Origin of the sequence: Bacillus sp. AY3-1, from assembly GCF_008368785.1 — a bacterium.
GTDB lineage: Bacteria > Bacillota > Bacilli > Bacillales > Bacillaceae_G > Bacillus_A > Bacillus_A wiedmannii.
Genome location: NZ_QORZ01000016.1, coordinates 690,952 through 786,273, shown reverse-complemented (window position 1 = coordinate 786,273; position 95,322 = coordinate 690,952). Strand labels below are relative to the sequence as shown.

83 protein-coding genes, 4 pseudogenes, 1 riboswitch and 1 other annotated feature (1 of these 89 only partly in view) are annotated in these 95,322 nt (G+C 32.0%); of the genes and pseudogenes, 50 read left to right on the top strand and 37 right to left on the bottom strand.

Annotated elements, in window-relative coordinates; translation table 11 throughout:
- The first annotated feature begins 433 nt into the window (after positions 1-433).
- The 3 genes from DN389_RS15370 (at position 434) to DN389_RS15360 (ending at position 6,085) form a co-directional block, all read left to right on the top strand.
- Complete coding sequence (locus DN389_RS15370; protein WP_098191394.1) at positions 434-2,221, top strand: PAS domain-containing sensor histidine kinase; 1,788 nt, start codon at positions 434-436, stop codon at positions 2,219-2,221.
- 222 nt (positions 2,222-2,443) lie between these two features.
- On the top strand, positions 2,444-4,570 hold the full coding sequence (locus DN389_RS15365) for a peptidoglycan D,D-transpeptidase FtsI family protein (protein WP_149237343.1): 2,127 nt from the start codon (positions 2,444-2,446) through the stop codon (positions 4,568-4,570).
- Positions 4,571-4,906: 336 nt separating this feature from the next.
- Complete coding sequence (locus DN389_RS15360; protein ID WP_098191396.1) at positions 4,907-6,085, top strand: macrolide family glycosyltransferase; 1,179 nt, start codon at positions 4,907-4,909, stop codon at positions 6,083-6,085.
- A gap of 49 nt (positions 6,086-6,134) precedes the next feature.
- Here the strand turns inward: DN389_RS15360 and DN389_RS15355 are convergent, their stop codons facing one another.
- Positions 6,135-6,815 (bottom strand): aspartate/glutamate racemase family protein, encoded by a 681-nt coding sequence (locus DN389_RS15355; RefSeq protein ID WP_087984418.1) that lies wholly within the window; start codon positions 6,813-6,815, stop codon positions 6,135-6,137.
- 153 nt (positions 6,816-6,968) lie between these two features.
- A riboswitch (SAM riboswitch) is annotated at positions 6,969-7,084 on the top strand.
- A 139-nt stretch (positions 7,085-7,223) separates the two neighbouring features.
- Here DN389_RS15355 and DN389_RS15350 point away from each other — a divergent pair.
- The 4 genes from DN389_RS15350 to DN389_RS15335 all read left to right on the top strand — a co-directional run bounded on the left by DN389_RS15350 (position 7,224) and on the right by DN389_RS15335 (position 10,522).
- On the top strand, positions 7,224-7,772 hold the full coding sequence (locus tag DN389_RS15350; RefSeq protein WP_098191398.1) for an ECF-type riboflavin transporter substrate-binding protein: 549 nt from the start codon (positions 7,224-7,226) through the stop codon (positions 7,770-7,772).
- A gap of 10 nt (positions 7,773-7,782) precedes the next feature.
- Positions 7,783-9,486 carry an ABC transporter ATP-binding protein gene (locus DN389_RS15345; RefSeq protein ID WP_098802369.1) on the top strand — a complete coding sequence of 568 codons (1,704 nt, stop codon included), beginning with the start codon at positions 7,783-7,785 and terminating at the stop codon, positions 9,484-9,486.
- The gene (locus tag DN389_RS15340; protein WP_088122241.1) at positions 9,479-10,279 is read left to right on the top strand and encodes an energy-coupling factor transporter transmembrane component T family protein; all 801 of its coding nucleotides are present in this window, start codon (positions 9,479-9,481) and stop codon (positions 10,277-10,279) included. The genes DN389_RS15345 and DN389_RS15340 overlap by 8 nt, the downstream gene beginning before the upstream one ends.
- A 135-nt stretch (positions 10,280-10,414) precedes the next feature.
- Positions 10,415-10,522, top strand: a complete 108-nt coding sequence (locus DN389_RS15335) for a YjcZ family sporulation protein (RefSeq protein ID WP_000120182.1) — start codon at positions 10,415-10,417, stop codon at positions 10,520-10,522.
- Between the two features lie 92 nt (positions 10,523-10,614).
- On the opposite strand, the gene DN389_RS15330 is transcribed toward DN389_RS15335, so the two are convergent.
- Together DN389_RS15330 and DN389_RS15325 are read right to left on the bottom strand one after the other, a co-directional pair.
- On the bottom strand, positions 10,615-11,883 hold the full coding sequence (locus tag DN389_RS15330) for a sensor histidine kinase (protein ID WP_088063599.1): 1,269 nt from the start codon (positions 11,881-11,883) through the stop codon (positions 10,615-10,617).
- Between the two features lie 85 nt (positions 11,884-11,968).
- On the bottom strand, positions 11,969-12,850 hold the full coding sequence (locus DN389_RS15325; RefSeq protein WP_098191401.1) for a protein kinase: 882 nt from the start codon (positions 12,848-12,850) through the stop codon (positions 11,969-11,971).
- Between the two features lie 127 nt (positions 12,851-12,977).
- Between DN389_RS15325 and DN389_RS15320 the strand changes: the two genes are divergently transcribed.
- From DN389_RS15320 to DN389_RS15275, 10 genes are all read left to right on the top strand, one after another.
- Complete coding sequence (locus tag DN389_RS15320) at positions 12,978-13,490, top strand: GrpB family protein (protein WP_106101860.1); 513 nt, start codon at positions 12,978-12,980, stop codon at positions 13,488-13,490.
- 170 nt (positions 13,491-13,660) lie between these two features.
- Positions 13,661-14,650 (top strand): zinc-binding dehydrogenase, encoded by a 990-nt coding sequence (locus DN389_RS15315; protein ID WP_098191403.1) that lies wholly within the window; start codon positions 13,661-13,663, stop codon positions 14,648-14,650.
- Positions 14,651-14,896: 246 nt separating this feature from the next.
- A complete protein-coding gene (locus tag DN389_RS15310; protein ID WP_046954016.1) occupies positions 14,897-15,496 on the top strand; it encodes an undecaprenyl-diphosphatase in 600 nt (199 codons plus the stop codon).
- 359 nt (positions 15,497-15,855) lie between these two features.
- Positions 15,856-17,994: a penicillin-binding protein gene (locus DN389_RS15305; RefSeq protein ID WP_149237342.1), complete on the top strand. Its 2,139-nt coding sequence runs from the start codon at positions 15,856-15,858 to the stop codon at positions 17,992-17,994.
- Between the two features lie 177 nt (positions 17,995-18,171).
- Positions 18,172-18,430: a binding site (T-box leader), on the top strand.
- 65 nt (positions 18,431-18,495) lie between these two features.
- Positions 18,496-19,734 (top strand): MFS transporter, encoded by a 1,239-nt coding sequence (locus DN389_RS15300; RefSeq protein WP_098191405.1) that lies wholly within the window; start codon positions 18,496-18,498, stop codon positions 19,732-19,734.
- Positions 19,735-19,838: 104 nt separating this feature from the next.
- The gene (locus DN389_RS15295; RefSeq protein WP_149237341.1) at positions 19,839-20,861 is read left to right on the top strand and encodes a serine hydrolase domain-containing protein; all 1,023 of its coding nucleotides are present in this window, start codon (positions 19,839-19,841) and stop codon (positions 20,859-20,861) included.
- Positions 20,862-20,865: 4 nt separating this feature from the next.
- Entirely contained in the window at positions 20,866-21,459 is a 594-nt protein-coding gene (locus DN389_RS15290; protein ID WP_098191406.1) for a GNAT family N-acetyltransferase, read from the top strand.
- Between the two features lie 109 nt (positions 21,460-21,568).
- Entirely contained in the window at positions 21,569-22,222 is a 654-nt protein-coding gene (locus DN389_RS15285; protein ID WP_179955897.1) for a VanZ family protein, read from the top strand.
- Positions 22,223-22,429: 207 nt separating this feature from the next.
- Entirely contained in the window at positions 22,430-22,936 is a 507-nt protein-coding gene (locus tag DN389_RS15280; RefSeq protein WP_000576338.1) for a DUF3189 family protein, read from the top strand.
- Between the two features lie 200 nt (positions 22,937-23,136).
- Positions 23,137-23,943, top strand: a complete 807-nt coding sequence (locus tag DN389_RS15275; protein WP_098191408.1) for a DegV family protein — start codon at positions 23,137-23,139, stop codon at positions 23,941-23,943.
- Between the two features lie 162 nt (positions 23,944-24,105).
- On the opposite strand, the gene DN389_RS15270 is transcribed toward DN389_RS15275, so the two are convergent.
- On the bottom strand, positions 24,106-24,678 hold the full coding sequence (locus tag DN389_RS15270; RefSeq protein WP_000684442.1) for a DJ-1/PfpI family protein: 573 nt from the start codon (positions 24,676-24,678) through the stop codon (positions 24,106-24,108).
- 260 nt (positions 24,679-24,938) lie between these two features.
- Between DN389_RS15270 and DN389_RS15265 the strand changes: the two genes are divergently transcribed.
- From DN389_RS15265 to DN389_RS29330, 3 genes and pseudogenes are all read left to right on the top strand, one after another.
- Positions 24,939-26,162 (top strand): methyltransferase domain-containing protein, encoded by a 1,224-nt coding sequence (locus DN389_RS15265; RefSeq protein WP_149237340.1) that lies wholly within the window; start codon positions 24,939-24,941, stop codon positions 26,160-26,162.
- Between the two features lie 112 nt (positions 26,163-26,274).
- Positions 26,275-27,570, top strand: coding sequence for an MFS transporter (locus tag DN389_RS15260; RefSeq protein WP_149237339.1), 1,296 nt, complete (start codon positions 26,275-26,277; stop codon positions 27,568-27,570).
- A gap of 69 nt (positions 27,571-27,639) precedes the next feature.
- Positions 27,640-27,795, top strand: a pseudogene (locus DN389_RS29330) (methyltransferase family protein); the annotation flags it as partial.
- Between the two features lie 49 nt (positions 27,796-27,844).
- Here the strand turns inward: DN389_RS29330 and DN389_RS15255 are convergent.
- Positions 27,845-28,558: a hypothetical protein gene (locus DN389_RS15255; RefSeq protein WP_095205749.1), complete on the bottom strand. Its 714-nt coding sequence runs from the start codon at positions 28,556-28,558 to the stop codon at positions 27,845-27,847.
- 496 nt (positions 28,559-29,054) lie between these two features.
- Here DN389_RS15255 and DN389_RS15250 point away from each other — a divergent pair, with 496 nt between their 5' ends.
- Positions 29,055-29,855, top strand: coding sequence for a GNAT family N-acetyltransferase (locus DN389_RS15250; RefSeq protein ID WP_149237338.1), 801 nt, complete (start codon positions 29,055-29,057; stop codon positions 29,853-29,855).
- A 45-nt stretch (positions 29,856-29,900) separates the two neighbouring features.
- The gene (locus DN389_RS15245; protein ID WP_097857594.1) at positions 29,901-30,764 is read left to right on the top strand and encodes a glycerophosphodiester phosphodiesterase; all 864 of its coding nucleotides are present in this window, start codon (positions 29,901-29,903) and stop codon (positions 30,762-30,764) included.
- Between the two features lie 271 nt (positions 30,765-31,035).
- Here the strand turns inward: DN389_RS15245 and DN389_RS15240 are convergent, their stop codons facing one another.
- Positions 31,036-31,497, bottom strand: coding sequence for a hypothetical protein (locus DN389_RS15240; protein WP_000021531.1), 462 nt, complete (start codon positions 31,495-31,497; stop codon positions 31,036-31,038).
- Positions 31,498-31,672: 175 nt separating this feature from the next.
- Here DN389_RS15240 and DN389_RS15235 point away from each other — a divergent pair, with 175 nt between their 5' ends.
- Positions 31,673-32,203, top strand: a complete 531-nt coding sequence (locus DN389_RS15235) for a DUF4269 domain-containing protein (protein WP_060486812.1) — start codon at positions 31,673-31,675, stop codon at positions 32,201-32,203.
- Between the two features lie 45 nt (positions 32,204-32,248).
- On the opposite strand, the pseudogene norG reads toward DN389_RS15235, so the two are convergent.
- A pseudogene (gene norG, locus DN389_RS15230) lies at positions 32,249-33,669 on the bottom strand (efflux pump transcription regulator NorG).
- A gap of 149 nt (positions 33,670-33,818) precedes the next feature.
- On the opposite strand from norG, the gene DN389_RS15225 reads away from it, so the two are divergent.
- The 15 genes from DN389_RS15225 (at position 33,819) to DN389_RS15160 (ending at position 46,521) form a co-directional block, all read left to right on the top strand.
- The gene (locus tag DN389_RS15225) at positions 33,819-34,733 is read left to right on the top strand and encodes a DMT family transporter (RefSeq protein ID WP_071742474.1); all 915 of its coding nucleotides are present in this window, start codon (positions 33,819-33,821) and stop codon (positions 34,731-34,733) included.
- 138 nt (positions 34,734-34,871) lie between these two features.
- The gene (locus DN389_RS15220) at positions 34,872-36,233 is read left to right on the top strand and encodes a family 8 glycosyl hydrolase (RefSeq protein ID WP_098190853.1); all 1,362 of its coding nucleotides are present in this window, start codon (positions 34,872-34,874) and stop codon (positions 36,231-36,233) included.
- A gap of 352 nt (positions 36,234-36,585) precedes the next feature.
- The gene (locus DN389_RS15215) at positions 36,586-37,053 is read left to right on the top strand and encodes a GNAT family N-acetyltransferase (RefSeq protein WP_149237337.1); all 468 of its coding nucleotides are present in this window, start codon (positions 36,586-36,588) and stop codon (positions 37,051-37,053) included.
- 25 nt (positions 37,054-37,078) lie between these two features.
- Complete coding sequence (locus tag DN389_RS15210; RefSeq protein WP_088092542.1) at positions 37,079-37,525, top strand: NUDIX domain-containing protein; 447 nt, start codon at positions 37,079-37,081, stop codon at positions 37,523-37,525.
- 198 nt (positions 37,526-37,723) lie between these two features.
- Positions 37,724-37,987: a heterocycloanthracin/sonorensin family bacteriocin gene (locus tag DN389_RS15205; protein ID WP_060486806.1), complete on the top strand. Its 264-nt coding sequence runs from the start codon at positions 37,724-37,726 to the stop codon at positions 37,985-37,987.
- A 102-nt stretch (positions 37,988-38,089) separates the two neighbouring features.
- On the top strand, positions 38,090-39,106 hold the full coding sequence (locus DN389_RS15200; protein WP_098190851.1) for a serine hydrolase domain-containing protein: 1,017 nt from the start codon (positions 38,090-38,092) through the stop codon (positions 39,104-39,106).
- A 31-nt stretch (positions 39,107-39,137) separates the two neighbouring features.
- Positions 39,138-39,281 (top strand): hypothetical protein, encoded by a 144-nt coding sequence (locus DN389_RS28460; RefSeq protein ID WP_060486804.1) that lies wholly within the window; start codon positions 39,138-39,140, stop codon positions 39,279-39,281.
- Between the two features lie 284 nt (positions 39,282-39,565).
- Positions 39,566-40,774, top strand: coding sequence for an L-lactate MFS transporter (locus tag DN389_RS15195; protein ID WP_149237336.1), 1,209 nt, complete (start codon positions 39,566-39,568; stop codon positions 40,772-40,774).
- 289 nt (positions 40,775-41,063) lie between these two features.
- Positions 41,064-41,690 carry a cadmium resistance transporter gene (locus tag DN389_RS15190; protein WP_149237335.1) on the top strand — a complete coding sequence of 209 codons (627 nt, stop codon included), beginning with the start codon at positions 41,064-41,066 and terminating at the stop codon, positions 41,688-41,690.
- A gap of 240 nt (positions 41,691-41,930) precedes the next feature.
- A complete protein-coding gene (locus tag DN389_RS15185) occupies positions 41,931-42,347 on the top strand; it encodes a GNAT family N-acetyltransferase (RefSeq protein WP_061672987.1) in 417 nt (138 codons plus the stop codon).
- 216 nt (positions 42,348-42,563) lie between these two features.
- Complete coding sequence (locus DN389_RS15180) at positions 42,564-43,079, top strand: DinB family protein (protein ID WP_088091541.1); 516 nt, start codon at positions 42,564-42,566, stop codon at positions 43,077-43,079.
- Positions 43,080-43,345: 266 nt separating this feature from the next.
- Positions 43,346-43,789, top strand: coding sequence for an NUDIX hydrolase (locus DN389_RS15175; RefSeq protein WP_046954038.1), 444 nt, complete (start codon positions 43,346-43,348; stop codon positions 43,787-43,789).
- Positions 43,790-43,819: 30 nt separating this feature from the next.
- The gene (gene dnaN, locus DN389_RS15170; protein ID WP_149237334.1) at positions 43,820-44,950 is read left to right on the top strand and encodes a DNA polymerase III subunit beta; all 1,131 of its coding nucleotides are present in this window, start codon (positions 43,820-43,822) and stop codon (positions 44,948-44,950) included.
- Between the two features lie 22 nt (positions 44,951-44,972).
- Entirely contained in the window at positions 44,973-45,485 is a 513-nt protein-coding gene (locus DN389_RS15165; RefSeq protein ID WP_097857613.1) for an NUDIX hydrolase, read from the top strand.
- A 97-nt stretch (positions 45,486-45,582) separates the two neighbouring features.
- Positions 45,583-46,521 (top strand): hypothetical protein, encoded by a 939-nt coding sequence (locus tag DN389_RS15160; protein WP_060486797.1) that lies wholly within the window; start codon positions 45,583-45,585, stop codon positions 46,519-46,521.
- Positions 46,522-46,582: 61 nt separating this feature from the next.
- Here the strand turns inward: DN389_RS15160 and DN389_RS15155 are convergent, their stop codons facing one another.
- On the bottom strand, positions 46,583-47,545 hold the full coding sequence (locus DN389_RS15155) for an MBL fold metallo-hydrolase (protein ID WP_060486796.1): 963 nt from the start codon (positions 47,543-47,545) through the stop codon (positions 46,583-46,585).
- Between the two features lie 293 nt (positions 47,546-47,838).
- On the opposite strand from DN389_RS15155, the gene DN389_RS15150 reads away from it, so the two are divergent.
- Together DN389_RS15150 and DN389_RS15145 are read left to right on the top strand one after the other, a co-directional pair.
- Positions 47,839-48,834 (top strand): LAGLIDADG family homing endonuclease, encoded by a 996-nt coding sequence (locus tag DN389_RS15150; protein ID WP_149237333.1) that lies wholly within the window; start codon positions 47,839-47,841, stop codon positions 48,832-48,834.
- A gap of 152 nt (positions 48,835-48,986) precedes the next feature.
- On the top strand, positions 48,987-49,382 hold the full coding sequence (locus DN389_RS15145) for a RidA family protein (RefSeq protein ID WP_098190843.1): 396 nt from the start codon (positions 48,987-48,989) through the stop codon (positions 49,380-49,382).
- A gap of 721 nt (positions 49,383-50,103) precedes the next feature.
- Here DN389_RS15145 and DN389_RS15140 read toward each other — a convergent pair.
- The 6 genes and pseudogenes from DN389_RS15140 to DN389_RS15115 all read right to left on the bottom strand — a co-directional run bounded on the left by DN389_RS15140 (position 50,104) and on the right by DN389_RS15115 (position 54,500).
- Positions 50,104-50,919: a YwqG family protein gene (locus tag DN389_RS15140; protein WP_149237332.1), complete on the bottom strand. Its 816-nt coding sequence runs from the start codon at positions 50,917-50,919 to the stop codon at positions 50,104-50,106.
- Between the two features lie 78 nt (positions 50,920-50,997).
- On the bottom strand, positions 50,998-51,405 hold the full coding sequence (locus tag DN389_RS28820; protein ID WP_141555004.1) for a DnaJ family domain-containing protein: 408 nt from the start codon (positions 51,403-51,405) through the stop codon (positions 50,998-51,000).
- A gap of 16 nt (positions 51,406-51,421) precedes the next feature.
- Positions 51,422-52,565, bottom strand: a pseudogene (locus tag DN389_RS28815) (alpha/beta hydrolase).
- Positions 52,566-52,645: 80 nt separating this feature from the next.
- Complete coding sequence (locus tag DN389_RS15125; RefSeq protein WP_060486793.1) at positions 52,646-53,011, bottom strand: hypothetical protein; 366 nt, start codon at positions 53,009-53,011, stop codon at positions 52,646-52,648.
- 268 nt (positions 53,012-53,279) lie between these two features.
- Entirely contained in the window at positions 53,280-53,636 is a 357-nt protein-coding gene (locus DN389_RS15120; protein WP_149237331.1) for a YxiJ-like family protein, read from the bottom strand.
- A 12-nt stretch (positions 53,637-53,648) separates the two neighbouring features.
- Positions 53,649-54,500, bottom strand: coding sequence for a patatin-like phospholipase family protein (locus tag DN389_RS15115; protein WP_149237330.1), 852 nt, complete (start codon positions 54,498-54,500; stop codon positions 53,649-53,651).
- A 179-nt stretch (positions 54,501-54,679) separates the two neighbouring features.
- Between DN389_RS15115 and DN389_RS15110 the strand changes: the two genes are divergently transcribed.
- Positions 54,680-55,057 carry a PH domain-containing protein gene (locus DN389_RS15110; protein ID WP_000522480.1) on the top strand — a complete coding sequence of 126 codons (378 nt, stop codon included), beginning with the start codon at positions 54,680-54,682 and terminating at the stop codon, positions 55,055-55,057.
- A 121-nt stretch (positions 55,058-55,178) separates the two neighbouring features.
- Here the strand turns inward: DN389_RS15110 and DN389_RS15105 are convergent, their stop codons facing one another.
- The 5 genes from DN389_RS15105 to DN389_RS15085 form a co-directional block, all read right to left on the bottom strand.
- The gene (locus DN389_RS15105) at positions 55,179-55,652 is read right to left on the bottom strand and encodes a GNAT family N-acetyltransferase (protein ID WP_098190837.1); all 474 of its coding nucleotides are present in this window, start codon (positions 55,650-55,652) and stop codon (positions 55,179-55,181) included.
- Position 55,653: 1 nt separating this feature from the next.
- The gene (locus DN389_RS15100) at positions 55,654-56,175 is read right to left on the bottom strand and encodes a YfiT family bacillithiol transferase (RefSeq protein WP_087984454.1); all 522 of its coding nucleotides are present in this window, start codon (positions 56,173-56,175) and stop codon (positions 55,654-55,656) included.
- A 16-nt stretch (positions 56,176-56,191) separates the two neighbouring features.
- Positions 56,192-56,719: a GNAT family N-acetyltransferase gene (locus DN389_RS15095; protein WP_060486788.1), complete on the bottom strand. Its 528-nt coding sequence runs from the start codon at positions 56,717-56,719 to the stop codon at positions 56,192-56,194.
- A 62-nt stretch (positions 56,720-56,781) separates the two neighbouring features.
- Positions 56,782-58,104 (bottom strand): NAD(P)-binding protein, encoded by a 1,323-nt coding sequence (locus DN389_RS15090; protein ID WP_149237329.1) that lies wholly within the window; start codon positions 58,102-58,104, stop codon positions 56,782-56,784.
- A gap of 71 nt (positions 58,105-58,175) precedes the next feature.
- Positions 58,176-58,955 (bottom strand): undecaprenyl-diphosphate phosphatase, encoded by a 780-nt coding sequence (locus DN389_RS15085; RefSeq protein ID WP_149237328.1) that lies wholly within the window; start codon positions 58,953-58,955, stop codon positions 58,176-58,178.
- A 132-nt stretch (positions 58,956-59,087) separates the two neighbouring features.
- On the opposite strand from DN389_RS15085, the gene DN389_RS15080 reads away from it, so the two are divergent.
- Positions 59,088-59,294 (top strand): hypothetical protein, encoded by a 207-nt coding sequence (locus DN389_RS15080; protein ID WP_000267713.1) that lies wholly within the window; start codon positions 59,088-59,090, stop codon positions 59,292-59,294.
- 54 nt (positions 59,295-59,348) lie between these two features.
- Here the strand turns inward: DN389_RS15080 and DN389_RS15075 are convergent, their stop codons facing one another.
- The 4 genes from DN389_RS15075 to DN389_RS15060 form a co-directional block, all read right to left on the bottom strand.
- On the bottom strand, positions 59,349-59,729 hold the full coding sequence (locus DN389_RS15075) for a nucleotide excision repair endonuclease (protein WP_001048941.1): 381 nt from the start codon (positions 59,727-59,729) through the stop codon (positions 59,349-59,351).
- A 77-nt stretch (positions 59,730-59,806) separates the two neighbouring features.
- Positions 59,807-60,370, bottom strand: a complete 564-nt coding sequence (locus tag DN389_RS15070; protein WP_149237327.1) for a GNAT family N-acetyltransferase — start codon at positions 60,368-60,370, stop codon at positions 59,807-59,809.
- A 39-nt stretch (positions 60,371-60,409) separates the two neighbouring features.
- Complete coding sequence (locus tag DN389_RS15065) at positions 60,410-60,982, bottom strand: YybS family protein (protein WP_149237326.1); 573 nt, start codon at positions 60,980-60,982, stop codon at positions 60,410-60,412.
- 141 nt (positions 60,983-61,123) lie between these two features.
- Positions 61,124-62,554, bottom strand: coding sequence for a PQQ-dependent sugar dehydrogenase (locus tag DN389_RS15060; RefSeq protein WP_149237325.1), 1,431 nt, complete (start codon positions 62,552-62,554; stop codon positions 61,124-61,126).
- 201 nt (positions 62,555-62,755) lie between these two features.
- Here DN389_RS15060 and DN389_RS15055 point away from each other — a divergent pair, with 201 nt between their 5' ends.
- Both DN389_RS15055 and DN389_RS15050 read left to right on the top strand, forming a co-directional pair.
- The gene (locus tag DN389_RS15055; protein WP_060486781.1) at positions 62,756-63,013 is read left to right on the top strand and encodes a hypothetical protein; all 258 of its coding nucleotides are present in this window, start codon (positions 62,756-62,758) and stop codon (positions 63,011-63,013) included.
- A gap of 48 nt (positions 63,014-63,061) precedes the next feature.
- Positions 63,062-63,511: an NUDIX hydrolase gene (locus DN389_RS15050; RefSeq protein ID WP_088122279.1), complete on the top strand. Its 450-nt coding sequence runs from the start codon at positions 63,062-63,064 to the stop codon at positions 63,509-63,511.
- A 43-nt stretch (positions 63,512-63,554) separates the two neighbouring features.
- Here the strand turns inward: DN389_RS15050 and DN389_RS15045 are convergent, their stop codons facing one another.
- From DN389_RS15045 to DN389_RS15015, 6 genes are all read right to left on the bottom strand, one after another.
- Entirely contained in the window at positions 63,555-64,670 is a 1,116-nt protein-coding gene (locus tag DN389_RS15045; RefSeq protein ID WP_060486860.1) for an NAD(P)/FAD-dependent oxidoreductase, read from the bottom strand.
- Between the two features lie 126 nt (positions 64,671-64,796).
- Complete coding sequence (locus tag DN389_RS15040; RefSeq protein ID WP_088063640.1) at positions 64,797-65,450, bottom strand: YdeI/OmpD-associated family protein; 654 nt, start codon at positions 65,448-65,450, stop codon at positions 64,797-64,799.
- Between the two features lie 144 nt (positions 65,451-65,594).
- On the bottom strand, positions 65,595-66,365 hold the full coding sequence (locus tag DN389_RS15035; protein WP_149237324.1) for an arylamine N-acetyltransferase family protein: 771 nt from the start codon (positions 66,363-66,365) through the stop codon (positions 65,595-65,597).
- Positions 66,366-66,503: 138 nt separating this feature from the next.
- Positions 66,504-67,007 carry a MepB family protein gene (locus DN389_RS15030; protein WP_149237323.1) on the bottom strand — a complete coding sequence of 168 codons (504 nt, stop codon included), beginning with the start codon at positions 67,005-67,007 and terminating at the stop codon, positions 66,504-66,506.
- 104 nt (positions 67,008-67,111) lie between these two features.
- Entirely contained in the window at positions 67,112-67,483 is a 372-nt protein-coding gene (locus DN389_RS15025; protein WP_149237322.1) for a DUF4180 domain-containing protein, read from the bottom strand.
- A gap of 201 nt (positions 67,484-67,684) precedes the next feature.
- A complete protein-coding gene (locus tag DN389_RS15015) occupies positions 67,685-68,377 on the bottom strand; it encodes an HAD family hydrolase (protein WP_142954138.1) in 693 nt (230 codons plus the stop codon).
- 447 nt (positions 68,378-68,824) lie between these two features.
- On the opposite strand from DN389_RS15015, the gene DN389_RS15010 reads away from it, so the two are divergent.
- From DN389_RS15010 to DN389_RS14995, 4 genes are all read left to right on the top strand, one after another.
- Positions 68,825-69,490: a response regulator transcription factor gene (locus tag DN389_RS15010; protein ID WP_088122286.1), complete on the top strand. Its 666-nt coding sequence runs from the start codon at positions 68,825-68,827 to the stop codon at positions 69,488-69,490.
- Positions 69,483-70,955: a sensor histidine kinase gene (locus tag DN389_RS15005; RefSeq protein WP_149237321.1), complete on the top strand. Its 1,473-nt coding sequence runs from the start codon at positions 69,483-69,485 to the stop codon at positions 70,953-70,955. The genes DN389_RS15010 and DN389_RS15005 overlap by 8 nt, the downstream gene beginning before the upstream one ends.
- A 357-nt stretch (positions 70,956-71,312) precedes the next feature.
- The gene (gene bla / locus DN389_RS15000) at positions 71,313-72,245 is read left to right on the top strand and encodes a class A beta-lactamase (protein WP_149237320.1); all 933 of its coding nucleotides are present in this window, start codon (positions 71,313-71,315) and stop codon (positions 72,243-72,245) included.
- A gap of 328 nt (positions 72,246-72,573) precedes the next feature.
- The gene (locus DN389_RS14995) at positions 72,574-72,756 is read left to right on the top strand and encodes a hypothetical protein (protein ID WP_060486771.1); all 183 of its coding nucleotides are present in this window, start codon (positions 72,574-72,576) and stop codon (positions 72,754-72,756) included.
- 295 nt (positions 72,757-73,051) lie between these two features.
- On the opposite strand, the gene DN389_RS14990 is transcribed toward DN389_RS14995, so the two are convergent.
- Both DN389_RS14990 and DN389_RS14985 read right to left on the bottom strand, forming a co-directional pair.
- Positions 73,052-73,729 (bottom strand): ABC transporter ATP-binding protein, encoded by a 678-nt coding sequence (locus DN389_RS14990; RefSeq protein WP_060486770.1) that lies wholly within the window; start codon positions 73,727-73,729, stop codon positions 73,052-73,054.
- 11 nt (positions 73,730-73,740) lie between these two features.
- On the bottom strand, positions 73,741-75,171 hold the full coding sequence (locus DN389_RS14985) for an ABC transporter permease (RefSeq protein WP_149237319.1): 1,431 nt from the start codon (positions 75,169-75,171) through the stop codon (positions 73,741-73,743).
- A gap of 541 nt (positions 75,172-75,712) precedes the next feature.
- On the opposite strand from DN389_RS14985, the pseudogene DN389_RS14980 reads away from it, so the two are divergent.
- Together DN389_RS14980 and DN389_RS14975 are read left to right on the top strand one after the other, a co-directional pair.
- A pseudogene (locus DN389_RS14980) lies at positions 75,713-76,713 on the top strand (alpha/beta hydrolase).
- Positions 76,714-77,379: 666 nt separating this feature from the next.
- On the top strand, positions 77,380-78,336 hold the full coding sequence (locus DN389_RS14975; protein WP_088122293.1) for an alpha/beta hydrolase: 957 nt from the start codon (positions 77,380-77,382) through the stop codon (positions 78,334-78,336).
- Between the two features lie 111 nt (positions 78,337-78,447).
- On the opposite strand, the gene DN389_RS14970 is transcribed toward DN389_RS14975, so the two are convergent.
- The 6 genes from DN389_RS14970 to DN389_RS14945 all read right to left on the bottom strand — a co-directional run.
- Entirely contained in the window at positions 78,448-79,902 is a 1,455-nt protein-coding gene (locus DN389_RS14970; RefSeq protein WP_098190820.1) for a pyridoxal phosphate-dependent decarboxylase family protein, read from the bottom strand.
- A gap of 55 nt (positions 79,903-79,957) precedes the next feature.
- Entirely contained in the window at positions 79,958-86,968 is a 7,011-nt protein-coding gene (locus DN389_RS14965; RefSeq protein WP_149237318.1) for a non-ribosomal peptide synthetase, read from the bottom strand.
- Between the two features lie 32 nt (positions 86,969-87,000).
- On the bottom strand, positions 87,001-87,978 hold the full coding sequence (locus DN389_RS14960) for a SagB/ThcOx family dehydrogenase (RefSeq protein WP_149237317.1): 978 nt from the start codon (positions 87,976-87,978) through the stop codon (positions 87,001-87,003).
- A gap of 871 nt (positions 87,979-88,849) precedes the next feature.
- Positions 88,850-91,408 carry a type I pullulanase gene (gene pulA, locus DN389_RS14955; RefSeq protein ID WP_303632399.1) on the bottom strand — a complete coding sequence of 853 codons (2,559 nt, stop codon included), beginning with the start codon at positions 91,406-91,408 and terminating at the stop codon, positions 88,850-88,852.
- 491 nt (positions 91,409-91,899) lie between these two features.
- Positions 91,900-93,603, bottom strand: coding sequence for a M4 family metallopeptidase (locus tag DN389_RS14950; protein WP_098190816.1), 1,704 nt, complete (start codon positions 93,601-93,603; stop codon positions 91,900-91,902).
- A gap of 885 nt (positions 93,604-94,488) precedes the next feature.
- Positions 94,489-95,322, bottom strand: partial view of a bifunctional metallophosphatase/5'-nucleotidase gene (locus tag DN389_RS14945; RefSeq protein ID WP_098190815.1) — the 3' end only. It continues 1,113 nt past the right edge of the window; the window shows 834 of its 1,947 coding nt (coding positions 1,114-1,947); its start codon lies off the right edge, out of view; the stop codon is at positions 94,489-94,491.

Here is a 95,322-nt window from a genome sequence, read left to right as displayed (position 1 = left end):
GATTCTTTTTTTCTTTTTATTAGGGGTAAGGTATTCTATGAGATTCATAGAAGCCTTATTACTTTTTATTATATAGAATATATTGGAATAAATGTTTATATTTTTCATATTAATTGTGAAAATTTTATGAACTTTATATTTTTTGTGTTTTTATACTACTAAAATCGATGTGTATGACTCTGATATTAAAATCCGGTTTCTGCATGAGTACCCGTTTTAGGTTGGTCGTACATTCAGAATTAATATGTGATGAACAAAATACGTACTGATTAAGGATTCATTTTATACGCAAATTCTTCTCTATTTTAATTGAAAAATAAAATTTATTCGAATAATTATTCTGCAGCTATATACCTAAAGGCACATTCTACGTATAATGGAGAAGTATAAATTTTGAATTTGTATTAATTTTACATATTGAGGTGAAAAAGGAATGAATGCGCGGCTAATGGAACTTATTGATGTGAGTACAATAGAAACCATGGCAGAACAGTTTTATAAATTAACCAACATATCACATCAACTTCTTGATGCTGAAAAAGAATGTATATTTTCTTTTGGAATAAATGAGATGAAAATATGTAAACTTCCCAAAATTGAAATCCCCATTTTTTTATACAATCAACATTTAGGATCTTTTGTAGCATGGTCAAACAAAAGTGACATTTTCAATTGTCAAAAATACTTTGAAATGCTTTCAAATCTAATTATAGATGGAGCAACAAAGGTATTTCAAAGTAAAAATACAACGTTGCTTTCTCGAAAAGAGGAGGAACTGCATACGATTTTACAAAACATGCCTGTTATGGTTGATGCGCTTGATTATAATGGAGATTTTGTTTTGTGGAATCGGGAGTGTGAAATTGTAACAGGTTATACAGCTGAAGAAATAATAGGGAATCCAAATGCCCTACAATTATTGTACCCAGATCATAATTATCGTCACCAAATACAAACGAAATTTTTAACTTGTGGAAAAAATTTCAGGGATTGGGAAATGCACTTAACATGTAAAAATGGTGAAATCAAAACAATCATGTGGTCCAATATATCAGAACAGTTTCCTGTAACAGGATATAGCTACTGGGCTGTCGGAGTAGATATTACACATTTAAAAGCGATAGAAGACCAGTTAAAACAACAAACGTCTGAATTGGAATTAATTTTTAAGGCTTTACCAGATTTATGTTTCTTAACAGAAGATGATGGCACAATTATAGATTATAAAGCAGGGTCCCCTTCGAAATTTTACGTACCGGCACAAGCTTTTATGGGAAAAAAGTTTTTCGAAGTATTACCATCTCCAGTAGCACAGCAGTTTCAGGAAGCAATTCATCAAGTGAAGGAAAAAGGGACGAATGTAATTGTTGAATATCCACTTACAATTAATGGGAGTGTCGATTTCTTTGAAGCTAGATGCTTACCATTATTACATGATAAAATTATGATCATTGTACGCGATATTACAGAACGGAAAAAGACAGAAGAATTGCTAAATAAATCAGATACACTTGCAGCAATTGGTCAATTAGCAGCTGGTGTGGCTCATGAAGTGAGGAACCCCTTAACTGTCATTAAAGGGTTTATACAGTTATTTCAAATTAATAAAGAAGATCAAGAAAAATATTTTGATTTAATGCTTTCTGAAATTGAAAGAATAGAAGCGATTCTTCAAGAGTTTTTATCAATTGCTAAAACAGAGGAGATAAATACAGAACAAAAAAATATTTATCAAATTTATAATAATGTCGTATCGTTAATGAATACAAAAGCAATTATGACGAATATTCAAGTGGAACTATATGCAGACAACAAAGACATAAGCATTGAATGCTCAGAAAATCAATTGAAACAAGTGTTTATTAATATTTTGCAAAATTCAATCGAAGCTATGCCAGATGGCGGGAAAATTACAATTCATATTAAAGAGATAAACGATGAAGGTGTCATTATTCATGTAATTGATGAAGGAATAGGGATACCTGAAGATAGAATTAAGAGATTAGGTGAGCCTTTTTATAGTACGAAAGAAAAAGGTACCGGTATCGGATTAATGTTAAGTTATAAAATCATTGAAAGTCATCAAGGGAATATAAGTATTATGAGTGAAGTTGGAGTCGGGACAACAGTAACGATTTACTTGCCGAAAGCTCAGAGCGAAAAATCTCTATCAAATTATGATGATAGATTCGAATCAATACGTCCAATTATTAACTCTTAAATTACTAAATCCCCAATAACCGAAAGCTTAACTTTTGGTTATTGGGGATTTTTATATTTAATTTAGTAAACTTTACCTTTTCTTAACCTTTGTTTTAATTTCTATTAAGTTTTTATCAGTATATTAATATTTGTGCAAAGTACTGTATAGAAAATGTGCATTACTTTTAATATATAGATTCAATTATTAGTAGGAATTCGGTAAGGAGGAGATTATGACAAGGTGAAAAAGCATGAGAAAAAAAGTGGTAGAGCAATACCGACGCGGTTAAATATTTTATTTCTTTGTGTATTTTTATTATTTTCTGCAATGATTATACAGTTAGGTAAAGTGCAAATTTTCGATGGAGAGACTTATAAAAATGAAGTAGAAAAGAGAGAAAATACAACTGTGAGCCTATCTGTCCCACGCGGAAAAATATTTGATAGAGAAGGCAATCCAGTAGTTGATAATAAATCTTTACGTACAATTACATATACAAAGATGAAAGGTGTAAAATCAGAAGATATATTAAAAACTGCAAGACAACTTGCAGACATAATTGAAATGCCGCAAGAAGATATAGCTAAGTTAACTGAGACAGATAAGAAAGATTTTTGGATGCAATTAAATCCGAAACTGGCTGAAAATCTAGTATCGAAAAAAGAAATAGATACATTTAGAGAAAAGGATATTAGCGGCAAGAAGCTAGATAAAAAAATAGAAGAGTTAAAAAGAAAACGGGTTACAGATAAAAATCTTCAGGAATTAACAGAGAAAGATATAAAAGTGTTAGCTATTAAAAGTAAGATGACTTCTGGTTATCAAATGGCTCCTCAAATTATTAAAAAAGATGTTAGTGAAAAGGAATTTACTATAATTAGTGAAGGTTTAGCGAATCTCCCAGGTGTAGACGTATCGGTTGATTGGGAGAGAGTGTATGTAAATGATGGATTATTCCGATCTGTTCTTGGAAATGTTTCTAATTCCGATGAAGGATTACCAAGTGAACGATTAGATTACTACTTGGTACGTGATTATAGCCGAAATGATAGGGTTGGAAAAAGTTATATCGAGCAGCAATACGAAGATGTACTTCATGGTACAAAAAAAGAAGTAAGAAGCGTTGCAGATAAACAAGGTAATACAATTAGAACGGAAATCGTTTCTGAGGGAAAGAGCGGTAAGAATTTAACTTTAACAATAGATATGGAATTACAGAAGAAAGTAGAAGAAAGTATTGAAAAAATATTAAAGACATATAAAGGGTCAGAATCCATGTTGGACCGTGCTTTCGTTGTGATGATGAATCCGAAAAACGGACAAGTATTATCCATGGCCGGGAAAAGACTTGTAGAAAAAGACGGAAAAACAGAAGTTGAAGACTATGCATTAGGCACAATGACTAGTTCTTATGAGCTTGGATCAACAGTTAAAGGTGCGACAGTTTTAACTGGATTTGAAACGAAAGCTATAGCACCAGGTACTTATTTTTATGATGCACCTATGAAGTTTAAAGGAACAAAGGAAAAAAAGTCTTGGAAAGAGTTTGGAAATATTGATGATTTAAGAGCGTTACAAGTCTCTTCAAACGTTTATATGTTTCATACAGCATTAAAAATTGCAGGTGTAGATTATGTGAAAAATAGTTCATTAAATATTAAACAGGAGTACTTTGATAAAATGAGGTATTATTTCAGGCAATTTGGATTAGGTGTTCCAACGGGTATTGATTTACCAAATGAAACAGCTGGACAAATTGGTAAAAAAGATAATCAACCTGGTTTCTTACTAGACTACTCAATTGGCCAGTATGACACCTATACGCCACTTCAACTTGTACAGTATATTTCAACAATCGCAAACGGTGGATATCGAATGAAGCCACAAATTGTTCGAGAGGTAAGAGAGCAAACGTCGCAAAAAGATGAGATTGGTAAAGTGGTGCATGCAGTAGAACCAATCGTTTTAAATAAGATAGATATGAAAGAGGAATATATAAATCAAGTAAAAGAAGGATTTAGAAAGGTATTCCAAGAAGGTGATGGAACAGGAGTAAGGGCGTTCCAAAAAGCATCTTATAAGCCAGCAGGTAAAACAGGGACAGCACAGACAGTATACGGTGGAGAAAGTGATATTGGAAGAAATGAAAAAGGTGAGCGAAGAGAATGTTATAATTTAACGTTAGCAGGATATGCGCCGTATGATAATCCTGAAGTATCATTCTCTGTAGTTGTGCCGTGGGTTATTAATGATAAATCTGGTATTAACTCTGATATTGGAAAAGAAGTTTTAGATGCTTATTTTGAACTGAAAAATAAGAGATTGACTGGAGAAACTATAAAAATAGATAGCTCTCAAGAAGGTTAAAACATATGAAATAGTACAGAAACTAGAGTCGACTTATTTAGAAATAGGTTCAAAATGGGTGATAGAGAGGTGAAATCATTCTATCAATTATTCACATTTTATAAAATAAATCATATATTGATAGCATAGGACAAGCTGAAAAGCTTATTCTAACCTCACAGAACACTCCTTATCACGGTTTGGCATCTACTTATGTAGATGCCTTTTTTAATTTAATCACTAACAATTATTTATCAACCTAAAGTAGCAAGCATATTAGGACTATTAGGTGAAGATTGACGGTAATAATTACAGTATGCTTAATAAGCGAATTGAAATGTAAGGAGTGAGAAATAAGTGCTAAATATTTTAGTGGTTAATTTTCCAGCAGAGGGACATGTAAATCCTACATTAAGTTTAGTCAAAGCCTATACTGAACGAGGTGATCACGTACATTATATTACGACAGAACAATTTAAAGGCAGAATTGAAGATTTGGGAGCTACTGTATATACACATCCAGATTTATTAAAGGAGATTTCTATTGATTCTGAAACTCCAGATGGGCTGAATTCTTTCTTTCGTGTACATGTTCAAACTTCTTTATATATATTAGAAATTACGAAACAATTATGTGAAAACATACATTTTGATTTCGTAATTTATGATATATTTGGCGCTGGAGAGTTAGTAAAGGAGTATTTACAAATTCCAGGCATAGTTTCTTCTCCTATATTTTTAATTCCTCCAAATTTTTTGGAAACATTACCTTTTCATCCAAATGCAGAAATACCATTCCAACCTGATAAAATTTCTGAACAGTTACTGTATCAAATGGAACATGAATTTGGAGTAACACCTAAAAATAATCTTCAATTTATGCATAACAAGGGAGATATTACTCTTGTGTACACAAGTCGCTATTTTCAACCTAATAGCGATTTATTTGGAAGAAATAACATTTTTATTGGACCGAGTATTTCAAAGCGTAAAACAAATGTACAGTTTCCATTTGAATTACTTAAAGATAAGAAAGTTATTTATATTTCAATGGGGACACTGCTTGAAGGACTCGAACCATTCTTTAATACTTGCATTGATACTTTCTCGGATTTTGATGGAATAGTTGTAATAGCAATTGGTGATAGAAATGATTGTTCAAAAATTAAGAAAGCGCCAGACAATTTTATAATTGCTTCATACGTACCCCAATCAGAAATATTAAGTGAAGCAGATGTTTTCATTACACATGGTGGTATGAATAGCGTACACGATGCCATTTATTTTAATGTCCCATTTGTTATAATTCCACACGATAAAGACCAGCCAATGATAGCGCAAAGATTAACTGAACTTGAAGCAGCACATCGGTTATTGAAAGAGAATGTTAATGTGCAAACTTTAAATGAAGCGGTAACAGACGTTCTTTCAAATGAAAAGTATAAACATGGTATACGAAAACTGAATGATAGTTTTTTAGAATGTGGTGGTACTAAAGAAGCAATTGCAGTGATTACATCTCTTTTAAATAAATAGTTTAGACAATATAAAAGCATAGAGGCACTACCTTTATGCTTTTATATTATTATACTGCAAACTGCACAGCAGTATTTGCATGTAAAAAAGCGGTATCAAAAACAGGTACAGTAAGGTCGTTTTGGGAAATGAGCAATGGTATTTCAGTGCAGCCTAGCAATATACCTTCTGCGCCATTTTGAATTAATGAGTTTGTAATTTGTAATAGCTTTTCTTTTGATGTTTCTGAAATAATTCCTTTACTTAATTCATTTAAAATAACATGATGAATAAAATTTCTTTCCTCTTTATTTGGAATAATTGTCTCAATGTTATAGTTCGCTAGACGTGATTTATAGAAGTCTTGTTCCATCGTTTGTTTCGTACCTAATAGTCCGATCCGTTTTATATTCTGCTCTACCATTTTTTTAGCACTTACATCACCAATGTGAAGAAGTGGAATAGATATTGCCTGTTCTACTTCTTCAGCAAATAAATGGACCGTATTGGAACACATTAATAAACAATCAGCTCCGGATTTTTCAACCTTTTTTGCGACTGTGACTAATTCGTTTTTCACTTCTTCATATTGATGATTTTGTAATAAAGTAGTTACTTCACCAAAGTCCATGCTATATAAAACAAGCTTCGCATTTTGATCGTATTGAGAGAGTGTAAGTGTATTAATATGTTTATAGTATAACGATGTAGATTCCCAACTTAGTCCACCAATTAAACCGATTACTTTCATCGTACATTCCTCCCGTAACTATTTTGAATTTATTATTTCATAATTCCTATAAGAATACAATGATTTAAATGTATAGTTAAACGAAAAATAAAAATAATTAGAAAAGTGTTGAAATTTACACTTATTAGTGCCATAATACGAATTACAAATTAATACTTATCCAGAGAGGTGGAGGGAACGGCCCTATGAAACCTCAGCAACCCCTATGTACATTTATAGGAAGGTGCTAATTCCGCAGAGGACACGATGTGTTTTTTGGAAGATAAGAGGATTCTTGAACGTGAAAGAAAATGACCTCTTATATAAGAGGTCATTTTTTGTTGTATAGAAAGGGAGTGTCGATGCATAATTCATTTTTAAAATAAATATAGAGTAATAAAAGTTGACTAATATGAGAGGGGAATTGTAATGAACAAATTATCAACGAAGTTAGTAGTGGCAATCGGAATTGGAGCAGCATTATACGGGATATTAGGACTTTGGGGATTTTCAATTGCACCAAATACATTTATTAAACCTGCATTAGCTATTTTAACTGTTTTTGGAGCGTTATTTGGCCCAGTGGCAGGACTGTTAATAGGGCTTATCGGTCATACCGTAACGGATACAATCGCTGGTTGGGGTATTTGGTGGGGATGGGTAATTAGTTCAGGCATTATCGGATTTGCAATGGGACTCATTCAAAAAAGAGTTGGCTTTAGTGTGAAAAATGGGACGTATAATAAGGGGAATATTTCTTATTTAGCTATTACGGGGTTACTTGGTATTGTCATTGCTATTATATTTGCTGGTGCATTCGATATTATTGTGATGGGAGAACCGTTTGACAAAATTGTTATACAAGTATTAGGAGCAACAATTGCTGATGTTATTGTATTTTTAGTTCTTGGATTGCCAATTACAATAGGTCTAGCTAAATCTAATAAGAAACATACACATTTAAAAATTGAAAAGTAGGGATGTTAACATGCAACCAATCATTTCTTTTGAACAATTCAGCTTTCAATATGAACATGCTGCGCAGCCTACTGTAAAAGACATTACATTTCATATATACCCTGGAGAAAAAGTACTAATTGCTGGACGAAGTGGTTCAGGGAAGTCAACGTTAGCTCATTGTATAAATGGGCTAATCCCCTTTTCTTATGAAGGGATTAGTACTGGTAATATTTTAATTGCCGGAAAAGACCCGAGGAAAGAGAGTGTTTTTGAACTGAGTAAACAGGTAGGAACAATTTTGCAAGATCAAGATGCTCAATTTATTGGTCTTACAGTAGAAGAGGATGTAGCTTTTTATTTAGAAAATGAATGTGTAAATCAAGATGATATGAAAAAGATTGTTTCGGACTCATTAAAAAAAGTAAAGATGCATGCTTTTCATAAACAAAGTCCACATGAATTATCAGGAGGGCAAAAACAAACTGTTTCTTTAGCAGGTTTGTTAACAACAAATGCTGATATATTATTGTTCGATGAACCGTTAGCAAATTTAGATTCAGCAAGTAGTTTACATACGATAGAACTTATTAAAGGCATACATAAACAATATAATAAAACAATTGTAATTATTGAACATCGAATAGAAGAAATGTTAAACCTGGATTTAGATAAAATCATTTTAATGAATGAAGGGGAAATTGTTGCGATAGGGACACCAGAAGAGATTTTAGCGTCAAATATATTACCATCTATCGGCTTAAGAGAGCCTATGTACGTAGAAGTATTAAAGAAATTGCAGTTTGATGGTAATAATGACGTAATATACTACCCGCTTGAAAATCTTCAAAGGGAAAGTGTTCGTAGCATAATAGATGAGTGGATGGAGAAGCAGGTTTCTTTTAAAGGTACTCCTACAAAAAAAGAATTATTGAAAGTAGAGAATTTGTCATTCTCCTATCCTAATAAACAAAAAGTATTGGACAATGTAAATTTCTCCATATATGAAGGTGAAATTGTAGCACTTTTGGGCCATAACGGAGCCGGTAAATCAACATTAGCTCATAGTCTTATAGGCATAAACAAAACAAAAAATGATAGGATTGTATTTGATGAAGTAAATATCAATTCTTGGTCTATTCGTAAACGTGGTGAGGTTATATGTTATGTGATGCAAAATCCAAATCAGATGATTACACAACCTACTGTTATAGAAGAGGTTTCATTTTCATTAAAATTAAAAAAGTTTTCAAAGGAAGAAATTAAGCTTAGAGCGGAAGAAACATTAAAACTTTGTGGTTTGTATCCATTTCGAAATTGGCCAATTCAGGCATTAAGTTATGGACAAAAGAAGAGAGTAACGATTGCATCTGTACTAATAGCAAATCCGAAACTTATCATATTAGATGAACCGACAGCGGGACAAGATTATTATCATTATAAACAGTTTATGTCGTTTATTAGAAAACTAGCTGTAAAGGGAATATCTTTTATTTTTATCACACATGATATGAATCTCGCTTTAGAATATGCAGACAGAGCGATTGTTCTAGATGAAGGGGAAATTATTGCGAATAATTTCGCGTGCGTTGTATTAGGGGATACAGAAACGTTACAAAGGGCGAACCTAAGGGAAAGTTCTTTATTCAAACTAGTTAAATTTAGTGGAATTTCATATCCTGAAAGGTTTATGGAACATTATTTTGAGGATATTAGGGGGGAGGAAGGTGTATAGTACATATTTTCATCGCATGGATGGAGCAGTGAAATTGATGTTATTTATTTTTTGTATGACACTTACATTTTTGTTTTTTGATTTTCGTATATTGCTATTTGTATTTATGATTGGATGTATCGGACTATTTATTGCTAAAATTCCATTTCGTAAAATTTGCATTGTTTTTACTGTTATATTTACATTTAGTTTATTAAATTCTGTCATGATTTTATTTATTACACCAACTCATGGATCTGAATTAACCGAATCATATACTTCGTTTTTACATATCGGATATGCAACAATTACATATGAAACATTATTTTATGCAGCTACACTTTCATTAAAATATTTTACGTTATTACCATTTACACTTATTTATATATATACGACTGATCCAAGCAAATTTGTGAGTAGCTTAAGTAAATTTCGAATTCATTATAAGATTACATATGCAATAAATATTGCATTACGTTATATACCTGATATTCAGTCCGAATATAAAGTTATTAAACATGCACAAGAGGCGAGAGGAGTAGCTTTTGAAAAAGGAGAAGCAAGTTTATGGATTCGTATGAAAAACCGTGTCTTAATTTTTTGGCCTTTAATTATTCATTCACTAGATAGAATCGATACAGTTTCAAATGCAATGGATTTAAGAGGATTTGGAAAGAAGAATACACGAACTTGGTTTTATACAAATAAAGCGAAAAGCGGGGATTTCATTGCTTTATTTGTAGGTATTTTTATTTTAATTGTTGCAGTGTATTTAAAGTTACATGTATTTCAAAACTTTTGGTATCCATTTTAAAGCACTCTCAAATGAGTGCTTTTACTTATTTTTATGTGGACATGCTCAAAAAAGGGATATTTACATAATGTATAATACGAACCAGTTAAAATGATCAACTACCTATTAGTTTTCAAACCAAAAGGAGGAGAAAATATGAGTTACGGTGGTTCTTGTGGTTTTGGTGGAGGTTTCGCGTTATTAGTTGTGTTATTTATTTTATTAATTATCGTTGGATGCAGCTGCTGGGGCGGAGGGTACTAATTTCTAATTAGTCTCCACAAATGTAAACTTAAAAAACATAGAAGATACTTATGTATCGAAACAAATAAAAAAGGAGCAATTATGCTCCTTTTTTATTTGTTTTCAGATGAGTTCATATTACATTTCGGCAATGTAATTGTCAAAGTTGTACCTTTATTAATAACGCTTCGGATTTTCAAACTACCTTGCATCGTTTCAATGATTTTAACAGCAACCATTGTACCTAAACCTGTACCTTTTGTTTTTGTACTAAAGTATGGTTCACCAAATCGATTTACTTGCTCTTGTGACATACCAATTCCGCTATCCTCAATTCGAATAATAACTTTATTATTACTAATAGATGAGGAGATATGTAAAGTACCACCATTAGGCATTGCTTCAATCCCATTTTTTATTAAGTTTAAAAAACATTGTTGAAAGTGCTGTTTATTGCCTACAATTGTTGCTGTGGAAAAATCTTTTGTAATATGTATTGTATTCATATTGCATAATGGTAAGATCATATTAATAACTCGGTTCAACTCTTGTTCTACTGAAATATGATCTGATTTTTCTGAAGCAGGTTTGGCAAACGTTAAATAATCATCAATAATTCCTTGTGCACGATGTAACTCTTCAAGTATATGTTCAATATACTCGTCTCTTGATTCTGGAGTTAAATTAGGTGTTTTTAAAAGTTGAGTAAATCCTTTTACGACAGTTAAGGGGTTTCTTACTTCGTGCGATATACTAGCAGCAAGTTGGCTAACAATCTCCATTTTTTCCATTTTAATCATCTTCGATCGCATACATACTGCATCTTTTAAAACTTCATTAAAATAAATGCCAAACAACATCAAAATGGTTGGTAATATTATGAAATAAATAATGTACAAATTATTCACTTCAAAATCTGATAAAGTTAATACAATTACAGTTGTAAATATTGCTAGAAAAAATGTTAAAAACATTCCATAAGCTACTTTAATTTTTCTATTATACTTATTAAATTTTGCGGATGCGAATGCTGTAACGATAAACATTGTTCCATAAACTAGTATTGTTAACATACTAAATCCATAAAATGAAAATCTTGTAATTAATAAAATAGCAAACAAAATGATACCAACAGGGAAGCCACCATAAAGTGTGCCTATTATAACTGGTATTTGTCTTAAATCATGAATACAATTTTCATCCATATAGATTGGATAGCGCATACATAAAATAAGAGGGATACTCGTACAAAGGATAATAAGTAATTTTTTATATTTCTTTAAATAGCGTCCGCTATCATATATAAAATAAAAAATAAATATACTACTTAAAATGTAAAGAAGATTATTTAATACGTTTTGATTAATATAAACAAAGTTCATAATATTTTCCTCGTTATTTTGAATTTCCATTTTATATGTATTATACATGATTATAGTAGAAACTTTATGTTTTTAATAATATAGGTTATATCTTTTCAGCATTTGCCACGTTTATCCACTCTTCATAAAATACTTTAACTGATTCATATCGTTCAGCTCGGCTTTCATTTACAGCACGATACGCTATTTCATATAAATTCCTACTTGCTTCCCATTTTGTAAAGGAACGATCTTTTCCATCTCCTAAAATTTCGAAAGCCATCGCCCCCATATTAAATACATTTGTTCTTGCATCAATCATAGCGTTTAGCTCAAATTCTTCAGGAGACATAAAACGCGAGGAGCCCCATAATCTTCCCATTTTATTCACGTATGGTTTTTTAGAATATAAATCAATATCACAAATCTTCGTCTCATTTGTATGGAAATTATATAAAATACTACCGTCATAAAAATCTATTGCTACATAGTTTTTCTTTTCGACATATGTATGGAAAGAAAACATAGAATTTAAGGATTGAATTCGTTCCAAAACAGATAAATGCTTATATTTATAATAAGGAGAGTTTGGATTTTTATATTTCTCAGGAGGCGGGAAACTCCAATGTGAATGAAGACATTCACCATCAAACCAATCAAAAATTAAGACATATCCAGATTGAACGGGAAAATGTTCAATTAATTGTATAAGTGACTCATGCTTTAATTCTTCATATAAGGAAACTGAATTTTTTAATCTATCAATTGCATCGCTGGTCTTTCCGTTATATGCAATTGTATGTGCCCCTGCATATTTAATAAATTTCTTATGACCATCTTTTTCTACACCAAAAGATAGATTTCCTGAATCTTGCTGGTCAAAAACCGCAAATACGGTTCCTAATTTCATAAGCCAATCAAAATTATGATGTTCTTTTAATTGGAATGTTACTTGATTTAATTGAATTTCAACTGGAATATCTTTCATAATATACCTCACATTTATTATAATTAAGTTGTATATTTCAGTATTCGACATATTTTGTAAAAATCCTATGTTAATCACATGAAATTTTATAAATATAATAATAAACACTTATAAGAGGGTGAACAATATGGAACAACAAATCGTTATTAAACCATATCAAAAAGATTGGTATGAAGAGTATGGAATAGAAAAAGAGAAATTTATTTCATTATTTGGAGGAGAATGTATCGCTATTGAACACATAGGGAGCACATCTGTACAAGGATTAGGAGCGAAACCTCTAATTGATATGATGATTGGCGTAACGGATTTACAAATTACTGAAAAGTGGATTGAAGATTTATTAAATATTGGATATGAGTATGTTCCAAAAGAAACACCTAATCGACGTTTTTTTAGAAAGGGAAAATGGAGAGCTGGTACCCATCATTTGCATGTTTATATTTATAATAGTGACGAATGGAAAAACAATCTTTTATTTCGAGACTTTCTAATAAAACATGAATGGGCACGTAAAGAATATAGAGAATTAAAGGAGAAACTTGCAACTACATATCCTTTTGATCGTGTTTCATATACAAAGGAAAAAGCACCGTTTATTCAAAGAATTTTAGAATTGGCCAAAACTCAAAAAAACTAAAATTACAGATTCTTATCTAAAAAATTTTAAAAACCTTTCCTACGTTATTTATAGGGAGGGATTTTTTCTTTTGTCATAACGATATACATTATTTCTAATTATTGGAGACGGATTATTTTATTTATTTCGATATTTCTAGTACATTGAAAATATTAAGGGGGAATTAAACAATGAAAGCTATTGTACATCAATATAAAAAAGGGGTAGAAGGATTAGAATATAAATTTTTACCTGAAACAAATCTTAATGCCGGTGAAGTAAAAGTAAAGTTAAAAGCTGCAGGATTAAATCATAGGGATTTATTTATTATATACAATAGAAAAGAAATGGAGCTGCCGTTAGTAATAGGGTCAGATGGTTCAGGAATTGTTACAGAGATCGGAGAAGGTGTTTCAAATAATCTATTAAATAGCGAGGTTATTATCAATCCTAGCATTGGATGGGAAAATATTACCGAAGTACCAGATTTACCAGAGGTGTTAGGTGGACCGAAAGATGGAACGTTTGCTGAATTTGTTATTGTGCCAGCTGAAAATGTAGTGGCAAAACCGTCATATCTTACTTGGGATGAGGCTGGAGTTTTATCTTTATCGGCATTAACAGCATATAGAGCGCTTTTTACAAAGGGTAAATTGAAGTGTGGAGAACATGTTTTAATTCCGGGAATAGGCGGCGGTGTAGCGACATTTGCCATGTTATTTGCGAAAGCAATTGGCGCAAAAGTAAGTGTTACATCAAGGGTAGAGAACAAAAGACAGTTTGCCGAAACATATGGCGCAGACTTTTCTTTTAATAGTTCTGGAAATTGGGAAGAGAGTTTACGCGGAGAGAAAGTAGATTTAATAATCGATAGTATAGGTCCAGCAACATTCTTACAATATTTTGATGTATTAAAACCAAATGGGAGAATTGTTAATTTTGGTGCAAGCTCAGGAGATAAAATTGAATTGCCATTACGTGCATTATTTTATAACCAAATCGATATTATGGGGACATCTATGGGTAGCCGTGAGGAATTTAATGAAATGGTTAAGTTTATTGAGAAACATAAGATTAAACCAATTATTGATAAAGTATATTCGTTAGAAGAAGCCATTGGGGCATTAAGTCGTATGGAACAAGGAGAACAATTTGGTAATATCGCACTTCGTATGTATTAAAAATACGATTTCGCAACTACTATATTTAAGTAACAATGTTATGTATTCTACATATGAAAAGTATGTAATTCGTATTGTTTTAAAGGTTTTTCAGCTTTATACATAATTAGCCGTAATAATTAGTCTCAATATTGTCAAATGAGTAATAATAAAATGAGAATTAGATGAGAAAAGTTTAAGCCCATTTTCATATTGATGTTGTATACTGTGTAAATCAAGAATGCTTTTATTTAAGGAGAGAGTATTATGAATTACACAGTATTTCAATGGTTTAATAGTTTTGCTGGATCGTCCAAACTATTAGATACGCTAATGGTTGCTATTACAAATAGCGCTGCATATGTAGCCATTCTATTTATGTTTATCTTATGGTTTAATAATGGAAAGAAAGAGAATGCAATTATAAAACAATATACAGTTTTATATACGACACTTTCAGTTATTATTGCATTACTAGTAAATGTTCTTATACACGAGGTTTATTATCATCCGCGTCCATTTGTATCACATGATGTACATCAATTAGTACCACATGCAGCAGACTCATCATTTGTTAGTGATCACTCTGTACTTGTATTTTCCATCGCATTTGTATTTTTACTTAGAGGAGAAAAACTTAAATATGTCGCTCTTATTTGGGCAGTATTAGTTGGTGTATCACGTATGTACGTAGGAGTTCATTATCCTCTAGATATACTTGGTGCAGCTTTCTTAACATTTATTACGAGCGGTTTAGTAGTGCAAAGTACACGTATGTTTGAACCGATAGCTAAATTTGTATTTAAAATGTACGCATTGGTAGCGAAACGAATTCCTTTTTTAGCGAAATATAATCATATAGCTTAATTTTTATAAATAACTATTTATAGGTTTGTTAAAAAGTTCTCCTTTGGAAATCCAGAAGGGAACTTTTTTATTATGCACAAGATAAGGGTATGCGTATGAAAAGAGTGGCGAAAGAACAACGGAATTAGCATCAAAAGTTCCTATTAAATTTGTATAAGTTAACTATCTTGTGACGGAATATTCGTAAATTTCACGCACCGTACTGTAAATAGAAAAATAAAAACAGAAACAACAGCTACTTTCAGAACGATTTAAAGGAATTAAAAGGAAAAGTTCGAAACATATAGTATTGAAAGCAAAAATTACATAATTTGTAGCACACCTCTGCAGTAGTTAATTGTGAAAGAAAGGGGATAAATATGCATAAACTTCAAACGAATAAAGGCGCGCGGTATTTTATGGTTGCTTTTATTGTTTTGTTTCTAATTATGCTTTTGCGTTTTTTCTATATTCAAGTAGTAGGGGTCGTCCATAATGTAAATGTAAAGGACCTTGCAACTGAACAACATAATAAAAAGGGTGTTTTGGAAGCAAATCGTGGCACGATTTATGATCAAGCTGGAAAAGTGCTAGTCCAAGATTCCACAACATATCGTGTTGTTGTGAATTTAAAAGGAACAAATAAAGTGAAAAATAAAGATGAAACCGCAAGGCAATTAGCTGATGCGCTTGAAATTGATAAAGAGGATGTATTAAAAAATTTTCATGATGGACGTACGCAAGTTGAAATCGGAAAAGTTGGTCGGAATTTATCTAGAGAATTGAAAGAACAAATCGGGAAAATGAAAATTCCGGGTGTTTCTTTTATGCCAGAGAAAGCAAGAGTGTATCCAAATGAAGATTTTGCATCTTATATTCTTGGTTTTGCTAGACCTGACGATAAAGGAAATACAGAAGGGAAATTCGGACTTGAAAAGAGTCTGGATAAATATTTGCGCTCGACAAATGGGAAAATAGAATATGTGGGAGCACGAAAAGGCATCCCCCTTACAAATGATATAGGAAAAATAGAACCCGCTAAAAATGGAAATAACGTGTACCTTACGCTTGATAAACAAATTAATAGTTTTTTAGAAGAAGCGATGAATAAGGCACAAGATCACTATGATCCTTCTATGTTAGTAGGAATCATAGCGGATCCAAAGACAGGGAAAGTTTTAGCGATGTCTAGTAAACCAAGTTTTAATCCTAATAAAGGCGATATTGAATACTTTTTAAATGACCCAATCGCAAATGCATTTGAACCAGGTTCAACAATGAAAGTATTTACGTTAGCTGCTGCAATAAATGAAGGGGTATATAACGGGAAAGAATATTTCCAATCTGGAAAATATTCAGTTGGTTCATCTGATATAAAAGATCATAACGGTGGGTTTGGATGGGGATCTATTACATTTGATGAAGGGTTTGAAAGATCATCCAACGTAGCTTTTTCTATTTTAGAAGATCAGTTATTGAAACCGGATAAATTTAAGCAATATATGAATAAATTTGGATTCAACCAAAAAACCGGAATAGATTTACCTGGCGAAAGTAAAAACACATTATTATTAAATACACAAATTCAACAAGTCACAACTTCTTTCGGACAAGGTTCTACAGTAACTCCCATTCAATTAATCCAAGCAGCTACTGCTATAGCAAATGACGGAAAAATGATGCAACCATATATTGTTGACAAAGTTGTAAATCCAACTAACAAACAAGTTATTATGGAAAATCAACCGAAAGAAATTGGGAATCCGATAAAAAAAGAGACAGCGGACGAGGTAAGGAATTTAATGGAGCGTGTTATTACGTCTTCAAAAGGTACTGGTACAATGTATAAAGTGGATGGTTATCCAATAGGAGGTAAGACCGGAACAGCGCAAATTCCGAATCCTGAAAATGGACGATATATGGAAGGGAAAGGAAATTATATTTTTTCATTTTTAGGTATGGCTCCGATTGATGACCCAGAGTTAATTGTATACTTAGCTATTAAACAGCCAAAGTTAAAGGGAGACGAGTATGGAGCTCAGCCGCTTGCTGAAATATTTAAACCAGTTGTGAAAAATAGCCTTGAATATTTAAAGGTGAAACCATATACAGAAAAACAAATGGCAGATGCAACGGAACGATCCCAATTAAAAGTACAAAACTATGTCAATCAATCAATGGATACAGTAGAGAATAGTGTGAAAAAAGAAAAGCTCCAACCGATAATTTTAGGCGAAGGAAAAATAATAAAACAATATCCGCAATCTGGTGAAGTAATGAGTGAAGGGGATCGTATATTTTTATTAGGGAAGAACGCAAAAATGCCAAATTTACAAGGTTGGTCAATGCGTGATGTTATGTATTTCTCAAAATTATTAAAATTAGATTTAAAAACTACAGGCACGGGCTATGTAACGAGTCAGAGTATTGAAAATGGACAAGATATACAAGAAGGCGATGCATTAATCCTAGAATTGGAACCACCGTTACAACCGTTAGCAGAGGCGAATACAAACTAATTTGGATAAAGTGAAGGGTCTATATACAATAGGCTCTTTTTTTATAGATTTAAGTAATTTCACGCACCGTAATTTTTTTGAAAAAATAATAAATAAGATAATCACCAGTGACATGTCGGTAAATATCTGATTATTTTATATTTACAGTTAAATGAAATTGTGATAATATGGAAAAAATCAAATGCAGTGAAGAGAAGAGTAAATAAAATGAATTTTTCACAGAGAGCTCCATTTAGCTGAAAAGGAGTAAAAATTCTTTATTGAACCAAGCCTCTGAGCAGCACATCGGAACCTTTTATTAGGGGATAGTGTGACGGGAGCTCCCGTTATAGAGCTATGGTATAAGCATGAATTAGAATGCAGTACCTGATAAGGTTAATATGGCGACATATTAACAAACTAGGGTGGCACCGCGATGATAAATCTCGTCCCTAAGACTAAAAGTCTTGGGGGTGGGATTTTTTTATTGTTTCAAAACAATTTGGAAAGCGGGGGCCTAAAATGAAAAACTTACTTAAAGATTGGAAATATCCATTATTACTACTGTCTGGAGTTGGTATTGCGAATTTAGGGGCATGGATTTACTTAATAGCACTAAATGTACTTGTCTATAATATGGGAGGATCAGCCTTAGCTGTTGCTACTTTATATGTAATTAAACCATTAGCCGCTTTATTTACAAACGCTTGGTCAGGAAGTATGATTGATCGTTTAAATAAACGGAAGTTAATGATTCACCTCGATATATATCGTGCGGTATTTATCGCTATTTTACCGTTACTTCCATCACTTTGGGTTGTTTATGTATTCGTATTCTTTATTAGTATGGCAAATGCGATTTATGAGCCTACTGCTATGACATATATGACGAAATTAGTTCCAGTAGAGCAAAGACAACGTTTCAACTCATTACGTAGTTTAATAGGATCTGGTGCATCTTTAATTGGTCCAGCGATAGCGGGAGTATTGTTAATAGCAAGTACACCGGAGTTTGCTATATATATAAATGCTATAGCATTTCTCATATCAGGAGTAATTACATTGCTGTTACCTAATCTTGATAAAAAATCCGATATTACTACGTCAAATGATAAGTTATCTTTAGCTGTACTAAAAAAAGATTGGAACATCGTTTTAAATTTCAGTAAAAAATCTTTATATATTGTTTTTGTGTATTTCTTATTTCAAGGGATGATGGTTTTAGTTGCCGCAACTGATTCACTTGAATTGTCATTTGCGAAAAAAGTTTTATTGTTAACAGATAGTGAATATGGCTTTTTAGTTAGTATCGCTGGAGCCGGGTTTATTTTAGGAGCTATAACAAATACAATTTTATCCAAAAAAATAGCGCCTTCATTTTTAATTGGAATAGGATCATTATTCATAGCAATCGGTTATTTAATTTATGCTTTTTCAAATGAATTTTTAATAGCTGCTATCGGATTCTTTATTTTATCTTTCTCTATGGCGTATGCAAATACAGGATTTTATACCTTTTATCAAAATAATGTCCCTGTCCATATGATGGGACGGATTGGGAGTATATATGGGCTTGTGATTGCGGGCATCACCATTTTAATTACGATTTTGTTCGGAGTCGCAACTCAATTTATTTCTATACAACTTGTGGTTATTGTAGGCTCACTGGTAATGCTGCTTATAACTATCATATTGTGTGTATTTACTTTATTGCCCTTACATTCTAAAGTGTATTCCTCTGAGTCAATCAATTCAAAATAGTAACCTTGGTTTTGATTTATGGTATTCAATAGGAGGGTTTACCCTCCTATATATGGAAATATAAGAAGGGTGAACAATATTGATAAACGAGGGTGGTTTTTGTAATGAAAACAAAAGATCAAATAGACAGCATTGTAAAAGAAATGCATCAGCATATAGATTTCTCTGGGGTAATTTTAGTAAAAGAAGAAAAAGGCTTAGTCTATGAAAAGGCGTTTGGTTACGCAAATCGCAATGAATGTATAAATAATACGCTACAAACAAGGTTCGGAATTGCCTCCGGTTGTAAAATATTCACTGCTATCGGTATCTGTCAACTTGTTGAGAAGGGGATAATTACTTTTCAAACAAAGTTAAAAGATTGTTTACGTATAAACTTTCCAAACTTCAATGAAGACATTACAATACCTCACCTTTTGACGCATAGTTCGGGTATTCCAGATTATTTTGATGAAAGTATTATGGATAACTTCGAAGATCTTTGGAAACAAACTCCTATGTATCTATTAAAAAATTTAAAAGACTTCTTACCATTATTCCAAAACAGAAATATGATGTTTGCACCTGGAAGTAAGTTTCATTACAACAATGCAGGTTTTATCATACTTGGATTAATAATCGAAGAACAGACAGGACTTAAATTTACGGAGTATATAGAAAAAAACATATTCAATCCAATTGGTATGAATGATTCTGGCTATTTTTCTTTAGATAGATTACCAAGACACACAGCTCTAGGATATATAAAAGACGAAATTAACCAAAATTGGAGAACAAACGCCTACTCTATACCAATAAAAGGTGGTTCTGATGGTGGTGCTTTTATTACTGCGCCAGACATGCTGAAATTCTGGGAAGCGTTATTTAACTATGAAATCATAAGCCGAGAATATACAAACATGCTTTTAACTCCTCATATTCAAGTAAATAATAATCAGTCTTACGGCTATGGAATATGGATTGAAACAAGAGAAAACAAGATATTCAAATATCATGTAATGGGATATGATCCAGGAGTCAGTTTTCGCTCAGCCGTATATCCAGGCTTAGGAATTACATTAGTTATTCCATCAAATAAAGGAGCAGGACCCGAAAAATTAATGACAGAAATAGAAGGAGCTTTTTAATTATATGGATATAGAAATTAGAGCGTATAGAAAAGAGGATGAAACTGGTTGGGTACGTTGTCGTGTGTTATCTTTTTTAGATACAGCATATTACGATAATGTATTTAGAGAGAAAGAAAAATATGAAAATCCTGCTATTGAATTAGTAGCAGTATATGAAAATCAAATTGTGGGTTTAATAGATATCGAATATGAATTAGAAGAATGTGCAGTTTGTTCAAGAGGAATTGGTCTTGGCGGCATGATTTGGCATATTGCAGTTCATCCGGATTTTCGTAGAATGAAGATTGCTAATCAACTATTAAATGCGGCAGAAAAGTTAGCGAAAGAACTTAACCTAAATCGATTGGAAGCGTGGACTAGGGACAATTTATGGGTTCACGAATGGTATGAAAAGAACGGATTTGTAAACGTAGATTCATATTTACACGTATATTCCGATCATACAGACGAGATAAAAGGTGTAATGAAAAGTAATATAGATCAGTTATATCCAGTTCAAACATTTGCTCATTATACAGGTGAAAATAAAGAAGAGATAAGAAAACAATTTAAACGAGTTCATGATTGTTTTTGTTTTGAAAAGTATTTTAGTTGACTAGAAAACCTTTATTTATAAAATAAAGGTTTTCTAGAATGAAATATAATTCTATACAAGTGAATTTAATAACATTATATTTATATCTAAAGATTTATAAAATATTACTATGAAGGGATGTGTTAACAGTTTGTATATGATCAATGGTAGTGTGTTTATCATAGTAGGAGTTATCTGTTATTTGATTGTACGAAGTATTTTTATTGGAATGAAAAGTAAAAAAGGTGTGAATTGGTGGAAAGAACTAATTAGTTTTCTATTCGTAATATATATTGGTATGGTTGTTGCAATAACTTTATTTCCTATACCAATCGGTTTTCCAACGGGCATCGAGAATATAAGACTTTCAATCAATATTGTCCCCTTTGCTTCAATTATTAAAGATATTGGTAAAATAGGAATTGCTTATGATGGTGATGTTCTATTTATGATTGGTCTCATCGTAAGAAATGTAGGTGGAAATATTTTATTATTAATGCCTTTAGGATTTTTAGCACCAATTATATGGGATAAATTCAAAAAAATTAAAAACACTATTTTATTAGGTTTAGCTATATCAATTAGTATTGAATTATTACAACTAACAGGGTCTTTATTTAGTGGATGGGGACGTATTACTGATATTGATGATGTGATTTTTAACGTTATAGGTTCTATTGTAGGATATTTTATTTATAAAATCACTTTAATGCTAGCTAGTAAATTTAATATTCAAGTATTAAATAAGACTAATTCTAAAAGTGTAGAATCTATTGATAACTAACAGTTCATACGTGTTAATAGATATGTTTATTTTTATTAATAATGCTTACGATTATTACATTATGTACCGTAATAAATAGACGAGAGTATAACCCAAAAATATAAAATGAATTAACAAAAAAATTGTAAATACATTCATCCTTTGTTTATCAATGCTGTGAACGGTAATACTAAATAACATTGAACTTTTACAACAAGGGATGATAATATGATATTCATTTATACAGATTTTGGCGGAACACATTCAACTTCACTTGCTGCAGCTTATCATTTAAATAAATTACCAACTGATCGTAAGTTAACGAAAGAAGAAATTTTGAATGTAGATTACTTTAATAAATTAAAAACAGAAGATATGGGCAAAATCATTTTTCATGGAATAGACGAAAATGGTAATCCGGTTTATACAATTGGATGTGGTGCATCAAAAATCGTTGTACCTGCGATGAAACATTTAGGAGAGATTTTGCAAAAACATTATCAAAGTCATGAAAAGATTGTTTTTTCTAATACATCACCAACTGTTCCTTTACCAATGACTTTCGGTGGTCTGTTTTCTAGAAGGTTCCACATCGACTTTATCGGTGTACCACTACTCGTATGGGGAGCAAAACTTAGCTGTGATAACATACAAAGACTTGTTAGTTATACGAAGGAAGCTGGCCGATTGACGAATGATTATGTTGTAATTTTAGATAATGAAACTTTTAAATAATGAATGAAAAGAAGAAAATTGGGCAAATACCTCGATTTTCTTCTTTTTTTCGTGAAAATGACAAAAAATATTCACATTTACTATTCATCTACTATAGCCAAAACAATAAAGTCCTGTTACTATTACAGGGATATTCTCTTTTCGTAACATAAATATATAGAAAAGTTAGAAAAGAGGAATTGAATTAAGGGAGGAACAACATGAAGCGTGTTGCTTGGATTACTGATAGTACAACTGCGAGTTTTACAACAGAAGGAGATAACTTTGTTATCCCAATTGAAATTATTATTGATGGTGTGTCGTACAAAGATTGTGAAGATGGTGTGCGTGAGCGCGTCTATAATGCGTTAAACGAAGGTAAAACTGTCACTACATCACAACCTAACATAGGGGAAATGGTAGAGTTATTTTCGAAATGCAAAGAAGAATATGAAGAGGGATTTGCAGTTGCTATTAGCGGAAAAGTAAGTGGAACTTATCAAAACATGAAGTTAGCTGCAGACATGGCAGGTTTCCCATTAACGGTATTGGATAGTGAAACAACAAGTTATCCAATGGATGAACTAATTAGAAAAGCGAAATCGTTATACAATGATGGTATGACGTTACAAGATATACACAAAACATTAGTAGATGAAAAAAGAAGACCTTTCCACGTATTCCCGAAAAGTTTAAAAGGCCTTTACGCAAGTGGACGTGTAAAGGGAGTTCAATTTTTACTTGGAAGTTTATTAAGTGTCAACTTAATATTAGAAGTAAAAGGTGGAGAGCTTTTACTTGAAAAGAAAGTTCGCAAAATCCAAAAATGTCGAGAATACATTAAAAATGAACTCGAAAAAGAATTACCAAAAGTACTTCATATGTTCCATGCTAACGATAAAGATGGAGCTGAGGAATGGATTTCAGATATTAGAAAAGCATTCCCTGAAATGGACTTTAAACTATATCCATTACCAATTTCATTTGCGGTTCATGCAGGTGAAGGTACAATAGCAATTAGTTATTAGTTATTAGTTATTAGTTATTAGTTATTAAGAGGAAAACCCGTGAATGATTCACGGGTTTTTTATTTAATTGAATTGAAATTGGAGGCATATCATGTCGCCATCAAACAAAAAGGCTCATTTTATCGTTTTAAGGAGCAACCAATCCCTCAACTTGATTTGAAATTAAAAATATAAACCTTTGCCTACTGGCTGAACAGTTTCTAGAACAGTATCGACCATTTCTTCATTGATTAGGGTTCTTATAATCCAGGCTGAGAGATCTTGAGCAGCAAAACAGCCTGCAGCAGTCGAGATATTTCCTTCGTTTACGAAACTTTGTTCAATAACGTCTACATCAAATTCTTTAAGCTGTTCTACTACGGACGGATATGTAGTGGCTTTCTTACCTGTTAGTAATTTTTTAGCTCCTAGTAGTAATGAACCAGAACACATAGATCCTATTAATTGTCTTTGAGGATCTACATGAATGCTATTCAGATACTCTTGATTTTTATATAAATTTTGTACACCCTTACCACTTGCAAATATTACAGCGTCAGCAGACGGAATATCAGATATGCTTCCTGTCATGGGAATACGTAAGCCAGACATGGATATATGAGTTTTTCCCGTTCCTAATAGTTGAACGTCCCAATCAGAAATACCGCCAACTAAACGTACACGATTTAATAAATCCCATGGTAGAAAAACATCTATATCAGTAAAGTTATCAAAACAGACTATTGCAATTTTCATTTTCTAATCCCTCATTCCGTATGTATGTCCCCTAATTTAGAATATAAACTGCTCCTTTTTATGTTCTATATTAAGTTGTAAATTCCTGTATATTCTATGCGATGGAAATTTAATTAAATAAAAGGATTATACACCTATAAAATATGTGGAATTCAAATATCCCATACATAACGTAAATAATGTTGTTTCGAAAGTTTAAAGGGTTTTTAAATATAAAAATAGAAATCTATATAAAAAAATATATAAATGGTAGTGATGCTATGAAAATAGGTAAATTTGGAGAATTAAATAACATAAGTATTGATACAATTAGACATTATATGGACCTGGGTCTCATTATTCCTGAAAAAAGGGGAGGGCATTATTTTTTTGATGAGTATTGTCAAATAGATTTAGAACTTATATTACATTACAAAGATCTAGGATTTAGCTTGAATGAAATTAAAGAACTATTTTTTTATAAAAATTTAGCGAAATCTATGAATTACGAAAATGATACTTTTTACCAATCTTTATTTAAATTGAAATATGACAAGATGGAACAGGAAATAGAGCTTTTGGGGAAGAGGCGGGATAAATTAAAGGAAGTGTTACAAGATTTATTATTAACAAATGAAACTTCAAATTCAATTATAGGGATAGATTTAAGCGTACTTCATTTACTTACATGTTCTAAGTGTAGCGAAAAACTAATTCTTCAAAATGGAATTATTACTAACAATCAAATTACTGAGGGGAAGCTAATTTGTAATTGTGGTGAAGAATATATTATTACTTCAGGAATTATAACTGCGGGTAAATTATTTAAAGTAAATGAGCAAACGTCACTTGAAGATACTATTTCGGATTATATTCATGAAACTGATAATGCGTATTTGGAAAATATGCATAGGGAAGGGGAATGGGCGAAAAAGAAACTAGTACATTTAAATTTAAATAACAAATTAATACTGGATTTAGGATCGGGACTTGGATTCTTTTTGAGAAACATTTATGAAGAACTGCCCGAAAATTGCCTATACATTGCAGTGGATCGAGATTTAAATAAACTTTTATTTTTAAAAGATGTATTAGCGAGAAGAAATCCGAAAAGAAACATTCTCTTTATCTGTGCTGATTTTTTGAATATCCCTATTCAGAATCAGTCAGTTGATGTAGTAATTGATCATTCTGGTACGAGCAATTATAGTTTTGAGCATGAGGATTTTTTACTTCACGAATTAAATCCACTTTTTAAAACGGATTGTTATTTAGTAAGTTTATTTATTTTATTTAAAAATTTTAGCTCAAATAGCCAAATTACAAATAACTTTCGAGAAAATTTTACACTTTCAAAAGTAACGAAAGAAATCCAAAATCTACACTTTCAATCCATCGATGAAAGTACTTCAAATTATTTGAAACGAGGAGGAAAGTACGAGGATTTCTTTGTTCAAGGAGAAGAAATTTATACATATTCATTTTTCGGAAAAAGATGGGGTTAACCCCATCTTTTATTTATTTTCCCTGAAAACTTTTCAAATAGTACATATTGTTATTGGGTTGACCCAAGAACTTACAATGTACGTAACACAAAATTAGGCAGGGGGAAAAGTGATGGGAAGTTTACGATTACATATAGAAAATAAAAAAAGAAACCAAGAACTAAGAAATATTTGTTTATATTCAATTGCAAAAACAGTATCAATATTCGGTAGCTCTATGTATAGTTTCGCGCTAGGATTATATGTTTTACAAATAACTGGATCTGCGTTAAATTTCGCGATTACGCTCATATTAGGAACGATTCCAATAATTGTTTTGAATCCCTTTGCTGGTGTAATTGCTGATAAGGTTGATAAAAAGAAACTAGTTATTTGTATGGATTTACTAAGTGGATGCTTATTAATAGCTGTTTATATATTAAGCAGCTATTATGGATTAAACTTATTCATCATTTATACTACAACCTTTCTTATGACAGTGTTTACAACCTTTTTTGGAATAGGATTAGAGGCTGCAAAACCAAATATCGTCTCTAAAGAGAAGCTTATGAGTATTAATTCTATAAGTAAAATTATCGATTCTGTATCTGTAATTCTCGGCCCTATGTTAGGTGGCATCGTTTTTTCAGTATTTAATATTAAGACTTTTATAATTATAAACGGTATTTCTTTTATTCTTTCAGGGATAGCATTACTATTTATTCATTTTAGACTGTTCGAGTACAACATAAATGAGGGAAATTCAAAAAGAGGAGTTAATTTTATTAAAGATATAAAAGAGGGGTTTTCTTACTTACTTAAAAAGGAAAGCTTAAAGAATACGTTTCATATTTTAATTTCGTTTAATTTCTTCTTAGGCTTTGCTGTAACTGTTCCATTGCCATACATTATTAACACAGTACTCAATCTTGGTTCTAAGCAATTTGGTATCATTCAAGGGACTTTTCCAGTAGGGATGATAATTGGTGCAATTGTAGTAAAAAAGATAACTGATCGTTTTTCTTACTCTTATCTTTTGAAAAAACTAAGTTCTATGTTATCAGTTTGTATGATTATTTTAGGAATTCCAGTTTTATTCAAAAGTTTTGAAGTGAATGATTTAGTATTCGTTATTACGTATTGTGTTGTTATGATCTTTTTAGGATTTATTATAGCGTTAATTGATATTCCTTTAATTTATTTCATGCAAAATGAGATTCCCGATGAATACAGGGGAAGGGTTCTCAGCATTGGATTAAGTATAGGTAAAATGATGCTCCCTATAGCAATGGCACTATCCGGTCTATTATTAAATTATATCCCAGCGTACACCATTCCAATTGTAGGGGGATTCTTATATTTCATAGTAATTAAAGTTTCATCAAATCGTTTCATATTAGAGGTTCATTCGAAAGATTATAGTGCTTAGTAGATTCTTAGATTATTTATAGAATGGATACTGCTACCTCTTTCAAGCTAAGAAAAGCAAATACTATAAAACGAAATTTATTGTTTGTTAATTCCTATAGGCCTATTCTTTGTATTTGTTTTTGACTATATTCCGCAATCTGATGATTACTTACAGAATAAGTACGGTGAACAATTTACAGTGTATAAACAGAAAACAAAAAAACTAATACCGTTTATTTGGTAAATCAGTTTCATAAATTATAAAAAGCGCAGGATCATCATCCTGCGCTTTTCTATCGTAATTCAGCTGTTTTTCTAATAACAATCTTATCAATATCATCTTCTTCATCACCATTAAATAACCCGCGTTCTTTTAAATACGCCTCAAAATATAAATCTGCTTCTGCACGTTCATCATATGGTTTTACAGATAGAACGAAACCTAATTTGTTTTGTTCCTCTAAATGAGAAGTGGAGATGTAGGCCGGTACATTGTGGCGTAAAAAGAGTTCTTTAACCGGAATAATCATATCTTTCATTAATTTCGTTAACATACCCATTTCAAACTCGAAATTAAAGCGATCTATGCTACATAAATCAGCGAATACTACACCGATAAAACCTGTATTAAATACTTCTTGATATTCTACATCTTCGTCATTACCGTAAAAATTCTTTTCGATTAAATAATTTATAAAGTAAGCAACACCGTCACTTTGTTCAAATGGTTTCGTTGAAAGAACAAAGCCGATTTTCTTTTGTTTATGTAAATACACACATGACATGTATGCTGAAATGTTATGTTCTTTAAATAGAGAACTTGTTGCCCCAGAGAGGCCATCAAGTACGTGATGAACAATTTGAAGTTTTTTACGAGCGAAATAATAGGATTTCTTTTGTAACTCCAATGTATCAATAAAGACAGAGCCGATAAAGCCTGTATTTGAAATGATAGGTGTTTGCTTTTTTCTTCCTCTGCGCTTTGCTTGAGCCATTGTAAAAATCATCCCTTCATGTACAATTAAAATAAAAAGAACGTTTGTTCGTATATTTATATTTTACTATTAAAACGCTCTAAAGTAAAGGGTTTTTGACGAAAAAAACAACAAAAAAGACACCTGTAAAAGGTGCCTTAAACGCTGTAGGGAAGAGGGTTCATCCCAACTATTTATATTATGATACAGAAACGATCTCTTCTGCATCTTCTACATCTAAATGACAGTCCATAGTACGAACATCTTGATCTTCATGACTTCCGAAATAAATAGTAATTTTCATATGTATCGCTCCTTTATTCTAGGAATACCTAAAATAATTACTAGTAATGTTACTATTTATTATATACCACTTTTTTCATTCCGACAACGTTATATCATTTTTAATTCTTTTAGGGCAAAAAGAGTAATGTATAGAGATATTTTTATAGAAATAGATACATTTCTTATGTGTTATATTTAATACTGAAGAATTCGAAAACGAATTTTTATGAAAGGAGCAAAATGAATGAATTATAAACAGTTACTAATAGATAACTTCACATATAAAACCTCATATATTGCGCGGCAGTTACATGGAATGAATGTAAAAGAAACGAAGGATTACATTGCTGTCGACTGTGGTTTACCGGCAGATACATTTAATATCATTACTATACTAAACAATAATTTAACGGAAGGTATTGAGAAACTATATAAAGTGGTAAACAACTATAATCAAAAGAAATTTCCAATGAGTGTTTGGTTTTGGGATGATAGGCATGAGCAGACTATAAAAAGCGAATTAATAAAACTTGGCTTAAAAGAAGCAGAACAAAATATCGCGATGATAGCAGACTTAAAAACAATTCATCCAACAATAAACATGCCAGAAGGTTTTACGATACAAAAAGCATCTTCGTCAGGACAAATTAAAAATTTGGGGGAAACGTTAGCTAATCTATTTGGTACTTCAGAGGAAGGTACACATGTACAAGCATTCTACAATGAAACTGCTTCTTTCGATTTATGGAATAGTGAGAATATGAAACTATATTTAGGGATTTTTAAAAATGAAGTCGTATCTGTTGGTTCATTAGTATGTACAAAAGATAGTATTGGTATTTATGATATAGCAACGAAAGAAGAAATGAGAGGGCAAGGATTTGGCTCTACTATGTTTAATTACTTGCTACAAGAAGCAAAGGAATTAAATGTTTCTCAATGCGTATTACAAGCGTCACCTGATGGGATTAATATTTATAAAAAGGCTGGTTTTCAATCTGTTGGACAAATGACTGTATTTGAAAATAGACGTTTAATTGAATAAATTATTCAATCTAAATTGCTTTCATGTAGGAGTTAATACATCATTATGAAAAAAATATATATCGTTACAATCATTTTCACCTTTATAGTAATAGTCACTTTTGCTTTTCATAAAGTAAATGAACTTAAGTACACAAAAGCTATTAATCAATCAAATCATATAAAAAACATTGCACATAGAGGAGCTTCTGCGTATGCGCCGGAACATACAATACAAGCTTATAAACTAGGACAACAATTAAAAGGAGATTATATAGAAATTGATCTTCAAATGACAAAAGATGGACATTTAGTAGCTATGCATGATGAAACAGTAAACCGCACTACAAATGGTAAGGGGCTAGTTAAGGAACATACATTAGAAGAAATAAAGCAACTAAATGTAGGTTCTTTTTTCAATGAAAAGCATCCAGCTTTAGCAAAGAAAGAATTTGAGGATGCTACAGTTCCAACACTAGAGGAAATTATTGAAACGTTCAGGAATAGTACTAATTATTACATTGAAACAAAATCGCCAGATGAATATCCCGGTATGGAAGAAAAGTTATTAGAAATTATAAAGCACTACGAAATAAGTGATAAAGTTATTATTCAATCATTTAGTAAAGTAAGTTTGCAAAAAATTCATAGTTTAGATGTTCATATACCTCTAGTACAATTACTACCTTACAAAAAGGCAGTTCAATTAACTGAATTAGAGATAAAAAAGTATAAAACATACTGTATCGGTATTGGGATGAACTATAAATATATTGATTCAGCTTATGTAAAGAGAATAAAGAAACACGGATTAGAAGTTCATCCATTTACTGTAGATAATGAAAAAGATATGAAAAAGTTACTTCTATGGGGAGTTGACGGGATGTTTACGAATTACCCGGATCGTTTACATTCGTTATTACAATCTTGAATTATAATGGTGTAATTATCACTGAATCAATACAACAAGTACCCACAAGTATACAAAGATAGTTTGTGGTCCAAATGGTAACATCATTGAATACATAGAGCCGATATTGAAATGAAATCCGAAAAAGAATCCAATATTTTTATTGGATTCTTTTTATTTAGCTCCAAGTGACGAACTTAAAGCAATATGAATTTGAATTTGTTAATAAAATATTACATTGAGTATGATTTTTTGTAATTACCATTAGAAAGTAACGAAATTGTAATGAATTTTAACTACGCTTTTTATATTTTTTTGATACACTGACTACGAGAGGAATACCGATTAATGTAGGTAAAAACCAAAACCATATAGGCGGTAATAAATTAATTATGGGAATATGAATACCGACGTTTACTAAAAGTGCGGTAACGGCACCAATATAAGAACCTAACATACCTCTAATATGGTGATGGAGCCAATTTTTCCAACGTTTTTTTCGTGCGAGGTATCCATATATCGCAAATGAATAAGAGAAAATTGCTACATAAAATAAATATGCGATTTTATCCCAGCTTATAATGGATAATATAATTGCAGTAAGGGTGATGACAACATAGGATGCATGATATATTTCACCCCATTCCGTATGTTTTCCTTTCTTCTTTTGAGCAACCATCGCTACAATACCGGTGATTAAGCATATTGTTCCAAATAATATGTGGATGGTTAAAAGAATGTGAAAAATGCTCATAATAATTCCTCCTTTTTTATTTTTATAGTATTGCAGTATAGGAGGAAAGTTGAAACGCATTGTTTATTCACCTTAATATTTTGAAATAAATGTACTCCTAGCACAAATATAAACAGACAAATTTTTCTTGAACTTAGCGGAGACACGTATTACGTGAAAAGAAGGAGAGACTTCCATGTTTACATCTATTACATATTTACAATCTGGGAATGAGAAGCAACAAAAAGTGTATGATGTTTTGAATAAACTTAACATTATGGAGGATTTAATTTTGTATAGTCCGGTTCTTTGCGGGACAATTCCTATTAGAATTGATACGCTTCAATCTGACTTAGATATAGTAATGGAAGTACATAACTTTGATGTTTTTGAACAGGAAATGAGATCTTTATACGGTTCTTATAAAGGATTCAAAATAAAAAAGAAAAAAATTAAAACTACAGAATCGATAAAGGTAAATTTTGAATTTGAAGGTTTTAAATTTGAATTATTTGCTCAGCCTAAGCCAGTACGTAACCAAAATGCATATAGACATATGATAGTAGAGCACATGCTATTAATACAGCATCCCCATATAAGGGAGGAAATTCTTCGCTTAAAAGAGAACGGTTTAAAAACAGAACCTGCTTTTGCTCAAGTATTAAATATTGACGGAGATCCTTATGACGAACTTATTTTATTGGGACAGGAAATGAGATTGTGGTAAATACGATACACAAAAACTCCTCTATAGTTAAAAGAGGAGTTTTTGTTATGCCATGAGCTTACGGATTAATTCACTCAACAATTTAATTCCGCTAGTTATTTGCTCTGGAGAAACATATCCATATGATAAACGAATGTACCGATCTGATTCTTCTTCATATATACGTCCTGGGTTTAAAAGAATTCCTTTTGATAGCGCCTCTGAAAATAATTTCTTCATCGGAATGTTAGGTACAATCTTTAGCCATATAAATAATCCACCACTAGGAATATCCCACGATGCAACATCTGCGCAGTATTTATTTAAAGCCCGTATCATGAATTGTCTTCGTTCTTTTAATTGAATTCTTACGTTTGCAACATGTTCTTCATAAAAACCTTTATTTATCCATTCAGCAGCAACTCTTTGAGATAAAGAGCTCGATCCATAGTCTGTTTGCATTTTTATATCTGACAATCTATCAATAACTGGTTCGGGTCCAATGATCCATCCAATTCTAAGTCCTGGGCTAAGTGTTTTAGAAAGACTACCAACATATAATACATGTCCGTGTTTATCTATCGACTTTAAAGGAGCTGGAGGTGGTTCATCAATCCATAACTCTCGGTAAATATCATCTTCAATTATAGGTAACTGTTCCTTTTCACATATTTTTAATATTTCTTTTCTTCGTTCTTGAGACATTAATATCCCTGTTGGATTTTGAAAACAAGGGATAGAATATAAAATGTTTTTCTTTTGATTATATTTAATTCGTTAGGTAAAATACCGTGATGATCCATACATATACCAGATAGATTTATATTTGCTGATTGAAATACATGAAGTGAATATAAGTAAGAAGGTTGTTCAAGTAAAACGGTTGATTCTCTATGCAAAAGACCAATTGATATTAATTGGAGTGCTTGTAATGCACCAGAGACGATTAATATAGAACTGGCTGAAGTATGTATTCCGAATGATTTTACGTATTTACTAATTGCTTCACGTAACGGCAAAAAACCTTTTTGTTCTTCGTATCCAAAATAATCTATTTCGTCACTTACGCTTTTCATAATGGACTGCATAGTTTCTAGCGGGAAAAGTTGAGGCGCAAGTTCACCTTTACTAAGATGGATAAGTTTTTTATTTGCTTCTGCTTCATTGATTTCTCTTACCATTAACTTGCTAGGTTTGTGAATACCAGCTTTTACATAGTCACTCCAATCAGGCGGGGGATTCGTCGCTAATAATGACCATGTATTATTTGTTACAATTGTTCCTGCTCCAATTTTCCCTTGAATCAATCCATCTGCCATAAGTTCATCTAGCGCAGTTATTACAGTACTTCGATTTACATGAAATAATTTGGCTAACTGCCGTTGACTAGGAATCTTACTTCCAATAGGCCATTCTCCATTTTCAATTTTTTCTTTCATATAGTCTACTATCTGCCGATACTTAGGCAGTTTTTTATTAGTTGTCATAAAAAAACTCCCTCGTTCACTTTATAAATGCCAAGTGGTTGGTTTTTACGATAAATAACTGGTTGAAGACATTGTAACAACTATTAAATATGATGAAAAGAAATAATTGGTAATTATAAAGTGGTTGGTTTGAAGGGGGAGAAAAAAACATGAATTATAAAAAATGGGACTTTCGGATTATTTGTGCTCATGCTTTTACGATTTTAATATGGGGGACTGCCTTTCCAGCAATTCGTATGGGGCTCGAATCTTATACACCTGAGCACCTTACTTTACTACGTTTATTAATCGCTTCATTTATTCTTCTGTTGTTTTCCTTTATATACAAGTTACGACTGCCAGATTTAAAGGATATCCCAGCAATTTTTATATTTGGTGCTTTAGGATTTACTTTTTATCACATTGCATTAAACTACGGCGAAAAAACAGTAAATGCTGGATCTGCAAGTTTAATTGTTTCAGTCACACCTATAGTAACGGCTATTTTTGCATCTGTTTTTTTGAATGAAAAAATGAAATTAAATGGTTGGATCGGTGGTGTAATTAGTTTTATAGGAATTGCTTTCATATCATTTAGTCAAGGAGATGCTATTCAATTGAATAGTGGAGGATTATTTATTTTATTAGCAGCGATTTCAGAAAGCTTATTTTTCGTTTTCCAAACTTCTTACTTGAAAAAGTATGGCTTCTTGCCATTTACCATATATACAATCTTGTCTAGTACTATATGTATGCTTATTTTTTTACCAGGAGTTTATCAAGAAATACTGGCATCTCCAATTGAAGTGAATTTGAGCGTTATATATTTAGGTTTATTTCCAACAGTACTCCCATATATCGCATTGGCATATATCATATCTCATTCTGGTGCTGCTGAGGCAACAAGTTCTCTATATTTAACTCCAGTAACTGCATGTTTTATTGCTTGGATATGGTTAGGTGAAGTGCCGACTTTTGTTTCGATAATTGGCGGGGGAATTACTATAATTGGAATTGTGATTGTTCATATACCAGTATTAAGAAAAGAAAAACATAGGAATCTAGCAAATAATCAATCAGTATAATGTAATTCAAAAATAATTTTATGATACTTTTTTATATAGTTTCTTTCTTATGTTGATAAATATAATATTTTGTATTTCAGTTAAATATTGTATGTTACATTTTGTGTAGTAAGCATTTTAAAAGGAGATGACAACATAATGAATGGAAAAAGAAAAGTTTTTACATGTATTTCTATTATAGGAATCGGGCTAGCTAGTTTTTCTAATTCTAGTTTTGCAGCAAATGTAACGGACAATTCAGTACAAAATTCTATCCCCGTAATTAATCAACAAGTAGCGACCGCAAAAGAAATGAAACCATTTCCCCAGCAAGTTAATTATGCAGGTGTTATAAAACCTAATCATGTTACACAGGAAAGCTTAAATGCTTCTGTGATAAATTACTACGATAATTGGAAAAAGAAATATTTAAAAAATGATTTATCTTCTTTACCTGGTGGTTATTATGTAAAAGGAGAAATTACCGGTGATGCTGATGGGTTTAAGCCACTTGGAACTTCAGAAGGTCAAGGATATGGGATGATAATTACAGTATTAATGGCTGGTTATGATTCGAATGCCCAAAAAATCTATGATGGTTTATTTAAAACAGCAAGGGCTTTTAAAAGCTCTCAAAATCCTAATTTAATGGGGTGGGTTGTAGCAGATAGTAAAAAAGCACAGGGACATTTTGATTCTGCCACTGATGGAGATTTAGATATTGCGTATTCCCTTCTTCTTGCTCATAAGCAGTGGGGATCAAATGGATCGGTTAATTATTTGAAAGAAGCACAAGACATGATTACAAAAGGTATTAAAGCTAGTAATGTTACAAATAATAACCGACTAAATTTAGGAGATTGGGATTCTAAAAGTTCACTTAATACAAGGCCATCAGATTGGATGATGTCACACCTTAGAGCATTTTATGAATTTACAGGTGATAAAACTTGGCTTACTGTTATTAATAACTTGTACGATGTTTATACACAATTTAGCAATAAATACTCTCCAAATACGGGGCTCATTTCAGATTTTGTTGTGAAAAATCCACCACAACCAGCACCTAAAGATTTCTTAAATGAGTCACAGTATACAAATGCATATTATTACAATGCTAGTCGGGTACCATTAAGGATTGTAATGGACTATGCGATGTATGGAGAGAAAAGAAGTAAAGTTATCTCTGACAAAGTCTCTTCATGGATTCAAAATAAGACGAATGGAAATCCTTCTAAAATAGTGGATGGTTATCAATTAAATGGATCAAATATAGGTAGTTATCCAACTGCTGTATTTGTGTCACCGTTTATTGCTGCAAGTACAACGAAAAGCGATAATCAAAAGTGGGTAAATAGTGGATGGGATTGGATGAAGAATAAGAAAGAAAGCTACTTTAGTGATAGTTATAATTTATTAACTATGCTATTTATTACGGGAAATTGGTGGAAGCCTGTACCTGATGATAAAAAAACACAAAATCTAATAAATGATGAAATGTATGAAGGATACGATAAATAATCGAATTTGAGAATAGTTACCTAGGAAAAGGAATTAGCATATGCTAGTTCCTTTTTTATATCTTGTAAAACACTATCCATTTTAAATTTTGCATAGATATACTTGCTTTTTTCATATAAATAGCTATTGATAAATCTATTTTTTATGAGGGGAGAGTATTTCTTGGAAAAAGTATTAAGAATATATTTCATGGGTGGTGTCTTTTTAGAAGTAGGAAACGTTACCCCATTAGATGAAGAAAAATTTATTCAAGATTTTATTAAAACTATGTTATAAGTCGCTGTCGAAACAGGGAATTATTTTACTACGTTGAATATATACATACATTCTCTTTATAAAGGAGCTTAAAATATTGAATGTCCAGTTAAAGGTTGTTACGAGAGATAATTGGGAAGATGCTTTAAAGTTACAAGTTAAAGAAAATCAGACGAAATTTGTGCCAGCTGTAGCAGTTTCACTAGCTAAAGTGTATATAAAACCAGATGGTGACAATGTAAAGTACATACCATTTGCGATATACGACGGCAATCTAATGGTTGGTTTTATTATGCATGCTGTTGTAAAAGAAACAACTGATATGTATTGGATAAATGGATTTATTATTGATCAAAAGCAGCAAGGTAATGGTTTTGGAAAAGCGGCATTACAAGAAAGTATTTCCTTAATAAAAAATACATGTAAGGCGTGTAAGGAAATTAGATTAACAGTACATAAAGATAATATCTCTGCAAAGAAACTATATGAACGTTACGGTTTTCAACCATTGGGACATGATTATGATGGTGAGCAAGTATATCGTTTATTTGTTAATCAAATATAAAGTAAATGACTGGGAGGAATAACAATTGAAAAATAAATTTCATCATATTGTACGAGCTGTTATGATAAAGGATAAAAAATTGTTAGTGGCTGAATATATTGGCCATCATTATTTTTTACCAGGTGGTCATGTTGAAGTTGGCGAATCAGCTGAGAATGCATTAATAAGAGAACTACGAGAAGAACTCGGAGTAAACTGTAGTATAAAACAATTTTTAGGCGTAATAGAAAACAAATGGGAAGACCGAGAAGTTCTTCATCATGAAATTAATCACATTTTTGAAATAGATTCACAAGAGTTACATATTGATTTCATACCAAAATCTAAAGAATCTCATTTAGCGTTTCACTGGATAGATTATAATCAAGAAGCTTTACATACGTATAAAATCATGCCAGTACCTTCAGTTAAAGAGTTACTAGAAAGGAAATTAAGCGATGAACGACTAAACTGTTGGATTAGCAATTTTTAAACACCTCTATTAATAGTAAATACGTCCCTGAAAGGAGATTAAGAAAATAGGCTGAAAAACAAGGTACATCACCTAGCGTAAGTTCATATTTTGTTGATGTACGCATTTAGTCTATAGCCTTATTTCTACTTTGTTTGCAAAAATATATAAACTGTAACATTGGGACGGAATTTATTTTTATAAATGGAGGGTTTCGTAATGAATCAGTTTCAACAAGAACTACAATCATTAAACCTTAATGATTATCAATCTGGTAATGTTGTGTATTGGGATCAACTACAACAAAATCAATATCCATACTATTACATTCAAGACGATGCACGTCGTTGCGGCGGATGCGGAGGTTGTGGTGGTCGCTGTGGTGGATGTGGCGGCGGAAGATGTGGAGGTTGTGGTGGTCGTTGTGTAGGCTGCGCTGGATGTTTCGGTTGTTTTAACTGCTGGAACTGGTGGATCATTTAAGTATAGAAAACTAACAATGGTGTACATGAAAGAAAGGTGTAAATACTATTTTATACTTTTCTTTCATGTTTTAATTCTTTATTCGTGTTAAGGGGGATTTATTTGTATACATACGATAAGTTAATTTCTTGGGTAGAAAATATAAAAGAAGAAAATCATAGTTCTGCTACAGCACTGTGCATTATAAAAGATAACAAAATCGTACTAGAGCATTATAGTGGCCATCATTCAAATACATCTACAAGTAAAAAAGTAACAGCATCTTCACAATTCAACGTTGCTTCTGCAAGAAAAAGTTATTTAGGTTTAATGGTAGCATATGCGCTTTACGAGGGGAAAATAAACTCTATTGATGAGGAAGCGATAAAGTATTTTAAAGACTTTAATCCTGTATTACTTGGTAAAACAACGATAAGACATTTAGTAACACATTCGCACGGTTTAGGAGAAACGCACGACGGGACAATTTTTCGTGAATTTGAACCTGGACAAGCGTGGGCGTATAGAGATATTAATGTAAGAATGATTACATGTCTTATTTATCAGCTCTATAACAAAAGTTTTCCTGAATTGTTAAAGGAGCGTATATTTGATTTAGCTAACTTCCAAGAAACAGGTTGGAGAATTCAGAAAGATGAAAACTTAGTTAAAGTTGTTAATAATCCAAGTGAAGACGCAATTAATGAAATTGGTACAGTAGATGATGGTTCTGAAAAAAATCTATTTGTCTCAGCTAGAGAATTTGCTTATTGGGGCAATCTTCATTTAAATCAAGGTATGATAAACGGTAAACAAATTGTTCCAAAAGAAGTTATAAAAATTGCTACGAGTTTGCAAAGTCCAATATTTACAAACAATGAACTACCACAAAACGGGTTGTTTTGGTTCGTTCAAAATGAACCTGCGCTTTCAAGTGAACTTGGTGAACGAGTGCCGAAAGGATCGTATCAAATATTAGGAATTACAGGACCGACTCTTTTAGTAATACCTGAATATAATGTAGTTGTTGCGAAAATGTATAATAAAAGGTATAACTACGGCGGTGATAATTATTTATATTATTTACGTGAATTTAGCAATTTAGTCGCTGATACATTTCGTAACGGTAATGGGGCATAATTACTCCTATAATGAAAAGGAGTGAGAGAAAGTGAAAGATAAAATGAATAAAAACAAAAAGCAAAACAGTAAAGATGTAAATACAGAGCAAAATGCAATTTATAGCGATCCCAAAGATGCAGCTAATATGCAAACGGTACCGCAGCCAAAGGATTTTGATGAAATTGAATATTAATTTTTCGTTCATCCGACTATATGATGAATGAAAAATACATCTTAAGTCCCATCACGTGACAGAAATATTTTGGTATCCTATATACATAAGCATTTGAAAATGTCTTATCTTAACAAAGCTTTCTTTAAGTAAATCTAATATAACCTACAAAAAGACACTTCATTATGGAGTGTTTTTTTGTGTACATGAATTCAATTTCCATTTTCCATACAGTATCTTGCTTTTGATGATGGTTATACTAACTGTGAAAATTCATGTCAAGATAAAAGAAGGGGACAGTTAGTATGAAACAAACTTCTATAAATCCGTTACTAATTGTTCTAGGTACAATTATTGTTCAAATTGGCCTTGGAACAATTTATACATGGAGTTTATTTAATCAACCCCTTGTTAGTAAGTTTGGATGGAACCTCAATTCCGTAGCGATAACTTTCTCCATAACAAGTTTTTCATTATCATTTTCAACCTTATTTGCAGGAAAGTTGCAGCAAAAATTAGGACTTCGTAAACTCATCGCTACTGCAGGGATTGTTCTGGGACTCGGTTTAATACTTAGTTCGCAAGTTTCTTCCTTACCATTACTATATTTATTAGCTGGTGTCGTTGTTGGTTATGCAGATGGAACTGCTTATATTACATCACTATCTAATTTAATTAAATGGTTTCCAAATCGAAAAGGACTTATTTCTGGCATATCTGTTTCGGCATATGGAATGGGCAGCTTAATCTTTAGATATATAAACGGAAGTCTTATCGATAGTCTTGGTGTTTCACAAACATTTTTATATTGGGGTATCATCGTTTTACTTTTAGTATTAACCGGATCGTTCTTCTTACGTGAAGCAATAGTGAGTAATACTGTAACTGAGACATTACACAATGATTATACGCCTCGTGAAATGATGCGAACGAAACAAGTATATCTTTTGTTTTTTATGCTATTCACATCGTGTATGGGCGGTCTATATTTAATCGGTATGGTAAAAGATATCGGAGTGCAGCTCGTTGGACTTAGTGCAGCAACTGCAGCTAACGCCGTTGCAATGATTGCAATTTTTAATACGGTAGGTAGAATTGTTCTTGGAACGTTATCAGATAAAATTGGCCGAATGAAAATTGTCTCTGCAACATTTATTATTATTGGATTGTCAGTCTTTACTTTAAGTTTTATCCCGCTAAATTATGGCATTTATTTCGCTTGTGTAGCAAGTGTTGCCTTCTGCTTTGGTGGTAACATTACAATATTCCCGGCCATTGTCGGAGATTTCTTCGGCTTGAAAAATCATAGTACAAATTACGGAATTGTTTACCAAGGTTTCGGATTTGGTGCGCTTGCAGGAGCATTCATCGGAGCACTACTTGGTGGATTTCAACCAACCTTTATTATAATTGGTGTGCTATCTGTTATCTCTTTCGTTATTTCAATATTAATTCGTCCACCAAAAGCAGAAAAGAAAAAAGAAACAAAACATTTATATCGGAAAGTAGCTTAATTCTGGAAAAGAGTCCTAATAAAGGGCTCTTTTTATATTACAAAATATTTGATTTCCCCTTTTTAATAAATGTGTAGGAAGAAAAGAGTTACTTAATTCAAAATGAAATGATTTGAAAAGTAATAAAGTGATTTATTTCTCAACGAACTAAGTAGCAGATTAGTAAAATATTCATATTGTTTTATAAAGGTACTGAAATCATGTTATAAAACTACATTAACCACCTTTGTTATTAGATAGGCAATTCATTTGTATACCATTATTTTATTATAAAGGTAGTTGGCTTTTATTGGTTACAACTATAATTTCTTCTTTTATTGCATTCACTTCAACAAATATTGATGATATTTTTATACTTCTTGTTTTATTTTCACAAGTAAGGACAGAAGTAATTAAGAAAGAAGGTAGAAATGTCCGAGAAAAAACTAAGGTGAAAGAACTTTATATTGTTATTGGACAATATTTAGGATTTAGTTTAATTATTTTTCTGAGCATCATTGGTTCTTTAAGCTCCTTTTTCATTCCTATATCTTGGATTGGGTTATTAGGATTCGTGCCAATTTATATGGGAGTGAAAGGACTATTGTCACTTCATTGTTATAAAGGTAATGAAGTCATTGATAACGCTTCTAGTTCATTATTTAAAGTAGCTTCGATTACATTAGCTAATGGAGCTGATAATATTTCAATTTATATACCGATGTTCGCTAGTCAAAATCTTAAAACAAATATTGTTACATTAATTATCTTTTTTTGCATGATAGCAATATGGTGTTTTATTAGCTACAAATTGATAAGAGCTCCTATTTTAGCTAAAGTAATTGAGAGAAATTGTCATATTATCGTTCCAATCGTTCTAATTGGTTTAGGAGTGTTCATTCTTTTTCGCAGTGATACAATTCGATTATTCTACTAAGGTGTGAACTTACGGAAGTTTTAATTAATAAGAATCGAACAACGTAAATATTTTCGATAATTACATTCCTTTAGATTAATTCGATTCTATACAGTGTATAAAAGTCTTATTACAGATGAAGTGTAGTAGGGCTTTTATTTATTTTAGTGAAATGAAACAGTGCCCTACGACTATTAAGTTAGACAGGATATTACGATTATTAAATTGAATAGATACTTTAAAAGGAGCGTGATAATTAAAATGAAAATAGTAAAACAATGGGTCCAAGAAGATAGTAATTACATAAGAGAAAAAGTAATTGAATATAACCAAAAACATATTTCAGATGAAGACAAAAAGCCATCAGAAAAAATTAGTTTTATAGTAAAAAATGATAAGGAAGAAATAGTAGGTGGAATAACCGCAATTTCATTTTGGCACCATGTTCATGTTGATTTCTTATGGGTTTCTGAAGAACAAAGACACGAAGGCTATGGAAGCAAGTTAATAAAACGTATTGAAGAATTCGCAATTGAAAAAGGCTGTAGGTTAATCAATTTAGATACTTTTAGCTTTCAGGCGCCTGATTTCTATAAAAAGCATGGATATAAAGTGATTGGAGTAAGTGAAGATCATCCGAAAGGACATAATCATTACTATTTAGAAAAACGTTTATAAAGTGTATATAGAAGTAACGTTAGTATTTTGAATACAAATTTATCCTTTTGGATTATGCATTTAAAGGAGAATCTTGAGTGAATTCATATTTAGAGGCACTTCTAAAGCAAAAAAAAGATCGAAGTGGAATATTAGTTACGGGAAACTAATTATTTATAGCGAATATATCTAAAATAGGCATCTAAATATATGCATTCAGATGAAGGGGGAAATGTTATGAATTCATTTGTAAATGATAGGTTTGATGAAACGAGAAAACATCTATTCGAGGAAATTATGATATTGGATGATGCTCAATTCAATAGTAAGCCAGACAAGAATAAATGGAGTATAGCACAAGTATGTCATCACTTAGTTTTATTGGATAAAGTGGTCATAAAGGTTATTTCATCTGGCTTAAAAAAGATTGATAGTACCCTAAAAGAGCGTCGAGAAATCCGCTCTATATTACAAGATAGATCGCTAAAATTTATAGCTCCAGGAATGATTGAACCAAGTTTAGAACCATTTGAAGTGCAGCAAATGGTCGATTTGTTAAACGAATCGAGAAAAGAATTAATGCGTTTCCTAAGTACAATAGAAGATGAATCTATATTAACGAAAAAATCAGTGATGCATCCAGCTCTTGGAGAATTACTTCTTGATCAGTGGATAGAACTGATCTATTTGCATGAACAGCGTCATATAGAACAAATCAAAGAGATAAAACTACTTTGTGAAATTGGGAAGTAAAAAATCTTTGGCTATTAACAAAAAATACGGGTCTCATATGTATACTTTTAAAATTGATCTAAAGAAACGTTAATTTGGAATCCGTTTGTTATATAAGTTTAACCTCGTCTCAAAATAGGAGCAGGGTTTTTACTAATTTAGGAGTTATTCTGGCATTTTCATTTAGTATTAATTTAATCAATTTTTATTCTAATTATTAAAACAAGTTAATGATAGAATGATAAATAGACAGAAAATTCCTTTTAGTAAAAACAGAGGAGGTACGTATGAAAAAAGTAAATGTTACATATGCACTTTTATACGATAAAACAAATGAAAAGATCTTAATGGTAAAAAACAAAGGGATGAATGGTTCTTATTACACGCTACCAGGTGGTGCAGTTAAATTAGGAGAAACGTTAGAGGAGGCAGTAATTCGGGAAGTGAAAGAAGAAACCGGGCTACATATAACTGTAAACGGTATTTGTTACATTAGCGAAGCTTTTTTCGAAGAGAGAGGTCACCATGCAATTTTCTTTAATTTTTTAGGTGAAATAATTGGCGGAGAGACAAATATATCAAGGCCAAAAGAAATCGAAGAGATTACTTGGATGGAATTACATAGAGCAGCACCGCATTTACGTATACCAGAACATTTACTAAATATAGTACAAAGTAAAGAAACTGTACCTTACTTTTTTAACGGAACAATCGCTCATCAATCTTCATAAAATTATCATTTCATGTAAGGCGGGGAAAAAATGGAGTTTATCGTTAATCATAAACATTTCACTCAAGCACTTTCAGAAGTAAGTAAAGCTATATCTACCAAAGCTATAATCCCTATATTATCTGGTATAAAAATAACTGCAGATCAATCTGGAATTACTTTAATCGCAAGTAATTCAAATATTTTCATTGAAAAATTCATCCCTAGTTCCAACGAAGACGATCAAATTACAACTATAGTAAAAGTAGGAACTATTGTAGTACCGGCAAAATATTTTATTGAAATTATAAAGAAAATGCCAAGCGATGTATCATTAAAAAGTACGAATGAGCAAATAATTACGATACAGTCAGAAGAAATCACATTAAACTTAAATGGGCTTCCAGCATATGAGTTTCCGAATGTACCACTTATAGACGATCATGCAAAAATTCAAGTAGAAACGGAACAATTGATTGAAGTGTTTAAACAAACAGCCTTTGCAGTAGCTAAAAATGAATCTAGACCTGTTCTTACCGGTGTTCATATAGAGTTAGATCATAATAAATTAATTTGTGTAGCAACTGATTCACATAGACTTGCTATACGCGAAACGATAATTTCTACAGAGGTAAAAGCAAGTTGTATCGTACCAAGTGCAACTATTAGTGAACTGCTAAAATTAATGAATAGTAATTCAAAATTCGTATACATCTATCTTTCAGAAAGTCACATTATTTTTACATTCGGTACAACTACATTATATTCAAGATTAATTGAGGGAAAATATCCTAATATATCTAGTTTAATTCCAAATGAATTTCAAACAGTCATTAACGTAGATAGAAAAAGGATTTTACAAGGTGTAGATCGATCCAGCTTATTATCAAGTGAATGGGCAAATAACAATGTTAACTTAGAAATCATAGACGAATCCACAATTAAAATTTCTTCTAACGCTTCTCAGATTGGAAAAATATCCGAGACACAACAGATAGATGAGATTCAAGGTGAAAAACAATTAAGTATATCTTTCGATGGACGATTTATGATGGATGCTTTAAAGGCGATAAAAGAAGAAACGGTTACTTTAAGTTTCAGCGGTTCTATGAGACCAATATTAATTGAAGCAGGGACACCATCTGCAGCAGTATATCTTATATCTCCAGTAAGAGCTTATTAATAACAAAGGAAGGAATCACATTATGTACAAGCACACTTTATGTTTTATAAAGAGAAATGAAGAGATACTTATGTTAAATAGAGAATATGACCCTGTAAAAGGATTATGGAACGGGGTAGGTGGAAAGATAGAAAAGGGAGAAACACCTTTAGAAAATGCGATTCGTGAAATAAAAGAAGAGACTAATATAGAAGTTACGCATGAACAAATTCAGTTTAAAGGCATTATTAAGTGGGAGGACTCATCTTACTCTGGTGGTATGTATGTTTATTTAGTAAAGCTACATAATGAATTTACATATCACACTCCAAAAAAAGTATCAGAAGGAATTTTAGATTGGAAAGAGATTTCTTGGATTCTAAGTGACTATAATTACGGCGTAGGAGAGATGATACCTAAATTTTTACCGGATTTATTCCACAATGAATTAATATTAGAGCACAATTTTGTTTTATCTAATCATAAATTAATAGATTATAGGAATGCGGAATTGATTAAGCAGGATAGTTCTATAGATAATATAGTTCAATTATAAAAAGCAGGAATTGTAATCTATAATACGCAGCACAATCATTATAGCCTAAATATAAAAGCCATAGATTATTCGAAGAGTAGCTAAGGAGAAAACTTATATGAGGATGAGTGTAATGAAGAAAATAATTATTTTACTCATAGCTGTAGTTTTAATTACTTTTGCTTTTTATCAATACAACAAAAAAGATAGCGTAGCTAAAAATGATAAAGTGTATGTAGAAGACTTTAAAGGTAAAAATGATTCAAACAAAATACAATCTGCTATTAATAAAGCAGAATCAAGTACAATTAAAACAGTATTGCTTGAGGATAAGAAGTATAAAATCACGTCACCAATCGTAGTGAAAAAAGGTGTAAAATTATTATTCGGTTATGGAACACAGTTTGTTGTTGAAGGTAATTTCAGAGTTCTAGAATTAGAAAAAAACGCTTCTATCGAAGGAGCCTATATAGCTGTAAACGATCCTACATTTAATTCTGAAGTTATATATTTAGACGGCAAAAATAAGTATTATAACACTTGGCACAAAACACAAATAAAAGATATAAATATTATTAATTGGACAGAAACAAATAAAGGTACTGGAATTTCTTTGTATTCTGGTGGGAAAGAAAATGAAATTTCATTTATTAACTTTGAAAATATAAAAGTTGTAGGAATGGAAACTGGGCTGAAATTAGTAGCAAAGAAACCGCAATCTGGTTATGCTTGGATAAATGCCAACCGTTTTATAAACTTCTCACTTGAAGATTGTGTAAATATGATTTATATGGATAGTAATGTAACTACACCAAATGAAATTAGCGGTAATCAATTTACAAATCTACAATTACAGCCATCAAGTAAAACGAAAAATATATTAAGAGTAAGTGGACAACATAACGAGTTCAATGGAATGGTGTGGGATTTACAGAAAATCAATCACGAAAACGAACTTATTGAACTAACTGATAAAAGTATGAATACGGTTATTAATATTACCTCTGTACAAACAAATAGAGTTTTAGATAGCGGTAAAGCAAATATAGTGAAATAAGGTTAAATACAGAAAAAGAGCGAATTCCTTATAATAGAGATCGCTCTTTTTTTATTTATAGTTAAATTTCTCTCCACCAAGTTGATGAAGGATAGTATGTAGATTTTAACGTGATAGATTCACCAATTTGTGGCGTTGCAATATTAACTCCTAAACGCTTTGCTTCTTTTGTCACACGTTCAATAGGATCACTCCATTCATGTAATGATAATGTAAAAGCACCCCAATGAATCGGAAGAAGTAATTCTCCTTTCACGTCAATATGAGCTTGCACTGTCTCTTCTGGTAACATATGAATAGCAGACCACCTTGGATCATATTGCCCGCATTCCATTAACGTAAGATCGAATGGACCGTATTTATCACCAATCTCCTTAAAGTGAGGAGCATACCCGCTATCACCACTAAAGAAAACTTTAGTCTCTTGACCAAGAATAAGCCATGAACACCATAACGAACAATCTCTATCTGTCATACTTCGTCCTGAGAAATGCCTTGCAGGTGCGCAAACTAATTTTATATTATCAAACGTAATTTCGTCCCACCAATTATGTTCACTAATTTTGCTAGGTGAAACACCCCATTTAATTAAATATTGCGCAACTCCAGTTGGAACATAAAAATGCTTCACACGATCTTTTAACTGCATAATACTCTTGTAATTCAAATGGTCATAGTGATTATGTGAAATGATAATCGCATCAATTTCTCGAAGGTCTTCACGTTCTAAAGAAAAAATACCACTATAACGTTTACTATTAAACAGAGGAAATGGGGAAGAGGCATCTCCAAACATTGGGTCTAATAACAATGTTTTACCTTCTATTTTCAAAAGAGAAGCAGAGTGCCCAAACCATGTCACACTCTCTAAAGACTCATTATTTTTATCCGATAAAACAGTAGGTAAATTCTTTAAAGGACGCAGCTTTGATTTCATTTTAAAGTAATCAGTCATTAAACCGATTATATCTTTCGGTTTAAAACTTACATCAGTATGAATTTGATTCATATATTTCTTTTTCATTCGTTCTCCTTTTTACGTTTAACAATATACGTATGTTGTTATTGTAGCTATTTGTAGTTTAAACGAAATTAATTTACCTTTCATCTTAAATTCAGTACATTTCATAAATTTGTCAAATTCATTATTCTTATATATAAAAAATAAATCAAGCAGCAGATAAAACGAATATGAAGTAAATGTAAATTATTTAAATTTAGTAAATTTCTTCTTACAAGCAACAAAGAACATACGTTTCGTTATATGTTATAGAAGTAAATACGCCTGTAAATAATAAAAGGAAGGAGAATTTATAAATGCATGCAGATAGAAAAAAGAAATCAAAATGTAAACTATCAAAATCTGAAATCATTCATTTGTATGCAGAAGGGAAGAGTACCTCAGAAATCGCCATGCTTGCTAATGTGTCTGCAAGATATATTCGTATGGTTCTATCAGACAGCAACGTTCCAAGGCGTGCTATAGGGAGCTGGAAGAGAAAGTATGACATAACAGAAGATTATTTTAAAATGTGGTCAAATAATATGGCTTATATATTAGGATTTATAGCAGCAGATGGTGTCATACAAAAAGAAAATCAATGCGTCAGTATATCACAAAAAGAAAGTTACATTTTAGAAGACATAAAAAAAGAACTAAAAACAAACCAGCCACTTTACCAAAATAAAAAAACAGGCGTATATATGCTAAATATTAATAGCAAAACAATAAAAGACGACCTTATGAACATACACGGAATCATGCCATGTAAATCATTTAACATTGAATTTCCTTTTGTACCAGAAGAATATTTACATCATTTTGTTCGTGGGTATTTTGATGGGGATGGTTACGTCAATTATGAAACTTATACAGTAAGCTTTGTAGGAGGATCATATAGATTTATGAATTCTTTACATCAAATTCTTCAAAATCACAATTTACGAGCCGATTTACTAAATCAAAACAAACATTATCGCGTTATTTTATCTGGAAGAAAATCAATACAACTATTTTCAAATTGGATTTATAAAGACAAAGATATTTATTTGCATAGAAAACATGAAGTGTTTCAGAAAGAAAGTCTAAGTTTAGGTCAATTACAAGATCGAAAACTAAAACAAACTCAAACCGTCGTTAAACAAAGAAAACAAAATTTCCTTAAAGAATACATGAAAGATAAATGTAATGCTTTAGCTTGTTCAAATTTAGAAATAAGCGAATCGACTTTTAAACATTGGTTAAAAAATGATAATCAATTTAAAACAGAGTATGAAAAGATTAGTTTGACAAGTTCCACTAGCGATAACTAAATATAAAACTCTAGAAAACCTTAGTATAGGTATGAAGATAGCAATACTAAGGTTTTTAATTTGAAATCATTAAAGGATTCTTAGTTTTATTTATGGAACATAATAAATACATAGATTTTACAATTAATTTGCTAAAAAAGGAGAGAGACACCTTGCAAAAGAAATTTATCAATCCAGAAACCATGCCACCAACTTTTGGATATTCGCATGTTGTCGAAGTTAGTAACGCTAAACGAACAATTTACATATCTGGACAAGTAGCGATCAATACGGATGGTCAAATAGTTGGCGTTGGCGATTTAGCTACACAAACGCGACAAGTATTCGAAAACATCAAAAGTGCATTAGAAACTTCGGAATTAAGATTTAATGATGTAGTAAAATTAACATTTTTCTTAACAGATATTTCTCAAATGGCCATTGTTAGAGATATTCGAGATCAATACATTAACACTAAAAATCCACCAGCAAGTTCAGCTGTTGAAGTTAGAAAGTTAATTAACGATAACTTATTAATTGAAATCGAAGCAATTGCTGTGGCAAACTAATTTTAAAAACTCATTCGTAATCACATCAATGCAATTCGTTTAATGCGTTCATTTAAAACGAATTGCATTTTTTATTGTCTTAAATATAATTTATATCTGGAGACATTTTCATCAACAACTTATAAAACAACAAAAAAACAAACAACTAAACAATCCCATCACACAGAATGATTAAAAAGAACAAGGGGAGGCTAAACACTAATGCTAACATTTAATAAGTTTATTATTTTAAGTTAGTTAACATAATATATATTATAGGCAGTTATAGAAGCAAAGCGATATCAGGTATCAAAAACCAAGTAAACTATACTTAATGAGACGAAACGGAGATTTTTAGTGAGATTTACATAAAATCTTATCTAAACGAATTTCTACAGTTTTTATCGTTTTATTGTTATAAATCCATCACAGCAAATTCAAATCAATAATCCAATAAGAATTATCGAATCAAAATCATTTTTGATCGGCAAGAAATTTTTATACAGAAAAATTATTTCTATACAAAATATAAATTAGTAATTTTATTTTATGTTGTACTTAATGAATTTATTGCTATTTACACACGTTTTACAACTTTACATTATTTTTGTTATTTACGCTTGACTTTCATTACACTCATTGTTTTTTATTCTAGTTAACATAACGTTTATTTTTAACATAAAAAAATCTCCCTCACCTTTAGGAAGATTTTTTAGCTTGCTAGTATTTCATTTATATATTTTTAATAACAATCCCAATTGTAAATAACATTGGAAAAATCTAGATTTAATAAATCGTCTTTCTTTATAAAGAAATTAGCAACACCAGAATCTCCCCACATAATATTTAATGAATCATCTGTATCAATTTGCAACAATAACATGTCATGTTGCTGGTATTTTTCTTCCCATTCCCTTGGATCTGTCTGTGTGAAAAATGGATAACCACCAATTTTATGCCCTTGATCTTTACATAAATCATCATACAGTTCGCCTAATTCTGTATTATTTTCTTCATCAACAATTTCTTCCCAATCAATGTTATCGCTAAAAATCTTTTCAAATCGATAATCCCTTGATGTTACTGGTTGATAACCTAATTCAAACTTTATTTTCGCTGCTTCAGGAATGATAAAGTCCTCTAATTCTAAAGTGTTTAAATAACTAAAATCAGTAATAACCTTATTTAAATCTTCTATAATTGTAGAATGATAAATAATTCGAAAGTCTTTTTGGTTTGTTCGATGATCTAAATCTGCTCCATAAAGCTCATCATCAGCACTTACGAAAAACTGTAATATTCCCTTTTGAGGCATATATTCAACATGCGGCATTTCTTCAAAGTTTAACTGCGCAAGTAACATCATAGGTTGTCCATTTGAATCTTTAGGATGCTCTTGATCTATAGGTAAATACGGATAACCACCAAACTTACTCTCAAAAAGCGTCGTCTCTGCTAATGTTCCAGACACTTTAACATACGGTTTCACACTTTCTTCTAAAATACTACGATATTTTTCTAGTTCTTTCGGAATTTGAAGTTGATACGTATTCTTCATCACATTTGCCTCCCTTTAAAAATGAATGGATAATACCTTACTTAATTATATAGCAAGTGATGGCTTAATTGAAAATTGTTAAAAATCCGTTTTCACCCTCGTTTTTTGCGCACTTGGTGGACAAAGTAGATTATGTTCTAATACCTTTTTATTAATAGTTCGAATTAGATCCGCCGCTTCTGCAGTATTTGTATTATCTTTTAGTTTTTCTTTTAATTCATCAATTTCCTTTGAAAGCTCAATCCACCTAGGTAAAACATGATTATTCTTTAAAGTTCTATACAGTTGTTTTTCAGGATTGTACGAAAGGTCTTTATCAAGATTAAGAGGTTTCCCTTTACCGAGTAAATTATTAAAAGACCCTTTCTTTTCTGCTTCTTTAACGATAGAACTAATATGATCCTCATACGTATAGGACCAAACTTTCTCATCTTTTACTAAAATCTCTTGCTTTTTCAGTTTTTTATCTATTTCTTCTTGATTCATAGATTCTCGCTCCTTTTTATTTTATAGTGTCGTTTTTTTTTTTTTTTAGTTTTAATGCTTTCAATCCATCAAACAACTTTTCTCGCCACCACACGCCGTCATGTCCGCCTTGAAACTCTTCATAAGTATTTGGTACCCCTTTCCTTTTAAAGCTTTATACAGGCGCCTATTAGCCGTTAAAAGAGGTTTGTTTTCAAGTTCTCCTGCTGCTATGTAAAAATGAGTTTGACTCGTATTGGAATCTATAGATGAAATTTGATTTTCAATCCAAGGAATTTGATTTTCATAACCACCCTTTTTCCAATGCACGGATCCAGACATTGATAACACGTTTCCGAAAACATGTGGATTTTGAAGCGCTGCATAAAAAGCTGCTAAGCCACCAAGACTGAAACCAGCAATTGTTGTATGATTCTTTTCTTGATATACGTGATACCTAGCTTGAATCCACGGAAGTAGTTCCTCCGTTAAAAATGTATTCATTTTATCGTTATAAGTTAGCTCTTCTAGTCGATCAACGGGTTCTATAGCAACAGCAATACAAGATGGGATTTCTTTTTCGTATATTAAATAATTGAGTGTTTTTGCGATTGAAAGGTTCTTAATAAATGAATTCCCATCAAATACAATGAGAAGTTCTTGAGGATGTGAAGTGTGAAAATAATCATGAGGCGTATAAATATGAATTTTACGTGTGTTATTTAAAATCGTACTATGAAAAGAATGTGTTTCAATTTTTCCAGATGGATAATGATTTGAAGGGAAACGACTGCTATACTGCACTTCCATCCCTATACTTAACACTGATGCTTTATTAGCACCTTCTCCAAATGTATTTCCATTAAATCAGTCTAGTTCGTACTGTTCACTACGCTTTATCCAATCATTTTCGAAAAAATCGTTTACTGAAAAATAGTAAGTTGAAATAAAACTCTTATCCGTCCTAAACGTTTCATAACAAATATCTGTCTGTCTGTAACAATCGTTTTAATTGATTTACAGACAGATCCCAACCAGGAAAACTACCGAATACATAAACATTTTCAGTTTGGCGTATGATTTGACTTTATTTCATGCAAAAAAGTATAAAAAGCTTTCTCGTTTCCATTTTTTAATTGATTATTAAGCTCCTCTAACTTAGGACTAATTATTGAAGTCACCCATCTTCCTCCTTTGTATTTCTTTTCACTAGATTGCTTTTATAAAAATTAGGATTAGGATGATATTGTATTTAGATGAGTTATTTATTAGAAAGTTTATCAATTGCCTGAATAGAAAGTTCCAACGCTTTGATTCGTCTTGTTAAAAGAGTTCTTTGTGGACTACCAACTTTAGACTTATCATAGGCTCTCTCAATTGATGGAAGTAAACCAACAAGGACATTACGAGCTTCTGCTAACTCTTCTTGACTATACTGGTGACTTTCTTGATTCCAAACGTTTTCTAGTACTGCTAACCCTACACAAACGGCTTTAAGTCGTTTTTTCACTAATGTAGTATTTGCACCTTTTTGAGTCATCTGTAATAGTGCATTTTCAAGTTTACGAATAGTCGATTGTAAAGATTTTATTGATTCCGATTTATCTATATTTGATACGTTTTCCATTTTACTGTTGTTCCTCCTGGCTTAACTTATTTAATACTGGATATAATAAGTACTTGATTTCACTCGAAATATTTTATCATAAATAACTAACGATATTCGAGTTGGACAATCCATTAAAGGAAAACAATCGCTAAACGCTTCTCCTCCCTTACTTCATTCTATAAGTACTTCTTTCTGCACATTAAAATTCCTATATAAGCAAGGTATAAATATTGTCTTTTTTATGAACAAAAAACGCACAAGCAGCATAACTTGTACGTTTTAATTTTTATTCAGTAAGATAATATAGTAATAGTTTTCGCGCTTTCTCATAATTCATGAAATCTCTATACAAAACGGGATACTTCACAATTTCTGTTTCTATAGAACGATATTGCGGAAACCATTCAAAAAACGATTTCCTTAACCACTTTATTTGCTGAAACGTAATGTTCTGTTCGTTTCCATTTAGTACAGAACTTAAAGTACCTGCTGTATGCATCCAATAATGATTAAAATCAGCGTTTATACAGTCATCATCTGTAAATTTACTTTTTAAGTCTCGTTGCAATTTTCCTGTAGCACGATGCAGCAGACTATGCATTTTCTGCAATTCATTAAAAATAACCATTTTACCTAATAGCAACTTTCCACCCCTTTATTTCTCTATCCAACTTAATAATTTTTCATAATGATATTGAGCATCTTTATAGCCAAGATTATATAAATTAACTAGCTTTTCTTTATTTCTTTCTATTCCGCTTATAGGAAGTTGTGAGCTAGGCTGAATTACATAAAAATTATCTTTCTGTTCGTTGCCATTCATATAAGTTACGGTTTCATTATAATAACGATAATGTTCTACTAAATGTTCTGCGATTTTCGGATATTTACTATATAAAATTTTAGCCAGACCAGAAAATTTATTCCGCTGCTTCTCATATCCTTCTGGCTTTGTCATAATCACGACGTTCTTTTGATAACCATCAGTTTGTGCTTTTAGAACCGGTATAGGATCTATAATCCCTCCATCTAACAATTTTCGATTATCATATTCTACAGCAGGCGCTATAAACGGTACAGAACTTGATGCGCGAATGATTTTTAAAATATCATTTCCGTGTTCTATTTTATTGTAATAAACTGCTTTTCCTGAATCACAATCAGTCGTTCCTATAACAAATTGTTCATTGGAATTTAAGAAAGTTTGAAAATCAAATGGAACAACTTTATTAGGGACTTCATCAAATAAAAAGTCCATTCCAAATAATTCACGTTTTCGAATCAAATTTCGATAAGATATATATCGGTGATCTGACACTAGCTCTGCATTTACTTTTTTATTCCTTCCTTTTTGACGTGATAAATAAGTTGCGCCCATACATGCACCAGCGGATACGCCAACTACATACGGAAAGAATAAGTTTTTTTCCATAAAATATTCAAGTACTCCTGCAGTATATAGACCTTTCATTCCTCCGCCCTCTAATACTAAACCTATATTTTTCATGCTATATCCCTCTGCTTCTTTTTTCTTACTTACATGTTAACACAAGATTTTAAGACGAGGTTATATAAACGAATTGCAATAATAACCAGAAACTACTAAAGTAATGCCATAATTTCTTAGTAAATAGCATGGTACAATATAAGTAATACATTCCACAATTAACCGAGGAGGAATTTCATATGGGTTTATTTAGCGGTATTTTAGGAAATGCATCAAATACGAGTACAGAAAGTGTAGAACGTGATTTAGAGAAGATTATGTTAGACGATGAGAAAGTTGAACATGCTTATAAATTAATTCGTGATTTAATCGTATTTACAAATCGTCGTCTTATTTTAGTAGATAAACAAGGGATATCAGGTAAAAAAACAGAGTATCATTCTATTCCTTATAAAAGCATTACACAATTTAGCATTGAAACAGCTGGGCATTTTGATTTAGACGCTGAGCTTAAAATTTGGGTATCTAGTTTGAGTACACCAATTACGAAAGAATTTAAAGGTGACGATAGTGTTTTAAGCATTCAAAAAGCGTTAGTAACATATACGACGAAATAACGCTTTTATGTATATTTATTCAGTGCTAAAATTACTAACCCGAGTATTTTGTAAGAATATGCATCGCTTTTGTATATTTAATCTTAAGTAACAGAAAAAGGTAAAGCGTATTTCAAATGCTTTACCTTTCTTTTTTGTAATAAATGAGTGTAGTTCTATCATTTAATTTCTTTATTACTTCTGTTCTTTTATACCCCATTTTTTCGTATAGAAAACAATTTCTTTCTTCTTCTAAAATCGTAGTAAGTTCAAAACTCCGTGCTTTTGGAAAAATCTTTTCAATTAAAATAAGTACCTTTTGAGCGATTCCTTTCCCTTGATAGATTGGATGAATGAACATTGGACTGATCCAAAATTTATAAGGTAGTTCTTTTTGGGATATACATATCGCTCCAACAAGGTTCGAATCTATTATCATCTTATAAAAGTTGTTGCTTGGATTATTTATCCTTAAAATAGTTTTTTCAATAGTTTCATTTGCTGGATTTGTTTCATAGTCTTTATATTTATTTAATAAAGGGCTAAATGAGTCTATTTGCATTTGAAATAAAACTGCTGCATCATTTTCTGTTGCCTTCTCTAATGCAATCTCCATGTTACCAATTTAGTCGCTTTCTTAATGAAGTTATATGCGCTGTATGATGACGTCCATGCCATGCATATAGTCCAATTGCAGCAGCAAGTTTTGTTTCACCAGTTTCTGGATGATTAAATGTCTTTTCTAGATCTTCTAGTTCTAGAGAATATAAAAGGTTAACCCATCTTTTATGTAACGATTCTAACATTACTAGTGAAACGTCTACTGGTAATTTAGAATCAGGTAGTTCTGCCCACTTCTCTTCTTTATATGGTTTAATAGTAGGATTCTTTTCTGTTAGTGCTAATTTAAAGCGTATGTAGCTATTCATATGGCTATCAACAACGTGATGAACTACTTGACGAACCGTCCATCCACCAACTCGATATGGTGTGTCTAACTGCTTCTGATCTAAATCTTTAATTGCTTTTGCTAGTTCATTAGGTAAATCTTCAATTTCTTGAATCCATGTATCAATCATTTCTTCAGTTATAGGACGTTTGTATGTAAATTGCCCAATTGGATAACGTAAATCATTCATGTATAAGTCCCCCTTATTATAAGCGCGAAGTATTTCTCCATATATAATGTACAAACTTCACATGTTCCCCGTTTAATTCTACAGAATTTGTATCTGCTTCGTCTTGATAAGAAGAAAACCCGCTTTTTTCTAATACACTTTGTGATGCGAGATTATTAGTAGTTGTTTTAGCATGAATCTCATTAATTTTATTATTTTTCGCTACGTCTAAAACTAATTTTACAGCTGCTGTTGCAACCCCTTTTTTAGTAAACTTTTCTCCGACTCGATACCCTAATGAACTCCTTCGAGTTTCTGTATCAATATCTACTAAATTTATTCGTCCTACAATTTCTTTTTCTTCATTACGAATTAAATAAAAATAAGAATCTCCATCCGCTTGTTCTATTAATAAATCGTCTAGTAGCTTTCGGAAATATTCAAAATTAAAATATTGCGAGCCACGATTTGGTACCATTGTTTCAAAAAAAGATTTATTCGTAAGTTCAAACGTAAATAAATCTTTAGCATCGTGTTTCTTTAATTGTTCTATGTATATTTTCATCTCGCTCACTCCTTCTATATATACTAACTGTTATATATTCTTTTTAATCGATTATTTTCCTGCTATTTCTTTCGCTTCAGTAATACAGTAAGTAGTACTTTCGGATGAAATAGGTGCAATGGACTACGAATTAAATTCATCACTCTTACTAATCGAATATAAACATTAGAGTCAGTTGCAGATAGTTCATATATTTGTTTCGTATACCATAGCTGAAATTTTTGCTTCATCGATAATATTCTTGTTAGCTGAGGATGACGTGATATTTCCGTTGTAGTCATTTCCCAAGGAGTTTGTATGATATTAGCGGTCTTTTTATAAAATCGCTGTGTAAATGTTTTATCAAGCTTTTGTCTCTTTTGCAAAAGTAACTGCAATTGGTGAGCTTCCATAGCAGCAACTGAAACACCTTGCCCAAAAACAGGATCAAAACGACAATGTGCATCCCCAACTACTAACAATCCTTCTGGTAAATGATTAACTAAATCAAATCGCCGACGTACTTGATAAGGAATTTTGTACGTTTTGATATTTGAAATTGCCTCAGCTTTATTTAGAAAATCTGTCACATTAGAAATTGATAGGTTTTCAGCAAAATCATAAAACTCATCATCTGTTTGTGGTGCTTTCTCATTTGCATATCCGCTGAAAGTAACAAAATAGCGATTATCCTCAATCGTTTGAATAAGAACACCATACGGATTGTCAGGGAAACTTGGAGACATTAGCATATTACAACAGTCTAATTTCTCATTTTCTTTAAGTTTAAACATTCTAGTTGCGTAAAACAAATCAATGCGCACTTTCTCTTCTTGCACTTCAATATTGTATTCACGTAACCACGCTATACTTTTTGAACCGAATCCGCTTGCATCAACAACAATATCTGCTTGAATTTCTTCTTGCGTGCCCGTCTCTAAGCATTTAGCTTTTACTCCACTTACTTTGTTAAGCTTTCCATCTACTAATAAACCATCAACTAATGTTCCAAATTTAGTGGTAACATTTGAAATATCATTAATTCGTTTTTGAATATGCCATTCAAGCAAAAACCTACTTTGTTGAATCATATGTACTTTACCTATGAATTGCTGTTTCCATAAACCAAATTGATGCCATTTTATATCACGAGTAAAGTTATTTACGATACTACCTGTTTCAATTAATTCATTAGTGATAGTAGGAAACAATTCCTCAATCGCTTTTTCTCCACCTTTTAATAACACATGAGGATGATTACTTTGTGGAACTCTTTTTCTCGAAGACTTTCCATCCCATCTTTCACCAGCTTCTATAATGATTACTTCTTTAAAAGTAGATGATAATGCTTTTGCTGCGAGTTTTCCTGCGATACTTCCGCCAATAACGATAGCCTTATTAAACATATTTTCCCCCTTAATGAAAGAAGACCCTGCCTTGTATGAATGAAACAGGATCTAAACGAATAGTTACTACATTAAAAAACATGAGTAAATTGTAACGTTAAAATTAAAATGCCTAATCCCCATACGTAATACGCGAATACTTTTAAGGAGTGACGTTTTAAATATTGAATCATCCATGAAACGGCTATATAACCGAAAAACGCTGCTGATAATGTGCCGACGATTAAAGATGTACTAGAAATAGATTCTGCTTTCCCTTGATAAACATCTGCTAATTGCAAAATGATAGCTCCGACAATGGCTGGCGTTGATAATAAAAAAGAAAAGTAAGCAGCAGTTTCGCGGTCTAACTTCCTCCATAATGCAGCAACGATTGTCATACCAGAACGAGAAATTGCTGGGAAAATAGCAGCAGCTTGAAATGAACCGATAATAAATGCATCTTTATATGTAATGTCATCCATTTTTTTACGACCATTTTTTTGTTTTTCAGCCATATATAGAAAGAAACCTGTCACTAAAAACTCCCATCCAATCGTAATGCCTGTTTTTGAAATATCCTCAAAAAAGTCTTTAAATAACAATCCGATTACAACTGCGGGTATCGTCCCGACAATAAGTAGTAGCATTAGTTTGGAAAATGGATTTTTAATTAAATATATAAATTCTTTTTTGTAATAAATAAACACTGCAAGCAAAGTTCCAATGTGCAGCATCGTATCTAAAAACAATCCTGCTTCATCTAATTGAAACAAATGCCTTCCTAAATAAAGATGACCCGTACTACTTATCGGTAAAAACTCTGTTAAACCTTGTATGATTCCTAATATAAAAGCTTCTAACCAATTCATGATGGTCCCCTTTCTCGTTTGCTTGTACCAATATATGAAGGTTAAATTTTCGATATGAAAAAAACTATATTTCTCTATGAATTTACTTTTATTTTATAGATATATATGTAAAAAGAGGTAAGGAGGGTTACTATGTGGCAACATACGAAATTCGGCAATGTATTACTGTGGGCAGGACCTATCCTTGTGTTTATAGGGTTATGTATGACAAATGTTATTTCTGATATTCCTTTTTTTGAGGGAAAACATAAATCGATTGGAATTGTACTTATATGTATAGGTGTATGCTGTTTTATTGTTGCTAATCATTTAAAAAAAGGAGAAAAATATGAGGACTAAATTTAAATAAAAAAACAATCCCAGTATATGCGCTAGGATTGTTTTTTTTATTACTTATTTATAGAATACTTTATCAACGTTATATTTTGCTTTATATTCATTAATAATGTAAGTTTCGTAAATTTCTCTTTCTGTTGGATCCTCTACGATACATGCATCGATGCGGTATACTTCATCACGGTGATTTTTAATTGGTGAAACATTGTCTTCAAAATGCTTCTTAATACGTTGTCTAATTTTACGAGCTTTACCTACGAAAAGAAGTTCGTCATTAATATTGTAAAACATAAAAATGCCGCCTTTATCTCTAGGGAACAAGTGGAAATCGATAAATCCATTAATTGGAGTAATTATTGGCTCGTCTCCTTTAATAACTTGTTTACGTTCAGTAATTGAAACATCAGCTTCAGGAATATTAATTTTAATCAAGTTCATTCACGTCCTCTTTTATTATAAAGATAAATAATAGCATACATATGTAAGAAAAGCTACGTTCAGAGGCATATTTCATTTTATAATTCAAATATTATAGGTGTATCATGTAAACTCTTCTTCCAAATCATATGATCGCTTGATTCTCCCCAATACTCCTTCAGTACATAACTAGGTTCTCCAAACTTCTTCGTCCATATACTTTGTGCTTTTTTGTATCCACTATCTAAACAGTATTCTGTTATTCCTCTGCTAAGTAACGTAATATACATTGCATGTAGTAATAAATTGCCTATGCCATTTCGTTGATATTCAGGTAGTACAAATACAGTTCCTATTTCATATAAATCTTTAAATACACCACCTGTACAGCTATGAATCAATGTACTTGCTGGACCGATTTCAATTGTTCCAATGATTTTATCATTACTTGTATCAATGGCTAATAAAAAGTAACGACTGTCTCCATTGCTCTCCATATCATTTTTCAAATACTGTTTTTTCGTATGTATTTCATTTTCTATGTCATCTAATAATTGTAATAACCCTTCATTATTAAATGTGTCAGTAATAACAAGACGAAAAAACATATTCAGTTCATCTACATCATCCGAATTAGGTCTTCTAATTTTAACGTTATACACGACTTGAATCTCCAATCTTTAAAAATATATGAGAAATTGTTAAGACCATACTTTATATACTCTATTCAACATTATTCTACAAATGCCTGCATAGATCCAGCAGTATAGAAAGCTCAGAATAAATATTAATAGAATAATTTTTATATCCAAAGTTGTATGAACAGTAGGACCTAATACAGGAAATCGAAAGATATTAAGTACAATTATAATACCTAGAAGTAGACATATTGCTGAAAAGGAAACAATCAAAATCCTTCTCTTGAATTGTATAAAGGATACTCCTAACGCTATACCTAATAAACCTGTAGTAAAAGGAAAGACAATTAGTTCGCTTGGCTCAATAATAAATAATAGGAGAATAGTAAGAATGTAAGAAAGTATTCCCGTGCGAGTAGAATAACAAATAGCGAAAAATATAGGCAGCGTCGCAAAAGGACTAATAAATAAGCCTATACCAGGGATTAGGTTCCCGGCAGATTGAAAAATAGCAGCAAGTGAACCGAGTAACGCTGTAATCACTAACCTCTTTGCTGGCGTCATCTTTCTTTTATGAACAAAATTCGCATCATGCGCGATCATCGGTTGATACCAATAGTTTCTAAAGTGATTCATCAAAATCCCCCTAAAGATATCTAATTTATCACTTTCTATTTTTATTCATACACTTATTGTTTATTTGTTACCTTCTAAAAGGAATCAATCATTATACAATAGACGATTATATAAAGAATGTATCTGAAAGTTTTTATCATATCAAGGAACGATTTCAAAAATAGTACCTTTGTTAAAATCCGTTACTTTCATAGAACCATAGACCCCTAAATATAATCTAGTTTGATCTAAATTTGTTCCCAAACTCATATCAAAATCCGCTTGCGTACCAAAATCATAATCGATTTCAATAACATGAAAGTCAGTATGTTTACCATGCGTACCAGCTCTAGAATAAGCTAACGCACCCTTTACTGGAGACTGAGATTCTTCTTTCTTAGCAAGGTCAGTAAATACGACGCTACCTGTTAAATTTGGGATTGCAGTCCCCATATATGGTTGAACTCCTGTAAGTGAAGTTCCTCCAAACTTATCCGGTCTGGAATCTTTATGATAATAACTTATTAGAGGTTGAATACGATTTACTGATGTTACTATTGTTTCATCATAATAAGCCGTTATCCTCTCATCCAAAGTAGGATTCTCAGAACAGTGCCTTATAAAAGAAGTAGGTAATTCCCCTTCCCATCCTCTCCACCCAAAATTAATAACTCCATATTGATCAGGAGTATCTCTCATTAAATGGGTTTGAACGATTTCGGTAACTGGTATTGATTTATATAGAACAAAAGAAAAAATAGACTCTACAATATCTTGTCCGACGTTACCGGCATATTTGATATATTGATTATGCAACCTTTGAAATGAAATACCTGTTATATTACGTACGCCTTTTGCAATTAATGTAAGAGTTTCTTGAATAGATAGAGGAAGTTCATTAAAACGTGTAACTACTGGAGGATTATTTATGGACGTATTTTTACTTACATCGATTTCAATTATTTTACCCGCTATTTCTAAATCATCCTGGCTTAAATTAAACGGATCATAGCCAGAACCACCATCTCCATTAGTAAAAACAAGTTTTCCAGTCTCAGGTGAAAAGTTTAAGCTATTTACGCCGTTATGATTAAAAAATGGCCGTTTTATATTAAGTAATGTTCTTCGCTTTTGAGGTTGGCCATTTGATTGTAAAACCCATTCTTCAACTGTATCAATATGATCATATTGAGTATCTCTATTTGTCCACTTTAAATTTAAAGTTTTCGGGTCACAAGGATTCGGTTTAAATTGTTCTGAAAGCGAACCTGGTCCTTGAGTTCCAGCCATTGAATAATGAAGGTAAAATAAGCCGTTATGATTAAATTGTGGATGGAACGCTAGTCCCAGCAATCCGCGTTCATCATAACCGCTATTAGAAACACCTTCTTCAAATGTACCTAATTTAATAATTCGGTGACGAATATTTAAAAATATCTTTATATCTCCGTCTCCTATGTAAAAAACCTCTCCTAATTGAGTTGCGATAAATAGTCTTTCGATCGATTCACCTGGAAGTATAGCTGTTTTCAATACAGTCGGTAAATTTACTTTATGAACGATGGGCCGTAAACGAACCTTAACTTTTGTCAATTAACTTTACACTCCTTGTTATTCTTTTTAATAGAAGAATATGATGAGAGTAGTTAAATTAGTATCAAAACTATAGACGTAAAAGTGTGATATCCCTGTTCGTACAAGTCTGTTTTCTACTTAGCATCAATTAACTTACATTCCTTTTTATTACATTTTTGATATAATATAAGTATAAAATATAAATTAGGGGGACAATTCATGGCAATCTTACTACAAATCATCGTACCACTTATATGTGCAATATACTTATTTACCCTCTATCGTAATAGTACTATTGGAAAAGCTGCTTTTCTCTTAGCAGTCGTTATTGGGATTTTCGGTTTAGAGAATATCTTTCAATATGCTAGTTTAACTGATCATACTGTTTATCCATATTGGGGTAGTTTGAAGGCTGTAATCTTTATTTTATCAGTGGTGTTTTTATTCAAAAGAACCCCCACTCCATTTAATAATTAACAATTATTCATGTTTATTTAAAGCTTATTTTCAGAAAGAGGTTATGCAATGAGAGCACCATATCAAGTATTAATATTTCCTTATATAATAATTGAAGATTCTATTCAATACGCTATTTTTAACCGAAGTGATTATGGTTATTGGCAAGGAATAGCTGGTGGTGGAGAAGATGGTGAAACTCCTATTGAATCAGCAAAACGAGAAGCGTTTGAAGAGGCTGGTATTATAAAAGAATGTCCCTATATAAAATTAGATTCTGTTTCTTCACTACCTGTAGAGGATGTAGTCGGAGGATTTCTTTGGGGAGAAGATGTTTATGTAATAAAAGAATTTTCTTTTGGAGTTAAAGTTTCTACAAAAAATGTTTCATTATCTAAAGAACACTCCAATTATAAATGGTTATGCTTTGAGGATGCAGTAATGCTTTTGAAATGGGATAGTAACAAAACAGCATTGTGGGAATTAAACAAAAGGTTATTAAAGCAATTAAAGTATTAGCTATAAATAAAAAAGATTAGGAACGAATCCTAATCTTTTTTTGTTATTCAATTGCACCAGCAACGTCATAATCGTTTAAATCTAATTCAATTGGTTGTCCGAGTGCTAATTTAGCAAGTTCTGAACCTAAATATGGACCAGCTGTTAAACCTGAAGCTCCTAATCCGTTTGCAACAAGAATACCGTCGAAGTTAGGAAGTGGTCCGATAACAGGTAAGAATCCTGGTGTAAATGGTCTAAACCCAACTCTCGTTTCAAGCATAGTACCATCTTCTAAACCAGGTGCAACTGTTAATGCTTTATGGAATACTTCATGTAAACCACCTGCTGTTATACGATGATCGAAGCCAGTTTCGTTTTCATGAGTAGCACCAATTACGACATGACCATTGTCAAACGTTAAAATGTATTGATCGTTTGGCGGCATAACAACTGGCATATTTTCGGTTGCTGTATTTTCCGTTTGCAAATGAACAATTTGTCCTTTTTGGAACGTAACTAAGAAATTGATTCCTAATGGATTCAATATTTCATTCGCCCATGCCCCTGCAGTTACAATTACCTTTTCTGCTACCATTGTTTCGTCATTTACTTTAACTCCAATAATATGATTACCTTCACGGACTAATACTGCGTCTCCTTTTATAAAAGTTGCGCCATGTTTTTTTGCAGCACTTATTAATGCGTTACGTAATGATCTTCCGTTTACTCGTGCAGCGCCACTAATATGAACAGAACTGTATTCTTCAGATAATGCTGGGAATAATTTTTTCGTTTCTTCAGCTGATAAGCGAGTGATTTCACCAATCTCTGGTGCATCTTCACGTCGTTTATAAGCGCGCTCTTCCATTTTATCTAACTTTTTCTCATCAGTATGTAAACTAATTGCACCTACACGTTTGTATCCTGTATCCGTTTCACCGTCTGCTTCTAATTGCTGAATTAAAGAAGAATAGTAACGTGCACCGCCTTTAGCAATTTTATACCACGCTTTATTACGACGCTGTGAAAGCCAAGGACATACAATACCAGCTGCTGCATCAGTTGCTTGCCCTAATTGTTGTCGATCAACGATAGTAACATTCGCACCTGCTTTAGCAAGATGATAAGCAGTAGACGCTCCTAAAATACCAGCTCCAACTACAATATACGATTTCATTTCAAACACCTTTTCTCTTTTGCTAATTATTTAAATATAAGAACTTACTTTAGTATACTGAAAGGAATCCTTTTTTCAATGTGCTAAGCGTAATTAATTGTTGCATCATTGTGATTTTCCTAACCATTATTTTTTCTTTTTGCGGAATAATTCAATTGTTTTATAGCCTTGTGAAAGAATTTCAATCATTTTCTCAAGACGTTTGTCACGTGTTTTTTCTTGTTTTACAGAAAATAAATTACGCGCCCAATCTTTTTGATATCCAGGTGTTAAACTTTGATAAAATTTAAGTTCATTTGGATGATTAACTAATAATGCTTCAACATCTTTAATACGATCTGCATAATCGGCAACACATTGACTCATAGCAGGCGTTTTCTTCTCTTTTTTCTTTTCACGCTTTAAACCCACTACAGTAAAGACATCATCCATACTTACCATTCGTGCAAATTTAATATCACTCTGTCCTACATACCCATCTTCGCCAACGTTTAACGCTGGAAACATCTCATCACGGTGAATAAACGTACTGTAACGAGAATTACCTTTTTTCGGATATGCGAAGAATATGTAGCCTTTTTCAATTAATAATTCTTCATTACTAATAATATAATTCGTTTGTTTCACCATTTCATCAAGTGTTTCTACAAAAATAAAAATGGCATCGTGTTCTTTTGAAAATGCAGTTTCTTTTCCTGTAAAAATGTCATAATCACTAGGTTCATTCATTACGACCATATTTGTATACTTATTAAGTTTCAATTTATCAATAATTGACATAAAAATCTTCCTTTACATTCAAAATTCATTGTACATACTGTTCTAGTGTATTATATCTATTAATAAAATCAAACTTTAATAGTTATTTTAAATTAAAGTTAATAAAATAGCCGATTCTGCGTAAGAATCGGCTAGCTATTCGTTTCATCTCAACTCAATAGCAAATAAAGTATTTAATAGCTCTCTATATTGATCTTCTGTAATTTCACATTTTATTTTTTCCCCATTAATCATTTCAGTTAAACTCGTATTCGTTAAAGAGACATGGCCATAGTCCGTTAATTTCACTGCAATTGGTCCCTTATTAAAAATAGATTTCTCATCTTCTATTACTCTTTTTTGAACATCGTTCACTACTGTCTCATCAATGATACGATTATAAAAGGCATGACAAACTTTCCACTCTCCGTTCGTATCTTTTCTTTCTAGAACGTAATTTCCTTTACTTGTGTCTCGTTTTCTCACTCGATACGAACCATTTTTAGAGGAAACAGGCTCTTCAGTAAAAGGTACAGGGATTAAAGGTACTAAGGAAGCAATACCTGCATCAATTAAGTATCGTTCGTTAGCATACTTTAAAATAATCGTTATATGTCCATCCTCAAGTGCCCATGCATTGATTTCATTTTTATATACGGTTCCAAGTGCAAGTTGTACATCATAACCACAATCTTTTAAAAAGTAGTAAAAAAGAGTATTTAATTCATAACAAAGTCCGCCGCGAGATGTAGTTAAAATTTTATTCTGTAAATTCTCCATAGTAATTGTATTCGCATTGCGTGCTATAACATCTAAATTCTCAAATGGTATAGTGTGTGCAAATGCAAAGAGAATTGTATTTAATTCTTCAAACTTCACTTCAGTACGGTTTGTAAGATTCAATCTTGTAAACAGTTTGTATTGTAGACTTGTCATATTCAGCACCCCTTAACATTTATAAGTTAAAATAGTATATGCTAATTGTAAATTTGATGGGGTACTGAAACAATGTACATTTCGTTTAACTGTACCGGTACAAAAAGTCTAATTCACAAGATTACTTAAGAAAAGAAGCTACAAATACAAATGTAATAGTTTATCTATAGGTAAATTATTATGATCGCTTAAATCAACAAAATAATGAAGTTGCCACATTTGGCTTTTTTTCGCTTGGTTGCTAACAGGGGTATCCCAAATTGGATAAACTCTCATAGCCATCTTCCCTTTTTGACTTTGCGTTTTTAATATTTTTTCTTTAAGAAGAATTTCTTTAGGGAAAATAAATTGTCCTAGTTGATTATCATCTATACAAGTGATAACTAATAAGTCAGGAGCAGCGTCATAAGGAAATGCTTGATTTTGCATATTGTCATCTTTCTCCCAAAAAGAAACAAATTGCCCAATTTTATTAGGGGTAATTTTTGACTTTCTAAAACGAATGGTTTTGTTATTTAAGTGAAATAAACATCCTACATATTCTGCGTTTTGCTTTTCTTCTTTTAGATTCGTAATCATTAAATTGTTAGGTTTGTAAACTAAATTGTTTAAATTTCGGATTGTATCATTAAAATTGTACAAGAAAACTCCCCCTTTATTCATCTCTTAGTTTACCACAAACATCAGTTCTTATATGGTGTAAATAATACGCGATGTGAAAAAGGGGAGATTTTACTGGGGTATTATTATTGCTTTAATGTACTTAGTTTTTCAATTGCTTGTTGTTCAGTTGCTAAGAAAAAAATGTCTTTTCCTTTATTACATTCATAAATAAAATCCTTTAAGCTTTTACTAGTATACATAGAGAAATCTCCAACGATAGTAAACTTTACCTTGTAGTTTATAAACTTTTGAAGAATATCGCCCGCAAGACGTGTCTTTAGATCAAAGAAGTCTTCGCTTATTAAAGATTTTGGGATAATAATATGTTTCGCATCTACCTCATATTGAACTGTTGCTATAGTATCTAATGCAGATTGAACATCGGATATTAATACCTTATCGTTTCTAATGACCGCAATATTGATTCCATCGATTACTACTTTCTTTATCTCCATAGTCCCACCTCTTTATAATTTACACAGTATGAGTAAAATTGTTTTACAAAACTTTGTATTAATCATAGATTAAATTAGCCGCAGCTATTAAAATCGCCTCTATTTTTTATTGTAAATATCTATTTTTTATTATTAATACGGTCAATGAAATTAATGATAGTTTCTCTTTTTATATTTTTGAATATATATATGAAATTGCTTTTACTTGTTATAAAAATATTGTGGATTAACATAACTTAACAAACTATCCAAAGTGTTAATCTCGGCATATGGTTGTATTTGGGTAGTATTCTTGATTCTCTGAGGGTTAAACCACACACCTTTTATATTTGCATTTTGAGGACCAGCAATATCCTTTTCTAAGTCATCTCCAATAAATAATACATCTTCTGGTTGCACATTAAGCTTATTTAATGCTAGTTCGAATATACGTTTATCAGGTTTACTCAATCCTACTTCTTCAGAAATAATAATCGTATCAAAGTAATTGTTTAAATTCGTGTTAATTATTTTAGCTTTTTGTCTATGCGTTGAGCCGTTTGTTATAATTCCAATTTTAAAGTGCCTCTTTATATGATTTAAGAAATGAATAGTATTTTGGTCTATCGAAAAACATTTAGGGAAATTTAAATTCCAAAAATCCTGGATATAATCGCGTGGCAATCTATATTTCGGCGCGAATTCATCAAATAATGATTCTAAAACTATCGTTTTATCACTAATGCCGTATTCCCTTTTATCGTATTCTTTGAATTTCTGTAACATATTGTTTTTGACTGTATCACTAACACCCTCATAACACTTTTCTAAAACTAATAAAAACAAGTTATCTACTGCTTTATCCCTATCAAGTAACGTATCATCTAAATCAAACAGCATCGCTTTATAACCCATCAAATAATTTCACAACCTTTCTCACATGATTTAAATAATCCCTTGTTCGCACCTTAGGCCTTTACTAAATTAGCAAAAAAACTAAAAAGTTTGTGGCGTACGCTCTAAAATTTCGCTGGCTTCTTTTATATTTAAATTCATCTCCCTTTCCCCTTCTAGTAAAGTATCGAAAGTATATTTTCAAACAGTTTAAAAAACTACATGCAATTTACATTATTATACATTAGTTTTTTGTAAATATTAATCGTTTAGCTTTTTATATAATAAGTTTTTTCAAGCACACAAATATTTCTCCATAAAAAAGGAATATGGGTAATAATACTTTTTTATGGAGAATACACAATCTTGAAAATGGAGTTACTACGTTAAACGTCCTATGAAGTTTCCTACTGTATCTCCACATAAACTACAGATAGTACGGCTATAATGACTACCAGAGGTGATATTATGAAAAACTATCATATCCTCGTGGTTGAGGACGATCAAGAAATTCAGGAATTAATTAAACAATTTTTAATGACACAACAGTATACAGTGGTAGTTGCTTCAGATGGACTAGAGGGTATGACACAATTTAATAAGCAATCCTTTGATTTAGTTCTTCTAGATGTAATGATGCCCAATCTTAATGGATTTGAAGTTGCTAAAATGATTCGAAGTCAGTCAAACATACCAATTATTATGCTAACTGCGTTAGAAGAAGAGGAAGATCAAATGAAAGGGTTCGATCTTGGGATTGATGATTATATTACAAAACCCTTTTCGTTTCATGTTTTGATTAGACGAGTCGAAGCTGTACTTAGAAGAAGTTATGATAAAAATGTAAATAATCATTTAGTATTCAAAGAAGTGCGCATAGATGTTGATGCATATAGAGTATATGTAAATGATGTTGAAATTTTGTTAACGACAAAAGAGTTCGAAATTCTACAACTACTATTTCAAAATGAGAGAAAAGTACTTACAAGAGAAAATATCGTAGAAAAAGTTTGGGGATACGATTATTTTGGAGAAACACGAATAATAGATACACATATTAAAAATCTACGTAAAAAACTAGCTATCCCCTATATTAGAACAATAAAGGGTATTGGTTATAAAATTGATGAATAGAATTGTAAAAATCATGAAGATGAAGCAAATTACTTATAAACTCTTTATGACTACATCTCTCATTTTGTTATCCTTTGCAGTGTTGATTTATTTAACTTTATATTTCTTTCTCCCTACGTTTTATGAGCAATACAAAACAGATCAACTTCAAACAGGGATAAAAGAAATAATTGATAAATCCAAAGATCTTACGTTTCAAGATGCGATACCACTTTTTGATGAATACGCAAAAAAAAATAACGCGATGCTTTCGCTTCAAAATAAAGAAGGAATAATTATTTACTCGCCTTCATTTTCTTTTATTCAAAGTGGTACACAAACAACAGTAGTTACTAAAGCAGCACGATTTGAGAATGCAGGTACCATTAGCAATTCATATAATGTTACGGAACCAATTCAATTCCAAGATGGTAGTTTAACGCTTGTAGTGTTCGCAACATTTCAACCGATTGATGAAGCTTCGCAAGTATTAGCGCGCTTTCTCCCCTATATTAGTATCATTGTGATTGTAATTGGTATAGGGAGTGCTTATTTCTATTCCAGGTTTATTACAAAGCCACTTATTTATATTAATGAGGGTGCACAAAAGATGGCAAATTTAGATTTCTCCGAAAAAATTGAGGTTCGCTCCACAGATGAGTTAGGAGAATTATCTAATAGTTTGAATGACATGTCTATTAACTTACAACAAGCTATGTTTGATTTAAAAAAAGCAAATGAGCAATTAAAAAATGATATTGAAAAAGAAAGAGAAATAGAAACAAAACGCAGAGAGTTTTTTGCGATTGTAGCACATGAATTAAAGTCCCCTCTTACTGTAATGAAAGGATACTTAGAAGGGATGATATACAATATTGGCCCTTATCAAAATCGTGATCAATATTTAAAGAAAAATCATCAAATTATTGAAAGTATGGAACAACTAGTTCGTGAAATTTTAAGTATGTCAAAGTTAGAACAACACACTTTTAAACTAAAAATAGAAGAAGTTAATCTTTCAAAGTTAATAGGTACAATCACAAAAGATCTTGAATTTTTCGCTTCTCAAAAAAGCATCCAAATAATAAAAGAAATTGACTCTGACCTTTCTGTTTATACAGATCGTGTTCTTTTTGAAAAAGCATGTAAAAATATTATCCATAATGCAGTTATGTATTCACCACATAATGAAAAAGTCTATATAAAGTTAAGTAAGGATTCTAAACAAGGTCAAATTAAAATGCAAATTATAAATACAGGTATCAATATTAAAGATGAAGATATACAACAAATTTTCAAACCATTTTATCGAATTGAAAAATCTAGGAATCGAAATACCGGAGGAAGTGGTTTAGGTCTATATATTGTTAAACAAATTCTTGAAAGACTAGATATAAAGTATTCTATAAAAAATATGGAACATAGTGTGCAATTTTGCATGAACATTCCTTTATCTAAACAACAAACAAACAAACTCCCCTCTTAGTAGGACGAGTTTGTTTGTTTTTGTAGCAAGTATAATCTTATTAGGAATCAATAAGGGGGACTTTTCGTTTTTTAAGCTCTTTATTTCTACCATCCAACTTTATTAAGTGGAGTTCAAAAAATGGAGTTTGCGATGCTTAAAAACAAAGTTAATAGATATGTTAAAAACCTTAATCATAAATGGAACAAATGTGTTACTTAGATTGTCTATTACGTATAAAAAAGGTATTCTTGGTAGTCCTCTCATTTTGTAATGCAAGAAATACAAGAGAAGTGCTATCCAGTGCATTTGTTAATTGTATAGGTATGTAAAATACTTATACAAAATCCATATATTCTTGAAAGAGGTTGAAAATGTATGATAGTTTCAAAGAAGGTTTTTCACATTGCACAATATAAAAAGATGCTACCTGTAGTATTACTTTCATGTGTAATGCTTATAAGCTGTTCCAATAGTAATATTCAATCCGAACCATCGAAACAAACCAAACAAGAAAATATAAGTAGGCATTCTTTTGTAAAGCTTGAAAAAGAATATGATGCTAAACTTGGTATTTATGCATTGGACACTGGTACGAATCAAACTGTTACTTATCGTTCAGATGAACGCTTTGCATACGCATCTACCCACAAAGCCCTTGCTGTTGGAGCACTGTTACAAAAGAAATCAATAGAAGATTTAGATCAAAAAATTAAGTATACCAGCAAAGATCTTGTGAACTACAATCCAATTACAGAAAAATATGTAGGAACAGGTATGACTCTGAAGGAGCTTGCAGATGCTTCCATTCGATATAGTGATAATACTGCACAAAATCTTATTCTTAAACAATTAGGTGGGCCAAGTGAATTCAAAAAATCACTAAGAGAAATAGGAGATTCTGTTACAAATCCTGAACGTTTTGAACCAGAATTAAATGAAGTGCAGCCAGATGACACTCGTGATACTAGTACCGCAATGGCATTAGCTACTAGTCTTCAAACTTACGCGCTAAGTGATATCCTTCCAATTGAGAAACGGAACTTTTTAATAGATTTGATGAAAAGAAATACTACGGAAGACAACTTAATCCGTGCTGGAGTTCCAGCAGGATGGGAAGTAGCCGATAAGACTGGCTCTGGGTCTTATGGAACAAGGAATGATATCGCAATTATTTGGCCACCAAATAAAAATCCAATTGTACTTGCGATACTTTCTAATCATGCTAAAGAGGATGCGAAATACGATGATAAACTTATTGCAGACGCAACTAAAATAGCGTTAAATGCTTTAAAAATAACGAATAAATAATTACTCCTACTTTACGGTACTTATATTTTGAAAGACATACACGTGTCTAAACGCTAAGAAGTATTAGTGAATTTATCCGAATTAATCAATATCGAATAATAAGTATCTCTTGGTAAAGGTTTACTATATTTTAAATGAGCAAATACTTTAGTATATATAGCTTTTGAGTAATCAAATTTTCGTTTTTTGAAATATAGTATACTGTATTGGAAAAGAGAACCATCCACTATATTTGTCGAATCACTTTTATTTTGTCTAATATTCGGTACTTAGTTTTCTCCAGACTGATATATTATACATACAACTATTCTAGAAAGGTGATGATGTTATGTATGAACAACAAAATAATAGGGATAGAGATCAAAAAATGGTGTTTTCTATGCACGGAGTTCCCTCAAATAAAATTAACATGAATCAATTACCTAAATGGATTAGAATTTTTGGCTATTGTGCGTTTGGTTGGATGATAGTATTTAGTTTAATTATGATTGTAGGTTTAATTCTGCAATAACTATACAAATACACAGTTAAACGGGACAGCATTTAGATTATATATCTAGGTAATGTCCCGTTTTTTATGTGTGATTATCCCATGATATAGGTAACCAATTATAATAAAAAGAACTTGTAGAATATCCTACAAGTTCTTTTTCAAGTATTGTTAAAAAGGAAACAACAAACTATTTTAACATTCAGTACAGGGAGACCATTTTGATTATGGCTTGATTTTATTATATATCAAGTATAAGCTTTTGAAATGGATGGTTTTTGAAAATTATGTGAATTAAAAAGCTAAGATATTTGTATTAGATTTGGTTTACGACCAACTTCTTCTTACTTAAATACACTGCACGATCAGATTTTTTAGCAACTTCCTGTGAATGCGTTACAACAATAATACATTTATTCTCTTTATGTGCAAGTTCTTGAAACAGTTCTATAATATCCATCGCTGTTTCTTCGTCGAGGTTTCCTGTCGGCTCATCTGCAATAAGTAAATCAACATTACAAGATAATGCTCGAGCAATTGCTACACGTTGTTGTTGCCCACCACTTAGTTGCAAGACGTTACGTTTCGCTTCTACTTCAGTGAGTCCTACTTTCTCTAATAACTCTAATGCCCTTGCCGTCTTATTTTTCACTTTAACACCTGTAATTTCCATCGCTGTTAGGACATTTTGAAGAGCAGTCATATAAGTAATCAAATTATAAGATTGGAAAATTACAGATACATTTTGATTACGATATCGATCCAAACCAATTTTTCGAATATCTTTGCCATTATACAGTACATAACCATTTTTAGGGACATCCAGTCCACAACCTAAGCTTAGAGTTGTAGTTTTACCAGATCCAGATGGCCCTAAAATCGTGTAGAAATGCCCTTTTTGAAAAGAAAAGTTAACATTGTCTAGTATCGCTACATTTTTCCCATTACTTTCATAATAATAATCCAAATTTTTAAATTGTAAAATCGTCTCCATATTGAGCCTCCTCATTCATCTTTTAAAAGAATTTGTTTTGGGTTTAAACGTAGAATAGATAATGCCGGAAGAAGCGTTGCTATTATAGCAATAGCTAGTCCAATTCCACCCATTTTTCCTACATCTTCTCCTGTTACACTTACATCAATTTTATCAATTGGATCTTCTTTTTGATTTTGTAGAGTACCACCAGGTCCAGCCATCATTACAGTACCATTTTGCGAGGTATCTGTTTCTTCGCTTGCAATAGCAATTTCACTCGAAAGTAAATTATCCCCGATATATTGAGAAACCTTAGCTCCTGTTGTTATGGATAATCCAAATGCTAAAATAGCGACACATACTACTTCTACTACGAACTGCGCCATCAGTTTCCATTTTTTCTCTCCAATAGATAACAGAATTCCCATTTCCTTACGACGTCCTTTAATTGATAGCATAATGATTAACCCTAATATAATCGCACCTGCAATTGAAACAATATAAATAATTATTTGAGAAGTCGAAGAGATATTTTCGATAGGACCAATCATTTGCTTGTACAATGAATCATGCGCATCTAATTTATAATAATTAAAATCAATATTAGATTTTTTTGCTTCTTTTTTAAATGCATCAATATATTGTGGATCATTCAAGAAATACACGACTTGAACACTACTTATACCTTGGTCTACTTCTAATTTTTTCATAGTTGAATGCGGCATATATAGTTTATTAGCTGGATCCATAATAGGAGGAGCCTGTTGACCCATTGCTTGCTCATTTGTTTCGTAAATACCGATAATTTCAACCTCAAAGGTTTCCTTCTTATCCCCTGATTGCACTTTAACTTTGTCCCCTACTTTCAAATTGTTTGATTCCGCTAATCGTTTTTCCATTAAAGCTACATTCTGACCCTTCATTTGCTCTGTAATTGGTTTTCCATCAATGATTTTACTTTTTCCGTTTTTAAAGCTTTCTTGTAATGCAGTCTTGCGGACCCCCTCAATCATAAAAGAAGCATTCATATCTATTTCTGTACCAGAGCTTGAACCGCCTCGTACAGCCGCCATTCCCGCTTTACCTTTTCCTCCTTCTTCTCCTTCTGAAGCTCCTACTAGTTTAAGTCCATCAGAAATTCCAAAAGTGCTGCCTATGTAATTATAGTCATTTACATATTTTGAATCCGCTAATTGATCTGCTTCTTTTGTATTAAGCTTCGGCAGATTAGGCATTTCTCCAGTTTCACTAGCTTGTTGACCTAATTTGTCAAAATCAAGACTTAAAGTAACATCTGCGCCCAGTTTTTTTCTTGCAGCATCCGCTGCTTTTTTTGATGCATTTTGGATTGTGAACCCTGAAAGAACCAAATTTGTAACAATCAGAAATACTGCCATCAAAATTAATGATGTTCCTATCCTTTTTTTCATACTGAGAATTGCGCGTTTCATAAAATTCATTTTCTCTTACCTCCTTGATAACTTGTATTCTATATATGTTATCTAGAGTCTATATGGAGCTAATCGGTAGTTTATCTAGAGATATAAGGAGTTTATGTGTAGTTATTCATTGGCCTGGTCAAGAAAAGCTAGAACACAAATTCAAAAACACAGTCGTTTTAGAATATTGGTAAGGAGTTAGTCAATTTAAGAGACTTATAGAAAAAAGCAGAGGTTAAGCTTAATTTAATGTATGTAACATGAAAAAAATTATTGTATAATTTCTATACAATAAATATAGAGAAGCTATTTGTGAATATCTATATGGGAATTGTTAAGTTCCTCATAGATATTACAGCTTTTAATTAGAAAAGAATGTTAACTTGCTTCTTAAATTTTAGTATAAACTATTTATTACAAGCTTTATAATATAATATACAAATTTATCACCTGTTTTTATAATTCAAGCACCTACTATTAGGAAAAGAGAATATTTCCTAATTAATTTAAAACATAAATTTTTTCTATATTTTAAACAATATGTATTTGGGAGGAGGTTAATTTGATTTTTTCAAAACTCATTGATCGGTATGCCTTATATGATTTACACAAAAAAAGAAGTGTAGCGTTTCAGTATACTTCCCTTTCTAACACTTCATTAAATATAAAGGGCATAGAATCTTTTTATAAAGTAAAACCCTCCTATATTCATTTTGACATTAAGCATTCAAAGCAGGAAAAGGAATACATGGTTGGGCAATTCAACTATAAAAGCTCGGTTCAATCCGGTGATTCACGCAACGACTCTGTAACTGGGGAATTATTCTTACATAAAAATGAAAATACACCTCATGTTATCTTTGTTCACGGTTGGAGAATGGATTCTAACGAACGTGTGAAAAAAATATTCCACGATCATATGACCAGCCTGAAGTGGAATATGTATTATTTCACTCTACCCTATCATTTTGAAAGAAAACCCGATCAATCCTTATTCAGTGGAGAGTATATGGTAAGTGCAAATATTGAACGAACAGTACACGCAACTAGACAAGCGATAGCTGATTTACGAGCTTTGATTAAATGGATTAAAGCAAACAAAAATGGTCCCCTGATTCTAATAGGGATTAGTTTAGGTGGATTTATTACTAACTTAACCTCTCTTGTTGAAGAAGAGAGGTTAAGTTAGTATCCATTTTCTATGCAAATCGACTTTCTTATTCTATTTGGAATACAACTCCGGGTAAATTTATTAGAGAAGACTTGGAACATCATGGTGTTACGTATGATGATTTAATAGATTATTGGAAAATCACTGAACCGAGTCAAGCATTGCCAAAAGTAAAAAAAGAAAATATTTTATTAATTTCAGGTAAGCACGATCTATATGTGCATTCTGAAGATACAGACTACTTGTGGGAATCTTGGGAAAGACCTACACGATATATTTATACATGTGGGCATGCCGGGATCGTTCTTAAACGTAAAAAAATTGCATCTGATACTATTGATTTTATTCAAAATCGATTGAACTCCCCACACTTATCCAATGTCATGCCTTAAATCGCGAGATTACTAAGTACAAAATCTTATACTTATATTGTTATATTTTTTACTAGTCACCTTTGTAAATCTTCGCCCCTAGCCTTACACGATTGAAAATGAAATAAAATAAATAACTAAGGAACTAATTTACCATATGGAAAAACATTGCTCAGCATTTTCACCAGTGGTCCCTGTATATGCAATATTACATACAAAAATCTTTATTTATTCCGTTATTAATTTAAAAGTAAATTATTCATCCATTAATCTATACCATCCGTATTTACAGTTAAGAATACCCTAATTACATATAAAAAAGAGAGAAGAACATTGGTTAGTTCTTCTCTTTTGGTTTATTTTTTTAAGATAACTATATATAAATTTTGCTTTTCATCATTCTTCATGAGTCTAGATAAAAAAAAGAATCTAGTCCTTTTCTTAACTCAAAAAGAAATTTTTCTAATGAACATAATTACAACGGCATTAAAACAATTTGCTCTTAAATCTGCTACTTGTATTATTAATTGCATGAAACTCCTTCTTGAGAAAGGTTTTAATTTCCGAATATTCTGTTGACCGTTATAACATATCCAATTTACAATTTAATTGTGGTGTTCTTTCACAATTAAACTACTTAGAATACACTTCATTTATTTGAAAACAATTACAAATAGAGGTGCTAAAATGAAAACTAGAGTAAATCCAGAATTATTACAAGGGTTAGAGATGTTTCCGGATCTCGATTTACGCCCAGAAAATTTGCAATCAATCAGAGAAGGAATAGCTCAAATGAGACCACCTACCGTTGTTGATGACTCCCTTTCTTTAACAGATAAAGTCATTGTTGGACCTGATGATAATCCTTTACCATTAAGAATTTATCGTCCAAAATCAAATCATAAATCTTTACCTGTCTTATTATGGATACATGGTGGTGGTTATATCTTAGGTTCTATAGATGATAACGATGATACTTGTATGAGATTTGCAAAAGAAGCTCGCTGTGTGGTCGTATCTGTAGACTATCGCTTAGCTCCTGAACATCCTTATCCAGCACCAATTGAAGATTGTTATGCAGCTTTAAAATGGATTGCTGATAATGCAGAGTTATTAAACATTGATTCGAATCGAATTGGGGTTGCAGGAGTAAGCGCTGGAGGTGGACTAACAGCAGCATTATCATTATTAGCACGAGATCGAAAATATCCTTCAATTTGTTTACAAATGCCACTATATCCAATGATTGATGACCGAAATAATACACCTTCAGCGAATGAAATTAAAGAGGGATTTGTTTGGAACCAAAAGGCAAATGAAGCTGGCTGGAAAATGTATTTAGGAGAAATGTATGGAACGGATCAAATCCCTGCCTATGCAGCGCCTTCTCGAGCTGAGGATTATAGTGACTTACCATATACCTACACATTTGTTGGTCAATTGGACCCATTCCGCAGTGAAACATTAACCTATGTAAGCAATCTAGCGCAAGCTGGTGTTGATGTCGAATTTCATTTATATCCAAATGCCTATCACTGGTTTGAAGGATTGAATCCAAATGCCGAGGTATCTATTTACGCTGTGAACGAAATAGTACAAGCAATAAAAACTGGTTTCAAAAGAGTATCTAAGGTTGAAGCTTAATCCCTTTACAAGAGAAACATTCATGAATAGTTTACATTGGTGAGTATTTATTTAAATATAATAGCCGATTCTTTTAAATCGGCTATTATTACGTAAAACTTACCTAATATATCAAGGCTGAGAAACAGATATAAGATGTTTAGACGAAGTGTTTATTTCCTCTGCCACTGCTTTTATGCTCATCATGATTTGAAGCATTTCTTCTATTGTTGTCCTTGGATTGATAGAGCAAAGTCGAATTACTACTTTTTCTTTTAATTTAGTCGTACTTAGCATAGCAAATCCTCTTTGATTAATTTCTTCCACCAATTTTTTGTTTATTTCATGAATTGTATCTGTAGACGTTAGACCACAAGGAATGTAACGAAAAGTAACAATACCTAATTGAGCAGGTGTTACTACTTCCCAATCTTTTTCTTTCCTTAAAAACTCTTCAACTTGTTCAGCCAACATAATACCATGATCTATTGCCTCACGAAAAGCTGTGATTCCAAATGCTTTAAAAGAAAGCCATACCTTTAATGCTCTAAATCTACGAGAAAGTTCAATTCCGCGCTCCCCAAAATTCACTTTTTCTTCTAAATTAGTTTCCGTATCCTTAATATACTCTGGGATCATACGGAACGTTTTACTTAAATATTGGCTATTTCGAATGAGTACACAACCAACATCATAAGGCTGAAAAAGCCATTTATGTGGGTCTAACGTCAAAGAATCAGCACGATGAATCCCTCTTAACAACTCCCTTCCTTTTTCACTGAGAATTGCTGCAGCCCCATAAGCCCCATCCGCGTGTAGCCATACATCTTCATCACCACATAGATCAGCCAATTCATCGAGAGAGTCCACCGCTCCGCAATTCGTTGTCCCTGCATTGGCAATAACACAGAATGGTTTTTTCCCTTTTAATCGATCTTCTTTTATTTGCTTTTTTAAAGTACTAACTGAAATTCTTAGCTTTTCATCTGTTTCAATTCGGCAAATTTGATGATGTTTAAACCCTAATACTTTAAGTGCTCGATCTACAGAAAAATGAGTTTGGTTAGAGAAATACACAACCGCATTTTCTATGTCATTATTCAACTTGACCTGTCTCGCTACAGTAAGTGCAGTCAAATTAGCCATGGAACCGCCACTGACAAATAGTCCTTCTGCTGAATCAGGGAATCCTAGCATTGATTTTAACCAGTTGATTGTCGTTAATTCAATTTGTTCAGCACCTGCACCTACTATCCAAGCTGTAGGAAATACATTAAATCCACTTGCTAAAAAATCTGCTACTACACCAACATAATTATTAGGACCGGGCACAAAAGCCATAAAATGAGGATGATCCACATGAGTAATTTGATTAAACACATTGTTATTAAGGAAATGAAGTAACTCTTTTGGATTGGATCCGTTTTCCGGAATCGTTTCAATTAGCTTGTCTCTAAAAATATTACTATCAATCGTTTCCGAAACTGGTTTACTTTTTAAATGATTCATATGATCAACAATTAAGTCAACCGCTTGATATCCTAACTGACGCATCTCTTCAGCTGATAACTGCAGGTTTTTTGTCATTTGGTTTACCCCTATTCTATTTAAAAAGGCGAGTTCTTTCTCGCCTTTTTATTTTTTATAATTTGTATTCACCGATTGCCTGTATTGGATTTTGAAGAATCATGTTGATTAACTGATGGATGTGATTCAATATTTCTTGTATTGTCGCTGCTTCATATACGGTTTGATTATATCCAAACTTTATTGTAAGTGTCTCTTCAGGGAAGCACATAATTCCATACTTTACATGCGGCTCATCAACAACTTCGTAATCTGTGATAGCAAAATTTCTGTTTTCATTTGAAGAGAAGATAGCTTGGTTAGTTGGATAGTTTTCAAAAACCCAAAGATGGTCAGTCAACTCGGTTTTTAATTCACTTTGCTTTTGTATATCAACAAATGAATAATATGCATACTCATTACACTTCAATGTTTCTAGTTGTACTTTTTGCAGGAAATCTACAAAAGTTTGCGTTTCTGTCCATGCTAGTCGGATAGGCAAAACATTTGTGAACAGACCAAACATATTTTCAATTCCTTCTACTTCGGGAGGTCTGATTGATACGAGATTAGGTAATACTATTTCTCTTGTTCCATTGTATTTGCCAAGCAATATTCCCCATACAGCTAGTAATGCCGTATTCATAGTTATATTGTTTTTAGTTACAAATGCCTGTAACTGACTAGTCAAATCCTTATTTAATGTTAAATCCATAAATGTGAAGTTTAACCCTTCACTTTGAGTTATTACTTTCTTTTTAGGAATACTAATTTTCTGATTGTATCCTGATAAATAATCCCTCCAAAAATGACGTGCTTTCTCATGATCTTGTGCCAAAGTCCAGTCTATGAATGTTTCAAATGGTTTTACCATAGGTAACCCCGCCGTAGTTCCCGCATTTGTTGTTTCATAGAGCTGGAATAATTCGTCTATCAAAATGCTGACGCTCCAACCATCACATAACAGATGATGGGAACTCCAAACCACCTTATGCTCCTTATTACCTAGTTGGAATATACAGAGACGGTTCATGAGTTCATCATTTTTAAATCCTCGACTTAAATTTTCATTCATCCACTGGTCTAGGAATTGTTGCTGTTCTTGTTTCGTCATCTCAATCAAGTTTTTTATTTCTGAATTTATTTGAACATCATATAGAACAGCTTGCCAAGGTTTTGCTTGTTCATCTTGCACAATTATTGTTCTTAAAGAATCATGACGATCAACTAATTGTTGGAAACACTGAATAAAGAGTTTAATATCCAGCTCCCCCTCAAGTGCCCAAATTGTTTGTTCAAAATATGCATTTGTATCAGGTTCATTCGTAGCATGCTCATAAATAACTTCCTGGAAAGGTGCTAACGGGTAAATACGTACTATTTTTATATCCGGCATTTTTTCTTGTATTTTGTTAAGTGTATGTTGATTAAGTTGTTTATCTTTAACATTTAGTAATGTAGCTTTATTATCGTTCATTATGTTTACATCATTTGTTTGTGAACTTGAAAACTGGTCTAGCTTTTTAACAAATTGAACCATGTCCCTTAATATAGGAAATGAAAATAGATTTTTTGGTTCAAGCTCGAATCCTTGTCGATACAGTCTGACGGACACTTGAATCGCTTTTATCGAATCTCCACCTAAGGCGAAGAAATGATCATTTACTCCAACTTGATCTATTTTGAGTACTTCTTGCCAAATACTAGTTAATATTTTTTCCATTTCAGTTTTTGGAGCAATAAATACTTCATTTTTTTGTTTCTCTGGAGTAGGGAGCGCTTTTCTATCTAATTTCCCGTTTGGAGTCAAGGGTAATTGTTCCAAATAAACAAAATAAGAAGGAATCATGTAATCCGGCAAGTGATCTCGCAAATGCTTTCGTAGTTCTGTTGTACTAATATTTTGCTCATTTACCACATATGCAACTAAAAATTTTATTCCATTCTCATCTGTTTGATCAATTACAACAGCATGTTCGATTTGTTTGTAAGTTAGAAGACAATGGGCAATTTCTTCTAACTCTACTCGATATCCTTGAATTTTCACTTGATAATCTTGGCGGCCTAAAAATTCAATATATCCCTCAGGATGCATTTTTCCACAATCTCCTGTCTTGTATAAAAGACCAAAATCAGGATGTGATACAAATGCGTCATTCGTTTTCTGTTCGTCATTTAAATATCCTTTAGCAAGGCCCACTCCCCCGATATATAAATCCCCAATTACACCAACAGGGCACATTTTCTTTTCATAGTTCAACACATAATACGTTTGATTCGCCAAAGGCATCCCATATGGAATACTATTCCAATGTGATTCCACCTGTTTGACCGGATAATAAATTGACCAAATCGATGCTTCTGTTGCTCCTCCTAGTGAAACTACTTCTGCAATTGGAAAATGCCGTTTTATTTTTCCTGGCAAAGAAAGTGGAATCCAGTCTCCACTATGTAAAACTAAACGCAAAGAAGATTGTTCAAAATGAGAACCTACTTGATCCAATGCCAAATCCATGATTGCAGGCACTGTATTCCAAATTGTAATTCCTCTACGCTCGACGGTACGGATTAATTCTTGCATGTTTCTTGGATCACGAATCATTACCAACATTGCACCTGTGCTTAACGTTCCGAAAATATCGTATACAGATAGGTCAAAACAGATGGAAGAGATACCAATAATACGATCATCTTCATTTATCTGATATTTTTGATTAATGTCTTGAATGGTATTTGCAACCGCTTGATGAGTAATAATTACTCCTTTTGGTTTCCCTGTACTTCCTGAAGTGTATATGATATAGGCAAGATCTTCTGGACCAGCAATAGCGGGCATATCTTCTGTTGTATATAATGACAAATGTTTTTCTTCATAAAGACTAGGTTCTAATAAAAGTTTGCATGAGCTATTTTTTAAAATATATGTTTGGCGATCTAAAGGATGATCGGGATCAATCGGAACATAAGCGGCACCTGCTTTTAAAATACCTATCATATTAGCAATTGTGTCAACTTGTCTTTTTGCTAAAAGACCCACTTTGTCACCTAGACCAATGTCTTGCTCTTTTAAGAAATGCGCAATTTGATTGGAGCGTTTATGAAGTTCCGAGTATGTTAACCATTCTTGCTCAAATACCACTGCTACTTCATCCGGTGTACGTTTTACTTGGTCTGTAAATAATTGATACAGAGTAGTTAAAGGTATTTTTTCAGTTGTTTTATTATATTGCTCAATCAAAGTTTGATCCGATTCTTTCATCTGCAAAGATGTTACGTCGCTTTGTTTCACTAATTGTTCCAATAAGTCAACAAATTGGGAAAACATTGCTTCTATTACATCAACATCAAACAACTCTTCAACATAGTTCCAGCTAATTAATAACTCTCCATTTTTTTCAATTACTACATTATCCAAATACACTTGTGGAGTCCGAGCATGAATATGGCGAAGAGAACCAAGCTGTTCCCAAGCAAACGCACCCGCACCTGCTAGCATCGAGGTGAAAACAATTGGCATAACTGCTTTTGGCGTCATTTGGTGGTATCGAGTAAAATCTCGAATAAAGTTAACTCCATCGTAATGACGATGTTCAAGGCCATCCAATAAAGTAGATTGCGTTTCTTTTACTCTAGTAAAGAAAGATTGCTCTGGTTTTACATCAACATCCAACAAAATAAGCGATGTGAAATCTCCCACAATTTGTTCTACTTCTTCATGAACAGGATAACGGTTAAATACAGTCAAATTAATTGCAAATTTACGTTGATTACTCCAATATGCCAACACATCACCATATATTGTACAAAGCAGAGCGGAAGGAGTTACTTCTTTCTCTTGTGCTAACTTTCGTAGCTTTGTCCACTTTTCATTGTCCAGGATCTTAGTAAGTGATTGGAATTTAGGAGTAGCAATCTCTGCCGGATCCTTTTTTAACAGCAAAGAAGGTGCAAATGGAAAGTCAGGAAGCTTACTTGTCCAATAATCTTTTGCTGTTTTATATTCTTCACTTTGTTCCATTTCATCATAGATAAACATGTAATCTTGAAAATCAAAAGATAGAGATTCTAATTTTTGATTTGGTTTATAATAATAATGCAACAAATCCTGTCCAACTATGTTCATGCTTGCTCCGTCCATTAATAAAGCATCGTATCGAAAACATAATAAATACGTGTCTTCTTTTAAAAGAAAGGCTTTTAATTCAAACAAAGGCCATTTCCCCAAAGGGAATACATGGTTAGTCATTCGAGAACGTTCTTCTTGTAAGCGAGCATTTTGATTCCTATCATCTAAATCTATGAGACTAACTATTTCAATCTCGTAATCAGGAACGCTTTGTAATATTTGCTGTTCTCCCTCTGGTAAAATTACAGCTCGCAACATTGGATGACGATGAATTACCTTCTGAAAACTTTTCGAAAGACGATTGATATCCAATTTTGTTTCATATTCAAAATAAGTTTGAGGTGAAATACCACTTAATTCAAACTGTGAATTCCTCCCTAACATGTACGCTGTCTGAACCTCTGTTAATGGAAATGACTTAGACAAATCTTTAACATGAGTTGGTCTATTTTCAAAGTTTTTCTCTTTATGCTCTACCTCTACACAAGAACTAAGTTGAGCAATCGTAGGATGCTTAAAAAAATCTGTTGTACTTATTTTTAAGCAGTCTTTTCTTAATAAATTAATTACCTGAAGTGCTTTAATCGATTCTCCTTTTAAAGCAAAAAAATTATCATGAATACCGATTCCCTCAATCTCCATAACTTTTTCCCATGCATGCACCAATGCTTGTTCAATTTCATTGCGCGGTGCAACGTATGGAATTGATATATAATCCGTTTGTGTTATATCTAATAATCTTTTCCTATCTACTTTCCCATTTGGATTCAGCGGAATCTCTTCCACCTGAATCATTTTTTCAGGAATCATAAACTCAGGTAATTTATCACTTAAATATTTTCTGATTTCATCAAAAGAGACCTTATTATCGGATACATAGTACGCAGCTAATAATTTCCTATTTCCATATACTTGATCAACAACGATAGCTTGCTTTATTTGTGGATATTCCCTTAACTGGCTTTCGATTTCTCTTAATTCAATCCGATATCCCCGAATTTTTACTTGATGATCCATTCGACCTAGATATTCAAGTTCTCCATTAGGCAACCAACGAACGAGATCCCCCGTATGATACATCATTTCTCCTGCAGTAAAAGGACTCGGTACAAATTTTTCATCTGTCAGTTTAGATTTCCCAAGATACCCTCGTGCTACCGCCACGCCACCAATACAGAGTTCACCCGGAATTCCAAATGGTTTTAATTGACCATACTTATTCAATATATAGGAATGATAATTCGGATTGGGACTTCCAATCGTAACTTCTTTGGCGGAGCTCAAATCCTTTACTGTTGCACAAATGGTTGTTTCTGTAGGACCATAAATATTTAAAATTGTCGCTTCACTGATGCATCGAATTTTTTCAACCAAATCAATGGAAAATGCTTCTCCTGCTAACAAAATAGATTTTAAATCTTTCAGAAAATTTACCCCTTCTGGATCACTTAAAATCACTTCCATTCGCGATGGCGTTGATTCCCATAAATCCACCTTATGTACTTTGACCAAATGAGCCAATTCTTTTGTTGCAAACTGGTCCTCTGTAGCAATGACTACTTTCGAGCCTTGTGTTAAAGGAAGACATATTTCTAACAAGGAAATATCAAAAGAAACACTAGCAAGAAACAAGAATGATTGATTATCTTTTACTTTTTCTCTCATTGCACTTAAAAAATGAACAAGAGATTTCTGTTCCACCATTACTCCTTTTGGATTTCCTGTTGATCCTGATGTGTAAATGACATAAGCCAAATCATTAGGATCGCCTTCCCGAATTAAATTACTTTCTTCACCTTGGAAGAGATGTTCCTCATCAAGATACAGCACTTCACCAGCAAATTGCGGTAACTCTACTTTCGTTCGCTTGCTCAATAAACATTTTGCTTGACTATCTTGTAACATATATTCAATTCGTTCATTTGGATAGTTAGGATCGATTGGTAAATATGCTGCACCTGCTTTAAAAATTCCCATCATGCCAATGATCATTTCTAATGACCGGTCTACCATAACCCCAATAATACTTTCCTTGGATACACCTTTACTTTGAAGAATAAAAGCCAATCGATTTGCTTTCCTATTCAATTCTTTATATGTTAAATATTGATCATTACAAACAACAGCGATTTGATCTGGGGTTTTTAACACTTGTTCTTCAAACAAATCTTGAAATGTTAGAAACAAGTCTATGTTTGTCTGACTGTTATTCCATCCTTCTAACAACTCTTTCTCTTCTTCTGCAATAATACAAATATCTTTCACTGTCAAATTCGGATTTTTTAATACTTGCTTTAAAATATAAAGATACGAATTTGCAAACTGTTGCAAAGAAGAAAACGAATGAGATTTGAAAGAAATTTGAAATTCAAATTCATTATGTATTTCATTCCATTTTCTTTGTATCCAAACCACTAAATTATTCTCTGCATATTCTTCTATCGAATTTTTATTATGTAACCCTTCCATCCCAATAACAATTTGAAAAGGAGTTAAAGGATGTTCCACTAATAATTCAGAGAGTGGATACCCCTGATTGTCATACCCGAATAAAGTCGTTTCTTCAATCTGATTCACTACTTGTTTAAAGCTATGATGCGGATGGATTTCACTTCCTAAAGGAATCAATTTATTAAGATTCTCGCTTTGTTCAAGATTTTTTTCGATTACAGGAATACCAATAGTAATTCTTTCTTGATCTGTATAGTGTGCCAAACAAATCCTTAACGCGGCCTGTAACCAGCTAAATAATAATAAATCTTGAGACTTACTTTCTTTTTGTATACTTTTACTCAACTCTACATTCATTATGATTTGAACGTGCTCACAAGGATTTTCTTTATTTAGTTGGTAATCACTATTAAATATAGAAAAATCAAGAACCTCGGAAGATAATTGCTCCTTCCAAAACGCTTCTACCCCTTTATTTCCATGAATAGAACTTCGATCTTTAATGTGCATGTTTATCTTTATCCCCCTAATATTCATTTCTTCTATTCGTTAATTTTCAGGCCAACTTCAAGCCCATGGAGAAATACTTGATGGTTATCCAAACATAAAAATTGCTGAATCTCTTCAAATTTCATATGACCAACTGAACAAACGCCTAAATTTAATGTCTCAGCAACCATATTTAAGGTAGCAGTGATAATGCCTGACTCAATACAAGCAAATAAATATCCATCTGAACCGTATTTCGGGATGGAAGCGTTCGCATTATAAACCAAATAAACTGAGAAAGCAGATTGAGTAAATAAATCCTGGTTAATTAACTCATGATCACTTTTGATTACTTGATCAATGTTGTTTACAATCACAAGACTATTTTTTGATGGGTTATAATAATAAAACCCAGCTTTTATACCTTCTATACGTTTTGGTTTTATATAAACAAAGATATCAATAGGGTAGAGTCCGCCTGCACTTGCGTAATGATAGTATATTTTTTCTTCCCTAACCTGTTTTAGAGTTGATATGAAATAGGAAAATTCTAAAAATTTAATATGTTTTTTCATATCAAATTGGCGACAAGACCTACGCTCCTTGATTATAGTGGGTAGCTCATTTGTTGTTTCAAGTTGAATTTCGGTTGATCGCGCAGCAACGTGCGTTCGATTAAATTGTTCACGCATATACGTATCTAACTCTTCTTTAGAAAAGCGAATCTGGTTGCTATATGGATTCGGAAAAATCTTTTCTTGTGTGGAAAATACTTCTCTTGGGTGTAATATGTTACTTACTAACACACGATTTTTTATCATAAGCTCTATTGTTTTTTGTGTCTCTTCTATATTTCCTAAAGAAAAGCGCTCTACTAGTTCACTAATTTTCACACCTTTTTGAGCCATAAAATAAAACTCAGGAAACCACTCAGACAGAATGCCTGTAAATCTCATTTCCCCTATCAAAACTTCATTATGCAACTTCTCCCAATGCTTTATAGGAGACCAGTAATAAATTTTCTCGTTCATATAACCCTCCATAAACTTTTAACTTATTTTTGAAATGCAATTTTCTAATCTACAAAAAATATTTTTTAGATTCTGATCCTTGTCTCATAGTGATTATAAATACATGCACTTCAACGAAACTTGAAAATAATGAAATAACTTTTTCTTCATTAATTTTTTTTATTTCATCATAAAAAGTGTTTTTTTATTAGATATTTCACATCCTTTCCCATAGTAATCCTATAAGGTATAAACCATTTAGAATGTTAAGAACATTGACGCATTTGCAATGTGAAATTATTGTAATGGATTGGAAAGCAGATGGGTATAGTTATTAAACACATTAATATTGAGAAAGTTTTATTTGTTATATTCATAAAATTTTCTCGTGATATTTATTACATATAGATTAAGAAAAAAATTTAAAATTTTTCTTTTGAAGTTAGTTTAAAAATGTAACGTACTATTACATACAAGTGAGTTACTAACATATCGTATTTAAAAAGAGAAAAGACACCTTAAATGGTGTCTTTTCTCTTTTTAATGCCATATACTTTTTAAGCCTTTTTTATCTTTAAACGATTTGTAGAAATTAATACAACTCGAACATCTAGCCCGTTATGTGTTCGAATATGTAATAAAAATTATATAAATTAAGAATGTATTTTAGATCATTTTATTGATAAACATCAAGGTATCTTCGCCTCCTCCTATCATAATAGCAATGATTCCTTGCCTATCTCTTTTATTAATTTGTAATATAATTACAGTATGTGAAATTATATTACATGAACTTTAAAAGCGAAGTGAAAATAACCTTCACTTCGCTTTTTGCATTTATAATCCGTATTTAAATTATTCAATTCTATATATACTTCCACATTATTTGCTTTTATTTAATTGGTTTCTCCGTTTTTAAAACTAGTGAACTTAATGCAGGAACTTTAATTTTATTATCATGGACAACGTAAAGTGTTTTACTACCTGCTTGTTTTCCGTCTACTAGTACTTTCCACGGACCTTTCGATGGAAGTGTTATGTCAACCGCTTCTCTATTTGCATTGTGAGTCACCATAAAGTATTCGTTTTTATTCCCATTTCCCTTTATTGAATAAGCCACAACATTTTTGGGAGCATCAATAAAAGAGACCTGTTTTTTTATTTGTTCTGCAGATGTCATTCGAAAAGCTGCGTACTTCTTCCGTAAATCTATTAAACCCTTCATATAATCTACTTCATTATTAAATGCTGCACGGCGTAACCAGTCCATCTGGTTAATTGAATCAGGAGATTTGTAACTGTTATGATCACCGTATTTCGTGCGCATAAACTCTTGTCCTGCATGTAAGAATGGAATACCTTGTGATGTTAATAAAATCGAAGAAGACAATTTGTGCATTTGTTTTCGCACTTCTTCACTGTCACCTGGATTAGTCAACTCAAGTTTGTCCCATAATGTATGATTATCATGTGCTTCCACATAAGTTAGCACCTGCTCAGGATCTTGATAAGTAGACGAATTTATATCGTAGTCAATGCCTGCTGTAATCCCTTTTTTAATACGGTCTTCCATGTTTTCCTTCCCATTTACAAAGCCATTTTCTTTCTCCTCAAATACACTACCTTTCAATCCATCTCGTATATTATCGTTAAAATGAGCAATCCCTTTCATTTTCTCTGCATTTTTTTGATTTGCTTTCAATTCACCTGCAAGAGGTGTATTTAAATCCCAACCTTCTCCATGCAGTATAATAGAAGGGTCAATTTGATTAACAGCTTTACGTATTTCATTCATTGTTTCATAATCATGAATACCCATTAAATCAAAACGGAATCCGTCTAAATTGTATTCTTTTGCCCAATATGTGACGGAGTCAACCATAAATTTCCTCATCATTTTCCGTTCTGAAGCTGTATCATTTCCTACTCCGGTTCCATTTGCAAATGTTCCGTCTTCATTGTAACGATAATAATAACCTGGAACTAACTTATGAAAATTAGATTCCGCAGCGTTATACATATGGTTATATACTACATCCATTACAACACGAAGATTATTATCATGCAGTGTTTGAATCATTTGCTTTAATTCGGTTATTCTAACAGTTGGTTCATATGGATTTGTAGAATAGGATCCCTCTGGAACGTTGAAGTTTTTCGGGTCATATCCCCAGTTATATTGTGGTTCGTTTAAATTCTCTTCATTTACTGATGCATAATCAAATATCGGTAAAAGCTGCACGTGCGTAACACCAAGATCTTTCATATGATCAAGTCCTGTTTTCACATCTTTAGGCCCTCTTGTTCCTTTTTCAGTTACACCTAAATATTTTCCTTTATGTTTTATACCACTTTCGGGCTGAATAGAAAGATCACGTACATGCAATTCATAAATAATTGCATCTTCCGGATTTTTAAATTTTGGCTTTTTATCCATTTTCCATTTTTTAGGATTTGTTTCTTCTAAATCGACAACTGCACCTTTATCCCCATTTACAGAAGCAGCACGCGCATACGGATCAACTGCTTCTGTCCACTTATCCCCAATTTTCACCTTATACGTATAAAAGAGGCCTTTTTGGTTCCCTGTAAGTTCTGCTTTCCAAGTGCCTTTTTCACTTTGTTGCATGTTTATTTCAGTACCTATTTTATCGTTCCATTTTTTATATGTAACTAATTTCGCTTCACTCGCAGTAGGAGCCCATACACGGAACTTTGTATGTTGTGGTGTATATATATTACCTAAATCGTTACCACCATAATAAAATGAATGATCAAACTCCGCACTACGAATGACTTTACCGATTTCGGTATACGTATCAGCTACGTTTTCGATTTTAACTTTGTATGATTGTTTTAAATCAATTTTCTGCTCCGTAATTATTTTAAACTTATTCGTAACATTCCCACTGTTTCTATCATAAGGACTAATATCCTTAATTCTAATGTCTTCAATTTCAATTTTCCGTTCCTTAATATGAAACGGCACATTAGTCGTTACAGTAATTTCATTGAAACTATCAATAGTTGCTTTTTGAATTGATAGATCCGAAGAAGGCTTAGAAGTATATACTTTATCATCACCAGAAAGAATCCATACTTCAGCACGACCGTCCTTTATATTTTCAATCCAACGATCGCCACCATCTTTTTCCCAATCATTTGTACGAATGATAAATCCTACACGATCATAGTCACCATCTAAATTAATTTTAGCGTACTTTCCAAATTCATCTTCACCAGTAAATTCATATGATTTACCATTCGCATTTTCTCCCCATAACCAAAGGTTCCAATCCTTTGTATTTCCAGACTGTTCTTTGTAATGAATGATAACTTCAGTTGTTTTCGAATTTGAAACTGCTTTTACACTTTGAAAAGAGAAAACAGATGATAACATAACGATTATAGTAAGTAATAAAACTGATTTGTTAATTAATCTTTTTATCATTTGCACCACATACACCCTTTCTTTAAATAGTACGTACAATTTATTATGCTCGTACTAAATTACACTACTTAAATTAATCTAGAACTCTCTTTTACTTCACCCCCATATTGGCTATTTTCACATATGTATTTCAATGATCTTTTAATACGAAAACGTTTGCATTAATGTTTAAAAAAATAGATTTATTTATGTCTGCATATATTTGTAAATACTAAAAGATCAAGGAAATCATTTTAAAGCAATCGTTTGTTATCGCTTTCATTCTATAGCACTTTCTATTAAGAGGTCAATATATTATTAATTTTCTGTTTTTATATACTTTAAACCTTATATATGTGTCGTAACTTCATAAAGATATACAACTTAATTATTGCTTAGTAAGTGTATTTTCAATCATACATTGCTGTATAAAAAAACAGCTACTATCTTTAAAATGACAGTAGCTGCTTTTCATAACGTAATAATATATGAATGAAAACTATATTTCTAACTTACTTAATTTTTGCTGCATCAAATGCATTTTGAACTGCTTGAACTTCAGCAGTATTTGCTCCATATTTATTCGTTGCCACTCGAATACATGCTGATCTCAATTCTTTGAAATTAGAAGTCATGTTTAACTCATCTGTATTTGCATAATAGAAGATATCAAACATTTTATCTTCACCAATCCCTTTAACAGTTACACCGTTATGAGTTCCACCTTTTGCAATGAGATACGCAACTTTATTAATAATACTTGAATTAAAATGAACGCCACCTTGATCCCATCCATTAAAATCGTTAAATTCACTGTAATCATCTGGATAAGGTACTCCAAGTGAAGATGGAACAGAAGCCGGGTTTTCCATATCACGGAAAACAGATCCAGTTTGTTCTCCCATCGTCCAGTTAAAGCTTCCATTATTTACGTATTTCTCAATAGATGTTCCCATAATATCAGATAGCGCCTCATTAATCGCACCAGATTCACCGTAATATTCAAGATTAGATTCGCTAGAAGTAACTGCATGTGTAAATTCATGGCCAGCTACGTCGTATGCCTTGACGATAGGATCTCCGTATACAAGCATACTTCCATTATTCGCACTTAATGCATTCTGCCAATTTTTCGGATCATTCGTATCTCCAGAATCCCAAGCGTGTACAACTGAAACTACCTTTTGTCCCTTATTATCAAAACTATTACGCTTGTATTTATCTTTATAAAAATCAAATACTTTTGTTGCTAAGTAATGAGCACTTACTGCTTTTGGATCGTTAAATGTTGTCGAAGTACTAGTTGCTAATGTACCAGGATAATAGCTTTCTTCTTTAGTAATGTCTCTATAATTCACATCATATGTTTCGATTCCTTGCCCTCTTGTATAATCAGCAAGAGCATATTTGCCATTACTTTGTTTAGAGATACCAAATGTACGTGATATACCTAAATCATCTTTTCCTGTTCCAGTTAATGATGTAAGATTGCTTTTTTTACTTTTCTTTAATGCTCCAACTAGTTTTTCACTTGCTTTTAAGTTAGATTCTTGTACCATATTTTTTAACATATCACCATTTTGTGCATTTACTAAATAAGTTCCGGAAACATATTTTGGTGTTGCAGCTTCAAATGTAACTTGGTATGCATTGCTAGCTTGTCCATTATTTTCATCAACAAAAATAACTTCTTGAACTTCTGGCTCAGAAATAAAATTGATATCGTTCCCGTACTTCGTATAAATATATTGTGTTGCTTCATCTTTTGATAGATTGATAGGTTTTTTCAATTCTTCTTGTTTTAAATTTTGTGCGCTATCGCCTGAAACACTTTTAATAACACCGTTATTATCTACGTGTGCAGTTAATTGATGACCATATACTTCTTTTCCTTCGTATGTTTGCTGTATACGTACAAGTGTAGTCCCATCATATGAACCACGTTTTTGAAGAACTTTATAATCTACTCCTGTTTCTCCATTGACTTGCTTTGGAGAAAGAGCTTGTTCTGTTTTCTCCTTAAGAGCATCTTTTACTACATTCTCTGGTGCCTTTTGTGACGGTTGTGTAAGTTCACCCGAACGGAACGATTCTTCCTGAATTTGAACTTGTAGTTGATCTGTTTCCTCAGCATGACCTACTCCGTATGGTGCTACAGCTGTTAAAGCTAAGCCTGTTGTTAATGCTACCTTAGTTAATGTCTTTTTGTTTTTCATTTTTTCACCTCGTATAATTTTTGAAATAGAAAGCTTGTACAAAGTATACTGTCTATTTATGTCGAAAAAAAGAGAAAATACACAATTTATGTAACATTATGCAAAATTACATATATGTGGTCGATGATATAAATAAAGAACGACATATATGTTATTAATTTCAATAAAAAAGAGCTCTTTTAGGCGCTCATCCAATTGGTTAGTTGTTAATTATCTATATTCATTCTAATCAAAGTACCTTTACATCTAAATAACAACATAAAAACCCACTCTTTACTATTTTAAGAGTAGGTTTAATGCTATTAAAATAACAATTATTATAGGACATCTTATAATTTATATTACTTATTTAAAATTATATTTTGGACATGAAGTTGATTTAGGATAAAGATGGATCAAATGAATACTAATGACCTTGATAAACAAGAAAAAGAAAGTGCGTGTTTTGTTTTATGATGTATATAGTATATAAATACTTTAGTGAGGCAGCGCATCTACAATTTAGATTTTTTAATATAATGTTGTTATGTATGTCTATAGCTGCATGGATTGTAACATTATGAGATAGCTAAAGTCTCATATGAGTTTCAGGCTTTTTTATTTTGTCAAAAATATCTTTAATTTGTCTCCCATTTAAATATAGTAAAGGACACATCTATTGCATGTTATTAGCTCAAGGTATGTTCTTTTAAAGCATATTATAAATATGCATAGTAAGAAATAAAACCATAATTATTCAAATAAAAAATCCCCCGGATTTGTTTAATGATCCAGGGGATTTTTTATCGCTAATTCTTTATATTTCCATACCGATCACAAACTTTTTTAGGATAATGGTATGTCCAAGTTTAATAGTTTTTTGCACGAAAGCTATCTATTTTATATTTATTTAATTATCCTACTAAGTTTTTTGTAAAATTCACCTTTTCTTTTTACATGATTAAACTGATTTGGATTAATATTAACTTTTTGTGAGAGTGCTACAATCTCTTCTTTTGTAATTGAATCTTTAGTATTTATAGATGCTATATTTGTATATTTTCCATCTTCTGTTTTTGGAATTTCTAAAATCCCTTTATTTACAAGATCAACTACAGCCTTATGCTCTGAAGAATGTGTATCTACACCAGTAATTTTCCAATTATGCATAACTTTTGGCGTATATACACCGTTCTTTACCTCTTTTAAATATGTAATAGCAAGGTTACGAATGGTTCCACCTGTTTCTCCGAATGCATTCTCTTGTTTAGATGACCAAGTTTGTTCAAATTTCCGCCCCTCTAAAGCTCCCCCTTTTGCCTGAAGAGCCTCCATTCTATACGCATTCATTCCTAGCGTCATAACATCGCTCATTTTGATTGGTTTATTTGTGCGAATAGAGCGTAAATTAGTAATTCTACTTCCATATGGCTTTGTTAAGTCAATTTCGTATTTTACGCCTCCAAAGAAATCGTTCGTACTGTATTTAGACGCGCGACGGTTTTTATCAAAGCTAACTGTTACATCTCCAGCACGAGATGAGTTAAAATATCCTGCTGCCCATTCCATATAATCTTTTAAATCTTTTCCGGTTATCTTATATACTGTAATTTCTCCCAAGGCATATTGATAATTATACGCAATATCTTTCTTCTTTATAGGACCTATATCCAAACGGGCATAGTCATTATCAATTTGATGGGCTACTACATCCGCTTTGCTGTAATGGAGCATGACTTC

Excerpts from the sequence above, each read along its gene's own strand:
- DN389_RS15260 (WP_149237339.1), top strand. The coding sequence starts at position 26,275 with ATGGGAAGTTTACGATTACATATAGAAAATAAAAAAAGAAACCAAGAA.
- DN389_RS15270 (WP_000684442.1), bottom strand. The coding sequence starts at position 24,678 with ATGAAAATTGCAATAGTCTGTTTTGATAACTTTACTGATATAGATGTT.
- DN389_RS14985 (WP_149237319.1), bottom strand. The coding sequence starts at position 75,171 with ATGAATTTTATGAAACGCGCAATTCTCAGTATGAAAAAAAGGATAGGA.
- bla (WP_149237320.1), top strand. The coding sequence starts at position 71,313 with ATGATAGTTTCAAAGAAGGTTTTTCACATTGCACAATATAAAAAGATG.
- DN389_RS15295 (WP_149237341.1), top strand. The coding sequence starts at position 19,839 with ATGAAAACAAAAGATCAAATAGACAGCATTGTAAAAGAAATGCATCAG.
- pulA (WP_303632399.1), bottom strand. The coding sequence starts at position 91,408 with ATGATAAAAAGATTAATTAACAAATCAGTTTTATTACTTACTATAATC.
- DN389_RS15150 (WP_149237333.1), top strand. The coding sequence starts at position 47,839 with ATGCATGCAGATAGAAAAAAGAAATCAAAATGTAAACTATCAAAATCT.
- DN389_RS15305 (WP_149237342.1), top strand. The coding sequence starts at position 15,856 with ATGCATAAACTTCAAACGAATAAAGGCGCGCGGTATTTTATGGTTGCT.
- DN389_RS15345 (WP_098802369.1), top strand. The coding sequence starts at position 7,783 with ATGCAACCAATCATTTCTTTTGAACAATTCAGCTTTCAATATGAACAT.
- DN389_RS15005 (WP_149237321.1), top strand. The coding sequence starts at position 69,483 with ATGAATAGAATTGTAAAAATCATGAAGATGAAGCAAATTACTTATAAA.
- DN389_RS14995 (WP_060486771.1), top strand. The coding sequence starts at position 72,574 with ATGTATGAACAACAAAATAATAGGGATAGAGATCAAAAAATGGTGTTT.
- DN389_RS15285 (WP_179955897.1), top strand. The coding sequence starts at position 21,569 with ATGAAGGGATGTGTTAACAGTTTGTATATGATCAATGGTAGTGTGTTT.
- DN389_RS15155 (WP_060486796.1), bottom strand. The coding sequence starts at position 47,545 with ATGAAAAAGAAATATATGAATCAAATTCATACTGATGTAAGTTTTAAA.
- DN389_RS15350 (WP_098191398.1), top strand. The coding sequence starts at position 7,224 with ATGAACAAATTATCAACGAAGTTAGTAGTGGCAATCGGAATTGGAGCA.
- DN389_RS14975 (WP_088122293.1), top strand. The coding sequence starts at position 77,380 with ATGAAAACTAGAGTAAATCCAGAATTATTACAAGGGTTAGAGATGTTT.
- DN389_RS15100 (WP_087984454.1), bottom strand. The coding sequence starts at position 56,175 with ATGAATGATTTACGTTATCCAATTGGGCAATTTACATACAAACGTCCT.
- dnaN (WP_149237334.1), top strand. The coding sequence starts at position 43,820 with ATGGAGTTTATCGTTAATCATAAACATTTCACTCAAGCACTTTCAGAA.
- DN389_RS15065 (WP_149237326.1), bottom strand. The coding sequence starts at position 60,982 with ATGAATCACTTTAGAAACTATTGGTATCAACCGATGATCGCGCATGAT.
- DN389_RS15335 (WP_000120182.1), top strand. The coding sequence starts at position 10,415 with ATGAGTTACGGTGGTTCTTGTGGTTTTGGTGGAGGTTTCGCGTTATTA.
- DN389_RS15075 (WP_001048941.1), bottom strand. The coding sequence starts at position 59,729 with ATGAACTTGATTAAAATTAATATTCCTGAAGCTGATGTTTCAATTACT.
- DN389_RS15310 (WP_046954016.1), top strand. The coding sequence starts at position 14,897 with ATGAATTACACAGTATTTCAATGGTTTAATAGTTTTGCTGGATCGTCC.
- DN389_RS15180 (WP_088091541.1), top strand. The coding sequence starts at position 42,564 with ATGAATTCATTTGTAAATGATAGGTTTGATGAAACGAGAAAACATCTA.
- DN389_RS15035 (WP_149237324.1), bottom strand. The coding sequence starts at position 66,365 with ATGACAAGTCTACAATACAAACTGTTTACAAGATTGAATCTTACAAAC.
- DN389_RS15185 (WP_061672987.1), top strand. The coding sequence starts at position 41,931 with ATGAAAATAGTAAAACAATGGGTCCAAGAAGATAGTAATTACATAAGA.
- DN389_RS15015 (WP_142954138.1), bottom strand. The coding sequence starts at position 68,377 with ATGGGTTATAAAGCGATGCTGTTTGATTTAGATGATACGTTACTTGAT.
- DN389_RS15115 (WP_149237330.1), bottom strand. The coding sequence starts at position 54,500 with ATGAAAAATATAGGTTTAGTATTAGAGGGCGGAGGAATGAAAGGTCTA.
- DN389_RS15085 (WP_149237328.1), bottom strand. The coding sequence starts at position 58,955 with ATGAATTGGTTAGAAGCTTTTATATTAGGAATCATACAAGGTTTAACA.
- DN389_RS28820 (WP_141555004.1), bottom strand. The coding sequence starts at position 51,405 with ATGAATCAAGAAGAAATAGATAAAAAACTGAAAAAGCAAGAGATTTTA.
- DN389_RS14965 (WP_149237318.1), bottom strand. The coding sequence starts at position 86,968 with ATGCACATTAAAGATCGAAGTTCTATTCATGGAAATAAAGGGGTAGAA.
- DN389_RS15105 (WP_098190837.1), bottom strand. The coding sequence starts at position 55,652 with ATGGAGATTGCATTAGAGAAGGCAACAGAAAATGATGCAGCAGTTTTA.
- DN389_RS15245 (WP_097857594.1), top strand. The coding sequence starts at position 29,901 with ATGAAAAAAATATATATCGTTACAATCATTTTCACCTTTATAGTAATA.
- DN389_RS15290 (WP_098191406.1), top strand. The coding sequence starts at position 20,866 with ATGGATATAGAAATTAGAGCGTATAGAAAAGAGGATGAAACTGGTTGG.
- DN389_RS15300 (WP_098191405.1), top strand. The coding sequence starts at position 18,496 with ATGAAAAACTTACTTAAAGATTGGAAATATCCATTATTACTACTGTCT.
- DN389_RS15250 (WP_149237338.1), top strand. The coding sequence starts at position 29,055 with ATGAATTATAAACAGTTACTAATAGATAACTTCACATATAAAACCTCA.
- DN389_RS15010 (WP_088122286.1), top strand. The coding sequence starts at position 68,825 with ATGAAAAACTATCATATCCTCGTGGTTGAGGACGATCAAGAAATTCAG.
- DN389_RS15050 (WP_088122279.1), top strand. The coding sequence starts at position 63,062 with ATGAGAGCACCATATCAAGTATTAATATTTCCTTATATAATAATTGAA.
- DN389_RS15195 (WP_149237336.1), top strand. The coding sequence starts at position 39,566 with ATGAAACAAACTTCTATAAATCCGTTACTAATTGTTCTAGGTACAATT.
- DN389_RS14950 (WP_098190816.1), bottom strand. The coding sequence starts at position 93,603 with ATGAAAAACAAAAAGACATTAACTAAGGTAGCATTAACAACAGGCTTA.
- DN389_RS15205 (WP_060486806.1), top strand. The coding sequence starts at position 37,724 with ATGAATCAGTTTCAACAAGAACTACAATCATTAAACCTTAATGATTAT.
- DN389_RS15025 (WP_149237322.1), bottom strand. The coding sequence starts at position 67,483 with ATGGAGATAAAGAAAGTAGTAATCGATGGAATCAATATTGCGGTCATT.
- DN389_RS15240 (WP_000021531.1), bottom strand. The coding sequence starts at position 31,497 with ATGAGCATTTTTCACATTCTTTTAACCATCCACATATTATTTGGAACA.
- DN389_RS15225 (WP_071742474.1), top strand. The coding sequence starts at position 33,819 with ATGAATTATAAAAAATGGGACTTTCGGATTATTTGTGCTCATGCTTTT.
- DN389_RS15330 (WP_088063599.1), bottom strand. The coding sequence starts at position 11,883 with ATGAACTTTGTTTATATTAATCAAAACGTATTAAATAATCTTCTTTAC.
- DN389_RS15370 (WP_098191394.1), top strand. The coding sequence starts at position 434 with ATGAATGCGCGGCTAATGGAACTTATTGATGTGAGTACAATAGAAACC.
- DN389_RS15090 (WP_149237329.1), bottom strand. The coding sequence starts at position 58,104 with ATGTTTAATAAGGCTATCGTTATTGGCGGAAGTATCGCAGGAAAACTC.
- DN389_RS15045 (WP_060486860.1), bottom strand. The coding sequence starts at position 64,670 with ATGAAATCGTATATTGTAGTTGGAGCTGGTATTTTAGGAGCGTCTACT.
- DN389_RS15110 (WP_000522480.1), top strand. The coding sequence starts at position 54,680 with ATGGGTTTATTTAGCGGTATTTTAGGAAATGCATCAAATACGAGTACA.
- DN389_RS15280 (WP_000576338.1), top strand. The coding sequence starts at position 22,430 with ATGATATTCATTTATACAGATTTTGGCGGAACACATTCAACTTCACTT.
- DN389_RS15165 (WP_097857613.1), top strand. The coding sequence starts at position 44,973 with ATGTACAAGCACACTTTATGTTTTATAAAGAGAAATGAAGAGATACTT.
- DN389_RS15125 (WP_060486793.1), bottom strand. The coding sequence starts at position 53,011 with ATGGAAAACGTATCAAATATAGATAAATCGGAATCAATAAAATCTTTA.
- DN389_RS15235 (WP_060486812.1), top strand. The coding sequence starts at position 31,673 with ATGTTTACATCTATTACATATTTACAATCTGGGAATGAGAAGCAACAA.
- DN389_RS15140 (WP_149237332.1), bottom strand. The coding sequence starts at position 50,919 with ATGAAGAATACGTATCAACTTCAAATTCCGAAAGAACTAGAAAAATAT.
- DN389_RS14990 (WP_060486770.1), bottom strand. The coding sequence starts at position 73,729 with ATGGAGACGATTTTACAATTTAAAAATTTGGATTATTATTATGAAAGT.
- DN389_RS14970 (WP_098190820.1), bottom strand. The coding sequence starts at position 79,902 with ATGACAAAAAACCTGCAGTTATCAGCTGAAGAGATGCGTCAGTTAGGA.
- DN389_RS15355 (WP_087984418.1), bottom strand. The coding sequence starts at position 6,815 with ATGAAAGTAATCGGTTTAATTGGTGGACTAAGTTGGGAATCTACATCG.
- DN389_RS15315 (WP_098191403.1), top strand. The coding sequence starts at position 13,661 with ATGAAAGCTATTGTACATCAATATAAAAAAGGGGTAGAAGGATTAGAA.
- DN389_RS15255 (WP_095205749.1), bottom strand. The coding sequence starts at position 28,558 with ATGATTTTTACAATGGCTCAAGCAAAGCGCAGAGGAAGAAAAAAGCAA.
- DN389_RS15055 (WP_060486781.1), top strand. The coding sequence starts at position 62,756 with ATGGCAATCTTACTACAAATCATCGTACCACTTATATGTGCAATATAC.
- DN389_RS15040 (WP_088063640.1), bottom strand. The coding sequence starts at position 65,450 with ATGTCAATTATTGATAAATTGAAACTTAATAAGTATACAAATATGGTC.
- DN389_RS15320 (WP_106101860.1), top strand. The coding sequence starts at position 12,978 with ATGGAACAACAAATCGTTATTAAACCATATCAAAAAGATTGGTATGAA.
- DN389_RS15095 (WP_060486788.1), bottom strand. The coding sequence starts at position 56,719 with ATGAAAATATACATAGAACAATTAAAGAAACACGATGCTAAAGATTTA.
- DN389_RS14960 (WP_149237317.1), bottom strand. The coding sequence starts at position 87,978 with ATGAACGAGAAAATTTATTACTGGTCTCCTATAAAGCATTGGGAGAAG.
- DN389_RS15265 (WP_149237340.1), top strand. The coding sequence starts at position 24,939 with ATGAAAATAGGTAAATTTGGAGAATTAAATAACATAAGTATTGATACA.
- DN389_RS15325 (WP_098191401.1), bottom strand. The coding sequence starts at position 12,850 with ATGAAAGATATTCCAGTTGAAATTCAATTAAATCAAGTAACATTCCAA.
- DN389_RS15160 (WP_060486797.1), top strand. The coding sequence starts at position 45,583 with ATGAGGATGAGTGTAATGAAGAAAATAATTATTTTACTCATAGCTGTA.
- DN389_RS15275 (WP_098191408.1), top strand. The coding sequence starts at position 23,137 with ATGAAGCGTGTTGCTTGGATTACTGATAGTACAACTGCGAGTTTTACA.
- DN389_RS15220 (WP_098190853.1), top strand. The coding sequence starts at position 34,872 with ATGAATGGAAAAAGAAAAGTTTTTACATGTATTTCTATTATAGGAATC.
- DN389_RS15175 (WP_046954038.1), top strand. The coding sequence starts at position 43,346 with ATGAAAAAAGTAAATGTTACATATGCACTTTTATACGATAAAACAAAT.
- DN389_RS15080 (WP_000267713.1), top strand. The coding sequence starts at position 59,088 with ATGTGGCAACATACGAAATTCGGCAATGTATTACTGTGGGCAGGACCT.